Source organism: Agrobacterium sp. 22-226-1 (assembly GCF_053522345.1).
In genome coordinates this window covers 1-109,302 of sequence record NZ_JBNWCP010000016.1, presented here as the reverse complement: position 1 = coordinate 109,302, position 109,302 = coordinate 1, and the positions used below count along the sequence as shown (strand labels likewise).

Below are 109,302 nucleotides of genomic sequence, written 5' to 3'. Positions count from 1 at the left end.
GCATCGCAACTCGATTTGACAGGCGCGCAACACACTTCCTAAGCTTCATACAAATCGCCGCAGCCATCATATGGATGCGGTGAATGTCGATTCAGCCTAAAGCATTTCCAGGAAAAGTGGAGCCCGGTTTTCCGTCCGGAAATGCGACGTAACAAAGAGTTAGAGTGTTTTCGCGATTCGAAGAAAAGCGAGAACGCTCTAACAGCAGCGTTTCCCGTCACGCCACGGTCTTGTCTTGTTTGCGCAATAGGCAGAGTCTTTGCCGTGGAAAGAATTTGGGTATTCGCATGGAGCAGGGTGCAAACGAGAGCATAACGATCGTCCGCGCCGGGGAAGAGGTTCTCGAAGGTGACGGCGCGGGCGGCCATGAGCCGACTTTCGGACTGGCGCTCGGCGGCGGCGGCGCACGCGGCATCTGCCACATCAACGTCATCGAGGCGCTGGACGAACTCGGCATCCGGCCCGTTGCGATTTCCGGTTCGTCCATCGGCTCCATCATCGGCGCGGGCATGGCGGCCGGCATGACCGGCCGGGAAATCCGTGAATACACGCTTGAGCTGATGGGACGAAAAGGCTCGGTTGCCAACCGGCTCTGGAGCCTCGGCCCGGCATCGATGCGCCATGCGGTGGACGGTTTTCGCCTCGGGCAGTTCAACCTCGAACTCATCCTGCACGCCCTGATGCCGCAGGCTCTGCCGAAGGATTTTTCCGAGCTTGCCATTCCGCTCAAAGTGATAGCCACGGATTATTACGCCCAGACCGAAGTGGTGGTGGAACGCGGCGAGATCATCCAGGCGTTGGCCGCATCTGCCGCCATTCCCGCATTGTTCATGCCGGTGCGTATCGATGGCCGCATCATGATCGACGGCGGCATTTTTAATCCGGTGCCCTATGAGCATCTGCTGGACCGCGCCGATATCGTCATCGGCGTCGATGTCGTCGGTGGCCCGGAAGGTGACGGAACCACCATGCCGAACCGGCTGGACAGCCTGTTCGGCGCCAGCCAGCTGATGATGCAGGCGGCGATTGCCCTGAAACTGAGGTTACGTCCGCCACATATTTTCCTGCGCCCGCCGGTGCACCGTTTCGGTGTGCTGGATTTCCTGAAGTCCGAAGAGGTGCTGAACGCATCGGCCGGCATCAAGGACGATCTGAAACGGCAGATCGAGATGCAGGTGGAACTGTTTCACCGCGGGCAGGCTGTGGAGGCTTGACGAATGAGGCGAGTTTTTTTCTCCCCGGCGGGGAGAAGAAACAAGTGGCGCTCTTCCAGTCACTAAGTTGAACTCAATTCATAGCGAAACTTCCGTCTCGCTGTCCTCCGTATCCTCTTCTTCTTCCCACTTTTCCGCCTTGGTCTTCGGCTTCATCAGCGGTTCGGGCTTCACCTCGCGCACCGGTTTGTTGTGCAACATCTGCCGGCCGGCGGCGAGGCCTTCCACGGCCTGCAGCTGAAGCCGCTCTTCGTCACGTTCTCGAATGTCGTCGGCAATCGCCAGCGCCCTTTCGCCATCCATATCCAGCCCTTCCAGAATGCGCCTGCCGAACAGCAGGCCCGATTCCAGCGTCTCGCGGATTTCATATTCCACGCCCTTTTTCCTGAGATCGAGGGAATGCACGCGGTCATAGGAGCGGGCATAGATGCGCACGCTCGGAAATTCGGACTGGATCATGTCGATGATACGGTCGGTCACCTCCTTCTTGTGGGTGCAGACCGCAACGAGATCGGCCCGTTCGATGCCGGCGGCGATCAGCACGTCCTTGCGGGTGCCATCGCCGAAAAAGATACGGAAGCCGAAACGGGCGGCCTGGCGCACACGGTCGGCCGAGCTGTCGATGACGGTCACGTCGCGCCCGCCGGCGAGAAGGATCTGCGAGGCGATCTGGCCGAAGCGGGAAAAACCGATCATCAGCACATCCGCGCCCGCCCCGTCGAAATCCTCCTCCAGTTTGTCCTCTTCCGCATCCTCCGCCGTCAGCCGGCGTGAAATCACCGCCAGAAGCGGCGTCAGCGCCATGGAAAGCGTGACGACGGCAACGAGGATCGAGGCCGTCGCCTGCGGAAACAGCCCGGAGGCGGCAGCGGTGGTGAAGAGCACGAAGCCGAATTCGCCGCCCTGGGCCAGAAGCAGCGCGATGCGGCTCGATGCATAACGCGACGAGCCGGCGATGCGGCAAAGGCCATAGATCAGCGCCGCCTTCACCGCCATCATCGCCGGCACGGCGATCAGGATGAGCAGAATATGCTCATAGACGATATGGATATGCAGCGACATGCCGACCGCCATGAAGAACAGCGCCAGAAACAGGCCGCGAAACGGCTCGATATCGGCTTCCAGCTCATGTCGGTAGGAGGATTCCGACAGCATCAGCCCCGCCAGCAGCGCGCCCATGCCCATCGACAAGCCCACCGCCTCCATGATGGCGGCGGCGCCGATGACGACGAAGAGGGCGGCGGCGATCATCACCTCCCTCGCACCGGTGCGGGCGATGATCTGGAACATTGGCGTCAGCAGATACCGCCCGGCCAGCACCATGCCGGCCACGGCAACGACGGAGGCGATGAGATCGGACACCATGGAATCCGTCGGCACATCCGGCCGGTTGGAAAGAATGGTGACGAGGGCGAGAAGCGGCACGATGGCGAGGTCCTGAAACAGCAGGATCGAGAACGACCGGTTGCCGTGCCGCGTATTCATGTCGCCGTCATCGGCAAGGATTTGCAGCGCAAAGGCGGTGGAGGAAAGCGCAAGGCCGAAACCGGCGACGAGGCTGCCGCGCCAGTCGATCAGCCCTGCCCACCAGGCAATCGCCGCCAGCACGCTGCCCGTCACCAGCACCTGCGCCATCCCGAGCCCTAAAATATCGCGCCGCATCTGCCAGATGCGCGACGGTTTCAGTTCGAGCCCGATGATGAAGAGCAGGAAAACGACGCCGAGTTCCGAGACGTTGAAGATGTCCTTCGCATCCGTGACCAGATGCAGGAACGGCCCGATGATGATGCCCGCCACCAGATAACCGAGCACGGTGCCGAGCCCCAGCTTGCGGAAAACCGAGGCCGCGATGACCGCGCCGGCCAGAAGCAGCAGGGGTTCGGAAAAGAGAGCGTCGTGCTCGGTCATGCGGGCGGACTTTCGAATAGGGTGGCGACAATACCGTCCGAATGGAGAAAGCGGCGTTTCGCCCTTGATGCGGGGTTCCTGGCACAATAAATGGAACAGGAATGAAAGGCCAACTCATGTCCTCAGAAATAGATTCTTCCAAACTTCTCGATCGCGCCAGCCAGCTTGTCGATCTTGCCCGCGCCGCCGGTGCGGATGAGGCGGATGCCGTTGTCGTCCGCTCCCGCTCGCAATCGGTCGGCGTGCGGCTCGGCAAGGTGGAAAGCACCGAATCCTCCGAAAGCGACGATTTTTCCCTGCGCGTCTTCGTTGGCCGCCGGGTGGCGAGCGTTTCGGCCAATCCGGGCTTCGACCTGAAGACCTTGGCGGAACGGGCCGTGGCCATGGCGAAGGTTTCGCCGGAAGACCCCTTTGCCTGCCTTGCGGACAAGGAACGGCTGGCCACTTCCTATGACGATCTTCAGCTTTTCGATGCGACGGAAGTGTCGGCCGATCAGCTGCGTCAGGCAGCCCTTGCTTCGGAAGAGGCAGCACTTGCCGTCAAGGGCGTCAGCAATTCCTCCGGCGCCGGCGCATCGAGCGGCATGGGCGGCCTCGTGCTTGCCACATCCCACGGTTTTTCCGGCAGCTATATGGGCAGCCGCTTCAGCCGTTCCGTCAGCGTCATCGCCGGCGAAGGCACGAAGATGGAACGGGACTACGATTTCGACAGCCGTCTTTATTATGCCGATCTCGATGCCGCCGAAGAAATCGGCCGCCGCGCCGGTGAAAAAGTCGTGCGCCGTGTCGGCCCGCGTCAGGTTGATACCGGCAGCAACATCACCGTGGTTTTCGATCCGCGCATCGCCCGCGGCTTTGTCGGTGCGATTGCCGGCGCCATCAACGGCGCGTCGGTTGCCCGCAAGACCAGCTTCCTGCGCGATAAAATGGGCCAGCAGGTTCTGAAAAAGGGCCTTTATCTCACCGACGATCCGCAGATCGTGCGCGGCCCGTCCTCGCGTCCCTTCGATGGCGAGGGCGTGCGCGGCGAGAAGATGACGATGATTGAGGACGGTGTTCTCAAGCACTGGTTCCTGTCCACCTCGGCGGCGCGGGAGCTTGGCCTTGAAACCAACGGTCGCGGCGTGCGCGGCGGCACGGCGGTTTCGCCGGCCTCCACCAATCTGGCGCTGGAGCCGGGCGACATCTCGCCGGAGGATCTGCTGCGACAGGTCGGAACCGGCTTTTACGTCACCGAGCTGATCGGCCACGGCGCCAATATGATTACGGGTGAATATAGCTGCGGGGCGAGCGGTTTCTGGATCGAGAACGGTGAAAAGACCTTCGCGGTTTCCGAGGTCACCATCGCGTCGAACCTGAAGGACATGTTCATGCGGGTCACGCCGGCTAACGATATCGACCGCAAATACGGCGTCGCGGCCCCGACGCTCGCCATTGAAGGCATGACGATCGCGGGCAAGTGAGACGGCCTGCGGGTTGTTTTCGCCGGCACTTTGTGTGCAAGTGCGAAAAGAAAAACGGGCGCGCCGTGTGAGGCGCGCGGAAAAGACGGCAAAATGAACGATATGGCTGAGGCCCGCTGGGCCTCCGATCTGAGGCTGGTCCTCGAAGCCGCCCGCAAGGCGGGCGAGACGGCCCTCGGTTTCTTCCGCAAGGATCCCGAGGTCTGGTGGAAGAATGGCGGGCTTTCGCCGGTCAGCGCGGCCGACTACGCCGCCAATGAAATTCTCGAAACCATCCTGCGCTCCGCCCGGCCGGATTATGGTTGGCTCTCTGAAGAGACGGATGACGATACGGACAGGCTTTCCCGCTCCACCGTCTTCGTTGTCGACCCCATCGATGGCACCCGCGCCTTCATCGGCGGCCGGGATACCTGGTGCGTCAGCGTCGCGGTGGTGCACGAGGGGCGGCCGGTGGTCGCGGCCCTTGTCGCCCCGGCGCTTGCCGAGGAATTCACCGCATTTGAAGGCGGCGAAGCGCTGAAAAACGGGGCGCCCGTTTTTGCCGCGCGCGAAAACGCCGGCATCTTCCATCTGGCGGCGCCCGAAGACGTGATCGCGCATCTGCCGGAAGAGGTGCGGGGCACCGTCAAGCGCATTCCGCACGTGCCCTCGCTCGCCTACCGGCTGGCCATGGTGGCGGATGGCCGCATCGACGGAACGCTGGTCAAGGCCAACTCGCACGAGTGGGATCTCGCCGCCGCCGACCTCATTCTGGAGAAGGCCGGCGGCCGGCTGGTCGGGCTCGATGGAAAACCTCTGATGTATAATCGCCAGCAGGTGAACCACCCCGCATTGTGCGCCGCAGCAGATTATGCGCTGCCTGCACTTTTGAAAGCGTTTTCACATCTGTCTGACAGTTGACGTTTGCCGGGAAATCCCGCAGATGAATGCCTCTCTCAGAGTTTAAGAAAGAGACAAAGACATGACGGAATCTGGCAAACAGAAACAGCTGCTGCACCTCGTATTCGGCGGCGAACTGGAAAACCTTCAGGATGTTCAGTTCCGGGATTTGAAGGCGCTCGATATCGTCGGTATCTATCCGGACTATGCTTCCGCGCTCACCGCATGGAAGTCCAAGGCGCAAATGACTGTCGATAACGCCCATATGCGTTATTTTATCGTGCATATGCACCGTCTTCTCAATCCGGACGACAAAATTTGAGTCCTTTTGCCCTTGCGTTGTAATACTATTGGGTGAAAGCGAGTTTTCCCGTGATTCCTGCGCGAGCGGCGCAGGCCGGGAATACCGGGGCGAGAAAATGTGATCGCGCTTTCGTTTCCGATGACAAAAAATGACGCAATTTGAGAAGAAGTAGGCGGCGATAACAACCAAAAACAGGGGAAGGGCATTGCGCGGAATGATCAAGGGCAGAATGTCATGAGCAGCCGTATCGCACGTTTCGCTCTTTCCGGTTACCGCATTGCCGGTATCGCCGCTTACCCGTTCGCGAAGCCCTATCTTTCCTACCGGGCGGCGAAGGGCAAGGAAGACAAGCGCCGCCGGCTCGAACGCTTCGGTTATGCGAGCGCCGAGCGCCCGCGTGGGCCGCTGGTCTGGTTCCATGCCGCAAGCGTGGGCGAAACTCTGGCGCTTATTCCGCTGATCCGCGAAATCCGCAAGCGCGATATCTTCGTGCTTTTGACCACCGGCACCGTCACGTCGGCCGAACTGACCCGCACGCGGCTCGGCGACGATGTGATCCACCAATATGTGCCGCTCGATATCAAGATCGCGGTCAACCGTTTCCTGACCTACTGGGCGCCGGATGCCGCCATCACCGCTGAATCGGAAATCTGGCCGGTGACGATGATGGAGCTGGAGCGCCGGCACATTCCGCAAATCCGGGTCAATGCGCGCCTCTCCGACCGTTCCTTCGACCGCTGGAAAGCCCGGCATGACATTGCTGAATCGCTGTTTTCCAAGCTGGCGCTGGTGGTTGCGCAGTCCGATCTCGATGCCGAACGTTTCCGCGATCTCGGCTCCTGGCCGGTGGTGATTTCAGGCAACCTCAAGGGCGACACCGACCCGCCGCCCTGCGACGAGGCGCTTCTGGAGAGCTATCGCAAGCAGGTCGGCAATCGCAAGACATGGGCCGCCATCTCCACTTTCGACGGCGAGGAGAAGGCTGCCGCCACCGTGCATGCGGCGATCAAGTCGCGCAATGGGCAACTGACCATCATCGTGCCGCGCCACCCCGAGCGTGGCGACGATGTCGAGGCGATGCTGAAGGGCATGAATCTTTCGGTCGCCCGCCGCAGCCGCAATGACGTGATCACCCCGGAAACCGATATTTTCCTCGGCGATTCCATCGGTGAAATGGGGCTTTACCTGCGGCTGACCGAGCTTGCCTTCGTCGGCCGCTCTTTGACTGCCGAGGGCGGGCAGAACCCGCTGGAGCCGGCGATGCTCGGCTGCGCCGTCCTTTCTGGCGCACATGTGCAGAATTTCCGCGAGGCCTATCAGAAACTGATCCGCGCCGGCGGCGGTCGTATCATCCGCGATGTGGAAATGCTGGCCAAGGCGGTGCATTATCTGCTGGTCAACGACAATGAGCGTTACAAGATGATCGATGCGGGCAACCGGGTCATTCAGGATATGCGCGGTGCGCTGTCCTCCACCGTCAAGGCGCTGGAACCCTATATCAATCCGCTCACCGTTTCCGCCAAGCTGCAACCGCGGAGCGCCATCGGTTCATGGTAGCGGATATCGAACTCAAAGCGGCGCAATCGATCGCCGCAGTCCTTTTCGACAAGGACGGCACGCTTCTGGGCTATGACGCCAGCTGGGGTCCGGTGAACCGCGAGCTTGCGGCGATTGCCGCCAAGGGCGATCCCGTTCTTGCCGACCGGCTTCTTTCCGCCTGCGGCATGGACCCCGTTACCGGTCATGTGGTGCCGGACAGCCTTCTGGCCGCCGGCAATACGGCGGAAATCGCCGCCGGTCTGGTTGCCGCCGGCTCGCCCTGCGATGTCGGGGAACTGACGGCGCGCCTCGACCGGTTGTTCACCGAGGCGGCGGATAAATCCGTACCAGTCACCGATCTCAAGGCGTTTTTCGCAAGGTTGAAGGCGCGCGGCTACAAGCTCGGCATCGCCTCCAGCGACAATGAAAACTCCATCCGCCAGACGGCCATCCGCTTCGGTTTCGAAAAGGACGTCGATTTTGTCGCGGGATATGACAGCGGTTACGGCACCAAGCCGCAGCCCGGCATGGTTCTCGGTTTCTGCGAGGCGATAGGCTTCCCGCCGGAGCGTGTGGCGGTGGTCGGCGACAATAATCACGATCTGCACATGGCGAAGAATGCCGGTGCCGGTCTGCGTATCGCCGTTTTGACCGGAACAGGCTCACGCGAAAGCCTTGGCGCCGATGCCGATTTTTGTTTCGACGACATCACGGCGCTTGAAGCGCTTTTGCCGGAACGGGCTCTCTGAACCCGGTGGAATTTCCGCCGGGCCGGGTGCGGCTCCATCAAACCCGTTTATTCCATTTTTGCAATTTACGGTTTTTTCTGGCAAACAACCTCCTGACATGTGACGGGCGAACGGAATGCCGTGGGCGACGCGGCCGGGAGCGGGAATAGATGGTTTCTGAAGCGCCGCCGTTCTGGTGGCAGAAAGCGGGATGGCAGGCGTGGCTCTTGTCTCCTTTCTCGCTTCTTTACGGCAAGATCGCCGGCCGGCGGATGCGAACCGCGAAGAGGGCAAGCGTTGCCGTTCCGGTCATCTGCATCGGCAACTTCACCGTGGGTGGCGCCGGCAAGACACCGACGGCGATGGCAATTGCGAGAGCCGCCGTCGCAAAGGGCCTGAAACCCGGATTTCTCAGCCGCGGTTACGGCGGCACGCTCGATGTCACCACCCTTGTCGATCCCGGACAGCACCGCTCGGCCGATGTCGGCGATGAGCCGCTGCTCCTGGCGCGAGAGGCGGTCACGGTCATTTCCCGCAAGCGCGTGGAAGGCGCACACCGGCTGGTGAAGGAAGGCGTCGATCTCATCATCATGGATGACGGTTTCCAGAGCGCACGCCTGACGCTGGATTATGCGCTTGTCGTCATCGATACGATGCGTGGCATCGGCAACGGCCATCTCGTGCCGGGCGGTCCGGTGAGGGCGCCGCTTGCCGAACAGATGCGGCATATGACCGGGCTCCTGAAGGTGGGCAAAGGCCATGCGGCCGATGCCCTGGTCCGGCAGGCGGCAAAGGCTGCCAAACCCGTCTTCGTTGCGGCGATCACGCCACAGGAGCCGCAGGATTTCAGGGGAAGGCGCGTGCTGGCCTATGCGGGCATCGCCGACCCGGCCAAGTTTTATCGAACCGTCGAGGCGCTCGGCGGCGACATCGTACTGCAGCGCTCTTTCCCGGATCATCATCATTTCAGCGATGACGAGATTGCCGATCTTCTACAGGACGCCGGCAAAGAGAACCTGCAACTGGTGACGACGGCCAAGGACGCCGTGCGGCTTAACGGACACCACGGCCGGGCGGAAGAATTGCTGTGGAACAGCCTGGTGATCGAAATCGACATGGTGTTCGACGACCCCAACGCGGCCGCGACGATCATCGATACGGCGGTGAGGAACTGCCGTGCGCGCCTGCTACGGGACAATGCGCGGACGTCGGTTTAGAGTACCGAAGAAGATAAACCGCCGTATACCCACTTCTCCTCATTCCTGTGCTTGTCACAGGAATCCAGTCGACGCGCGTCTGCGTGGCGGAAAGAGTCCTATCAGCCCAAGGACTTGGGCTGGCTGGATCCCTGTGACAAGCACAGGGATGAGGGAAGGCAAACGCGCCATACGCAACGCGCCGCTTCCCAACTCACGCCGGCAAATTTCCAGCCTTCTTTTCGGCTTCCAGCGAAGCCGCCGCATCCACATAGGCCTCCTGCCGCGCCACGCTCCAGTAGCGCAGCTCATCGAGAGGAATGCTTTTGCCGGTGATGGCGCAGATGACGTGCGAGCCGGTCTGGACGATGCGGAAGTCACCGTCGAGATATTCGATGACGGCGAGGCGGTTGCCGCCTCCTTCAAATCTGTTCATCCGTTTTCGTCTCCTGCTCTGTCCCGTCAGGGCACCCAGTCCGAAACGGCGCAGCGTTTTCCTGAACAATTGGGTGCTCCAGTATCTCAAATTTATATAGCCCGGCGCGGCGCAAGGCCAGCCCCACCGTTCGTGCGTATATGAAAGCGTCAGCTACGGCCGAAGAGCCGTTCTATATCGGAAAGTTTCAGTTCGATATAGGTCGGACGGCCGTGATTGCACTGGCCGGAACCCGGCGTGTTTTCCATCTGCCGTAGAAGCGCGTTCATCTCCTCCGGCCGCATGCGCCGGCCGGAACGCACGGAGCCATGGCAGGCCATGGTGGCTGCGACATATTCCAGCTTGTTGGCAAGCGTGGAGGCGGCGTCCCATTCGGCGATCTCGTCGGCAAGCTGGCGCACCAGCCCCTGCACATTGACTTCGCCCAGCATGGCGGGCGTTTCGCGGACGGCGACGGCGCCCGGCCCGAAACGCTCGATGACGAGCCCCAGCGCATCGAAACCGGCTGCGTGGTCCATCAGCCGGTCGCAATCTTCCTCGGGCAGATCGATGATCTCGGGGATGAGCAGCACCTGCGAAGGCGGCCGCCTGGAATGCAGCGCATTGCGCATCTGTTCGAACACCAGCCGCTCATGCGCGGCATGCTGGTCGACGATGACGAGGCCGTTTTCCGTCTGCGCGATGATGTAGTTTTCGTGCAGCTGCGCCCGCGCGGCTCCGAGAGGATAAAGGACAGGCTCCGGCGAGGGGCTTGCGGCGGTCTCATAAGTGTCCCGAGGCTCGGCCCGCGCCGTCGGCATGGTGATATCGGAAAAGCGTGACTGCACGGCCTCCGCAAATTGCATGTCCCCTGAAACCGCAAGCGGCCGGGAGGGCGAGGTGGCGGCGGACCACGGCGCGGGGGCTGCCATGGAAGGCGAGGGCCGGAGGCCGGACGGGCTGTAGCCGGGGCGGAAGGCGTTCATCATCTGGCTCGCACCCGTCGTTGCGGCCCTGTCGCCGTCGCGCGTCAGCGCCTGCCGGATCGCGCCGACGATCAGCCCGCGAATGAGGCCGGGATCGCGAAAACGCACATCGGATTTCGCCGGGTGCACGTTCACGTCCACAAAGGCAGGATCGAGTGTGATGGACAGCACCGCGACCGGATATCGCCCATGCGGCACGGTTTCGGCATAGGCGCCGCGAATGGCGGATAAAAGCAGCTTGTCCTGCACCGGGCGGCCATTGACGAAGACATATTGATGCGCCGAGTTGCCGCGATTGAAGGTCGGCACACCGGCAAAACCGGAGAGCGTCACATCCTCGCGCCCGGCATCGATTTCGATGGCGTTGTCCTTGAACTCGGCACCGAGGATTTGCGCCATGCGGGCAAGATGGTCGTCGCCGGTCGAAGGGATTTCGAGCGTCGAGCGGTCGGTGCCGGAGAGCACGAAACGGATATGCGGAAAGGCGATCGCCATCCGTTTGACGACTTCGGTGATGGCGGCGGCCTCGGCGCGTTCCGTTTTCAGGAATTTCAGCCGCGCCGGCGTGGCGAAGAACAGGTCGCGCACTTCGACGATGGTGCCGGCATTCGAGGCGGCGGGCCGTACATCGGACACCTTACCGCCGGTAACGGAAATCACCGAACCCTGTTCCGCACCCTGTTGCCGGCTGGTAATCGTCAGCTTGGCGACGGAGCCAATGGAGGGCAGCGCCTCGCCGCGAAACCCGAGCGTGCGGATATCGTCCAGCGTATCGGAAATCTTCGAGGTGCAGTGACGCCTGACCGCAAGCTCCAGATCGGCAGGCGACATGCCGGAGCCGTTGTCGGTAATCCGCACCAGCCCCTTGCCGCCGCCCGCCGTGGCGATCTCGATCCGGGTCGCGCCCGCATCGATGGCGTTTTCCACCAGTTCCTTCGTGGCGCTGGAGGGTCTTTCGATGACCTCGCCGGCGGCGATCTGGTTGATGAGGGTTTCTGGAAGCTGCTTGATGGCCATGATCGTCATTTTCGCGGATTCGCCGTGGCTTCGAAAGCAAAAAACTCGAACTGCGGAAATTTGCACATGTTTTGCGGCCTGTCTGGCATTCGATCATTTCCGTCAACATGGCGTTAAGCGTTAATCCGCCTTTAATCGGCCTTGATTATGGTGGGGCGGCTTGAAATGACCGCAGGAACGGGGCCGCCTTCGCCGGGCGGTGTGTGACGTCGAATATGGGTGAGCGTCATCTTCCCCTCAAGACTGCTTCAAGTTGCAAACCCTGATGTCTCTTTTTCGGAATTTTTCGTTTCATCCCGGCATCTGCCCTGGACGATTCCACTAGAAACATAAGCCTGACCCCTGAAAAACAGGCGGGAGTTTGCAGTTGAGTGATTTGGCGTCCTCTGGCGCGGGCGTTCATACGGTGATGCTTGATGCCCTTTGCGACGCGCTTGGCGCGGCGATCGTCGTTTACGACCGGAACGATCACATTATTTTCGCAAGCCGGAAACTCTTGAGCTTTTTTCCGCTGGAAGAGGCCGTCATCGGCCCGGGCGCGCGGCTGCGCGACTATCTGAGCGCGCTTTACGATTGTTATCTGCTCGAGGCGGAAAGTCTCTCCGCCAATGCCCGCCCGCTCGGCCGGGAGGAATGGATCGGCGAGCGGCTGGCGCTGCACTGGAAGGAAAGATCGGAAAAAACCGAGCGGCTGAAGGGAGAACGCTTCCTGCGCTTCGTCATGAACCGCCTGCCATCCGGCCTCGGCATCAGCGTGGTTGCCGATATTTCCGAACAGAAGAAACGCGAAGAGCAATGGCGCATCGACCTCGAGCGCGTGCAGCTCATCGAGGATATTCTCGACAATCTGCCGTTTCCCGTCTTCGTCAAGGACCGGAACATGGCCTATGCCGCCGTCAACAAATCCGCCTGCGCTTTGGTCGAAACCAGCCCCGAGAGCATTCTCGGCCGCACCGTTTTCGATCTCCACTCGCGCAAGGTCGCCGGACGGATCGATATTGCCGATCGTATGGTGCTGGATAGCGGCACGCCGAGCGTCATCCCCGAAAGGGTGCGGCGGCTGAACGGCGAAGAGGTGCTGACCATCACCCGCAAGCAGCGTGTGGGCAGGCCCGGCCGATATTTCCTGGTAACGACGATGGAGGACGTAACCGCTCTCGCCACCATCGATGCCAACGGCACGCCCGTCATCCCCTCGCTCGAACATGTCCCTTTCGTCGCCTCCACCTATGGCAAGGACGAAGAAACGGACAATCGCGGTGGGGTTTTAAAGAGCAAGGCGGTGCTGATCGTCTCTGAAAACGGACGCTTTGCGCAAGCCGCCAGTCGCCGGCTGACGGCGGGCGGCATGGACCATGCGGCGGTGACGAGCGAGGACGAGCAGCGCGCCTTCATCGATGTCGCGACCTCCGCCGGCGTGAGCATCGATGTGGTCGTTGTCGACGCCCAGATGAGCGTCGCCTGCCTCGATATTGCCGCCGCGCATGATCTGCCCGTCGTCACCATCGAGGAAGAGGAGATAGACGCTTCGCTGCTGCATTATCTTGCGGCCGGGCTGCAATCGTCCCCGAAGGAGAAAGCCGCCGACGAGGACTGGGAGATCATGACGGAGGACCTGCCTGAAATCCTCAAGACCGGCGGCGTCTGCGAGATACTTCTCGTCGAGGATAACAGGGTCAACCAGATCGTCTTTTCGCAGATACTCGAGGGCCTCGGGCTTTCCTGGCGGCTCGCCACCTCGGGCGAGGAAGCGCTGCGTCTCTTTGCCGAACAGCCGCCTTCCGCCGTCCTGCTCGACACGACGCTGGGCGATATCGACGGCTTCGAAGTCGCGCGCCGCATGCGCGGCCTTTGCGGCGAAAAGCACATTCCCATCGTCGGCGTCATCACCCACGCTTTTGAGGGCGATCTCGATAAATGCCGCGCGTCGGGCATGGACGACATGCTGCTGAAACCCGTCAGCCCGGATATGGTCGAGGCGGTTTTCCTGCGGCTTTTCGGTAAGGATGTCCTGCGGCTGCAGGCCTGACATTGCCTTTGTCGGGAGGCTATGGCTTTTTTAATACTTGCCCTGCATTGTGAGCGCGGTCGACACAGGATTCACGAGATGCAGGAATGAAACGGGCAGAGCCGCAAACGTTGCAGGTCAGCCAGAACGAGCTGCAGGCGATGGCCTACAGCGACCCGCTGACGGGGCTCGGCAACCGCTACCGTCTGCGGGACAAGATTCGCATGCTTGCCAGCGAGCGCTCCAGCGATCCGGCGCCCTTTACGGTCGGCATCGCCAATATAGACGGCTTCAAACCCATCAATGATCTGTTCGGTGTGCAGGCGGGCGATGAAATCCTCTGCCAGGTCGCGCACCGGCTGAAGGCCTGCATTCCCGATGGCGCGGTCGTGACGCGCCATGACGGCGACGAATTCGCCTTCGTGCTGCCGCTGGTGTTCGAGCGCACCGGTGCCGAGCGCATCGGCAACATGATCAAGGACGTGCTTTCGGCCCCTTACGATCTCGGCGACCGTAACGTTCGCCTGTCTTCTTCCTTCGGTTTCGCCATCTATCCCTTCGCCGGCGATGAATTCGAGGATTTGCTGAAAAGCGCCGAGACGGCGCTCTATCGCTCCAAGAGACGTGGCCGCGGCCAGATCACCGTCTATTCGCGCGAAATCGCGCAGGAAATGAAGCGCGCCACGCAACTGGAACAGGCGCTCAGAAATGCCATCATCACCGATGCCATCGATGTGCATTTCCAGCCCATCGTCAGGCTGGAAGAGGCGAAGGTCATCGGTTTCGAGGCGTTGGCCCGCTGGAACGATCCGGACCTCGGTTTCGTATCGCCCGCTGTTTTCGTGCCGCTTGCGGAAGAGCGCGGTTTCATCGATGCGCTGTCGGAAGCTTTGCTCCGAAAGGCGGCAGAGGCGGCCCTGTTCTGGCCGCGTGAACTCTTCCTGTCCTTCAACCTCTCTTCCGCGCAATTGATGGACCCCAGCACGGCGGACAATATTCTCTCCATCCTCTCGCGTGTCGGTCTCGACCCGCACCGGCTGGAGCTTGAAATCACCGAAACGGCTGTCATGACTTCCGCCGATACCGCCCAGCGCATTATCAGCGAATTGCAGAGCGCCGGCGTTCGCATTTCGCTGGATGATTTCGGCACCGGCCAGTCGAGCCTCGGCCGCCTGCGCGATTTCACCTTCGACAAGGTGAAGATCGATCGCGCCTTCGTTTCTCGTATCAGCAGCGACCGCCCCTCGGAACATATCATCAAGGCCATCGTCGCCATGTGCGAAGGGCTCGATCTCGAGGTCGTGGCCGAAGGGATCGAAGAACGGGCGGAAGAGGAAAAGCTGCGCGCACTCGGCTGCGCCATGGGGCAGGGCTATTTCTACGGCCGCCCCGCCGATGCCGCCGCGACCCAGCGGTATCTGCACGAGAATTACCGCGAGATATTGTCGGATATTTCCTGAAAACCGGGTGACTATAGGGCGGGGTCGAGCTCACCAGCCCTCATTCCTGTGCTTGTCACAGGAATCCAGCCGACGCGCGTCTGCGCGGCGAAACGACTCCTTCCAGCCCAAGGACTTGGGCTGACTGGATTCCTGTGACACGCACAGGAATGAGGGATTCTGGAACGCCATTACATTGAGCGTTCCAGGCGCTGTTTTTCCGAACCCGCGCCTTAGAGCCTATAAAGCGGCTCGAACCGGCCCTTCACCTCAATCCCCAGCTCGAACGTCAACCCATGCTGCGGATTGGCGGCAATGGCGTCGTCATCGAGATGTTCGCGCGCCGAGGTGACGAGAAGGCGCGATGCGTCGGGGCCGATGAAGGCCGGGCAGGTCGTCTGTGCGCCGGGCACCTCATATCGGGCGATGTGATTGCCGTCCGTATCGTAACGATCCACAGCACCCACGCCCCAGCGGGCGTTCCAGATATGCCCTTCGGCATCGCAGACCGATCCGTCGATGCCGCCTTTGATACCGGTGGAATCGATGAAGACTTCAGCCTTGCCTGCGGGAAGGCCGGTCTCGGCATCGAGCGGCACCCGCATCAGCTTGTTCACCTTGGTATCGACGTAATATCCCGTCGCGCCATCGGGCGAGAAGCAGATTGAATTCGGAATGCTGATCTCGGCAAACAGCTTCGTCACGGTGCCCTTCGCGACATGATAGATGCTGCCCGCGCCGGTCTCCGCCTTACGGCCCATGGTGCCGATCCACAACGCGCCGGAGGGGTGCATGCGACCGTCATTGGAGCGGTTGCCGGGCAAATCCTTTTCCAGTTCCGCATGCAGCGTCAGCACGCCGGTTGCCGTGTCGCGCAGGAAAAGCCCGTCATCGGAGGCGATCAGCTGCTTGCTGTCGCTGACCTTGGCGAGCGCACTACCCATGAAGGGCAAAGCGTGCACGGTCTTGCGGCCGGAGGCGAGATGCAGCTCATGCAGTTCCCGCTCGAGAATATTGAACCACCAGGCGGTGCCGGTCGCAGGATCGAAGGTCGAGCCTTCGCCGAGCAGCATCGGCGTCTCGTCCAGAACACGTCCGGCAAAGGGAAAAACAGTCGCCAAGCTCTTATCCTCCGATGGCTGCATCATAGGCTGAAAGTGTGACAGTGGCGCGTTCGCGCACCTCCGCCGCCGTCATGCCCGGCTTATAAAGGCTTGTGCCAAGCCCGAAAGCCACGATACCGGCCGAGGTATATTCAGCAAAATTCTTGTCCGAGACGCCGCCGACGGCGGCGATGACCAAATCCTTCGGCAGGATCGTCCGGATCGCATTGATGCCGGCGGGGCCGATGATGCTGGCGGGAAAGAACTTCAGCCCGGTCGCGCCGGCCTTCGCGGCCACCAGCGCCTCGGTGGGGGTGAGAACGCCCGGCATCGTCACCATGCCCTTGACGCGCGCGGCAACGATCACATCGGCATCGGCATTGGGGCTCACCATCAGCTTGCCGCCGGCCGCATCCAGCGAGGCCACGTCTTCCACGCTGAGCACGGTGCCAGCGCCGATCAGGCAATCGGCGGGCGCCATCTTTGCGGCGATCTCGATGGAACGGAACGGATCGGGCGAATTGAGCGGAATTTCAATGGCCCGGAAGCCGGTTTCGATCAGCGCGCCGACGACGCCTTCGGTCTCCTCGGGTTTCAGACCGCGCAGGATGGCGATCAGCGGATATTTGATGGAAGGGAAGGGAATACGCATGGTCGATCTTTCTTCTTATGGCCAGATGGCATTTGCAGCGGCCAGCAATCCGCGCCGCACGGCCTCGTCTGCATCGATGACCGTATAGTGGATATCAAGGGCGGTGAAGGCGCCTTCGTAAAGCGCACCGAGCGCACCGGAACCGATCAGCACCACCGGCGTCTCGCGTCGTGCGGTGGAATGCGCGCCGGCGATTTCCAGCCCGATCATGATGCCGGAGAGCTTGGCCTTGGCATCGGTGGCGGTGAGGCCATGCAGCAACTGGCCGGAGCGAAGGGTGAAAAAGCGATTGGTCGCAAGCTGCGGATTGGCATAGATGTCTCGCACCGCCGCCGTGAAAGCCTCATGCTCGCCGGTAAAGGCTTCGGCCTCGGCCACCGCATGGGAAAGGATCGTCTGTTTCGAGACGACTTCGAAGAGTTCGCCGGTCATGAACGTGGCGAAACCCGTCACGCCGCCATCCTTGACGGTCACCCATTTGGAATGGGTGCCGGGCATGCAGACGAGCTTTTCACCGGCGTCCGAGGAGGCGAGAGCGCCAAGCAATTGGGTTTCCTCGCCGCGCATGACGTCGGGCGCGTTTTCATCCCGTTGCGCTAGCCCCGGCAAAATGCGCACATCCCGCGCCTGGCCCGGCACGCGAACCGCACCGTCGAGAACCGCCGAAAGCGATGTCGGCACGTCGATATAACCCGCCTCGACCCAGCCCTGCCGCGCGCCTGCCATGCCGCAGACGAGAACCGGCAAACCTTCCGGCGCGCCGATGGCGTCGAGATGCGATTGCAGCACATCGGCAAAACCGGTCCGCATGGCAGTAGTCATGCCTTCCGTGCTTCTGCGCTCCGCCAGCACCGCGCCCGATCGGCTCATGAGCCAGAGCCGGAAACTGGTCGTACCCCAGTCGACGGCGATGAAAGCGGGTTCGGACATTATAGGAGGCCTCCGTCTACGATTATGGATTGCGCCGTGATGGCGCCCGATGCCGATGATGCGAGAAACAGGCACGGGCCCGCCAGATCGGCAGCGACGAGCGTGCGTTTCAGACATTGCCGCGCGGTGGTGGCGGCAATGCCCTCATCCGTCAGCCATAGTTCCTTCTGCCGCTCCGTCACGATCATGCCGGGCAGCAGCGTGTTGACGCGGATATTTTCCGGCCCCAGCCGGCCGGCGAGGCTTTTCGTCAGCCCGATGATGCCGGCCTTGGCCGCCGCATAGGAGGGCAGCTCGCCCATGTTGAGCAGAAACGAGATGGACGAGAAATTGACGATGGAGGCGTCCTTCGCCTGCCGCAGATAGGGCAGGGCTGCCTGAACCGTGAAAAACATCTGCTTGAGATTGACCGCCTGATTGGCGTCCCAATAGGCTTCCGTCACCGTGTCTATGTCGTGGCGGTCGTCCCAGGCGGCGTTGTTGACCAGCACCTTGATGCCACCGGTGGCGGAGGCCGCGGCCTCCACCGTCTTGCCGATCGCCGCAATATCGCGAAGGTCGGTCTTGAAGAAGTGGACCGGATGCGGCGCCGTCGTTGCAAGCCGCTTGACGAGCGCCAGGCTCGGCTCTTCGGCGATATCGATGAACGAAACCTTCGCGCCCTGCATCGCAAAGGCTTCCACCAGCGATGCCCCGATGCCGGAACCGCCGCCGGTGACGAGCACGCCCGCATCCTTGAGGTCCGGAAATTGGGCTTGCGTCATCGGCGTCATCTCGTCCATGAAAGGCTTGATTGTTCCATTATTTGGAACTAGATTTTACTAAATGGAATTATTCTCTTGGCGTCACGCTTATGTCAAGGCAGATGATGGTGGATGTTGCCATGCCCGATAATAAAAAGCCCAATAGGCAAAAGCCTGATGCGGTTCCGGTGACGCAACGGAAAACCGGAGTTGAGACGGGCACGCTCGGCAAGGCCGTTTCGCTGCTGGAGCTGATCGCCTTTGCTGAAAAACCGATGCGCTTTACCGATGTGGTCGAAGCCTGCGGCCAGCCGCGCGGCACGGTTCACCGCCAGCTCGCCCATCTTGTCGCCGAAGGCCTTGTCGATCACGCTGCCGATCAGACCTATGCCGTGGGGCTGAGGTTGCTGCAACTGGCCGCGAAAGCCTGGAGCGGCAACGACCTGCGCAGCGTCGCGGCCCCCCATCTGGCGGCGTTGCAGGAAGTGACACAGGAATCGGTGCATCTCGCCGTGCTGAACGGCAGACAGGTCACCTATCTCGACAAGATGGAGGGGCAGCATACATTGCGCATGCATTCGCAGGTCGGCAAAACCTCGCCAGCCTATTGCACCGGCGTGGGCAAGGCGGCGCTGTCGCTGCTGTCAGCCGAAGAACTGGCGCAGCTGGCCGCGGAGCTGGATTTTCATCGCTTCACGGAAAGCACGGTCACGACGCCGGAAGCGCTGATGGCGGAGGTGGCGACCATTCGCGACAATGGCTACGGTTTCGACCTTCAGGAGCACGAGATCGGAATTCACTGCGTCGCAGCACCCGTCCGGGCGCCCGGCCGCAATTTTCGCGCGGCGATTTCCGTCACCGGTCCGGCCTATCGCGTGGATGTGGAACAGCTTCGCAAATGGGCCCCTCTGGTACGCGAGACCGCCGACAGGATTTCCGACGATCTTGCCTGCAGATTATCCCCGGTTGCGGATGGTTGAAGAAAACAGGGCGCGCACCCTGGATTTTCCCGTGCCGAACCGCCGGCCATGCACCCATTCAGATGCGTTCGATATTATTTTCGACTATTCTGAATTAAGTTTTCAACTTTTGTTTGCATGAATCGTTTTGGTGAGTAACATCCGCAACAATTTCCGGGCAAGGGCGGGCCTTTGCGGCGGCATTTTCTCATTCTCGAAGAACAGCTTTGATGCAGAAAACAGAGACGGCCGCCGTTCAGTCGATTGGTGTTGATTGCGTTCGCGAGATCGCCGATCTCAACACCCAATTCGATATATTCCGGTTTTTGAAACGGCTGACGGAGGCCTGGGAATTCAAGGCTTTCATGGTGCTCGACCTGTCTTCGGAAGTGGCGAGCGAACTGTCGCAATATACGATCATCACCAGCTGGCCGGCCGAGCTTCTGCAGCGTTACGATGAAGAGGGCATGCTCCAGACCAGCCGGGTGATGGCGCAGTTGAAAAAATCGACCGTGCCCTTTTCCGTCTCCATGGATTTTCTGGTCAGAGGCGAGGGAGAAATCGCCAAGAAAACCGTGATCAACCTTTTCGAACGGTTCGAGATGATCAATTCGGTCTGGTTCCCCGTCCACGACATCACCATGCGACGGGGCGCGGTATCCTTTTCCGGCAACAAGACGGCTGTGCCCGCAAGCCGGCTTGCGGAGCTTTTTTACATTTCCAGCCATGTCTTTGCCCGGCTGTCTGAAATCCGTCGCCTCGATCTCAGGGTTCCCGAAACCTTGAGCGAGCGGGAGATCGACTGCCTGAACTGGACCGCCGCCGGCAAGACCAGCGCCGAAATCGCTGAAATCATGATGCTGTCGGAACATACCATCAATCATTACCTGAACCGCGCGACGAAAAAACTCGACACGGTCAACCGCACCCAGGCCGTCGCAAAAGCGCTGCGGGTCGGCCTGATAAAATAGCGAAATCTTAATTTTATCATTGTGATAAACCGCTTCCTGGGCGATCCTCCTTTCGAATCACCGGAAAGGAGAAATCGTTTGCCGGAACGGCATAAGGTAAAAGCAGGATTTTCTCCGACTATCGATTGCGCCGTGCTGATAGCCGCTGCCGAAAAAGGCTTTGCTGCCGATGAAGGCATAGAACTCGAACTTTTCCGAAAACAGTCCGCCCGCGCCGTGCTTGCGGCGCTTGGTGAGGATGGCGTTCACGTCGCGCATCTGCCCGCTCCGATTCCGGTCGGCTCCGCTGTCGGCCTCGACGATCTGCCGGCCGATATTGTCGGCGTTTTCACGCTTTCCCTCGGTGGATCTGCAACGACCGTTTCCCACGGATTTTATGACGAACTCTACCGCGAAGGGCTGAAGCTGCCGGACCCGGCGGCTTTCGGACGCGCCATGGCCCGTGTCTGCGCCGCGCGCCGGGCGGCGGCGAAAAATCCGCCGGTCTTTGCGGTCGAGGATATCGTCTCGACGCCCTTTTATGCCCTGCGTTATCTGCTCGGAAGCTGCGGCGTGCTGCTCGGCCGGGATATGGAAATCGTCGAGGCCCTGCCGAAGGCGATGCCGGCGCTCCTGGAAAGCGGCAAGGTCGATGCGCTCTGTACCGCCGAACCGGCGGGCAGCGCCGTGGTGCTTGGCGGCGCTGGCCGGATCGTTACCACCGGGGCGTTGATCTGGCATAATGCGCCGGAAAAGATACTGGCTACGAAGAAGCGCTGGGCGGAGGACAATCCCGCCCTTCTTGAAGGGCTGTTGCGTGCCCTTTACCGTGCCGGCGAATGGTGCGCCAATGCCGCCAATATCGAGGAACTGGCCGGCATACTCGCCGCCCCTCAATATATGGATGAGAACGGCGAATTCCTGCTGCCGGCGCTGACGGGCTATATTTCAACCTCGCAGCGGGACATGCAGCGTTTTCAGGAGTTTTTTGTGACCAGCGCCAAGGCCGCCAATTTTCCATGGCAGAGCCAGGCCCTGTGGTTCTTCAGCCAGATGTTGCGCTGGGGGGAGGTTTCCGCCGATTACCGGTTCGATCCCGCCGTGGTGGAGGCGGCCCGCAACGCCTACCGGCCGGATATTTTCCGCAAGGCGATGAAGCCGCTTTTCGTGCCGGTGCCGGGTGCCAATCTGAAGCTCGAGGGCACGCTGCGCGAGCCTGTTCATGTCGGCGCATCCCGCACGGGTCTGGTGCTCGGCCCCGACTGTTTTTTCGACGGCCATGTTTTCGATCCGGAAACGCTGGCGATGGACGACGAAATCTGAAACCGCAGCGTTAAATCGTCGCGAATGCCGGACTGTCGCGCTTTGGCATTGGCGAAGCGCTCCGGCTTGTCTATGGATGGCACGCAATACCGGTCGGATGATGAAGCGGAGCAGAAATATGGCAGAGGTCAGCAGAAGCCAGGTGGAAAAGGCGCTGGAAGCGGTAATTTATCCCGGCAGCGGCAAGAGCATCGTCGCACTCGGCATGGTCTCGGAAATCTTCATCGCCGATGCGAAGGCCTATTTCTCGATCACTGTCCCGGCCGACAAGGCTGCGGAGATGGAGCCGTTGCGGCTTGCCGCCGAACAGGCGGCCAAAAGCGTGGAAGGTATCGTCGGCGCGGTCGTGGCGCTGACGGCAGACCGCAAGCCCGGCCAGCAGCAACCCGCACCCGCCGCGCGCCCCGCCGCCGCAACCGGCCGGCCGGCCCAACAGCCCGGCTCGTCGAAGGTCGGCGTCCCGGGTGTGCGGGCCATCATCGCCGTCGCCTCGGGCAAGGGCGGGGTGGGCAAGTCGACCACCGCGGTCAATCTGGCGCTCGGCCTCCAGTCGCTCGGCCTCAAGGTCGGCATGCTCGATGCCGATATTTATGGCCCCTCGTTGCCGCGACTGCTGAAAATTTCCGGCCGCCCGCAGCAGCAGGAAGACCGCATCATCCTTCCCATGGAAAATTACGGGCTGAAGGTCATGTCCATGGGCTTTCTGGTGGATGAGGAAGCCGCGATGATCTGGCGCGGGCCGATGGTGCAGTCCGCCCTCATGCAGATGCTGCGCGAAGTGGCCTGGGGCGAACTGGATGTGCTGGTGCTGGACATGCCGCCCGGCACCGGCGATGCCCAGTTGACCATCGCCCAGCAGGTGCCGCTCGCCGGCGCCGTCATCGTTTCCACGCCGCAGGATCTGGCGCTGATCGACGCACGCAAGGGCATCACCATGTTCCGTAAGGTGGAGGTACCGCTGCTCGGCGTCATCGAGAACATGAGCTATTTCATCGCGCCCGATACCGGCGCGCGCTACGATATTTTCGGCCATGGCGGCGCGAAGGCGGAGGCTGAAAGGATCGGCGTGCCCTTCCTCGGCGAAGTGCCGCTCACCATCTCCATCCGCGAAATGTCGGACGCCGGAACGCCGGTCGTCGCCGCCGAGCCCGATGGCCCGCAGGCCGCGATCTATCGCGATATTGCCGAAAAAGTCTGGGCGCGCATCGGTGCAGGCGAGAGAAAAGCGGCGCCGAAGATCGTTTTCGAATAGCGCGGCAATCATGGACGGAAAATCGGGCAGGTGTCTGCCCGCTTTGAATAATCCTTTGAAAACAGAAGATTAATCGTCAGTATCGGGCAGGCTTTCCGGATTTGAACTGCAGAAATGCTTCGCCTGCAATGCTGTCGAGAAAAAATATTGCTTGATTGCATCTCGCTTTGGGCGCATACGCCTGCGCCGTTTGGCTCTTGGTCCATCGGGCTGGCGAGATTGTGAAAATCCCGCTCGTTCCGGCGTTCCCTGAAGTTTCGTCCAAGGGTTTGCCGAGCGCAAACAGGATATGTTAAGCAGCATTGCGGCTGAAGCCTGCAATGTGGAGCGGAGAAACGGATTGATAAAAGCCTATCGCGCCAATTGCGAGGCGATCAGCCTGTCGTCAGACGACGGCTCCGGACAGATTCCCGACGACATCGTCTGGATCGATCTCGTCAATCCCGACAGGGCGGAAGAGCAGCATGTGGAAAAGCTGCTGGGCGTGGAACTGCCGACGCGCGAAGACCTGAAGGATATCGAGCCTTCCAGTCGTCTCTATATGGAAGACGCCAATGTCTTCATGACCGCGTCTCTTGTGTGGAAGGCGGATTCGGATGATCCGCGCCTCACCGATGTCGCCTTCGTTCTGGTTGGCAAGCGTCTGGTGACAATCCGTTATGCCGAGCCGAAATCGTTCCACCTTTTCATTGCAGCCATTACCCGCGCGCCGCACGAAATGCGCAGCGGCACGGCGCTGCTTTTGAAGCTGCTCGAAACAATCGTCGACCGCACGGCGGAAATTCTCGAAAACTCGGTTACGGGGATCGACAATCTCGCCGCCGACATTCTCGGCAGCCAGGCTCGTTCCAAACGCAAGGCGCCTCGCTATCTCGAAGACCGCCTCGGCAACATCGCCGCCTATCATCGGCTGATATCGAAGGTCCGCGTGAGCCTTGCATCTCTGGCGCGCCTGCAGACCTTTCTGTCCACCAGCGATCAGGTGCGCGAAGACAACGGCGCGCGGGAGCAGGGCAAGTCGATCGGCCGCGATATTCAGTCGCTGAACGAACATGCCTCCTTCGTTTCCGGCAATCTTACCTTCCTGCTGGACGCCTCGCTTGGTATCATCAACATCGAGCAGAACAGCATCATCAAGATTTTTTCCATCGCTTCGGTGGTGTTCCTGCCGCCGACGCTGGTGGCCTCTGTCTATGGAATGAACTTTCAGCTCATGCCGGAGTTGAACTGGACATTCGGTTACCCACTCGCGCTCATCGTCATGCTGATGTCCGCCATCATCCCGTTTCTCTTTTTTCGTTGGAAGGGCTGGCTCTGAGGAGCCAGGATCATCATGTCCCAGATCGCTGACAAGGATGTTGCCGAGAAACCGGATGCGGATGACGAGCACAAGAACAAGGGGCTTTACGCCGCGATCCTTGGTTCCATCGGCGTCGTCTATGGCGATATCGGCACCAGCCCGCTCTACGCCTTCCGCGAGGCCCTGCGGCCCATCGCCTATGACGGCGTGACGCAGGAAGAAGTTATCGGCCTCACATCGCTGATGATCTGGTCTTTGACCATCATCGTGACGTTCAAATACATCACGCTGCTGCTGCGCGCCGACAATGACGGCGAGGGCGGCACGCTGTCGCTGCTGGCGCTGCTGATGAAAACGGCAGGCACCCATCGCGGCGTTCTCATCGTGCTAGGCCTCATCGGCGCGGCGCTGTTTCTGGGCGATGCCATGATCACCCCGGCGCTTTCGGTGCTTTCGGCGGTGGAGGGTCTGAAGCTCGTCACGCCGGAAATGGACGCCTTCATCATCCCGATCTCCGTCGGCATTCTCATCGGCCTTTTCGCCATCCAGTCCCACGGCACGGGCACGGTGGCGAAATTCTTCGGGCCGATCACCGCCGTCTGGTTCATCGTCATGGGCCTGGCCGGTCTCCTCCACATCGCCGATGATTTCAGCATCCTCTTCGCCTTCAACCCGTGGCACGCGGTGGAGTTTCTGGCCAATGAAGGCTTCTACGGCATCGTTGTGCTTGGCGCGGTTTTCCTGACGATCACCGGGGCGGAAGCGCTTTACGCCGATCTCGGCCATTTCGGCCGCCGTCCCATCCAGTGGGCGTGGTTCTGTCTGGTTTTCCCGGCATTGACGCTAAATTATCTCGGGCAGGGCGCGCTGGTGCTGAAAGACCCGGCGGCGATGTCCAATCCCTTCTACCTGATGTTCCCGCAATGGGCGATCCTGCCGGCCGTCATTCTGGCGACCGCCGCCACCATCATCGCCAGCCAGGCGGTCATAACAGGCGCGTTTTCGCTCGTGCGTCAGGCGATTCATCTCGGCTACCTGCCGCGCATGGAAATCCTCTTCACCTCGGAAACCAATACGGGGCAGATCTACCTGCCGGCCGTCAACACCATCCTGCTGTTCGGCGTCGTGGCGCTGGTACTCACCTTCAAGAGTTCGGATGCGCTGGCCACCGCCTACGGCATTTCCGTCACCGGCGCGATGGTCGTCACCAGCCTGATGTTCTTCGAATTCGTGCGCAAGCGCTGGCAATGGTCGGTCTGGCTGGCCATTGCCGTGCTGGCCCCGCTTCTGGCGCTGGAGCTGATCTTCCTCGGCGCGAACCTCCTGAAGATTCACGATGGCGGTTATGTGCCGGTGCTGCTGGCAATCGCCTTCACCGTCATCATGACCACCTGGCAGCGCGGTTCGAGAATCCTCTTCGCCAAGACCCGTCGCATCGATGTGCCGCTGAAGGCTTTCATCGCCTCGGTGGAAAAGGAAAGCGCGCATGCGCCGGTGCGCGTGCCCGGCACGGCCATCTTCCTCACCGGCGATCCGGAAGCGGCGCCGGCCGCACTGTTGCACAATCTCAAGCATAACCACGTCCTTCACGACAAGAACGTCATTCTGACGATCCGCACCGAAGATCAGCCCCGCGTTCATCCTGCAGATCGTTATACGCTGACGAAGATGAGCGAACGTTTTGTCGTGGTCGAACTGCATTTCGGCTTCATGGAAACCCAGAACGTCACCCAGGCGCTGGGCTATCTCCGGCGCACCGGCTACAAGTTCGACATCATGTCGACCTCGTTTTATCTCGGGCGGCGCAAGCTGGTGCCGGATCCGAAATCGGGCATGCCGGGCTGGCAGAACCGCCTGTTCATCGCGCTGGCCGAAACCGCCGCTGATCCCTCGGATTACTTCCGCTTGCCGGCAAACCGCGTGGTGGAACTGGGCTCGCACGTCGTGGTCTGAGCATTAGAAGATGGTTACACATTAACGTGAAGCCGCGTCCGTGCGCGGCGTTAACCAAGCATCAAGGTTAATAAGAGATTCTCGAACACCTGTAGCAAATATGGTTGTCGGTGTTCGGAGTGCTGGTTTTGCGTTCGAAAAGAGTAATGCGTCGTCGGTCCCCCGTGTCCTTTCAGGGTTGGGCGTCAAAATGGACCTCGCCCGTCGTCTTCGGCCTTGCCGCCTGGCTCGTTTTTCCCTCCCTCGCCGCGCGCGCGGATCTCGCTTCGCTGCTGGCCGGTCTGGATAATGGCGGTGAGCAATGGCGCATGGTGCTGACGGCCTCTCCGGCCGGCTCCGTTCACAATGCCTCGCTGACTTTTAATGACGCCGCAGGGGAGGCCGCATTGCATGGCGGCGGCATGATCCTGCCCAATGGCAACAAGGTGGCCTTCGTCACCAACAAGAAGGGTGAGGCAACGACGCCTGACAGCGAGCGCGTCAACCGCGCCGCCAAGAAGGGCCGCATCGTCGCCACCGAAATCATGCAGCCGCCCAAGGCCTTCACCGCCGGTTCCGTCCTGCAACGCACCAGCATGCTGGATATCGAGCCGCTGAAGCGCAAGGATCGCACCGCTTTCGTCAAGTCGAAACGCAGCAAGGATGTCGAGCTCGCCTCCTTCTATTTCCGCCGCGACGAAAAGAAGATCGACAAGAGCGTCTCGCCGATGCTGGCGGAGCTCGTCACCAACCGTACACCTGACATTCTTGCGACGGCTTACGCACCCGCCGCCCCGGATTTCGCCCGCGAGTCGCCGTTTGACGCCATTCTCAAAAAGCCGGACGCGGGCCGTTTCGTGCCGAAGATCAGCGCCGATGACCACGCATGGGCCGCAACCCCGCTGCCGGCCGAGGTGTTTTCCGCGGCCGAGCAGCAATGCCTGGCATCCGGGATTTACTTCGAAGCGCGCGGAGAATCGGTGAAGGGACAGGCGGCGGTCGCACAGGTCATCCTTAACCGCGTGCGCAACCCCTCCTATCCGAAAACCATCTGCGGCGTGGTTTACCAGAACAAGGACTGGCGTAACCGCTGCCAATTTTCCTTCGCCTGCGACAATATCAAGGACCGCGTGAATTCCGAGCGCCACTGGAAGATGGCGCGCGAGGTGGCGATGGCCACCACCGCCGGCAAAATCTGGTTGAACGAAGTGGGTTCGGCCACCCATTATCACGCCGTTTACGTGCGTCCCGCCTGGGGCAAGTCCATGAAGAAGGTCGGCAGAATCGGATTGCACGTGTTTTACCGTACCTATGGTGGCGGCTGGAGCTGATACCACCGCCAATTTGTCGCATTTTGCGTGTCAAAAATGCCGATTCCCTGGGGAAACATCGCCGCCAAACCGCGATTTGATATCAAGCTATTGTTTTTGCATGATTAATTTGTGTAAAAACAACCGCTCGCGGTGCCTTGACTAGAGAAGCCCCTAAAACTATGTTGCGCGCGACTTCAGAGCGGGCTGGAACAGGCTTAATCCGTCACCGTTTACAACTCCAAAGGGTTCTGGCATGGCTGGAACGGAGAAAATGGGTGGGATTTTAAGATGACTGGCAACCGTGACGATAGTCTGGACGAGCGCCGCAAGCGCCTTGCTGACGAGTTGGCGAAGGTGAAGGCGGAGGATGAGGCGGAAGTGAGGGCGGAGACCAACGCTGCGGAAAGCCGGAAGGGCTTTGCGATGGCGGTTAAGCTCTCATCGGAGTTCATTTCGGCCATCGTGGTCGGCGCTATGCTGGGTTATCTTCTGGACTATTTTGCCGGCACGACACCGTGGGGGATGATCGTTCTTCTTCTTCTCGGTTTCTGCGCAGGCGTATTGAATGTGTTGCGCTCGACCGGCGCGGTGGCCAAGCCGCCGCTGCTGGAAAAGGCGGACAGGCGAGACGAGGGTGGAAAAGGCGGCGTTTAAGCTGTTTTTTCTTGCAGTTGAGATGCCGCGACAGGCGGCGACAGGTAAAGAGGGCAGCCGGTGGCAAACGATCCGACCCATCAGTTCTTGGTGCAGCCGATCATTCCGATCGAAATTGGCGGCGTCGATTTTTCCTTCACCAATGCGTCGCTCTTCATGGTCGCGACCGTGGCTGCGGCTTCCGGTTTCCTTTATTTCGCAACGTCGAACCGCGGTCTGATCCCGACCCGCATGCAGTCCGTCGCTGAAATGTCCTATGAATTCATCGCCTCCATGCTGCGCGAAGGCGCTGGCAAGAAGGGCATGGTGTTCTTCCCATTCGTCTTCTCGCTGTTCATGTTCGTGCTGACGGCCAACCTTCTCGGCATGTTCCCGTATTTCTTCACGGTCACCAGCCAGATCATCGTCACCTTCGCGCTCGCCTGCCTCGTCATCGGCACGGTCCTGGTTTACGGTTTCTGGAAGCATGGCCTGCATTTCTTCGGCATCTTCGCCCCCTCGGGCGTGCCCAAGGCGCTTTTGCCGCTTGTGGCGTCGATTGAAATGATCTCGTTCCTGTCGCGCCCGATCAGCCTTTCGGTTCGTCTTTTTGCGAACATGCTGGCCGGCCACATCACGCTCAAGGTTTTCGCAGGCTTCGTCGCCTCCATGAGCGCGCTCGGCGCGCTAGGTGTCGGCGGTGCTGTCCTGCCTCTCATCATGACGGTCGCCATGACCGCTCTCGAATTTCTCGTTGCCTTCCTGCAGGCTTATGTCTTCGCGGTACTGACTTGCATGTACCTGAACGACGCCGTGCATGGTGGTCACTGAGAAGTAAAGTCGCTGGCCCCGGCAACGGGCGTCAAAAACAGCCGCAACAACCAATATCTCAAGGAGTCTCACATGGAAGCGGAAGCAGCAAAGTACATCGGCGCAGGTCTCGCATGCCTCGGCATGGCTGGTACGTCCCTCGCACTCGGCCGTATCTTCGGTGATTACCTGGCCGGCGCACTGCGCAACCCCTCTGCTGCCGACAGCCAGTTCGGCCGTCTGGTATTCGGCTTCGCCGTTACGGAAGCTCTGGGCATCTTCTCGCTGCTCGTTGCTCTCCTTCTCCTGTTCGCTGTTTAATATCGGCATCAGGTCTGGATCACGGCCCGCAAATGGCGTGCCGTGATCCTTCGCATTTGCAGTACCCCTGGAGGTGAGCATGTTCGTGACCGAGGCTTATGCCCAGTCAGCACCGACCGTAGGTGAAACGCATACGGAAACTCCGGCTGTCGGCCAGCCGCAACCGGAAGCCACGCACACGGAAACCGGTGTGGCGCACGGCGCCGAACACGGCGCTTCCGGCGTATTCCCGCCGTTCGACCAGTCTACTTATGCATCGCAGGTCCTGTGGCTGGCGATCACGTTCGGCCTTTTCTATCTGCTGATGCAGAAGGTCATCGTTCCGCGCGTCGGCGGCATTCTCGAAAACCGTCATGGACGTATCGCACAGGATCTCGATGAAGCGGCACGGCTGAAAAGCGAAGCCGACGCTGCCGTCGAAACCTATGAAAAAGAACTCGCGGCAGCTCGCGCCAAGGCAGGCTCCATCGGCGCTGCGGCCCGTGACGCCGCAAAGGCGAAGGCCGATGCCGACCGCGCCGCTATCGAAGCCGGTCTTGCCGAAAAGCTCGCCGCCGCTGAAAAGCGCATTGCGGGCATCAAGGAACAGGCATTCGCCGATGTCGGCGCCATCGCCGAAGAAACCGCGACCGCGATTGTCGACCAGCTGGTTGGCGCCAAGGTCAAGGACACGGACGTCAAGGCAGCGATTGCCGCCGCTTCGAACGTGAAGGGAGCCTGATATGGCATTTGATGCATCATTTTTCGCTCTCGTCGGTCTCGTCCTCTTCTTCGTTCTGGTTGCCTATCTCAAGGTTCCTGGCATGCTCGCCAAGTCTCTGGACGAGCGCGCCCGGAACATTCAGGACGAGCTGGCCGAAGCCAAGCGTCTGCGCGAAGAGGCCCAGCATCTGCTGGCCGAATATCAGCGCAAGCGTAAGGAAGCCGAAGCAGAAGCCGCAGGTATCGTTGCCGCCGCCGAGCGCGAGGCCGCAGCCCTGACGGAAGAAGCCAAGCAGAAGACGGAAGAATTTGTCGCCCGCCGCACGGCCCTTTCGGAACAGAAGATCAAGCAGGCCGAAGACGACGCCATCGGCGCCGTCCGCGCCGCCGCCGTGGATATCGCCATTGCCGCTTCCGAGAAGCTCATTGCCGAAAAGACCACCGCCGCCGCAAAGGCCAAGCTTTTCACCGCCACGATCGGCGAAGTGAAGTCGAAGCTGAACTGAGATTTATCTCGGTATTGTTCAAAACCCCTCCGGCGAGAGCCGTGAGGGGTTTTTTGTTGTCAAATGGGTTGGAGTTATAGCGCCAAAGGTGGATGATCGGCCCGCTTTGGCCAAAGATGGGGGATATCGGATTGCTCTTCCGCTCTGCACCAACAGCGGACATGCTGTGCATTTTCTGACGCAGCCAACCTCGTCGGGAAGGCTTATTCCATAGCGCGGCACAGAAGGGCCATTTGCCGGTGTGGTCCGATGGGACGCCCGATCACCTGCTTGACATATTCCAATTCCGGTGCGAATTTTTACCTATGGGGTAGCGATCGCCCCATGAGGCCACGGCCGAAGAATCGCGTCCTTTGAACCCGAAAAACCGGAGGGACGCGCGATGCCGTCATTTCTTGAAATCACGCCCGAAAAGCTCAATCGCATTATCGGCACGCCCAACGCGCCGACGATTATCGACGTCCGCACTGACGAGGACTTCGCTGCTGATCCCCGCCTCATACCGGGAGCGGTTCGGCGCGACTACCGCCAGGTGACGGACTGGGCCGAAGGGCTTACCGGGCCTTTGGTCGTCCTCTGTCAGAAAGGCCAGAAGCTCGGTCACGGCGTGGCCGCTCACCTTCGTGCGGTTGGCGGTGCCGCCGAGGTTCTCGAGGGCGGCTTCGAAGCCTGGCGTGCGTCGAAAGCGGCCCTGGTCCCCGACGACAGGCTGCCGCCCCGCGACAGCCGTGGCCGGACGGTCTGGGTAACCCGCTCGCGTCCGAAAATCGACCGCATCGCCTGCCCGTGGCTGATCCGGCGCTTCGTCGATCCTTCGGCGGTCTTCCTGTTTGTAGCGGCGGCGGAAGTATCAGCGGTCGCCGATCGCTTCAACGCCACGCCCTTCGACATTGAAGAGGTCTACTGGAGCCACCGTGGCGAGCTTTGCACCTTCGACGTCATGGTCGAGGAATTCGGCCTTGCGACGGAACCCATGCTCCGCCTCGCGACAATCGTCCGGGGAGCAGATACGTCCAGACCTGAACTCGCCCCCGAAGTGCCGGGACTGCTTGCCGCCTCGCTCGGCCTATCCCGGATGTTCAACGACGACCTCGAACAACTCGCGGCCGGCATGACGCTCTACGATGCGTTTTACAGATGGTGCCGTGATGCAACCGAGGAGACCCACAACTGGCCCAACCCGAGGAAGGCATGAGACCATGACCGACCTTGCAAAGACCAGTGTCCGCCTGGATGCGGGCGAAGACGACATCGTTCCGCTTTCCGAAGCCGTGAAGGTATGGGCGCGCGTGGCAGCGCTCAGCTTCGGCGGCCCAGCAGGCCAGATAGCAGTAATGCACCGCATCGTCGTCGACGAGAAGCGCTGGGTGGGTGAACACCGCTTCCTGCATGCCCTCAACTACTGCATGCTGCTGCCTGGGCCGGAGGCTCATCAGCTTGCCATCTATATCGGCTGGCTGCTGAATAAGACCAGGGGCGGCATTATCGCCGGCCTGCTGTTCGTCCTGCCGGGGTTTCTATCCATCCTGGCGCTCAGTTACGTCTACGTTATCTTCGGCGACGTCACCGCGATTGAGGGCATGTTCTTCGGGCTGAAATGCGCGGTCCTCGCTGTTGTCGTTCAGGCGGTCTTTCGGATCGGCAGCAGGGCGCTGAAAAACAATGTGATGGTCGCCATGGCGGCCGCCGCCTTCGTCGCGATCTTCTTCCTCCACGTGCCCTTTCCGCTGATCATCCTTGCGGCCGCAATCATCGGCTGCTTCGGGGGGCGGGCAGGGCTTCCCGCCTTCAAGGCAAACGGCGGACACAAGTCGGGATCGGGCAAGATACTCGAAGATAGGGATTCCATCCTCGGCGAAGACATTCCCCTTCACGCCAGACCCAACCTTGCCTGGTCGCTCAAAACCTCTGGCACTCTTGCGGCGCTCTGGCTTATTCCCGTCGCGACGCTGATCCTGGTGCTCGGTTGGGACAATGTGTTCTCGAAGATGGGTCTGTTCTTTAGCCAGATGGCTGTCGTCACCTTCGGTGGCGCCTATGCAGTGCTCGCCTATGTCGCTCAGGCTGCGGTGGAAAACTATGGATGGCTTCGTCCGGGAGAAATGCTTGATGGTCTCGGTATGGCCGAGACGACGCCCGGTCCTCTCATTATGGTAACGCAGTTCGTCGGCTTTCTCGCAGGTTACCGCGATCCGGGGGCGTTGTCGCCGCTGGCGGCGGCCACTCTCGGAGCGATCCTGACGACCTGGGTAACCTTCGTGCCGAGTTTCCTTTGGATATTCGCTGGCGCGCCCTTCATCGAGAAGATGCGCGGTAACGCGGCGCTTGGCGGGGCGATGTCGGCCATCACTGCGGCCATCGTCGGTGTGATCCTCAACCTGGCGGTCTGGTTTGGACTTCACGTGCTGTTCGAGGAAGTCCGACCCATGGCCCTCGGCCCGCTGACATTGGATGTTCCAGTCTTCTCATCACTCCTGTTGCCGTCGCTCGTCCTGACATTGCTCGCGGCATTCGCCATTTTCCGGCTCAAGCTGTCCGTGATAGTCACGCTGGCCCTTTCTGCAGCGCTTGGAATTGCCTGGCGATCGATATTTTGAAACCCGGGGTCCGCTTTGGCCTATCGCGGAAGTGATTGCCGGACCTTCATTCACGATCAATCCCGCTTCAGCGGCCGAAAGCTCATCCGGTGCAGCGGGCAAGGCCCGTGGCTTTCGATGGCGCGCAGGTGGGCCGGCGTGCCGTAACCGGCATGGCCTTCAAAGCCATAGGATGTGTGCACCACACCCGCGCGTTCCATCATCCGGTCGCGGGTCACCTTGGCGATGATCGAGGCGGCGGCGATGGAGAGGGAGCGGGAATCGCCCTTGATGACGGCTTTGGCCTCGCAGGCGATGCCGGGCGGGCGGTCGCGGCCGTCGGCCAGCACAAGGGCAGGGGAGATTTCGAGACCGAGCACGGCGCGGCGCATGGCGTCGAGGCTGGCGCGCAGGATATTCATGCTGTCGATGAGGCCGGGGCCGGAGGAGGCGACGGATACGATCGAGGTTTCCATGATCTGTACGAACAGGCTTTCCCGCTTCTGCTTCGTCAGCTTCTTGGAATCGTCCATCCCCTTGGGAATATTGTCCGGATCGAGAATGACGGCTGCCGCAACCACCGGTCCGGCCAGAGGTCCCCGGCCTGCCTCATCCGTGCCGGCCACGGGCCAGAGGCCCTTCTTTTTCGCTTCCAGTTCGAAGGAAAAATCCGGACCGGTATCGGCAAGATCAAAAAGAGCAGGAGAATCGGGTGTGGCCGTGCGTTTCATGCGGCGAAACTGGCACACACACCCGATCTCCTGCAAGCCCCCGGAAGCGGGCGATGACAGGCGCGGTGAGCCGGGGTCAAGGGGCGTGGCTCACCGTGCCCCGAAGGTCATCATGACCTTTGATCCTCCAACGGGGCGGCGGAGGAAAAACGATCGCACGCGAGGCGGCGGTTCCGGGGGCGATGTCCGGCGGGCCAGGGAAAACCTACCGGGCATTTCGTGGGAGCGTGGCCGGTCTAAAAAAGAGGCCGCAGCTCCCTGTCATATTCTGCCTGATATCGCCGCACGTTCCGTATGGTGCTTCGATCAGGCGGAGTTGTTTTCAGCATCGGTCTTTCAAAGCAGCGACAATTGCACGCCTGCACCGCCCGGCGGCACGAAGAGATCGTCGCGCAGGTGGATGCCGCGGCGGATGAGGCCGAGCCTTTTTGTCGCCATCTCGAAACGCCTGCCGATCTGCCAGGCATAGGGGCCGGCGCCCTTCATGCGTTTTCCAAATTCCGCGTCGTAATCCTTGCCGTCGCGCATGGAGCGTACCAGCGACATGACATGACGGTAGCGGTCCGGATAGTTGCGCAGCAGCCAGTCGCGGAACAGCGGGCTCACCTCCAGCGGCAGGCGCAAAAGCACATAAGACGCTTCGGTGGCGCCGGCGGCCTTGCCGGCCTCGAGAATACGCTCGATCTCATGATCGTTGAGCGCCGGAATGACAGGCGCCATCATCACGGCCACGGGAATGCCGGCCTCGGTCAGCGCCTTGACGGCTTCCAGCCGCTTCTCCGGCGTGGCGGCGCGCGGTTCCATGTTGCGCGCTAGCTTCCGGTCCAGCGTGGTGACGGAAATACCGACCTTGGCGAGCCCCTTTTTGGCCATGGGCGCCAGAATATCGATATCCCGCTTGATCAGCGCCGATTTGGTGACGATGGCGACGGGATGATCGGCCTTGGCCAGCACTTCCAGTATCTGCCGCATGATGCGCCATTCGCGCTCGATTGGCTGATAGGGGTCGGTATTGGTGCCGATGGCGATCACCCGGGGCTTGTAGCCCGGCTTCGCCAGTTCCCGTTCCAGCAGCTTCGCCGCATCCGGCTTGGCGAAGAGCTTGGCTTCGAAATCCAGCCCGGCCGAAAGCCCCATATAGCTGTGCGTGGGACGGGCGAAACAATAGATGCAGCCATGTTCGCAGCCGCGATAGGGATTGATGGAGCGGTCGAAGGGGATGTCGGGCGATTCATTGCGGGTGATGATGCTGCGCGGCTTTTCCACCTGCACCTCGGTGCGGAACTCCGGCATGTCCTCGAGTGTCTGCCAGCCATCGTCGAAAACCTCGTGCTGCAGGGTCTCGAAGCGCCCATCCGGGTTCAGCCCGGCGCCACGGCCGCGACGACGGTCGATCTCGATGCGCAGGCCGGATGCATCGGCCAGCGCATTGGCAATATCCGGCATATGGCTCGGCTGGAAGGCAGCTTGCCCCGAAAGCGTATGGTTTCTCATCTGGATGCTCCCAGGACGCCGCACGCCTCTCAAGGCACGCTCAACGCCCTAAACCGTTTCCGTCCGGACAGGCTTTCTACCGCCTTCCGAATGATTAAATTCCTACATCAGGAATGAGAACAATACAAGAACAAAATTGCAAATTCGGCTCGTTCTCCAGAGATGGATGCGTGGCCGCGACAGGCACGGCCACGTCCGCAGACTTTGCGGTCGGTGGCAAGGACAGCCTTGGATTTTACAGCGATGAGCATAGTGGCAATTTATTGTGCGATGCGTTAGAGCTATGCAGATGTTGACAGTCATAATGGAATGCCGGGATCACGAGCCGGAACTGGCGCACACATTGTCTGCGCTTGTAACCGGGGCCGTGGAAGGGCTTGTAAGCGATGTTGTGATTCTCGATCACGGTTCGCGCGATGGATCGTCGCGCGTCGCCGATGCCGCCGGCTGCCGTTTTTATGGGCAGTGGGATATCGAAGACGTCGTGAAGTCCGCACGCGGCGGCTGGCTGCTTCTGATCGAGCCGGGCGCGCGCCCGCAGGCGGGCTGGATCGACGAGATTCTCGAATATGTGGCGATCTGCGCGCAGCCGGCCCGCTTTTCGCCCTCGCGCTATCACCGGCGCAATGTCCTCAGCCGTATACTGCGGCGTATTCCGCCATTGGAACACGGGTATCTTCTGCCAAAGAAGCATGCCGTGTCGATTGCGAAATCGGGCATGAGCCTGACGCAATTTGTCGGCGCGCAGAAACCGCGCCGGCTGAATGCGGAAATGGTGCCCGCCTGGGCGCTGCGGGCCTCGGCCTAACCTCGGGGGCCGCTTTACCCGGCCAGAACCTTGCCGGGGTTCATGATGCCGGCGGGGTCGAAAGCGTGCTTGATACGCCGCATCAGTTCCATTTCGATGCCGGGGCGGATGGCGGCCAGTTCATCGCGCTTCAATTGCCCGATGCCGTGTTCGGCCGAAATGGAACCGCCGAGCGACAGCACGATGCCGTGCACGATCTCGTTCATGTCCCGCCAGCGGCCAATGAATTCGGCCTTGTCGGCACCCACCGGCTGGGAAATATTGTAGTGAATATTGCCGTCGCCCAGATGTCCGAAGGCGCAGACGCGGGCGCCGGGTATGGCGGCAAGAACCGCCTTTTCCGCCGTCGCCATGAATTCCGGTATTTTCGACACCGGAACGGAAACATCGTGCTTGATCGAGCCGCCTTCGGGTTTCTGCGCCTCCGACATGCTTTCGCGCATATGCCAGAGCGCCTGCCGCTGCGCTTCGGACGCGGCGATCACCGCATCCTGAACCAGCCCGGCCTCAAAACCGCGCTCCAGCAGCGATTGCATCATGCTGTCCGCCGTTTCGGCCGAGTCGGAGGTGGAAATATCGATGAGCGCATACCAGTCATGCGGCTGTTCCAGGGGATCGCGCACGCCGGGAATATGCCGGGCGGTGAATTCGACGCCGATTCGCGGCATGAGTTCGAAACCGGTCAGCGCCGTGCCGCAGAGATTGGAGGCCATCTCGAACAGCTTCAGCGCGTCCTCGGTGGAGCCGAGACCCGCAAAGGCCACCTGATGGCCGAGCGGTTTCGGGAAGAGCTTCAGCACCGCACCCGTGATGATGCCAAGCGTGCCTTCGGAGCCGATGAAGAGATCGCGCAGATCGTAACCCGTATTGTCCTTTTTCAACCGGCGCAGCCCGTTCCAGATTTCGCCGGTCGGCAGCACCACTTCCAGCCCAAGGCAAAGCTGGCGCATATTGCCATAGGCGAGTACCGCCGTGCCGCCGGCATTGGTGGCGAGATTGCCGCCGATGCGGCAGGAACCCTGCGAGCCGAGCGACAGCGGGAACATCCGCTCCACGGAATCAGCAGCCTTGTGGATGTCGTCGAGAATGCAGCCGGCATCGGCGACGATGATGTTGGCAACGGGATCGATATCGCGAACGCGGTTCATGCGCTCCAGCGACAGGATGATGTCCGTTCCTTCGGCGCGTGGCGTCTGGCCGCCGACGAGGCCGGTATTGCCGGTCTGCGGCACGATGGCGGTGCCGGTCTCGCTGGCGAGCTTCAGGATGGCGGCAACTTCTTCAACCGAACCGGGCTTGATGAGTAGTGGCGAGGCGCCGCGATAAAGCCCACGATTTTCCACGAGGCGCGGCGCCATTTCCGCCGGGTCGCGGACCGCGTTCTTTTCGCCGACAATGGCGGTGAAGCGGTCGAGGATGTCGGAGGAGGGGATGGCGGTGGTCGTCATGGGCGGCGTCTCGCTGTCTTTTGAAACATGGGCGAAAGGATTGGGTGCCGTCAGCCTCGCGGCGCGGCGGCGCGGGAAAGGCGGTCGTTGATCGCCTCTCCGAGACCATGGGTGGGAATGGCGGTGATGGCGATCATGTCTGCGCCGCTCGCATCGGCGGCTTTCAGATAATCGAACAGATTGGCGGCGGCCTCGGAAAGATCGCCGGAGGGGCTGAGATCGAGCACGGTGCGCGCCGTCTCTTCGCCGGCGATGGCGATGCCGCCGAAGCGGATCAGCGCTTCGCCCGGCAGAACCGATGTGGCGTGAAGGCGCACGGCCGCACCCGGCGCGTAATGCGAGGCCAGCATTCCCGGCGCCTCAATGGCGGCGGCTGCTTTTTTCGGCCGTTCGAGCCGTTTGCCGGCAATGCGCTCTATGTCCGCGGTGACGATGCCGCCGGGACGAAGCAGCCGCACCCGGCCATCCTCTTCCACCTTGACGATGGTGGATTCGACACCGACGGCGGCCGCACCGCCATCGAGAATGAGATTGATCTTTCTGCCGAGATCCGCCTCCACATGGGAGGCACTTGTCGGGCTGATCTTGCCGGAACTATTGGCGCTGGGGGCGGCGAGCGGCCTGTCGAAGCGGCGGATCAGATCGCCGGCAAAACCCTGCGGCACACGAATGCCGACCGTATCGAGACCGGCTGTCGCCAGCGAATGAATGTCGCTTGCCGGTTTCAGCGGCAGCACCAGCGTCAGCGGGCCGGGCCAGAAGGCTTCTGCCAGCTTCAGCGATATGGGGTCGAAGACGGCGTAACGTTCGGCCATGGCGATATCGGCCATGTGGCAGATCAGGGGGTTGAATTGCGGCCGGCCTTTTGTCTCGTAAATGCGGGTAATCGCCGCCGGATTGGTGGCGTCGGCGGCAAGGCCATAGACCGTTTCTGTCGGCAGGGCGATGGGCTGGCCGGCGGCAAGCTCCGCCACAGATGCCTGCAGGGCCGTTTCCCGCTCTTTGTCTATATCGATATGACGCGCCATGATGCTGCCTTTCAGGGCGGTCAATAGCGTATTTCAGAGGCTTATGGAAAGTTTTATATCGCCTTGATGATCCTGCGCATCTCCTCGGACCGCGCGCCGAGCATGAGCACGTTTTTCAGCGCCACCCGCGGATCGTGGGTCTGGAACAGCAGGCCGCCGCGATGCACGGAGGTATCGACGGCGAGTTCCTGATGGGGAAGCGCGTTGATGGCGACTGCGAAATACATCCGCGAATAGCGCGCATCGATATTTTCGAAGAAGTTTTCGGCCCCGCTCAGCTCGGCGAAGAAATTCGCGAAATAGAAGGACCAGAGCACATGGCGCTCGGCATCGAAGCTGGTTTTCGCCGCCGTGACGTGACAATAGCCGAGATGCGGCCGGTCATTGAGCAGATGGTGAAAAACCATCTTCGGAAAACGGATGGACTGGTGAAAGCCGTTCAGACGGCTGTGGGTGGCATCGGCGGCAGCTTCCAGCTTTCGCCCGGTCAGCGCAGCCACTTCGTCATGGCTGTAATAGACACGTTCTTTCGGCAGCCATCGCTCTTCATAACGGCTGATGCGCCCTGTCCGCAGGAAATCGGAATGCGCGGTCTTCGAGCGTATCGGTGTGAGCGAATGCCTGCTCGCATCGAAATAGCGTATGCGTGTCGCCTTCTCCACTGGGAACACCCTCGTTGCTGTCGATCCGGCAAGATAATTTAGGGCGCGTTAATACTCCGTTGCGCCGCATCCCCCGTTTTTTAATGGGTGGGGAGCAGGACGCGCGCCATCATGCGTCATATTGCGACGTCATTTCCGTCATTGAATAGCTGTCGGATTTCCCAGCGGAATGGGCTGAGAGGGCGAATTGAGCATGTCGCAATTTGTCGCCAATGCGGAAGGTAATGTCGCTGTTTGTGCTGCCGCAAATGAGCGCCGGTGTTTAGATGAGTACATGCTTCCGCAACCCCGCAAATGGTGTCGGGCAGGGCGGTTTGATCGAGGATTTGGCCATGGAATTGCGTGATACCGTATTGCGCCAGCTGAAAAACCGCCGCGAAGGCTTCAGCCTGGAACAGCCCTTCTACACGGACCCGGATTATTTCAAGCTGGATATGGAAACGATCTGGTATCGCGACTGGCTGTTTGTCGGCCATGATTGCGAAGTGCAGAAGTCCGGCAGCTATTTCACCGTGCAGGTCGGCGCCTATTCCGTGGTCATCGTTCGCGGCCGTGACGGGCAGATCCGCGCCTTCCACAATTCCTGCCGCCATCGCGGCTCGCGCGTCTGCACCACGCAGAAGGGCCAGTCGGCCCGCCTCGTCTGTCCCTATCACCAGTGGACCTACGATCTCGACGGCAAGCTGCTTTTTGCGCGCCATATGGGCGAAGAGTTCGACAAGGGCGATTTCGGCCTGAAGCCGGTCGCCTGCGAAACCGTCGCCGGTTACGTCTTCATCTGCCTTGCCGATCAGCCGGCCGATTTCGAGCCCATGCGCAGGGAAGTCGAAAGTTACATGGCGCCGCACCGCATCTGGGAAGCGAAGGTCGCGCATGAGAGCACGATCATCGAAAAGGGCAACTGGAAGCTCGTCTGGGAAAATAACCGCGAGTGCTACCATTGCGCCGCCAACCATCCGGAACTCTGCCGCACCTATCCCGAAAACCCGAGCGTGACGGGAACGGACGGCGGTGCGAGCGATCCCGAGATCGGCGGCCACTGGGCGCGCTGCGAGGCCGCCGGCCTGCCGAGCCGTTTCAAGATCGACCCCAAGGGCCAGTTCCGCGTCGCCCGCATGCCGCTGATCGGCGAGGCGGAGAGCTACACCATGTCCGGCAAGCGCGCCGTGCGCCGACCGCTGTCTGACGATGTCAGCATCAGCCATATCGGCGCGCTGCTCCTGTTCCACTACCCGACGACCTGGAACCACTTCCTCGGCGACCACACCATTTCCTTCCGGGTGCTGCCGCTCAGCGCCACGGAAACCATGGTCACCACCAAATGGCTGGTGCACAAGGATGCCGTCGAAGGCGTGGATTACGATCTCGACGACCTCACTCACGTCTGGAACGAGACCAACGACCAGGACCGCCGCATCGTCGAGGAAAATGCCTTCGGCATTCGTTCCCCGGCCTACGAGCCCGGCCCCTATTCCATGGAAGACGAGGGCGGCGTGATGCAGTTCGTCAACTGGTACTCCGATTTCATGGTCGACCGGCTCTCGGGCGATAAGGCCCGGCTTTCGGCTGTAGCGTGATGCGAAGATGAATATGGTTGTGACCTATAAGCATATTGACGAGATGAAGCCATGGAGCGACAAGCTCCAGCTTCTGGAGTGCATCTCGGTGACGCCCGAGACGCCCGATGTGATGACGTTCCTGTTCCGCTCGGAGGATCAGAACTGGTTCCGTTATCTGCCGGGGCAGTTCGTCACCTTGGAATTGCCGGTGGGCAAGGAGCCGCTTTACCGCACCTACACATTGTCCTCCAGCCCCTCGCGGCCCTATGCGCTGTCGGTCACGGTCAAGGCGCAGGCCAACAGCATCGGCACGCGCTGGATGTTCGACAATCTGAAACCCGGTATGAAAATCCGGGCGCTCGGGCCGCTCGGCGACTTTTCCTACGTCAAGCATCCCGGCGACAAATATCTGTTCATCTCGGCAGGCTCCGGCGTTACGCCGATGATGTCGATGGTGCGCGACATGAGCGACCGCGCGCCGCAGAGCGATATTGCCTTCATCAATTGTTCGCGTACCCCCGGCGATATCGTTTTCCGCCACGAGCTGGAATATCTCGCCCGCTTCATGCCGAACCTGTCTCTCGGCTTCATTGTCGAGAAATGCGGCCGCACCGATCTGTGGTCCGGGCTGAAGGGCATGGTCGACAAGGCCAAGATCGCGCTGCTCGCGCATGATTTCATGGAGCGCACCGTCTTCTGCTGCGGGCCGGAGCCGTTCATGGCCGCCGTCCGCTCGATGCTCGATGCCTCCGGCTTCGACATGAGCCGCTATCATCAGGAAAGCTTCGCGCCGGCCGCGCCGGTCACCGTTGGTGAAACTGTCCTCACCGGGGCGGATGGCGAGGCGCTGTCGATGGTGGGTTTCACCCTTTCCGGCAAAGAAATGCCCTGCCAGCCCGGCCAGACGGTTCTGATGACGGCGCGCGCCGCCGGGGTCCGTATCGGGGCGGCCTGCGAATCGGGGATTTGCGGCACCTGCCGGGTGCTGAAGCTTTCCGGCGAGGTGGAGATGAACCACAATGGCGGCATTCTCGATGAGGAAATCGAGGAAGGCTATATTCTCGCCTGCTGCTCACGCCCGTTGACCGATGTAAAGGTGGAAGCCTGACACGAGCAGGCGTTTCATTTCATACGTCTTTCACCGGATGGTTGTCTTGGAACCAAATTTCTCTAAACTCGTTTGCACGTCATCGAATTCTTTTCGGGCATGAAACGGGGCTGTCCCATATCTCCGACAAGAGCGAGTGGGTAAAAAGGCGCGGGTCCAACGCGCTGAAGCAAACGGAGGAAGATCATGATGAATTTCCGGACAACGAGTGTCGCCACGGCGATGATCGTGTTCCTCACCAGCTTTACGCCGTCGCAGGCGTTCCAGGTCCCTGTTCCGATGCCCAAGCCGGCGGTTTCGACCGATAATGTCTTGCCGGTGCAGTACCGTGAATGGGACCGCCGATACGACCGCCGGCATGGCGACCGCATGTATCGCCCGCGCCCGCCGCGCGACGGCTATTATAACGGTCACCGCGGCTATCGCGATCGTCGTCCGGGTTACCGTTATCACAATGGTTACTGGTTCCCGCTCGCTGCCTTCGCGGCCGGCGCGATCATCGGCGGTGCCATGCAACAGCCGCGTCCGACCTATGGCGGCAGCCATGTTTCCTGGTGTCAGAACCGCTGGCGGTCCTACCGGGCTTACGACAACACCTATCAGCCGAACAGCGGTCCGCGCCGCATATGCGTATCGCCTTACAGCCGCTGACAGGACTTTCGAAAGCCCGGATTTGATCCGGGCTTTTGTTTTGCCGCTGCCGGATCGGGTAAACGAAGCGTGATGGGATCGTTAATCCTGGGTTCAGGCGAAAACGCCTAGCCTGCAACCTGCAATGTTCCAGCCAGACCGAAAAACTGGCCGAATGAGAATAAAAAAGTGTTATTATTCACGGAGAACGGCCTGTTGACCGTCGTGAATGGAGGAAGTCAGATGAGAAGCTATATGAAGAATATCCTGGCTGTCGGTCTTTCTGCGATTGTGGTTGCGGGAGCGATTGTTCCGGCGGAAGCAGCAATGCCTTTGCCGATCACGCCGAAGAGCGTTGAGACCGCAGGCAACGATGCCAGCAAGAATATCGTGAACGTGCAATATTGGCGTGATCGCGACGGCTGGGGCGATCGTCGCGGCTGGTATCGCGGCCACCGTGGTTATCGCGATTACCGCCCGGGCTATCGTCACCATGACGGTTACTGGTTCCCGCTCGCAGCCTTTGCGACGGGCGCGATCATCGGCGGCGCACTCTCGCAGCCGCGTGAAGTCTACCGCCCGGTACCGGAATATCGTCCGCGCCCGGTCTATCGCGAATATCGCCCGGTCTATCGTGGCGGCATGAGCCGCGCGCATGTGAACTGGTGCTATGGCCGCTATCGTTCCTACGATGCCTATAGCAACACGTTCCAGCCGTATCACGGCCCGCGCCAGCCCTGCTATTCGCCCTACGGCTGATAGAGCCGCTTCAATCGAAAGAGCCGTCCGGTCGCCACCGGGCGGCTTTTTGCTGTCACAAGATCCGCGCGCGCTTCAGCACGAACCAGGCGAGCGCAACCGAAATCATGATGAAGATGCTGGCCGACAGCGTGCCGCCCGTGCCGACGGTAAACGGCAGCTCATCCGTATTCATACCGAAGAAACCGGTGACCAGCGAGGGCGGCAGCAGGAATGCCGTCATCAGCGACAGGATATAAAGATGTCGGTTCGTTTCCGACGAGAGTTTGGAATCGATTTCTTCATGCAGCAGCCTTGCCCGCTCCTGCAGGGCATAGACATCATGGTCGACAGCCTCCAGACGGCCCATCAGGCGTGAGGCGACATCCTCGAAACCATCTGGCATCTCGTCATCATCGGCGGCCGAAGCCCGCCGCATCAGGGTCAGCACGGTGCGTAGATGCCGGTGCAGGCGAACCACGGTGCGGCGCAGCGGGGCGAGACGCCGCCGCTCATTACGGTTCTCGCTGTCATAGACCATATCCTCGATGGCGTTCAGCTCTTCCGTGGTCTCCATCACCAGATTGATGAGCGAGCGCTGGAATTCCGCCACCAGCCCCTCGAACACATGCGAGGGCGTGAGGTAGCGGTTGGAATTCTTGTCGACCGCCGCTTTCAGCCGGTCCACCGAATGCAGCGGCTGCAGGCGGGTGGTGATGATGAAACGGTCGCTCACCGCAAAATGCAGCCAGCCGAAATCGCGCGTTTCCTTGTCGAATTCCCGCTGGAAATCGACCAACGTGCCATAGAGCGATTTTTCATCGACCACGATGGACGGATGTGTCTCATGGGTCGTAAGGCTTGCCCGCGCCGCCGGATCGAGACCTTCTATGGTCTCGAGAAAACCCGCTACACGCTGATCGGCGAGGTTGAGATGCAGCCAGAAGAACCCTTCGCACTCTGCCATTTCGTGAAAGCCGGCATCGGGCGCGAGCCGCCGGCAGGGGGCCGTACCGGGATGAAATTGATAGGCCCAGACAAGGCCGGGAATAACGGGCGTTACGAGATCCATCGTGGCAGTCCTGACCGGCTGGATGGGAGGGGGGAGGCGTCCGTCGTTCCGGGGTGGGAGCGGCGTGCGGCGAGGCGCCTTTCAGCGCATGCTGAGCAAATTCATATGACAGTTTTATAACAATCCCGCCGAAATGACGGGAATTTTCAAATTGACGTTTACGTAAAAATCATTTAGCCCGAAGGCAGTAGCAAGATGCCAGAGCTTCGGGAGGAGGCAGCATGTATAGCGCGCCGGTGGACGATATCGCCTTTACACTCAAACATGTAGCGGGTCTTGAAGACGCGCTGTCGACGGGTGCGCTGGGAGACCTTGGGGAAGAACTGGTCGATGCCATTCTGCACGAAGCCGGCCGGTTCGCCACCGCCGAGGTCGCGCCGCTCGCCGACATCGGCGACCGCCAGGGCGCAAAGCTTGCCGACGGCAAGGTGACGACACCGGATGGCTGGGCCGATCTTTACCGCCGCTGGGCGGAAGCGGGCTGGAACAGCCTGACGGCGCCGGAAGAATTCGGCGGCCAGAACCTGCCGCATATGCTGAATGTCGCCGCACTCGAAATGTGGAATTCCGGTTCCATGGCCTTTGCGCTGGCCCCGACGCTGACCATGGGCGCGGTGGAAGCCCTTGTCGCCCACGGCAGCGATGACCTTAAGCGCACCTATCTGCCGAAACTCGTCTCCGGCGAATGGACCGGCACGATGAACCTCACCGAGCCGCATGCGGGTTCGGACCTCGGCGTCCTGAAGACCCGGGCGGAGCGCAATGGCGACGGCACCTACCGCATCTTCGGGCAGAAGATTTTCATCACCTGGGGCGAACACGACGCGGCGGACAATATCATCCACCTCGTTCTCGCCCGCCTGCCGGATGCGCCGGCCGGCACGCGTGGCATCTCGCTGTTCCTCGTGCCGAAATTCCTGCCCGATGACAACGGCGCGCCGGGCAGCCGCAACGATCTGTTCTGCCATTCGCTGGAACACAAGCTCGGCATTCACGGCTCGCCCACCTGCACGATGATCTTCGGCGACGGCAAATTCGGCGAAGGGAAGGGCGCTCTCGGCTGGTTGATCGGCGAGGAGAACAAGGGTCTCGCCTGCATGTTCACCATGATGAACAACGCCCGCCTTGCCGTTGGCATGCAGGGCGTGGCGATTTGCGAGGCGGCGACCCAGAAGGCCATCGAATATGCCAGGGAGCGCACGCAGGGCAAGGCGCCCGGCTGGCAGGGCTCCGGCATGAGCCCGATTATCGAACACCCGGATATCGCCAGAACGCTTCTGACGATGAAGGCGCTCACGCAAGGGTCGCGGGCGATTTCCTTCAGCTGCGCGCACGCCATCGACATGGCGCATGCGACTGAAGACGCCCGGCAGCGCGCTCACTGGCAGGAGCGCGCTGCCCTTTTGACACCCATCGCCAAATCCTTCTCCACCGATGCCGGCGTCGATGTCGCCTCCATGGGCATTCAGGTGCATGGCGGCATGGGCTTTATCGAGGAAACCGGCGCGGCGCGTTATCTGCGCGATGCCCGCATTGCGCCGATCTATGAAGGCACCAACGGCATTCAGGCCATCGATCTGGTGCTGCGCAAGCTGCCGCTCTCCGAAGGCGCGCAGGTGCGCGGTTTCATCGCCGAACTGCGCGAGATCGCCGCCCGCACAGCCGCGTCGAACCGCGACGATCTCGGCGAGACCGGCCGTTATCTCGAAGCCAGCCTCGCCGATCTGGAGACGGCGACCGACTGGCTGCTGGACCGCATCAAGGCAGGCGAAACCGAAACGGCGCTCGCCGGTGCGACGCCCTATCAGCGCCTCTTCGGCCTGGCGCTCACCGGCGCCTATCTCGCCAAGGGTGCACTGGCCGCCGTCGATGATGGCAGGAGCGGGCATCGCGCAGCCCTTTGCCGTTTCGCAGCGGAAAATCTGCTGGCGGAAACGGCGGCGCTGAAGGATCGCGTTATCGCCGGCGCGGCAAGCCTTGCCGCCGCCCGCACCGTATTGGCTTGAGGAGGCTCAGATGTCGGACGAACACATTCTCGTCGAGCGCGTCGGCCATGCGCCGGAAGTCTTGACCATCCGCTTCAACCGGCCGGACAAGAAAAACGCCATCACCGATGCCATGTATCTGCGCATGGCAGACGCCCTGCAGGCCGCCAATGCGGACCGGGAAATTCGCGTCGTCGCCTTTCTCGGCACGGAAGGCTGCTTCTCCGCCGGTAACGACATGGCCGATTTTCTGGCCTTCGCCATGTCGGGAGGAAAGGGCAAACTCGCCGCATTGGAACTTCTGAAAGCGCTCGTCGCTTTCGAAAAGCCCATGGTATCCGGCGTAGACGGGCTCGCCATCGGCATCGGCACGACGCTGAACCTGCATTGCGACCTGACGGTCGCCTCCAGCCGCAGCCTGTTCAAGACCCCATTCGTGGATCTAGCGCTGGTGCCGGAAGCGGCTTCCAGCCTGCTCGTGCCGAAACTCATGGGACACCAGCGCGCCTTTGCGCTGCTTGCCATGGGCGAAGGTTTTTCCGCCGAGCAGGCATTGCAGGCCGGAATGATCTGGAAAGTCGTCGCCCCGGAACATGTGGAGAGCGAAACGCTGGCGCTTGCCACCCGGCTTGCAGCCAAACCGCAGCAGGCGCTGAAGATCGCCCGCGATCTGGTTCGCGGCAATCCGGACGATCTTCTCGCCCGCATCGAAGAGGAAGGCCGTCATTTCATCGCGCAACTGCAAAGCGCCGAAGCGCGCGCCGCCTTCGAGGCATTCATGCGCCGTTAAGCGTTCCGGCAGGAATTCCTTGCTGTTAAGCAACCGGGCAATATGGGTTGGGTTAAATAATGCAACGTCATCGCCCGAAAGCCACCCGCATGCGTCACGTCGTTTTCGCCCTGTCCGTCTTCCTCTGCGCCGCCACCGTCACCGAAGCGGCGGCGATAACGCGCCCTCCGGCGGCTTCCGCCGGCAATGTCATTCTGGCGCAATCCGTCATTACCGAAGACGATGGCTCGGATTATTATTCCGGCCGCAACCGCGACCGCCAGCGCCGCGCCCGTTTCGTCTGCGTCATTACCCCGCCGGAGAGCGCCAATCGCCGCCGGCCCTATGTCTGCCCCATCGAGCGGGGCCGTGTGGGCGGCGCCTGCCGCTGCTCGGGCGTGGTCGGTAACGGCACGGTCGATACGGCCTGGTGATTATTTCTCCAGCGTCGCCACCGCTTCCACATGCGGCGACCAGAGGAACTGGTCGACCGGCGTGACGCGGGTGATGCGATAGCCGCCTTCCATGAGGATGGTAAGATCGCGCGCAAGCGTCAGCGGATTGCAGCTCACCGCAACGATCTTCTTCACCGTGCTGCGGGCCAGTTCCTTGCACTGGAATTCCGCACCAGCGCGCGGCGGATCGAAGACGACAGCGTCGTAATTTTTCAGTTCGCTCGTCATCAGCGGCCGGCGGAAGAGATCGCGTTTCTCGACGCTCACCGGCTTCAGGCCCTGTGTGTTGCGGGCGGCGAAGTCCAGGGCCTTCAGCGGCTTGTCTTCGGCTTCCACCGCATGCACCTTGCCGATGCGTGCGAGCCTCAGCGCGAAGGTGCCGGAACCGCAGAAGAGATCGGCAATGCGCTTCGATTTGCCGATATGGCCAAGCACCAGCTCGGCCATGGCATCTTCCGCCTGTTTCGTCGCCTGCGTGAAACTGCCGGCCGGCGGGGAAACCGCAACGCCGCCGAATTCGATGATCGGCTTTTGCGGTTCGATCAGGATTTCACCTGAGAGCGAAACACGGGCAATGCCGCGCATGGCAAGCACCGTTTCCGTGAGTGTGCGCCGCTGCTTGTCGCTGACCGACTTGATGCCTTCGACCGAAATATCGAGACCCGAGAGCGTTTCGAGAACGGTGATGCGGAACGGTTCGGCATTCGCCACCATGGAAAGGCCGATGGCGCGGATGGCGTCCAGCCGCGAAACGATGCCGGGCGAGGTGACGGGACATTCTTCGATAGCGACGATGTGGTGGCTGTTCGCCTGGCTGAAACCGAGCAGCAGACCCTTTTCCGTCTTGCGGGCGGCAAACACCGCGCGGCGGCGCTCGCCGGGGCGACAGATGACGAGATCGTCCACCGGCGGCGTCAGGCCTTTCGATTTCAGCGCCGAAACCACCAGCTCTCGCTTGTAGGCATGGTAAGGCTGATCGGAAAGATGTTGCAGCGAACAGCCGCCGCAGGTGCCGTTCTTGCCATCGGGGCCGAAATGGCGGCAGGCCGGTTCACGGCGCTCCGCCGAGGCTTCCGTTATCGACATGACGGTGCCGTGGTCTTTCACCTTCGCAATCGCGACCGTTTCTCCAGGCAGCGCGAAGGGCACATAGACCGGGCCGTCGGGACAGTGCGCGATGCCGTCGCCCTGCGCGCCGAGGCTTTTGATGGTGACGGTCTGTGTGCTCATGGCTTTTCGCCTCCGAGAAGAAATTCGATATTGCCGTCGCCGCCGGAAATCGGCGAGGGAATGAGGCCGAGGCTTTTCCAGCCCATGTCCTCGGTCAGCCAGCCCTCCAGCTCGGCGGCCACGGCAGGCGCCGTTTCCGGTTCTTTCAACAGCCCGGCCTTGCTGATGGCGTCGCGCCCCGCCTCGAATTGCGGCTTCACCAGCAGAACCGCGAGAGCGCCCGGCTCCGCAAGCTCGAGTGCCGGCGCAAGCGCGAGCTTCAGCGAAATGAAGGACACGTCGGAGACGATGAAGCCGATGGGCCGGTCATCGATATCTTCCGCCGTCAGGAAACGCGCATTCAGCCCTTCCAGATTGGTCACGCGCGGATCGTTCTCTATCCTTGCATGCATCTGCCCGTGGCCGACATCGACGGCGGTGACGTGTTTGGCGCCACGCTCCAGCAGCACCTCGGTGAAACCGCCGGTCGAAGCGCCGACATCGAGACAGTCATGGCCCGACGGGTCGAGCCGGAAATGATCGAGCGCGGCCACGAGCTTCAGCGCTGCGCGCGAGACATAGGCCTGCGCCGGATCGCTGATGGCGATTTCGGCATCGCCAGCGACGGTCTGGCTCGGTTTGGTGACGATTTTACCGTTGACGCTCACGGTGCCGCGCGCAACCGCGTCGCGCGCACGCGAGCGGCTGGCGAAGTGGCCGAGCGACACGAGAAGCTGGTCAAGCCGTTCATTTTCAGATGTTTTGGACATGGTCCCGTGTCAATGACCGCCAAACCCCGCCGATGCAAGCGATTTATCGCTGAAAGGGGCCGGCGATGCCCGCTGTCGCCCATTGATGTTGCACCGCAAAGTCAGAATGTTCGATTAATCCAATATAAAGGCTTGTATTGCACTTTGTGCACAAGGCCCGTGCGGCCACCGGAACCTGCCATGACGGCATCTCCTCCCATCCACAAAATTGCGGCCGTTGCAGCGCAGACGCTTGCTTCGAGGCATCGGGTCGCCGAGAGAGTTTGCGATGTCGCTTAAAAACCTCCCCATCAATCTGAAGCTCATAGCCACCTTCTGTGCCTTGATGAGCGTGTGCCTGCTCGCTTCCGCGGTCGTATTCTGGCAGACGCTGGGGAGCGAGCGTGTCACGATCGAAAACAACCGCACGAAGGATATCATCCAGGCCGTGGATGGCGCGACGGCAGCCATGCTGGAACAGGCCGTCAACCAGCGTGGCTTCCTGCTGTTTCGCAGCGACAGCACCTATAACGATGTATTCGCCCAGCGCGACCTGATGCTGAAGAAGCTGGACGAGGCCCGCGCGCTGGCTGTCGGCCGGCCGGACATCCTGACATCCATCGACGACATGCAGAAATCCGCCACCGTGTTCTTCAAGGAACTGGCGGAACCGCAGATCGCCGCACGCAAGACGACCGAAGCGCCGATTTCCGAAATCATCGAGATCGGCCGCAATCAGGCCAAGGGCCAGCTCGATGGCTTCCGCGCCTCCGCCGCCAAGATCAAGGAGCAGCTGAACGGCCTGTCCACCGCTTACGCGGCAGAACAGCAGGCAGCCGCACTGAACCTGAAATATGCGCTTCTGGGTGGCGGCGCTGTCGCCGGTCTTCTGGCCGTTGCCCTCATCTGGGCGCTGTCGCGCTCCATCGTCACGCCCATCGTTGGCATGACGGCGGCGATGAGCCGGCTTGCCGATGGCGATCTGACGACGGAAGTTCCGGCCACGGATCGTGGCGACGAAGTCGGCAAGATGGCGAAGGCCGTTCTGGTCTTCAAGGAAGCCGGTCTGGAAAAATCCCGCCTTGCCGGCGAGACCGACCGCATGCGCTCCGCGACGGAGGCTGAACGCCGCCGCAACGAGGAAGAAAAGGCCAAGGACGAGGCCGCCAGCGCTTTTGCCAGCGCCGAGCTTGGCAAGGGCCTTGCCGCTCTCGCGGATGGCGATCTCTCCTATCGCATCGAGACGCCTTTTGCGCCCGCCATCGATCCTGTTCGTGTGAATTTCAACAGCGCCGTCGAAAAACTCCAGCAGGCGCTGCGCACCGTCGGTGAGAACGCAGCCGCGATCAATGCCGGTGCTTCGGAAATGCTCTCCGCCGCCGACGACCTGTCGCGCCGCACCGAGCAGCAGGCGGCCTCCATCGAGGAAACCGCCGCAGCGCTGGAAGAAGTTACCACCACGGTGCGCGATAGCGCCCGCGGAGCGGAAGATGCCGGCAATCTGGTCCAGCGCGCCCGCGCCGGTGCGGAAAAGTCCGGCGTCGTGGTCCGCAAGGCGGTCGCCGCCATGCGTGAAATCGAGAAATCCTCGGGCGAAATTGGCAACATCATCGGTGTCATCGACGATATTGCCTTCCAGACCAACCTGCTGGCGCTGAACGCCGGCGTCGAAGCCGCCCGCGCCGGTGATGCCGGCAAGGGCTTTGCGGTGGTTGCGCAGGAAGTCCGCGAACTTGCCCAGCGTTCCGCCAATGCCGCCAAGGAAATCAAGACGCTGATCGGCGCTTCCAGCCAGCAGGTGGAAAACGGCGTCAATCTGGTCGACGAGACCGGCAAGGCTCTGGAACTCATCGTTGCGGAAGTCGAAGAGATCAACGCCCATGTCAGCGCCATCGTCGTCGCTGCCCGCGAACAGGCGACCGGCCTGCAGGAAATCAATACGGCCGTGAACACCATGGATCAGGGCACGCAGCAGAATGCCGCCATGGTGGAACAGCAGACCGCCGCCAGCCATTCGCTGGCCCGCGAAGCGGGAGCACTGAACAGCCTGCTCGGCCAGTTCAGAATGGATGGCGCACGCGCTGCCGTTGCCAGTGCCGGCGGATATTCCGCGCCGCGCCAGTCTTCCGCCAGACCCGCCTTCCAGCCCGCGCCGGCCGCACCGGCCCGCAAGGCGCCGGTAAATTCGGCCTCCGCAACCGCAAGGCCTGTCGCCTCGCCGGCCCGTGCGCTTGGCCAGAGCCTTGCCCGCGCCTTCGGCGGTGCTGCCGAAGCACCGGCTGCCAAGGATCAGGACTGGACGGAGTTCTGAGCAGGCCGGTCACGGTTGCGTAGCAAGAATTGGGGGGCCGGTAAGGCCCCCTTTTTATTGGTAGGTTTTCGCGTCAAATAAGGGCTGGCACTCAACTGCACGTATCGGCAGCTGGTAAGCCAAGCCTTCGTATTTTGAGAAAGGTAATTTTCAGATGGCAGCGCGCGTCAAGTTACTGGTTTTGGAAGGCGAGTATGGGGTGGCACGTCTTCAAGCGTCTGAAGCCATCCCCGCATGGGCCGATGGTGGCGGGTTCGTCAGCATCAGCCGGACCGATGACGAACTTTCCATCGTCTGCCGGAAAGACCGCATCCCGCTGGATGTCCAGTTTGAGGCGGGCTGGTCGTGTTTTAAGTTTCAGGGGCCATTTGCCTTTGATGAAACGGGCATCGTCCTGTCCGTCATCGAGCCCTTATCCACCAATGATATAGGAATATTTGTGGTTTCGACTTTCGATGGCGATCACCTGCTGTTGAAAGCGGGCGACCTGGAAAAAGCCTTCGGTCTGCTGGCAAATGCGGGGCATTCGCTCATCAAAGAATCAATTTAGCCACGACGGCATTTCCGCAGAGGTGTATTTTGAATAGTGAAATAGAGCTTCCGGTACAAAAGCCGCTTGAGGCCTACAATGCCCGTGACATCGATGCCTTCATGCTCTGGTGGGCGGATGATTGTCAGTATTACGCTTTCCCGGCGACGCTTCTGGCAGGAAGCGCGGCAGAGATTCGAGAGCGTCACATCGAGCGCTTCAAGGAACCGGATCTCTATGGGAAACTGCTGACGCGCATTGTCGTTGGCAATGTCGTCATCGACCATGAAACGGTCACCCGGAACTTTCCGGAAGGAAAGGGAGAGGTCGACGTTGCCTGCATCTATGAAGTTGAGAACGGCAGGATCGCCAAGGCCTGGTTCAAAATCGGCGAACCGCGGATATTGTCGCGAAAATCCTAGCGCGTGCAAAAGGATGCACGCGTGGGATTCCTTATGATCCACGTCGCTATGCGGCGTGATCCGCCCGCATGGGGTGCCAGACGGAAATATCGCGCGGGGCGTCGAGAAGATCGGGCAGGGCATCGTGCCATGCCTGCCGATAGGGCCGGTGAATCTGAACGTCGATGACGTCCTGATGGTCGCTCCAGGTCTCATGCAACAGGAAGCGGTTCTCGTTTTCACCATCCCGGTGCAGGGTTGCGTTCACGAAGGTCTTTTCATGCCGCATGGCGTCGAGCAGCGCATTCAGCAATTCGAGAAAGCGCTCGCGCTGGCCGGGGCGGACCTGAAAGCCGATGAGATAGGTGGTGTGCACGGGGTGTTACTCCTTGGTGCCTTGCATCAGTGCTTCGCGGGTTACCGCGTCAGCGGGGTAGAAACATTCCAGCACCAGTTCGGACAGCGTGACGTCTGTGGCCGTTCCGAAAACCGTGGTGGTTGAAATGAAGCTCAATATGCCGCCCGAAGATGGATCGCGAAGCTGGAGCGGTATGGCCAGAGGATCGGCCCCGGCGGCGTGGGGCGAGGCCTTTGGCGCGGGATAGGCCGCAAGCTCCGCATGCAGCCGGGAAAGCACCTCGTCTCCCGTCTCTTCGCCCTGACGGCGCAGGCGTTCCAGCAGGTGATGACGCCATTCGGCGAGGTTGACGATGCGGGAACTCAAGCCCTCCGGATGCAGGCTCAGCCTCAAGGCGTTGAGCGGCGGGCGAAGCAGCTCTTCGGAAACGCCGGCCAGAAGCGACGTGATCGCCCTATTGGCGAGAACGACGTTCCAGTGCCGGTCAACGGCAAGGGCGGGGAAGGGCATATGCCCATGCACCACAGTTTCGACCGCCTGCCGGGCCGCCGCCATATCGGGCGCATCCATCGGCCGTTCGGAATGAACAGGTGCATAACCCGCCGCCAGCATCAGCCGGTTGGCGGCGCGGGCGGGCATGGAAAGCTGCTCCGCCAGTTTCGCGAGCATCTCGCGGCTGGGGGATGATCGCCCGCTTTCCACGAAACTCAGATGGCGCGCGGATATGTCCGCCTCCATCGCCAGATCGAGCTGGCTCAACCTGCGGCGCGCACGCCATTCCTTCAGCACCTGGCCGACATGTTCTCGATGATGTGTCATGCCCGCAACCTAGCAGAAGAGAGCGGCAATGCGATTACCTCTGAGGTAATTGTTCCGCTTCCCGACCCCCGGCATGTTTGGGCTGTCAACCAGAAGGAGCGCAATCATGACGCAGCATCTCGCAATCGCCGAAACCTATCTCGCAGCCTGGAACGAGGAGGACAATGAACGCCGCAGGCATCTCGTCGGTCAGGCATGGGCAGAAAATACGCGCTACGTCGATCCGCTGATGCGGGGCGAAGGCCAGCAGGGGATTGCCGCGATGATCGAGGCGGCGCGGCAGAAGTTTCCGGGATATCGTTTCGTGCTCACAGGCACCCCGGACGGCCACGGCAATTTCACCCGTTTCTCGTGGCGTCTCATTTCGCCTGACGGAGACGATGTCGCTGGCGGAACCGATGTCGTCAGCCTGAATGCCGAGGGGCGGATCGAAAACGTTGTCGGTTTTCTCGACGGCGCTGCATCCTGAGAAAGAGGCGGGATCGTCCCGCCTCCTGTTCCGGCAATCGTGTCAGCCGGCGAAACCGACGCCGGCCTGACGCTGGCCGAGCGCATTAAATACGGTGGAAACGATGCCGGCCCGGTCGAGGCCGGCATTGGCATACATGGTCTCGGGTTTGGCCTGCTCCACCCACTGGTCGGGCAGGGTCAGGGTCCGGACCTTCGGGCCATGGTCGAGCAGACCAGCGCTCGCCATGAAATGCAGCACATGCGCGCCGAAACCACCGACGGAGCCTTCTTCGATGGTCACCAGAACCTCGTGATGGCTGGCCAACTGGCGGATAAGGTCGAGATCAAGCGGCTTGGCGAAGCGCGCATCGGCAACCGTGGTGGAAAGGCCGGCTGCTTCAAGGTCTTCGGCCGCCGCCAGGCATTCCGCAAGGCGCGTGCCGAAGGAGAGCAGCGCGACCTTGGTGCCTTCCTTGATGATGCGGCCCTTGCCGATCTCAAGAATCTCACCGCGCGCGGGCATCTCGACGCCCACACCTTCGCCGCGCGGGTAACGGAAGGAAATCGGGCCTTCGTCATAGGCCGCCGCCGTGCGCACCATATGTTTCAGCTCGGCCTCGTCGGACGCCGCCATCACCACCATGCCGGGCAGGGTGGCGAGGAAAGTCGTGTCGAACGAACCGGCATGGGTCGGCCCATCCGCGCCGACAAAACCGGCGCGGTCGATGGGGAAACGTACCGGCAGGCTCTGGATGGCCACATCATGCACCAGCTGGTCGTAACCGCGTTGCAGGAAGGTGGAATAAAGCGCGCAGAACGGCTTGTAACCGTCAGCCGCAAGCCCGGCCGCAAAGGTGACGGCATGCTGCTCGGCAATGCCGACATCGAAGGTGCGGGACGGGAAAAGCTCGGCCATCTTGTCGAGGCCTGTGCCGTTCGGCATGGCGGCGGTGACGCCGATGATCTTGTCGTCGAGGGTGGCTTCCTGGATCAGCGCTTCGGCGAAGACGCTGGTATAGCTCGGCGCATTCGGCTTGGCTTTCGCCTGCGCGCCGGTGATGACGTCGAATTTGTTGACACCGTGATATTTGTCGGCTGCGGCTTCCGCCGGCGCGTAACCCTTGCCCTTCTGCGTCACCACATGAATGAGGACAGGGCCTTTCTGGTTGTCGCGCACATTGCGCAGCACCGGCAAGAGGTGATCGAAGGAATGACCGTCGATTGGGCCGATGTGATAGAAGCCAAGCTCCTCGAACAGCGTGCCACCGGTCACATAACCGCGCGCATGGGTCACGGCGCGGGTAATGGCGCGGTCGATGGTCTTGCCGAGATAGGCGGTGAGTTTCTTGCCGAAATCGCGGAAACCCATATAGGTGCGGCCGGAGGCAAGTCGCGCCAGATAGGCGCTCATCGCGCCCGTCGGCGGCGCAATCGACATGTCGTTATCGTTGAGAATGACGATCAGCCGCGCATCGAGCGCGCCGGCATTGTTCAGCGCCTCGAACGCCATGCCTGCCGACATCGAGCCGTCACCGATGACGGCGATCACCTTACGGTCGCTCTGATCCAGCCCCGCCGCCACGGCCATGCCGAGACCGGCGGAAATGGAGGTGGAGGAATGGCCCGCGCCGAAATCGTCATAGTCACTTTCCGCACGACGCGTGAAACCGGAAAGCCCGCCTTCCTGCCGCAGCGTGCGAATGCGGTCGCGCCGGCCGGTCAGGATTTTATGCGGATAACATTGGTGGCCGACATCGAAGATCAGCCGGTCTTCGGGCGTGTTGAAGACCTTGTGAATGGCAATCGTCAATTCCACCACGCCAAGGCCGGCACCCAGATGGCCACCGGTCTTCGACACGGCGTCGATCATCTCGTCGCGCAGTTCCCGCGCCAGTTCCGGCAGGTCGCGATCGTCGATCTCCTTGAGATCGGAGGGGAAATTCACCCGGTCGAGCAGTGGGGTCTGGGGCATTCCGGTCAATCGTTCGGCCTTTTCTCGTGGTCAGCAGGGGGCACCGGAGCGGCTTTCATGGTGAAAGCCGACGGTCCATTCCTGCATGTCGTACACTTCTATAGAATTTCAACCTTCCGGCAAAGGGACAAACTCTTCTTCGTCGCCGGGAACGATATCGAAGCGTCCGGTTCTCCACTCCTGTTTGGCCTGCTCTATGCGTTCTTTTGATGACGAAACGAAGTTCCACCAGATGTAGCGACGCTGATTGAGCGCCGCCCCGCCGAAGATCATGATGTGACAGCCATTGCTGCCGGCCTGAAGCGTGATGTCGTCACCCGGCCGGAAGACGAGCAACTGGTCGGCGGCGAAGATATCGCCCGCCACATCGAGCGAACCGGACAGAATATAGATCGCCCGCTCCTCGTGATCGGCGGAGAAGGGAAATTTTATCCCCGGCTCCAGCGTCAGGTCGACATAAAGCGTATCGGTAAAGGCCGAAACTGGGGAGGTGAGGCCTTCGAATTCGCCGATCACCACCCGGCCGGAAGCGCCCTTGATATCGATCAGCGGCATATCTTCCCTGGCCGTATGGGCAAAGGCGGGGTCGATTTCTTCCATATGGTCCGGCAGGGCAAGCCATGTCTGCAGGCCGGACATGGAAAGCGGATGGCCGCGCAGGTTTTCCGGCGTGCGTTCCGAATGCACGATGCCGCGCCCGGCCGTCATCAGGTTGATGTCGCCGGGGCGGATGACAAGCTCGGTGCCGAGACTGTCGCGATGCTTGATTTCGCCGTCGAACAGATAGGTGACGGTGGACAGCCCGATATGGGGATGCGGTTTGACGTCGAGCGCCTCACCGGCCTTCAGGATCGCCGGGCCCATGCGATCGAAAAAAATGAAGGGGCCGACGAGACGCCGCTGCCGGGTCGGCAGCGCGCGGCGCACGGCAAAGCCGCCAATGTCGCTGGTGCGGGGAATAATGAGGTTCTCGATGGCGTCGCAGGCAAAAGCATCACCCGCGACGGGATCGTTACCGGGAAAAAAGGACATCGCAAGCTCCTCGTATCGTCTGGGGGCAGTTTATCATAACGGACGGAGAGGGGGAGTATCGGGATGTCGAACGCTGTGTTTGTGCATTGTCACCGGTTGCGCGGGAGAGAGTTGAACGTGGCTTGACCTACAGCCTCCCTCATTCCTGTGCTTGTCACAGGAATCCAGCCGACGCGCGTCTGCGCGGCGATAAGAGTCTTTTCAGCCCAAGGACTTGGTCTGACTAGATTCCTGTGACAAGCACAGGAATGAGGAAGGGGAAAATCACTCCCCGTCCAGCGGCTCCACACCCTGCGGCTTGCCCGCACGGTCGAGGCGAATTTTCTCGATTCGCTTCTCGGCAGCGTTCAACAGCGTTTCGCAATGCTTCTTCAGGGCTTCGCCGCGCTCATAGATGGCGATGGATTCGTCCAGCGCCACGTCTCCGCGTTCCAGGCGAGCGACAATGCTTTCCAGCTCGGCGACGGCTTTTTCGAAGGAATAACCGCTGACATCGGCTGTGTTGGCATTTTCCGTCATGTTCAACCCTTCATCATTCTCAAAATATGCATGGCTGCCGATTCCGCCAGCCCTTCCAGATCATAACCGCCTTCCAGCAGGCTGACGACCCGGTTCGATGTGTATTTATCGGCCATTTCCAGAAGCCGGCCCGTTGCCCAGTCGAAATCCTCACCCACCAGATTGATCTGCGCCAGCGGATCGCGGTGATGCGCGTCGAAACCGGCGGAGATAAGGATGAGATCGGGCGAAAAATCGGCAATCGCCGGTAGCACGCGGGATTTGAAGGCCTCGCGGAAATACTCGCTGCCGGTGTTGGGTGAAAGCGGGGCGTTGACGATGTTGTTCTTCACGCCGGTTTCGTTTTTGTCGCCGCTCCACGGGTAAAGCGGCATCTGGTGGGTGGAACAGAACAGCACGGAGGTGTCGTTCCAGAAGATATCCTGCGTGCCGTTGCCGTGATGCACGTCCCAGTCGATGATGGCGATGCGCTCCGCGCCGTGCGCCTTTTGCGCATGGCGGGCGGCAATCGCCACATTGTTGAAAAGACAGAAGCCCATGGCCTTTGCGGTTTCCGCATGGTGGCCGGGCGGGCGGGCGGCGACGAAGACATTGTCGGCAGCACCCGTGAACACGTCGTCCACCGCCGCCATGGCAGCACCGATGCCGGTCAGCGCCGCCTGCAGGCTTTTTTGCGAAACGTAAGTGTCGGCCTCGACGCGGTTGATCTCGCCATCCTCTTCGGGGATCTGCCGCATGATGGCAAGCAGATGCTCCTCCGGATGCGCCAGCAGCACGGCATCCTCATTCGCCTGCGGCGCTTCTTTGCGTTCCAGCCGCTCGAAATTCGGATGTTCGAGCGCGATGTTCAGCGACCGCAGGCGGTCCGGCCGCTCGGGGTGGCCGGATGGCGTGATGTGCTCCAGGAAGATCGGGTGTTCGTATAAACGCGTCGCCATTCTTTTCCTCCCGAAGAAAGTCCGTTCAGGCGCGCTGCGGCAGAAGCGGATAACCCGCCATCACGGCGCGGCCTGCCAGTGCGGCAAGCACGGCCTTCAGCGCATCGCCCGGAATGAAGGCGAGCGAACCCATGAAGGCCTTCTCGAAACCAAGCCCGACGACCAGCGCCAGATAGGTGATGCCGAAAGCATAAAGCACGACCACGCCGCCGATCAGGCTGGCGACGAAGAAACCGATGCCCTGTGTGAGAGCGGACTGGCCGCGATTGACGAGTTTTTCCGAGAGCGTGCCGGTGACGAAAACCGCCGCGATCCAGCCGATCAGGAAGCCGGTGGTCGGCGTCGTGAAGATGGACAGGCCGCCGCGTCCGCCCGAGAGGACCGGCAGGCCGATGGCGGCAATCAGGATTGTCAGCAGCACCGCGAGCGTGCCGCGTTTCGCGCCCAGCACGACACCGGCCAGCATGACGCCGAGCGACTGCGCGGTGATCGGCACGGGAATGAAACCGAGCGTGATCGGCGGCAGAAGCCCGAGTGCGATGATGATGGCGGAAAACAGCGAAATCAGCACAAGGTCGCGGGTCGTCATGGCTCGGAAACTCCGGATGGTTATCTGGCCGTCAGCTTTGGCCTCTGAAACCGCGCGCGTCAATGGCGTCGGCAATGGCATCGGCATCCTTCAACGTCATAATGACGAGCGGCACGATGATGGTGGCCATCCGCACGGGCAGGCCGCGCGCCCGGTGCGCATCGCGCACCGCATGGTAACGGTTGACGATTTCAGGCACGAAACGCACGACGAGCCCGACCGAAAGCCCGATATCGGCGGCCTTCACCAGCCCCAGCCTTTCAAGCGGGGCGGCGGCAAGCGCAATTTCGTCCATGAATTGCGAGATGCTGACGGTGATGGTGACGGCGGTTGCAAGCAGCGCCAGCGCCGTCAGCCGCAAAAGATTGACGCTGGCATCATGGGCCGGAAGCAGGAGATAGCTGAAGGCGGCGACGAGGAAGATGGTCAGCATCACCGGCCGCAGCCGCAGGCATATGTCCTTGAAGGGCAGCCGCGTCTCGCGCAAAATGGCGGTAGCCAAAATCACCGCGCATCCCAGCAAAATCAGGTCGCGGGTGAGAAACAGCGCAATGCTGAAGATCATCAGCGTTAGGAGCTTGAGGCGCGGTGAGACGCGGTAGAGCCAGCCAGTGCCTTCCACATGCAGCGATTTCATCGCGATGCCACCTCCAGATAGCGCGCTACCGCTTCTTCGGGTGCGGCGTCGGCCACCAGGGCGCCTTCATGGAAAACCAGCACCCGGTCGAAACCCGCAACCAGCGGCAGATCGTGGGTGATGACAACAAGCGCCTGCGAAATCGCCGCCATGGTCTTTTCCACGATCGCGCGGTTTTTGAGATCGAGCTGGTTGGTCGGTTCATCGAGAATGAGGATGTGCGGTTCGGTGACCAGAAGCGCGGCCAGCGCGGCAAGCTGCAGCTCCCCGCCGGAAAGCTCATGCGCGCGTCTCTCTTCAAGATGGGAAATGCCAAGCCGGGCAAGAACGGCTTTCACCCGGGCTTCGGTTTCCGTCTTGCCGAGACCGAGCCGTTTCAGCCCGAAGGCGACATCGTCGCGCACGATCGGCAGGATGATCTGGTTCTGCGGATTCTGGAAGATGAAGCCGACCGCCTGCAAGACCGCCTTGGCCTCGTTTACGGTGTCGAGGCCGTTTACCGAAACCTTGCCTTCGCTCGGTTTGTTCAGCCCGTTGATCAGCCGGGCAAAGGTGGTCTTGCCGGAACCATTGAGGCCGATCACGCCGATACGCCGTTCCGTCAATGTCACAGACAGCGGCTGCAGGGCCTGCCGGCCCTCGAAAGCAACACCGGCGGCGTTAAAACGGATTTCCAAGCTCACATCCTCGCGCTCGTTTTCCGGTTCTATACCCCGTCATCAACAGAAGTGAAACAAGGAACAAAAAAAGAACATTGCAATCGCGAAAAAGCCGTTCTACCTTCTGCGCATGGCGATCAAGGTTTCGAACGAAGCGGCAAGGCGGATTTTTCTGGCGCGGCAGGGGCTTTCCTCTCCGCCCGGCAAGGCGCTTTCCAAGGGCGACCTGCTGCAGCTCATCACCGATATCGGTTTCGTGCAGGTGGACAGCATCGGCACGGTGGAGCGCGCCCACCACCAGATTATTTTCTCCCGCAACCAGACCTATAGGCGCGGCCATCTGACCACGCTTTTGGAAAAGGACCGGGCGCTTTTCGAGCACTGGACGCATGATGCCTCCATCCTGCCGACGGAATTTTATCCCTATTGGAAACACCGTTTCCGCCGTCGCGAGCCGATTATTCAGGAGCGGTGGCGCAAATGGCACGGCGAGGGTTTCGATGCGGCTTTCGGCGAAACGCTGGAGCGGATTGCCGCCACCGGTCCGGTTCTGGCGCGGGAGCTGAAGGAGGAGGGGCACCAGTCCGGCGGCTGGTGGAACTGGCATCCCTCCAAGACCGCACTTGAATATCTCTGGCACACCGGCAAGCTCGCGATTGCCGGCCGCGTCAATTTCCAGAAGGTCTATGACCTGGCCGAACGGGTCATTCCCGGCGAGCATCACGAAACCGAGGTAGAACACACCGAATTTGTCGACTGGGCCTGCCGCGAAGCGCTGAAGCGGCTGGGTTTCGCCACCCACGGCGAAATCGCCGCCTTTTTCGATCTCGTCACCCCGCAGGAGGCGAGGGACTGGGTTAAAAGCCATCGCGATGAACTCTGCGAGGTCTCGCTTCTCTCCAGCGACGGGGACAATGCCCGTCCGTCTTTCGCCTTTGCCGATTTCACCGCCGACCTGACCGACGTGCCGGAACCTTCCGCCCGCGTCCGTGTCCTCAGCCCCTTCGACCCGCTGCTGCGCGACCGAAACCGCACGGAGCGGCTATTCGGCTTCTATTACCGCATCGAGGTCTTCGTGCCCGAGCCGAAACGGCAATATGGCTATTATGTCTTCCCGCTTCTGGAGGGTGACAGGCTGATCGGCCGCATCGACATGAAGGCGGATCGCAAGCGCGGCACGCTGGATGTGCGCCGCCTGTGGCTGGAGCCGGGCGTGCGTGCTTCGGCCGGTCGGCTGGAGAAGCTCGACGCGGAACTGGTGAGGCTGGCGAAGTTTACCGGGGTGGAGAGTGTGAACTATCTGGATGGGTGGCGGGAGGTATAATTGCTTCCTCGGCCACGGTCTTTCGTCATGCTCGGGCCTGTCCCGAGCATCTGCAACGGACAACGTGTTGAATGCGTTCGCAGATCCTCGGCACAAGGCCGAGGATGACGTAGAGCGGGCGGAGAGCGCACCAAACCGAAGCGCTCTCGCGACGCCCCAAAATCACCCGATATCCGTCGCCGAAATCTTGATGCCGAACCCCTCGAGACCGACGTAATGCCGCTCGCGTGTCGTCATCAGCTTGATGGAGCTGATACCGAGATCCTTGAGAATCTGCGCGCCGAGGCCGATTTCCAGCCATTCGTTTTCGCGCGAACGGGCCTGCGCATGCGCCTCGTCGGGATCGCGCGCCTTGCGACGTCCGGCCACCTGGCCGACGCCGACCGAGCCTTCGCGCAGATAGACGATGACGCCGCGGCCTTCTTCGGCGATCTTCTGCATGTAATGCCGCACCGGCTGGCGGTCGCCGAACACGTCGTCGGCGACATTTTCCGGGTGCAGGCGCACGGGAATATCGATGCCGTCGCGGATATCGCCGAAAATCACTGCCATATGCTGCATTGGATCCCAGGGCAGGGAATAGGTCTGCGCCTTGGCGGGTCCGAAGGGCGTTTCGATGGTGAAGGAGGATTCCATCTCCACCAGCGTTTCCTTGCGCTGGCGATAGGCGATGAGATCGGCGACCGAAACGTGCTTCATGCCGTGTTTTTCGGCGAAATCCAGCACCTGCGGTCCGCGCATCACCGTGCCATCGTCATTCACCAGCTCGCTGATGACGCCGATGGGCGGCAGGCCGGCGAGCCGGCAGAGATCGACCGCCGCTTCGGTATGGCCGGAGCGCATCAGCACGCCGCCCTCGCGGGAAATCAGCGGGAAGATATGGCCCGGCCGGGTGAAATCGGAAGCGCCGACATTCGGATTGGCGAGATTGCGCACCGTCAGGGTGCGGTCATCGGCGGAAATGCCGGTCGTGGTGCCGTGCTTGAAGTCGACGCTGACGGTGAAGGCCGTGGTATGCGCGCTGTCATTTTCCGCCACCATGGCGTTGAGGTTCAGCCGCTTGGCTTCCTCGCGCGGCATGGGCGCACAGACGATGCCGGAGGTGTGGCGCACGATCAGCGCCATTTTCTCCGGCGTGCAGTGAACCGCCGAAATGATCAGATCGCCTTCGTTCTCACGGTCGTCATCATCGGTCACGACAACGATTTCGCCGGCTTCGAAAGCGCGGATGGCGTCCACGACGCGTTTCTGGTCATAGGCCATGGCGATATCCCCTCACTTCAAACGGCCGGTCTGGCCGCGGTCTCTCAGGTAATGGTCGGCAACGGTGCAGGCGATCATCGCCTCGCCGATCGGAACGGCGCGGATGCCGACGCAGGGGTCGTGGCGGCCCTTGGTACGCACATCAACATTATTGCCATCGGTATCGATGGACAGGCGCTCCGTCAGGATGGAGGAGGTGGGCTTGATGGCGAAGCGGGCAATCACCGGTTCGCCGGTCGCAATGCCGCCCAGAATGCCGCCCGCGTGGTTGGACAGGAAAATCGGCTTGCCGTCATTGCCCATGCGCATCTCATCGGCATTTTCTTCGCCGGAAAGCTCGGCCGAGGCAAAACCTTCGCCGATCTCCACGCCCTTGACGGCGTTGATCGACATCAGGCTGGAGGCGATGTCCTGATCGAGCTTAGCATAAATGGGGGCGCCGATGCCGGCGGGAACGCCTTCCGCTACAACTTCGACCACGGCGCCGATGGAGGAGCCGGCCTTGCGGATGCCGTCCAGATAGTCTTCCCAGACCGGCACCATTTCGGGGTCCGGGCAGAAGAACGGGTTCTGGTCGACCTGATCCCAATCCCAATTGTCGCGGTTGATCTTGTGCTTGCCGATCTGCACCAGCGCGCCGCGCACATTGAGGCTTGGTACCACTTTGCGGGCGATCGCACCGGCGGCGACACGCGCCGCCGTCTCACGCGCGGAAGAACGTCCGCCGCCGCGATAGTCGCGAATGCCGTATTTCAGATCATAGGTGAAATCCGCATGGCCGGGGCGGAAGCGCTTGGCGATCTCGCCGTAATCCTTGGAGCGCTGGTCGGTATTTTCGATCAGCATGGAAATCGGCGTGCCGGTGGTTATCATCGTCTCGCCGTCCTCATCCAGCATCACGCCGGAGAGTACCTTGACGATGTCATCTTCGCGGCGCTGGGTCACGAAACGGCTTTGGCCCGGTTTGCGTTTGTCCATCCAGTGCTGCACCTCGGCAAGGGTGAAGCGAATGCCGGGCGGGCAGCCATCCACCACGCAGCCGAGTGCAGGCCCGTGGCTTTCTCCCCAGGTGGTAACGCGGAAAAGATGACCGAAACTGTTATGCGACATATTTTCAAAACCGGAAAACAGGGCGCCTGCGGATAGCGCCGTTTAAAACAAGCGGATTTGTCTTAGTGTAAATCCCGACAAGGCAAAAGCCTTTCTTTCGCTGCGGCAGGATAAGTGCCGAACACGACATCGACACGCGTCTTCCCCATCCCGGCAACAGGCGCCGGGATGGGAGTGGGCGGCGATTCGGGCCGGCGAGCGCGGCTTTTTTTCGAGATGACGGAAATGTAAATGCGCCGCCGTTTTCCACGTTTATCCGGAGTTTTCCAATATTGCCGCGAAATGCGGTGTAAAAATCACTAACGGCTTGAACACGATCTGAAATCCGTTCATCAATTGGGCCGAAAATGTCATGGTTGCGGGCAATTTCCGCCACATTCGAAAGGCAATTCTTCATGCATGTAAGGTTTTCACGCAAATCCACGAAAGCTAGATCGATGCGTATGATGATTGCCGCCCTTCTGGCTACCGCCAACCTCCTGATGCCCATCAACGGCTACGCCCAGAGCGTCGACGTGGAAGGCACGATCAGCAAGATCGATGCGAATGGGCTGAGCATTACGCTCAATGACGGCAAGACCTATCGCGTGCCGGAAGAGTTCAACTTTGAAGGTTTGAAGGCGGGCGTGAAGGTCGTGGTTTTCTACACGGAAGTGGATGGGAAACGCGTGGTGGACGATCTTCAGGTCGTGCAGTAACGCTGCGATCGCGGCTTTACCCGTTGACGGGGCGAACCCCTGTAATCTCGTTCGGGAAGCACCAACATTTCCGTCATGCCGGATTTGATCCGGCATCCAGACGACGCGTGTCTTGCGCGGCGGGACGAGTTTTTTCAGCCCAAGGACTTGGGCTGGCTGGATCCCGGCTCAAGGCCGGAAAGACGGGAGAGGAGGGGAGCCCTGCGCCTCAACAAATCCACTCCGCACTGTTCCTGTCGATCTCGACCTTCAAAATCCGGTCCTGCGGAATTTGCGTCCTTGATGCCTCGTCCTTGTCCATGCCGGAGACCAGCCGGAAGATCGAGCGGATGACGCCGCCGTGGCAGACGCATATCGTCGGAACCTCGACGGAGGAAAGCCATGCGCCGATGCGCCAGGAGAGGATTTCATAGCTTTCGGCATCCTGGCCGGGGGGAATGAAATCCCACTTGTTGGCCTTGCGCGCCTTCACCCGGTCCGGGAACTCTTTTTTCAGCTCCGGCAGGGTTTGCCCTTCCCAGTCGCCGAAGGAAACTTCGATCAGGCGATCGTCGGTACGATAGGCCTTGGGATCGAGGCCCATCGCGCCGCGCATCAGTTCCATGGTCTCGCGCGTGCGCCCGAGCGGGCTTGCCACATAGTCGAAATCCGTGGCCTGTTCTCCCAGCAGATGCGCCAGGAGTTTGCCGTTACCGACCGCCTGCTGGCGGCCGAAATCGTTGAGCGGAATGTCTTTCTGGCCCTGAAGCCGGCGTATCGCATTCCAGTCCGTTTGTCCGTGCCGGATCACATAGACGAGCAAGGCGATACCCCGTTCTTACACTTTTCAGGCTTAGTCCTTCACCACCGAAATGTCAGGCGCATCCACCGCCTTCATGCCGATGGTGTGGTAACCGGAATCGACATGGTGGATTTCGCCGGTCACGCCGGTCGAAAGGTCGGACAGCAGGTAAAGCGCCGACTTGCCGACTTCCTCGATGGAAACGGTGCGCTTCAGCGGCGCATTGTATTCGTTCCATTTCAGAATATAGCGGAAGTCGCCGATGCCGGAGGCTGCAAGCGTCTTGATCGGGCCGGCGGAAACGGCGTTGACGCGGATGCCGCGATTGCCGAGGTCGACGGCGAGATAACGCACGCTGGCCTCGAGAGCAGCCTTGGCCACGCCCATGACGTTGTAGTTCGGCATGACCTTTTCGGCGCCGTAATAGGTCAGCGTGATGATCGAGCCGCCGTCATTCATGACCGGCTCGGCGCGCTTGGCAACGGCGGCCAGCGAGAAGACGGAAATGTCCATGGTGCGGTTGAAATTATCGCGGCTGGTATCGAGGTAACGGCCGGTCAGCTCATCCTTGTCGGAAAAGGCGATGGCGTGCACGACGAAGTCGATCTTGCCCCAGTGCTTTTCCAGCCCGGCAAAAACCGCATCGATCGTCTCGAGATCGGTCACATCGCAGTGACCGGCCATGAAGGCGCCCAGTTCCTGCGCCAGCGGCTCGACACGCTTCTTCAGCGCGTCGCCCTGCCAGGTCAGCGCAACTTCCGCGCCCGCGTCGGCACAGGCCTTGGCGATGCCCCAAGCGATGGAACGATTATTGGCGACACCCATGATGAGGCCGCGTTTGCCAGCCATGAGGCCGGATGCCTGAGCCATTTTATGCTCCCTAGTACTTTTGATCGGTCCTGCCTATGGCATAGGCTGCAATCCTGTTCAAGATTGCCAAAGATCATCAACTGTTAGGGAGCGTAACAAAGGGTGCGTTGTCCCGGCTATTCGCAAAACTTTCACAAATAAAGGCCTTCGCGCATGTGCCGCATCAGGTCGGTCACCTTTTCATCCGGCTTTTCCAAGAGAACGATGCGCAATTCGATGACGAGATCGCCCTGTCCGCCCTTGCCGTCGGCGAGGCCCTTGCCGGCAAGCCTCAGCACACGGTCCGAGCCGGACCAGGCCGGAATGGTGATGTTTTCCTCACCGAGCGGTGTCCTGACTTTCGTTTCACACCCCAGAACCGCGTCGCTGAGCGAGATCGGCAGCGTCGTGTGAATATCGAAGCCACGAAGGGAAAACGCGTCCTCACGGGCGGTCAGCAAAGTCACGGCAAGGTCGCCGCGCGCCATGTTGGGAAGCTTCAGCCCCTGTCCCTTCAGCCGCACCACGTGTCCGTCGGTCATGCCGGCTTCGAGCTGGAAACGAACCTCGCGTTCGTCGGCAAGCGACACGGTCACCCACTTGTGTTCCAGCAGATCGGCGACCGTGACGGTGGCCTCCGCAGTGATGTCCGGCGCTTTTTCGGGAGCCGGCTGCTGCGTGCGGAACCGGCGCACGAGAGCGCTGAAGAGATTGGCGGCGAGCGATGCGGGTGCTGTCCTGTCATCGCCGGCGCCGGGCTGCGCGGTCTCGCCGGCACCCGGCATATCGCTTTTCGCGGCGCCCGCGGCAGCCTTTGCCGCTTCGGCCGCCTGCTGCACCTTGGGATCGTTCTGTGCTTCCGCGCCAAAAATCCGTTCGACGATATCTTCGGCGGTTTCCGCCTTGGCGTCGGTTTTCTGGCCGGTCTGCGCCCGGTTGCGGGCGTCCGCACGGGCCAGTTCCTCCATCAGCTTTTCAGCCGCCTTGGCGCGCTCGGCAGCCTCGCGCGCCGCTTCCCGCTGCTGCATGATGGTTTCGCCGCGCTGCTTCTTTTCGGCCGCCCTGCGGGCCTGATCGTAGAGATCGCGCTTTTTCGGGTCTTTGAGAAGATCATAGGCCTGCCCGATCTCCGCGAATCGCGCCGAGGCGTCGGGATCGTCGCGATTGGCGTCCGGATGGACGGTTTTCGCCTTCGTGCGCCAGGCGGCCTTGATTTCCTCGTGGCGGGCGTCACGTTTTACGCCGAGGATAGAATATGGATCGCGCATGCGAAACACCAGTTACGTTGGCTCAGGCGCTGCCGCCCTTCATGGCGCAATCCTGAAACTAACCCCTCCGAAAAGGGATGCCCGCGATCATTCGCCTGCACGCCCTCGGTTTAATCAACGTCGACTGTTGCAATAAGTTGCTAATCACTCCTTTACGGAGGAAGCGCGCCGCACCCGGGCCGGCTCTATTCCATATTTAAGGGTAAACAGATTATTTCTGCTCGAAGCGGGTCAGCAGCCATTCGCCGGTTTCCGACAGGCAGGCCTGTCCCGCATAGCTCGCAACGCCCTCGAAAGAGTGGCGCGTCGTCCTGAAATCGCGGCAGACGAAGCCGCTGGATTTGTCTTCGTGAATGGCGGTGACGACGCCGGCGCTGCCGGTGGCGGCATTGGCCCAGGGCAGCGGCTGGTCGGCGAGCTTGGCGAGATCGGCCGACGTCACCGCATTGCGGATCGTTGCATCGTCCGTCTGCGACGCATTGTTCGGCTGGTTGGGAATGGAGGCCGTGGAAAGCGAGCGGTCGACCTTGTCGCCGCCGAACAGGTCGAGGCTGACGCAGCCGCTCAGCACCACAAGCATTGACACGACGGCGGAAACTTCCGCTATCGACGAAAGGAGGCTCTTTGTTCGACTGTTCGACTTTGCTATGACGGTCACCATCTTTCGCCAGAGATCATCTCTGGGGTCCAAATCAGCTCGGGAGCATTTTAGTCAATATGTCGGAAACGGGGTTAACATCCAGTGACTTCACGGAAGAAAATGAACCGTTCACGCTTTTTGCCGAATGGCTGAAAGATGCAACGGCTTCCGAAATCAACGATCCGAACGCGGTAGCGCTTGCTACCGTGGACGAAAATGGCCTGCCGAATGTGCGCATGGTGCTGCTGAAAGGCGTCGACGACCGCGGCTTTGTTTTCTACACGAATTTCGAAAGCCAGAAGGGTCAGGAGATTCTCGGCCAGAAAAAAGCGGCCATGTGTTTCCACTGGAAAAGCCTGCGGCGACAGGTGCGCCTGCGCGGCGAGGTGGAGATCGTCAGCGACGAGGAGGCGGATATCTATTACGCCTCGCGCCCGCGCGGCAGCCGCATCGGCGCCTGGGCTTCCAAGCAGTCTCGGCCGCTGGAAGGCCGTTTCGCGCTGGAAAAGGCGGTGGCGGAATATACCGCCAGATATGCCATCGGCGATATTCCGCGCCCGTCCTACTGGTCCGGTTTCCGCATCCGCCCCGTCAGCATCGAATTCTGGCACGACCGCAAGTTCCGCCTGCATGACCGCATAGAATTCCGCCGCGAGACGCCTGACGGTGCATGGTCCAAGGTCCGCATGTATCCGTAAGGGCGGTCAGGGCAGGCCATTTACGGCCTGTCTATTTCAGCAGCGAATCGAACAGCGGTAGGCCGATGACGGCGGAGATGGCGATCAGCCCATAGCAGATGCGCCGGAACGCCGCCTCGTCGGCAAGCCCGTGCAGTCGCGCGCCGGCATAAAGCCCGGCCCCGTAAAAGGGCAGGGCGAGCAGGAAAAAGACGAAGACATCGGCGGTGAACAGGCCGCTGACAAAATAGCTGCCGGTGGAGATCACGGTCGAAATCGCGAAATATAAAATGACGTTGGCGCGCACGAAGGCGCCTTTGAGGGCGCCGCCGAGCCAATAGGCGACGACCGGCGGACCGCCCAGTTGCGCAGCCCCCGAAAACAGCCCGGCCAGAAACCCGGTGAAGAGGGTCAGCGGCGTCTTCGGCCGGCCGCTGTAACGCCAGCCGGAAAGTAGAAACAACAGCAGCATCACGACCACGGCGGAGATGATCCAGCGCAGCGTCAGCGGATCGCCGTTGGAAAGCAGCATGGTTCCAAGCGGCACGCCGACAAAGGCGCCGGCCGCCATGATGAAGACTTCGCGCCGGTCCGCCATGCGCCATGCGGGCGGTATCATGCCGAGCGTCAGCACGGCGTCCACCACCAGCAGCACTGCCGAGGCGACACGCGGCCCGACGATGGCGCTTGCGAGCGGGATGAAGATGAGCGCCGCACCGAAACCGGAAAAGCCGCGGGCAAGGCCGGCGAGAAAGGCGGCGCCCGCAAACATGGCGAGCAGTGTCGGACTATGCGCGGTGATGAGGGACGAGAAAAAATCGAGGTGGGACATGGGCGATGGCACGGTTGTTCGAATATCTTTTCTCTATCCCGCCTGCATGTACATGTCGCGGAAATTTCAGTTCATGGCTGCGTGACGCCCTGACGGGTCGACGCCGTCAGAGAATCATGATTAGAGTTGTAGCGCATGAACAAAGGATGAACAAATGTTTGCTGACATGATGCCTCGGTTTGAAGAGGCCTCGCAAAAATATGCCGCTGAAAACGGAATATTCCGCGACCCCGACTGGTACATGCTGAAGCTTCAGGAAGAGGTTGGCGAGGTCACACAGGCCTGGAATCGGCTGACAGGACGGGGGCGCATCAAGGGCAGGAGCAAAGAGGAGATGAAGCGGGATCTGGCCGACGAAACCGCCGATCTGCTCGGCCATGTGCTGTTGCTGGCCCATTATAACGGTCTCGATATTGAAGGAGCGATCGAGCGTAAGTGGCGTTTCAGGCCGGGGGCGTGACGATACGCCGAACGGCGGCTTGATCCTTGCGGTATCGCGCCTCTGGCGATGCGGCTAGGAGAAGGCGACGATAAAGAACAGGATCGCAAGAGCGGCAGCCACAGGCGTCATCACCAGCCGCTCCGGGCGGCTTTTCGACATTGCGTTCAATCCAGCGCTCACCCCCAGATAGCAGGCGATGATCCAGATGCCGGGTTCGATCCAGCCGGATGGCCAGATGTGAGCATAACCCGCCTTTTGCAGCGGAAAGGACGCGAAAAAGGCATAAATGAGCGGAACCGCCGCGCTGGCAATTCTTTGCCGGACCGGCAACACCCGGTGCGCGCCGCCCCAGGCAAGGCGTCCGAAGGGTGCACCGGCTGCAAGGGCAATCTGGAATAGGGACAGAACCAGTAGTATCAGCGTTACGAGCGACACGGCAAAAGGCGGCATGATCACCCCGCTTATGGATGCGCCGACAAAGGCGCTCGGCCAATCCCGGTGCTGCAGCCGAGATGAGCCTCATCATGAAGCCAAATGGCTAAGGACATGTGACGCCTCTCCGCACTTTCAGCCCGATTTTCATCTCACTCAGGCCTGCGCCTTTTGCAGAAGGCCGGCCACCGCATGCAGGTCGCTTGCAACGGCAATGCACTTCTCCCGCATTTCCTCGGTCGGCGGCGCTACATCCGGCACCATGATCGTCATCATGCCCGCCGATGTCGCGGAGCGTACGCCTGAATAGGAATCCTCCAGCGCAAGGCAGCGGCCCGGATCGAGGGAAAGCCGTCGGGCTGCGGTGAGATAGGGCATGGGTGCGGGTTTCGGTTCGGTATAGTCGCCGCGTGCGACGATGGTGTCGAAACGTCTGAGAAGATCGTGGGGGCCGAGATGGCGCGTCACCGAATCGTGCCGCGACGAGGTGGCGATGGCGCGGCGGATATCGAGGCGGTCAAGCAGATCGAGAATGTCGATGACGCCCGGCTTCAGCGCCACGCCCTCCGCCATCATCACGCCAAGATGCCGGAGCCAGGCGTCGCGGAAGCTGTCGATGGGAAAATCCGCGCCATAATCGGCAAAGATGGTACCGGTGATGACGTCCCACGGGCTGCCACAGACCTTCTGATAGGTCTCGACCTTCATGCCATGGCCGCCTTCATCCGAGGCAGCCAGAAATGAATCGCGATAGAGCCTCTCGCTCTCGATCAGCAATCCGTCCATGTCGAAAACCACGGCCTGCGGAAGAAAAGGCAGCATGACTTAACCGAACCGGAAGGGGCGTTCGCCCAGACTCTCGAACGGGCGGATCAGATAACCGTCCGGATCGGCAACGATGAATTGCCGGTTGCCCACTTCGACCGTGCCGCGCCTGTACCATTTTTCCTCCAGCGGCATGACGAGGTCGATGGAGGATCGCTCCAGCCGGGAAAGAATGGGTTGCAGGGAGGGAACGGCGAGCTGCAGGTTCATGCCGCGGCCGAGCGGAAATTCGAGCGCGGCATTGTCCGTCACGAATGTCCGGGTCGCGCCGATCTGGTCGATCATCAGCTGGGCATCCCCCAGCGCCAGATAGGTAAAACCCTCCTCGGGACGCTCATAGACCACATGAAAACCGATCAGGTCGCAATAAAAGGCGCGGCTTTTCTGCCAGTCGCTGACGGCAAGTTCAGGAACGAGGGCATTTCGTATGATGGTCATGGTCTCCTTTGCCGCGCAGGCCCGTGGTGGGAGGAGGGGCCTGCCATGAGGGATGATCTTACCGTCTTCCCGGCCGCATGCCAGAGGAAACCTCATCATGGCAGCCATGTGCGGGGTTCTGGGCTGACCGTGCGGCGACGCGGCGGGTGAGGACTGTCACGGCAGGTTCGACGTCTCCCGCGACCGCGCAATGCCGTGGAACTAAGCCTTCGTACCGCCGACGGTGATCTGGTCCATGCGCAGATGCGGCTGGCCGACGCCGACTGGCACCCATTGTCCAGCCTTGCCGCAATTGCCGATGCCGGTATCGAGCTTGGAATCGTTGCCGATCATCGAGACGCGCTTCATCGCATCCGGCCCGTTGCCGATCAGCATCGCGCCCTTTACCGGCGCGCCGATCCTGCCGTTCTCGATGAGATAGGCCTCGGTGCAGCCGAACACGAATTTGCCGGAGGTGATATCCACCTGGCCGCCACCGAAGGAAACGGCATAGATACCCTTCTTCACGGAAGCGATGATCTCTTCCGGCGTCCTGTCGCCTGATAGCATGTAGGTATTGGTCATGCGCGGCATCGGCACATAGGCGTAGCCCTGCCGGCGGCCGTTGCCGGTGGGCCTGGCGCCCATCAGCCGGGCGTTCTGCCGGTCCTGCATGTAACCGACCAGCCTGCCGTTCTCGATCAGCACATTATAGCCGGAAGGCGTACCTTCATCGTCGATCGTCAGCGAGCCGCGGCGGCTGTCGATGGTGCCGTCATCCACCACGGTCACGCCGGGGGCGGCGACCATTTCGCCCATCAGGCCGGCGAAGGCCGAGGTTTTCTTGCGGTTGAAATCGCCTTCCAGACCGTGGCCCACCGCCTCGTGCAGCATGACGCCCGGCCAGCCGGAACCGAGCACCACATCCATGGTGCCGGCCGGCGCGTCGATGGCGGTGAGGTTGACGAGCGCCTGGCGCAGCGCTTCATCCGCACCGCGCTGCCAGTTTTCCGTGGTGATGAAATCGCTGAAGCCGACGCGGCCGCCAATGCCGTAGGAGCCGCTTTCCTGCCGGTCGCCTTCGCCCGCCACGACGGAAACATTGATGCGGGTCATCGGCCGGATATCGCTGACGCGATGGCCGTCCGCCCGCAGGATGTCCACCACCTGCCAGCTTGCGGAAATCGTCGCCGTCACCTGCCGGACCTTGTCGTCCTTGTCACGCAGATAGGCGTCGATATCGGTGAGAAGCTTCACCTTCTCCTCGAAGCTCGGGCTGCCGATCGGGTTTTCGTCGCCATAGAACTTCTTGTTGGTGCGCTGGGGTGCGGCGGCATAGGAGCCGGAATAACCGCGGGTGACGGCGCCCACCGCATCCGAAGCGCGCTTCAGCGCGCCTTCGGAAAGCTCGCCGGCATGGGCGTAACCCACCGTCTCGCCGGCAACGGCGCGCAGGCCAAAACCCTGATCCGTGTTGAAAGATCCGCCCTTGAGCCGGCCATTATCGAAAGTCAGCGATTCGGCCTGGGCATGTTCGATGAAAAGCTCGCCATCGTCAGCGCCGGCGAGCGCCTCGCCGACGAGCTTGCGCAATTGCGTTTCGTCGCAATCGAAGAGTTTTACAAGATCGTCGGTCATGGGAGGCTCCAGTCATTATCGTTCAATGACCGATTTAGGCACTGGAGCGGACGGACGCAAGGCTGTCCGGCAATGGCAGGCTTTAAGGAAGCGCGTCGTAGCCCTCGGCAAAGCCGGAAAGCTCGATCGGAATACCCACGCGATCCTGATCCACGGCTTCGCGCAGCGCGAAAACGGCATTCTTGCCGGCGCGCAGAACCTTTAGCAGCTCGTCGTCGATATCCACCTCCACATAGCAGCCTTCGGAGAAGCAGCGGGTGAAATAGGCGCGGCCGATATTATTATTGTCGATATAAAGCTCCATGCCATCCTTCAAAAGCACGCCGAGCGGTGCAAGGATGCGCAGGATGCGCGACTTGCGGTCGGCCGTCTTCAGCACCACCACCGAAAGCCCCACTTCCGGGCGGTCATCGGCGATCACGTTCTGCATCAGCGCGCATTGTTCTTCGGACGCACCCGCTGGCTTGTCGCAGATGACAGACCATGCTCCATGCGTCGACTTCGGCGTGCCGGGCGGCTGCTGTTGCGCCAGCGCCGCAGCGGCGGGAGCGATGATGGCAAGACCGGCGGCGGCAAGAAAAGTGCGCGCGAGCGGGGAAAGACGCATGGATACCTCTGGGATTCGAATCAGTGCGGCTATTTTGACGCCATAATCCGGAAAAAAAAGCCTCAGGCCTTCAATTCCAGCGGAGTTGGGCGGAAATAGGACCTGTCTTCCGGTATGGGCGTCTGATTTGCCCGGCGCAACATTCATTATCCGGCGATGAAACTGGCGGCAAAACCGGCTGTGGGAAGGGGCTTTGTCGCATTTGGGCTGTTTAAAACCGCGTTCGGCCGGTCCGGTGAGGCGTGGGGTGAGAGAAAGTCGCCGTGGATTGACCAATGGCAAAATTGGGGCGCATCCGTGTCCCGACGCATATTGCGGCAGAGGACAAACTGTGGTTTGAAGTTAGTACCATAAGCATGGATTCTGCGTCTGTGATTGATCTAGATCAGACGCGTGAGGGAGAGGGTACCGTGACGAATAGGATTTACGCAGCACTGGCGGGGATGACCTGTCTGCTCACGGCTGTCGGCGCCCACGCCGATCAGCCGGTGCATTGGCAAATGGGCATGCAGGAGGCCGCCACGCCGATCATGCACGAAATACGCTGGTTTGAACAATATACGCTCTGGTTCATTGTTCCGGTTACGCTTTTCGTTCTTGCGCTGCTCATCGTCGTCGCCCTGAAATTCCGCGCCGCGAAAAATCCGGTGGCTTCCAAGACCAGCCATAACACGGCGATCGAGGTGGTCTGGACGCTGGCGCCGGTTCTCATTCTCCTGTTCCTTGCCTTCCCGTCGTTCAATCTCTTGAACGCGCAGCTCACGCAGCCGGAAAACCCCGATGTGACGCTGAAGGCGACCGCCACGCAATGGCTGTGGAGCTATGAGTATACGGCCGCCGAAGGTGCGGAGCCGGTTTCCTTCGACAGCTACATGCTGAAGGACCAGGATCGCGCCGCCGCGGGCAAGGAAGACAGGGCCCGCTATCCGCGTCTTCTGGCGGTAGACAATGAAATGGTCGTTCCGGTCGGCAAGACCGTTCGCCTGCTCGTCACCGCCGCGCCGACGGATGTGATCCATTCCTTCGCCATGCCGGCTTTCGGCGTCAAGATCGACGCCGTTCCCGGCCGCCTGAACGAAACCTGGTTCAAGGCGGAAAAAGAGGGCCTTTATTACGGTCAGTGTTCCGAGCTTTGCGGCAAGGACCATGCCTTCATGCCGATCGCCATTCGGGTGGTTTCCGAACAGCAGTACAACACCTGGCTCACCGCCGCCGCTTCTGACCTGAGCGGTGCGAACCGGGCGCTGATGGCCTCTGTCGATGGCGCTCCGCGCACCGTCGACGTTGCCGCCAACGAAACCAACTGACTCTGGAGTGAGGACAATGGCTGGACCTTCCGCACACGACGATCATCACTCGCATGGTCATTCCGCACATGACGATCACTCGCATGATGCGCATCATTCCCATACGCCGGGCTTCTTCGCCCGCTGGTTCCTGTCGACCAACCACAAGGACATCGGCACGCTCTACCTGATCTTCGCGATCATCGCCGGTATCGTCGGCGGCGGGCTTTCCGTCGTCATGCGCATGGAGCTGCAGGAGCCGGGCATCCAGATTTTCCACGGTCTGGCATCCATGGTTTACGGCTTTGAGGGTGACGCCGCCATCGATGGCGGCAAGCACATGTTCAACGTGTTCACCACCGCGCACGCGCTGATCATGATCTTCTTCATGGTCATGCCGGCGCTGATCGGCGGTTTCGCCAACTGGATGATCCCGATCATGATCGGCGCTCCGGACATGGCTTTCCCGCGCCTGAACAACATCTCCTTCTGGCTGATCGTTCCGGCTTTCATCCTTCTCATTCTCTCGCTCTTCGTCGAGGGCCCTGCGGGCGCCTACGGTGTCGGTGGCGGCTGGACCATGTATCCGCCTCTATCGACCAGCGGCATGCCGGGACCGGCGGTGGATCTGGCGATCTTCGCGCTGCACGTTTCGGGCGCGTCGTCGATCCTCGGTGCGATCAACTTCATCACCACCATCCTCAACATGCGCGCCCCGGGCATGACGCTGCACAAGATGCCGCTCTTCGCCTGGTCGGTCCTCGTCACCGCATTCCTGCTGCTGCTTTCGCTGCCGGTTCTGGCGGGCGGCATCACCATGCTTCTGACCGACCGCAACTTCGGCACGGCATTCTTCTCGCCGGAAGGCGGCGGTGACCCGATCCTTTACCAGCACCTGTTCTGGTTCTTCGGCCATCCGGAAGTCTACATCCTGATCCTGCCGGGCTTCGGCATCATCAGCCACATCGTCTCCACCTTCTCCAAGAAGCCGGTCTTCGGTTACCTCGGCATGGCCTACGCCATGGTCGCCATCGGCGCCGTCGGCTTCATCGTCTGGGCCCACCACATGTACACGGTCGGCCTGTCGCTCGAAGCGCAGCGTTATTTCGTCTTCGCCACCATGGTCATCGCGGTGCCGACGGGTATCAAGATATTCTCGTGGATCGCGACCATGTGGGGCGGTTCGCTGACCTTCTCGACCCCGATGGTCTGGGCGATCGGCTTCATCTTCCTGTTCACGGTCGGCGGCGTCACCGGCGTCCAGCTCGCCAATGCCGGTCTCGACCGTTCGCTGCACGATACCTATTACGTGGTGGCGCACTTCCACTACGTTCTGTCGCTCGGCGCGGTCTTCGCGATCTTTGCCGGCTGGTACTATTGGTTCCCGAAGATCACCGGCTACATGTACAGCGAATTCCTCGGCAAGCTGCATTTCTGGGTCATGTTCGTGGGCGTGAACCTCGTGTTCTTCCCGCAGCACTTCCTCGGTCTTGCCGGCATGCCGCGCCGCTATATCGATTATCCCGATGCCTATGCCGGCTGGAACATGGTATCCTCCTACGGTTCCTACATCTCGGCCGTCGGCGTGCTGATCTTCCTCTTCTGCGTCTGGGAAGCCTTCGCAAAGAAGCGGATCGCCGGCAACAACCCCTGGGGTGAAGGTGCGACGACGCTCGAATGGCAGCTGTCTTCGCCGCCGCCCTACCACCAGTGGGAACAGCTGCCGCGCATTCGCTGATGCGCGGGCCGGAAGGCGCGGGCAGGGCCTGCGAATTCCCGGCGCTGAAAATGAGGGACGGCGCGGTTCGGTCCGTGCCGTTTCCCGAACGGGCAGTCTCTCCTGCCGCGTGACATTTTGTCCAAGCGATGCCTGCCGTCCGACGTGATACATGCCCCGGACGTGATAAATGCCAAATCTGGTCTTTATGAAATGCAAGCGCAGACGAATGGCGGCATGGTGCGGCGAAAAGCCGGAAAATGGCATCGGTTTTGCCCGGCGCCTCTCATGCCAGGACGTTCGGGACCCATGAATTGACGCATCGCGCATGCCGGAAATCACATTCGTTTTCGGGCCGGTGCAGGGGACGTCGCTTCACGCGGCGTTCGAAGGAAACAGGACAGGAAATGAGCATTATCGACAATCGCGACATGCTGGGCGTGAAGGGCTCCGAACTTTCGGAAGCCGGCGCGCGCGATTATTTCGAATTGCTGAAGCCGCGCGTCATGTCGCTCGTCGTCTTCACGGCCTTTGCGGGCCTCGTGCTGGCGCCGGGTGAAATCAACCCGGTGCTCGGTATCATCGCCATTCTCTGCATCGCCGTCGGTGCCGGCGCATCCGGTGCGCTCAACATGTGGTACGACGCCGATATCGACGCCGTGATGAGCCGCACCGCCCGGCGGCCGATCCCGTCCGGCCGCATCGCGCCGCGCGAGGCGCTGGCCTTCGGGCTGACGCTTTCGGCCTTTTCGGTGGTCATTCTCGGCCTTGCGGTCAACTGGTTCTCGGCCGGCCTGCTCGCCTTCACCATCTTCTTCTATGCCGTCATCTATACGATGTGGCTGAAACGCTCGACGCCGCAGAACATCGTCATCGGCGGCGCCGCCGGCGCTTTCCCGCCCATGCTCGGCTGGGCCTGCGTCACCGGCGGCGTTTCGCTGGACAGCATCATCCTGTTCCTCATCATCTTCCTGTGGACACCGGCGCATTTCTGGGCGCTGGCGCTGTTCAAGATGCGCGATTACGGCGCCGTCGGCATTCCGATGATGCCGAACGTGGTCGGCGAACGCTCCACCAAGAACCAGATGATCGTTTATGCGGTGCTGACCGCGGCCGCGGCCGTCGCGCCTTATTTCACCGGCCTTGCGAGCGCCGGCTACGGCATTTTCGCCGCCGTGCTGAGCGCGATCTTCGTTTACTGTTCGCTCGATGTCCGGCGCATGCCTGAGGGCGACGAGAAGATGCTGCCGGCCAAGAAGATGTTCGCCTATTCGGTGCTTTACCTTTTTGCGATTTTCTCCGGCCTTCTGGCCGATCATTTCGCGCCGGCCCTGAAGGCCGTCATGTCGGGAGTCCTGTGATGGAAACGGTGGAACTGAGCGCGGCGCAGAAAAAATCGAGACGTGGGCGAAACATCGCGCTCGGCGTCCTGCTCGCCGGCCTGGTGGTGCTGTTCTACATCATCACCATCATCAAGATCGGCTCGCACTGACGCGCTGATTGAGGGGAGAGGAGGAGGAGATGGCGAGTATGGAAGCGCAGACGGCAGGGACCGGCAGGCAGCGGGTGAGCAATCGCTCCATCCTCGTGCTTTGTCTCGTGTTTTTCTGCGCCATGATCGGCATGGCCTATGCCGCCGTACCGCTTTATACGCTGTTCTGCCGTGTCACGGGCTATAACGGCACCACCCAGCGCGTCGAGCAATATTCCGACGTCATCCTCGACAAGACCATCAACGTCACCTTCGACGCCAATACGTCGAACGGCCTTAACTGGGATTTCCAGCCGGTCGACAAAAAGGTCACGCCGAAAATCGGCGAAACGGTGCAGGTGACGTTCAAGGCGACGAACCGTTCACCCGTGGCGACCACGGGCACGGCGGTCTTCAACGTCACACCGATGGAAGCCGGCGCCTATTTCAACAAGGTGGAGTGCTTCTGCTTCACCGAAACGACGCTGCAGCCGGGTGAAACGCTGGAGATGCCGGTGGTGTTCTTCGTCGATCCTGACATCGCCACGGCGCGCGAGACCAAGAGCATTCATACTTTAACGCTGTCCTATACGTTTTATCCGGCCAAAACCGAAAAACCGGTTGCGTCCTTGCCGGTAAAGACTTCATCTGGCGAAAGCAAATTGTGAGAGGAGATCTGGCCTTTTATCGAAGGCCGGATCAGGGAAGAGACATTCGGGGATTGTCGCAATGGCAGATACGCATCAAAAGAACCACGACTACCACATTATCGATCCAAGCCCCTGGCCGCTTCTGGCCTCGATCGGCGCCTTCATCCTGACCTTCGGTGGCGTCTGTTACATGCGTTACCTGTCGGGCGGCTCCTTCAAGCTGTTCGGCGCGGAACTGGCCAATCCCTGGCTGTTCTATATCGGCCTCGTCATCGTGCTTTACACCATGTACGCATGGTGGTCCGACACGATCAAGGAAGCCCATGAGGGCAACCACACCCGCGTCGTCTCGCTTCACCTGCGTTACGGCATGATCATGTTCATCGCTTCGGAGGTGATGTTCTTCGTGGCGTGGTTCTGGGCCTATTTCGATGCCAGCCTCTTCCCGCACGAGGCCATTCAGGCGTCGCGCCTCGAATATACCGGCGGGCAATGGCCGCCCAAGGGCATCGAGGTGATCGATCCCTGGCACCTGCCGCTCTACAACACCGTCATTCTGCTGCTGTCCGGCACCTGCGTCACCTGGGCGCACCATGCCCTGCTGCATAATGACCGCAAGGGCCTGATCACCGGTCTGTTGCTCACCGTCGCGCTCGGCGTTCTGTTCTCCACCGTGCAGGTTTACGAATACATGCACGCGCCGTTCGACTTCAAGAATTCGATCTATGGCGCGACCTTCTTCATGGCCACCGGTTTCCACGGTTTCCACGTCTTCGTCGGCACGGTCTTCCTGCTGGTCTGCCTGTTCCGCGCCGTTGGCGGCGGTTTCACGCCCAAGCAGCATTTCGGTTTCGAGGCGGCTGCCTGGTACTGGCACTTCGTTGACGTCGTCTGGCTGTTCCTGTTCTTCGCCATCTATATCTGGGGTGGCTGGGGCGCGCCGCTGCACGGCTGATTGCGTCGGATAGAGGACTGGGTCCGCAGCAAGGCATCCTGTGGAGCGAGCGGGTGCCACGTGTTTCTTCTCCCCGCCGGGGAGAAGGTCGCGGCAGCGGGATGAGGGGGCAAGGTCGGAGATAGATCGAGAGCTGGCCCCCTCATCCGACCCTTCGGGCCACCTTCTCCCCGGCGGGGAGAAGAAACAAGCAGCAAAGCCGAGCGACAGATGACTGCCATGGTTTAGAAGCACGCTTCCAACAGGCTCGCTGTCGTCCTCGGGCTTTGGGCAACTTCGCGGGAGGTCGTCATGTCTGAACCATCAAACGGCAATTTCGCGCCGGTCGATCCCATCAAGGTCGGGCTCAAAGGCTGCTGCCCGCGTTGCGGCAACGGAAGGCTGTTCGACGGCTTTCTGACCATAAAACCCGCCTGCAGCGCCTGCGGGCTGGATTACGGTTTTGCCGATGCGGGCGATGGCCCGGCGGTTTTCGTCATGCTGATCGTCGGTTTTCTGGTCGTCGGGCTGGCGCTCTGGTTCGATCAGCGTTTTGCGCCGCCGGTCTGGGTGCATGTGATGCTGTGGTTGCCGTTTACGGTGATTGTCTCCCTCGTGCTGCTGCGCAAGCTGAAAGGGATCATGATTGCGCTGCAATACCGCAACAATGCAAGCGAAGGCAGGCTTGATCGTGAATGACGTTTCCCACATGAAGGCGGCGGAAAGGCGGGTCTGGTTCGCCGCGCCGCTGGTGCTGCTGGCGCTTGCCATTCTTCTCGGGCTCGGCACCTGGCAGGTGAAGCGTCTATACTGGAAAGAGGCGCTGATTGCCGATATCGAGGAGCGGCGGAGCGCGAGCCCGGCGCCCCTCTCCGACATAGAGGCGATCGCGAAAAGCGGCGGCGATATCGAATATCGCACGGTCAGCCTTTCCGGCACCTTCGATCATGCCCGCGAGCGGCATTTCTTCGCCACCCATCAGGGGCAAACCGGCTATTACATCTATACGCCGCTGACGCTTGCCGATGGCCGCATTCTTTTCGTCAATCGCGGTTTCGTACCCTTCGAGATGAAGGAACCGGCCAAACGGCCCGACGGGCAGGTTGCCGGCGAGGTGACGATCACCGGCCTTTCGCGCGCGCCGCTGGTCGCGAAACCGTCCTCGCTACTGCCTGATAACGATATCGCCAAGAACATCTTCTACTGGAAGGATCTGGCGGCCATGGCCTCCAGCGCCGATATCCCGCCCGACCGGCTGGTCCACCTCTTCGTGGATGCTGACAACGCGCCTAACCCGGGCGGCTGGCCGCAGGGTGGCGTGACGCTGATAGATTTGCCCAACAATCACCTGCAATATGCGATAACGTGGTATGGGTTGGCGGCGGCCCTTGTCATCGTCGCCGGTTTTGCCTATTTCCGGAACGGTAAGGCGCAGGGTGAATAAAGCGCAGCCCGTCCGGTAAGGCAGCTTGTCGGGCAAGGCCATGAAGCACGGCCCAAGGAGCAGGCCAAGGAGCTGGAATGAACATCGCCGTTTCCAAACCCCCTTTGACGATAAGGCTGTGCGGACCGCGCGGCTTTTGCGCGGGCGTGGACCGGGCGATCCAGATCGTCGTGCTGGCGCTGAAGGCCTATGGCGCACCCGTCTATGTCCGCCACGAAATCGTGCATAACCGTTATGTGGTGGAAGGGCTGGAAGCCAAGGGCGCCGTTTTCGTCGAGGAACTGCATGAAATTCCGGCCGAGCACCGCGAGCAGCCGGTGGTTTTCTCGGCCCACGGCGTGCCGAAATCCGTGCCGGAGGATGCGCAGGCGCGTAATCTGTTCTATCTCGATGCCACTTGCCCGCTGGTCTCCAAGGTCCACAAGCAGGCCATGCGCCACCAGCGCCTCGGCCGCCATGTGGTGCTGATTGGCCATGCAGGCCACCCCGAGGTCATCGGCACCATGGGCCAGCTTCCGGAAGGAACGGTCTCGCTGATCGAAACGGTGGAAGACGCCGGCCGTTATGAACCGGCGGACCGCGAAAATCTCGGCTTCGTCACCCAGACGACACTTTCGGTCGATGACACGGCCGGCGTCATCGCCAGGCTGCAGGAACGTTTCCCGGCCATTCAGGCGCCCGCCGCCGACAGCATCTGTTACGCAACCACCAACCGTCAGGATGCGGTGAAGCAGGCGGCCCCCGGCTGCGACCTCTTCATCGTCGTCGGCGCGCCCAATTCCTCCAATTCCAAGCGGCTTGTGGAAGTGGCCCTGCGGGCCGGTGCACAGCGCTCCGTGCTGGTGCAGCGGGCCTCGGAAATCGACTGGAATGAAATCGGCAATATCCGCACCGTCGGCCTTTCGGCCGGTGCATCCGCACCGGAGGTCATCGTCGATGAGATCATCGAGGCCTTCAAGGCGCGTTTCGATACGACGCTCGATCTCGCCGTGACGGTGGAGGAAACGGAACATTTCCTCGTCAATCGCGAGCTGCGCAGCATCGAGCTGACGACGGACGACATGGCTTTCGTGAACGGCAATGCCAATGATGCGCTGCCGCCGAAAACCGCCGCCGGTATCTGAAGCGGGATGGCGCTGAATGCGGGCGGTTTCCGTCCCACCTGCGTCATCTCCACCCGAGATTTCCACTCCATCCTTCATCAAGAGATTTGAAATTGGCAGTTTATACGGACATCACCGAAGATGATCTGAGGAATTTCCTCACGCAATATGACGTCGGCAGCCTCACCTCCTACAAGGGCATTGCCGAAGGCGTCGAAAACTCCAATTTCCTGCTGCATACGACCAAAGACCCGCTGATTCTCACGCTTTATGAAAAGCGCGTGGAGAAATCCGATCTGCCCTTCTTCCTTGGCCTCATGCAGCATCTGGCCGCCAAGGGCCTGTCCTGCCCCTTGCCGCTGCCGCGCAAGGATGGCGAGTTGCTGGGAGAGCTGTCGGGCCGGCCGGCGGCGCTCATCTCCTTTCTCGAGGGCATGTGGCTGAGAAAGCCGGAAGCGAAACATTGCCGCGAAGTCGGCAAGGCGCTCGCCGCCACGCATCTGGCTGGCGAGGGGTTCGAGATCAAGCGGCCGAACGCGCTTTCCGTCGAAGGCTGGAAGGTGCTTTGGGACAAGTCCGAAGCGCGCGCCGACGAGGTGGAGAAGGGCCTGAAAGACGAGATTCGCCCGGAAATCGATTATCTCGCCGCCCATTGGCCGAAGGATCTGCCCGCCGGCGTCATCCATGCCGATCTGTTCCAGGACAATGTGTTCTTCCTCGGCGATGAACTATCCGGCCTGATCGACTTTTATTTCGCCTGCAACGACCTGCTCGCTTATGACGTGTCGATCTGCCTCAATGCCTGGTGCTTCGAAAAGGATGGCGCTTACAACGTCACCAAGGGCAAGGCGCTGCTGGAAGGTTACCAGTCGGTGCGCCCATTGAGCGCAGCGGAGCTTGAGGCCCTGCCGCTTCTGGCGCGCGGTTCGGCGTTGCGTTTCTTCCTCACCCGCCTCTATGACTGGCTGACGACGCCGGAAGGCGCGCTGGTGGTCAAGAAGGACCCGCTGGAATATCTGCGCAAGCTGCGGTTCCACCGTTCCATCGCCACTGTCGCCGAATATGGGCTGGCGGGCGAATGAAACATGTCGATATTTTCACCGATGGCGCCTGCTCCGGCAATCCCGGTCCCGGCGGCTGGGGCGCCGTGCTGCGTTACGGCGAAGTGGAGAAGGAACTCTCCGGCGGCGAGGCCGAGACCACCAATAACCGCATGGAACTGCTGGCGGCGATCTCAGCACTCAATGCGCTGAAAAGCCCCTGCGAGGTCGATCTTTATACCGACAGCTCCTATGTGAAGGACGGCATCACCAAGTGGATTTTCGGCTGGAAAAAGAAGGGCTGGAAAACCGCCGATAACAAGCCGGTCAAGAACGTTGAACTATGGCAGGCGCTGGAAGCGGCGCAGCAACGCCATAAGGTCACCCTGCACTGGGTCAAGGGCCATGCCGGCCACCCGGAAAACGAGCGCGCCGACGAGTTGGCGCGAAAGGGCATGGAGCCCTTCAAACGGCGGTAATGGAAGCCTGCTCTATTTCGGACCGGGCAAATCCGCGCTGGCGGCCCCGTTATCGGGGGTTGTGAAAACCGAAACCCGACCTATCTTGTCGTCAAGGGGCGCTCCGGTAGCGCTCAACGGAGGAGAGAAATCCGGATGATCCTGCATTGTGTATTTCTACGCTTCAAGGCTGCAACGGCCTCTTCTGAAAAACACGCAATATTTGAGGCGATTGCCGCCCTGAAGGATGTGATACCCGGCATCATCGATGTGAAATACGGCCAGAATGTCTCACCCGAAGGGCTGAATGGCGGTTTTGTCGACGGTTTCATCGTGACGCTGGAAAGCCCCGAGGCCCGCGACGACTATCTCGCCCATCCCAAGCACATGGAAGTGGGGGAACGTCTCGTGTCGCTCACCGATGGCGGTCTCGCCGGGCTTCTGGTGTTCGATATGAATGTTTGAGAGAGCGGCTTCTCGTCGCTCTCTTCCGTCATGCTCGGGCCTGTCCCGAGCATCTGCAACGTCTCGATTGAATTGGACGTGATTAGATCCTCGGCACAGGGCCGAGGATGACGTCTCATCTAGGGCCAAGAGGCCTTCTTCTTAACGTCAAAGCTGCTCGATCATCGCCGCAGCGGCCGAAACCGTTGCCTGGCCGGGGTTTTCTTCCACGTTGAGCGACTTCACCACACCATCTTCCACCAGCATCGAATAACGCTTGGAGCGCACGCCGAGGCCGCCGGCGGAAAGATCGGCGTCGAGGCCGAGCGCCTTGGTGAAAGCGGCGTCCCAGTCGGCGAGGAAGTGGATTTTGCCCTGACCGCCGGAGGATTGCGCCCATGCGCCCATCACGTGCCAGTCGTTGACGGCGACGACGGCGATATCGTCAACGCCCTTGGAAAGAATGGTGTCGCGGTTTTCGAGATAGCCCGGCAGATGGTTCAGTGAGCAGGTGGGGGTGAAAGCGCCGGGAACGGCGAAGAGAACCACCTTCTTGCCGCCGAAAAGCGCGTCCGTGGTGGTTTCCACCGGGCCATCGGCCGTCTTTTCCTTGAAAGTTGCGGAAGGCAGTTTTTCGCCGATCTTGATGGTCATGTCCGTGCTCCTGTAGCCGTTCGGTTCGCGCGACTATAGAGCAACCAAATGAAACGTGTCATGCGGTTTTCGCAGGAAATTCCATTGCAGACGCGGCCGCTCAAACGTGACCGCCGAACCGATCAGGGCTTTGGAAAATTCAGCATCGTTTCCATGGCCCGGTCGCCGGATTTGACCAGGATAGGCCAGCTATTGCCCTGCACCTGATAGGTTTTCGGCAGGCCCTTGATGTTCATGTAGAAGGAGAGCTTGCGCTTGTCGCGCACCAGGTTCTGCGGCTCGTAATAGGCAAAGCCAGAGGGGCCGGCAATGAAGATTTCGGTCTCCTTCGGCGCGTTTTCCGGAAGCTGCAATTGCACGCCGAGCATGGTCTTGTCGGGCGTGATGTGGAAATCGATCACCTTGAAATCGTCGGATGCCGCCTCGGGCAGCGTTTCGCGTGCCTCCTCCAGCAATCGCCGTTCCTCGCGGTCGTCATCGCCCGCATTGCCGCGCTCGATTGAAAACTTCGCCTCGAAGGGAATGCAGATGTTCTGGCACACGCCGATGAAGGCGGTGAGATCGATTTTCCCGCCTGCCGCCGGGTCGGCGGCTTTCAGCTGAAACGGAAGGCTGACGGCGTGGTCATAGCCGATATCGGTGATGTCGCCGTTTTCGATCAGCTTCGGAACCGGATAGGCCATGGTGGTGAGCGTTGCGCCGCTTGCCGGATCGGGCGTGATCTGCGGCGGTATGCCCGCTTCGCCCGGTTCGCGCCAATAGGTGATCCAGCCGTCCTTCGGCTCGATCTGCAGCACGCCGCGCACCACGCCGTCGGCATCCATGGCAAGGCTCGCCACGCGCATCTGGCCGCCTTCGCTTCTCGCCCAGTCGGTAATCTCGGCCTGGGCGGCTTCAGCACCGCCAAGTAGGGCGGCAAATGCCGCTGCAAAACGGAAATGTGAAAATCGAAAGAATATTCTGGCGCTCATGCTTTCCGTCTAACCCAACATCGCCCGGCGGACCAGTTACGAATTCGTGCGGTTCATCATTTTCGGTTGATTGATCGGGCGCTATGCCGCATCCTGTCCTTTGTCGAAGTGCGAACGCCGTTTTCCGTTAAACGACGGAATGCGGTCTGCTGGAGGCGCCGGTGAGCTTTTCAACCCTGATGGACAAACGCGAACGTGGCTTTCTCGATGGTCAGTTCCTCATCGCGATGCCGGGGCTGGACGACGGCAATTTTGCCCGTTCGGTGATCTATATCTGCGCCCATTCGGATGCCGGCGCCATGGGCTTCATCATCAACCGGCCGCAGCAGATCACGTTTACGGATATTCTGCTGCACCTGAAGCTGGTAGACAGCAACGACGCCATCATGCTGCCCAACCGCACCCGCGAATTCCCGATCCAGTGCGGCGGCCCGGTGGAATCCGGCCGGGGTTTCGTGCTGCATTCGGATGATTATTTAAGCGAATCCAGCATTCCAGTCAGCGATGACATTTCGCTGACGGCAACGCTCGATATCGTTCGCGCCATCTCCAACGGCCGCGGTCCGCAAAGGGCCACCATGATGCTCGGTTATGCCGGCTGGGGTCCGGGCCAGCTCGAAAACGAGATCGCCAATAATGGCTGGCTGAATTGCCCCGCTGCGGAAGAGCTGATCTTCGACCGGGGGCTGGACAATAAATACGAGCGGGCGCTGGCGCTCATGGGCGTCGATGCGCGCATGCTTTCGACGGATGCCGGGCACGCCTGAGCCCCTGCATATTCCCGCCCGTTTTGGCTGGAACCAAATCCCGACCCCTGACGTTACTCACCCGGAAAGCCGGACAGAAAGTACGGCTCAACAAGGGAGTAGTATTATGGGTAGCACATCTGACAAGATCGCCGGTAAAGCCAATGAAGTTGCTGGCAAAGTGAAGAAGAACGTCGGCGAAGCGACGGGCAATAATGAATTGCGCGCCAAGGGTGCTGCCCAGGAAGCCAAGGGCAAGGTACAGACCAGCGTTGGCAAGGCGAAAGACGCCGTCAAGGGCGCCGTCGACCGCATGTAATGCCGTCTGACGGTGTCGCGCCTCTTTCGATGCGGCGCTTCGGAGCGCATGTGTAACAGCACATGCGCTCTTGTCGTCTGGGATGTTCCGAAGGCGGTCGCCCGTTACGCCCTTCATAGTGGCCACCGTAGGCGACCGTTGCCAATCATTGATGCTCCTGCGCTCCGGGCTTACCCCCCTCTGTCCTGCCGGACATCTCCCCCTCAAGGGGGGAGATCGACCTGAGGCGAGGTCTCGCCCATCTCGATGCTTGAGAATGGAGTGGTGGAAGAGCGTCTTGCCGATCTCCCCCCTTGAGGGGGAGATGTCCGGCAGGACAGAGGGGGGTAAGCCCGGAGCGCAGGAGCGTCAATGATTTTCAGCTGTCGTCTACGGTGCATGTTGGCATCGTATGTTTCCTCCATCCACCCGATCCATCGCAAGGGTTTCATCGATGAAGCTTTTTTCCTGCGCATCCTGCGGCCAGCCGGTCCATTTCGACAATCGTTTCTGCGTTTCCTGCGGTCATCGTCTGGCCTTCGTGCCGGAGCGGCTTTCCATGGAGGCGCTGGCGCCTGCGGGTGAGCCGAACTGGCAGATCGTCGCGGACCCGCAAAAACAGGTGCGGTTTTGTGCCAATGAAGTGAACGATATCTGCAACTGGTCAGTGCCGGCGCAAAGCGACAGCGCTTTCTGCCCGGCCTGCAGCCACAACCGCCTGGTGCCGGATATCGCGACGGATGAGGGCATCGCCCAATGGCGTCGCATCAGCCAGGCGCAGCGGCATCTGTTTTATTCGATCCTGCGGCTCGGCCTGCCGCATCCCAATCGCGATGCCGATCCCGCCGGTGGGCTGGTCTTCGATTTTCTGGTGGACGAGGTGGCGCCTGACGGTTCCGTCATTCCCGCCATGACCGGTCACGATGAGGGCCTTATCGCCATCCGCGCCGCGGAAGCCGACGATGCCACCCGCGAACAGGTCCGCGCCAACATGAACGAGCCTTACCGCACCATGCTCGGCCATTTCCGCCACGAGGTGGGGCACTTCATCTGGAACAAGCTGGTACGGGATGAAAACCGCCTGCAGGCCTGCCGCGCCGTCTTCGGCGACGACAGCGAGGATTATGGCGCCGCGCTGCAACGCAACTACGAAGAGGGACCGCGTCCCGACTGGCAGGAAAGCTTCATAAGCTCTTACGCCTCAGTCCACCCCTGGGAAGATTTCGCCGAGTGTTTCGCCCATTATCTGCATATCGTCGATACGCTGGAGACGGCGCGCGCCTTCGGCGTGGCCATCGATCCCGATGGGCATGAAGAAATGGCGGCGGAGGTGACTTTCGATCCCTACAATGCCCGCAGCGCCGCACAACTCGTCAAAGCCTGGATTCCGCTCAGCGTCGCGATCAATTCTATCCAGCGCAGCATGGGGGAGGCGGACCTCTATCCCTTCGTGCTGACACCGCCGGTGGTGGTGAAGATGGAATTCATTCACGACCTCCTGCATGGGAGGGTGGTGGCGGATGCACAGCCGGCGATGGTGGTTCAGTAAATATTCGACGTGAGGTTTGAAAAATCCGAGACGTTCCGGGGAGCATTAGCCCTCTCCGTCGTCATCCTCGGGCTTGTGTGGAGGATTTGTGGTTTACTGGATGCATCAGCCGGGTTTGCGATGCCCGGCTGATGCATCCAGTAAACCACAAATCCTCCACACAAGCCCGAGGATGACGTGGAATTTGAGGAGGAGACTGCGCCCCCTCGCTTTCATGTACCGCAATACTCCGCTTACGAAGCCCGCTTCGTCGGCTGGAACCGTTCCCGCAGAAGCTTCAGTGCCGCATCGCCCGAAACCGGGGTGCCGAACAGGAAGCTCTGGCCGAAATGGCAGTTCATGCGCGCCAGTTCGGCAGCATCCTCGGGCGTCTCGATGCCTTCCGCCACGACCTGCATGTCGAGCGCCCGCGCCATGGCGATGACGGAGCGCAGGAGCACGTTGCGTTTGTCGCTGGTATTGGCCACCAGCGCCTTGTCGAGCTTGATCGTGTCGAAGGGGAAGCGGGTGAGATAGGCGAGCGACGAATAGCCGGTGCCGAAATCGTCCATGGCGAGGCTTAAGCCCGTTTCCTTGAGCTTTGAAAGCACCAGCCGCGCCTGCTCCGGGTTTTCCATGACCACGGATTCCGTCAGTTCCAGCTTCAACTGCTGCGGATTGCAACGGGTGCGGGTCAGCATGCCGCGCACGTCGTTGTACAATTCATTGTTCAGCAGCTGCGCGCTGGAAATATTGACGGAAATGAAGATCGGCATCTTCTCTGTGGCGTGCTGCCAGTCCATCAGATCGGTCGCCGCCCGTTCCAGCGCGAACATGCCAAGCGGCTCGATCAGGCCGGAGGCCTCCGCAATCGGAATGAACTCGCTCGGCGGAATATTGCCGCGCTTGGGGTGCTCCCACCGCATCAGCGCTTCGAAACCGGCCAGCTCCCCATCGTCGAGCTTGACGATCGGCTGGTAGGCCAGCGACAGCTCCTTGCGCTCGATGGCGCGGCGAAGGTCGCTTTCCATCTGCAGCCGGTCGGTGCCTGATGTGCGGAAGGCGGGGCGGAAGGGCTCGACGCGGTTGCCGCCAGCGCGCTTGGCGCGATACATGGCGAGTTCCGCATCGCTCAAGAGTCCGGCCGCACTTTCCTGCTGGTCGATCCACGAAACGAGGCCGATGGAGGCGGTGAGGATGATTTCGCGATTGGCGAAATTGATCGGCACCATGATCGCCTTGTTCACCGCATCGGCGAAATCGGCCACACGCTGCGGATCGCGCTCCGAGGTCAGGATCAGGCCGAACTCATCGCCGCCAAGACGCGCCAGCGTATCCTGCGGTTTCAAAAGACGGCGCAGACGACGGGTCAGCGCAATGAGGATATTGTCGCCGGCAGCGATGCCCAGCGTATCGTTGACCAGCTTGTAACGGTCGATATCGATCGCCATTACCGTCGGGCGCACGCCCTCGCTATCGGGCGAGAGGTTGAGGATCGATTGCAGGCGATCGAGGAAGACCTGCCGGTTCGGAAGCCCGGTCAGATTGTCGTTCATCGCATCCTGAAGCAGCCGCTCGACGGAATTCTTCTGCTCGGTAATATCGGTGATGGTGCCGACGCAGCGGATGATTTCGCCGTTGGAGCCGAGAACCGGGCGGGCGCGGATTTGCAGCCAGTGGAAATGACCGTCTTCGGCGCGAATACGGAATTCGTGGTTGAGGCGGCCCTTGCGATGGTCAAGCAGCACGTCGAGCGTCGCCTTGAACCGGTCGCGGTCATCAGGGTGCAGGCGCGGCAGCCAGTTGCGTGCCGCACCGTGCATGGCGCCGGGTTCCAGCCCCAGCCGGTTGGAAATGTCGGGCGTGGTGACGATACGGTCACGCGTCACATCCCAGTCCCAGACGGTATCGCCGCTGCCCGTAAGGGCCAGCGACTGGCGTTCGAGGTCGGAGAACAGACCCTGCTGATAGGCGCTGCCGGCAAAGGCGTGCTGGATGACGGTAAAGCCGATCAGCAGCACGATCAGCACCAGCCCGCCGCCGAGGGCCGGCTGCACGATGTCGTTGTCCAGTTGCCCCGTCACCGTCAGCCAGCTGCCGAACAGCCAGACGAGGATCAACGCCCAGGAGGGCACGAGCAAAATCGCCCGGTCATATTTGTTGAAACCGAGATAGACGATAAGTGCGATGCCCGCCGTTGCGGTGAGCGCGAAGGACACGCGGGCAATGCCGGAGGCGACCGAGGGATCGTAGATCGCCACACCGAACAGCAGCGCCAGACCCACCACCCAGGCAAAGGTCGCATAACCCAGATGCGCATGCCATCGGTTGAGATTGAGATAGGTGAACAGGAAGACCACGAAGCTGGAGGCGAGCGCCACTTCCGCGCCCGCCCTCCATATTCGCTGATCGCTTGAGGTGACGGTGATGAGCTTTTCGAGGAAGCCGAAATCGACGCATATATAGGCGAGCACCGCCCATGCGAGCGCGGCCGAGGCCGGCAGAACGGAGGTTCCCTTGACCACGAACAGGATGGTGAGCAGCACGGCGAGCAGGCCGGCAATGCCAAGCACGATGCCGCGATAGAGCGTAAACGCGTTGATCGTGTCCTTGTAGGCCTCCGGCTCCCACAGATAAAGCTGCGGCAGCTGCGGCGTGGAAAGCTCGGCGACGAAGGTGATGACGGAGCCGGGGTTGAGCGTGATGCGGAACACGTCGGCATCCGGGCTCGGCTGCCGGTCAAGCGCAAAGCCCTCACTCGGCGTAATCGCCATGATGCGCTGCGAGCCGAGATCGGGCCAGAACAGCTTGGAATTGACGAGGCGGAAATGCGGCGCGACGATCACGCGCTCCAGCTGCTCTTCGGAGACGTTGGCGAGTGCGAAAACCGCCCAGTCGCCCTGATGGTCGGTGGAGCTGGCGCGCACCTCGATACGGCGGCGAATGCCGTCGGGGCCGGGCGCGGTCGAGACCTGAAAGGCTTCGCCCTGATTGGCATAGATATCGGTGGTGGCCGTCAGGTCGAGCGCCGTGTCGTCACGGGAAATCTTCACCGGCTCGAAGGCGTAGGAATAGGAAGAGAAAAGCAGGAAAAGCAGGAAAAACGGCGCAGCCAGCGCGATTGCCGCCAGACGTTTCGCAAGGCAAGGCGCAGTGTGATTGTAGGTCATGTATCGTACTTCGTTCCGCCGGAGCTTTGCTTGTCGGCAAGAAGGGAAAACATCATATGATCCCGCCATTGGCCATTGATTTTCAGATATTCCCGCAGGAGGCCTTCCCGCTGGAACCCGGCATTTTCGAGAAGCCGGATGCTTTTGAAGTTTTCCGGAATACAGGCTGCCTCGATACGGTGCAACTGAAGTCCGTTAAAGATGTATGGTATTACCAATTTTAATGCGGCAGACATATGGCCTTGGGCGGCGTGCCGCTCGCCGATCCAGTATCCGATCATGCAGCTTTGCGCCGCACCCCGGCGGATGTAACCGATGGTGATGCCGCCGACCAGCAGCGTCTCTTTCTCGAATAGCAGGAAGGAAACGGCGGTGCCGGAGGAAAATTCCTGGCCGTTGCGCACCACGCGCATGCGGAAGGCGCCTTCCGTCAGCTCGTCCGGCCGCCAGGTCGGCTCCCAGGGCTGAAGAAACTGCCGGCTTTCGGAGCGCAGCACGTGCCATTGCTTGAAATCGCCGTAGCGCGGCAGTCTGAGAAGGTGATTGGCGCTGCGCAGTTCAGGCGTGTCGCTATGTCGGGAAAGAAAACGCAGCATTCACGATCCCTGTGCGGCAGACATCGCCATCCGCGAGCGGGATGGCGAAAAAGATGAGCGGTCTTCGCCTTTAAATCCCGCTCTCATATCGGTTTATCCGTTCGCCTTTATCCTTGGGGGCTGCTGCGCGGAAAGCGCCGCAGTGATGTCGGAAAGAGGCGGCAGATGTTCGAGCGGGCCAATTGCGGACAATGTCGGAACTGTATCGAAAAACAGCCGTCCCGCAAGATCGGTCAGGCGCGCGCGGGTGATGTCGCCAAGCCTCTCCATCATCTCTTCATTGGGGATGGGTCGACCGTAAAGCATCATCTGCCGGGCCATCTGGCCGGCGCGGGCGGCCGGGCTTTCCTGACCCATCAGCAATTGCGCGCGAATCTGCGCCCGGGCGCGGTCGATTTCTTCCTGATGGATGGTCTGCGAGGACTTGCGAAGTTCCTCCAGAATGACGGGCACCAGTTCCGGCAGGTCGTTGCCGCCGGTGGCCGCATGCACGCCGAAGATGCCGGTATCGGAAAAGCCCCAGTGGAATGCATAGACCGAATAGCACAGGCCGCGATATTCGCGCACTTCCTGGAACAGGCGGGAGGACATGCCGCCGCCCAGTATATTGGCGAGAATCTGCGAACAATAGAAATCGCGGGCATGATAGGCCTTGCCCTCGAAGCCGAGGAGCACCTGCGCATCCATCAGGTCGCGGGTCTCGCGGATTTCCCCGCCGGTATAGATAGCCTTTTCGAGCACCGGCGTGGCGACGGGCAATTGCGGCAGCGAGGCGAAACGTTCTTCCACCTGCTTCACGAAGCTCTCGTGATCGACAGCGCCTGCCGCCACGACGAAGATGCGGTCCGTCGTGTAGTTGCGGGCGAGATAATGCCTGATCTGGCCGGTGGTGAAGGATTGAACGGTGTCCGGCGTGCCGAGGATCGGGCGGCCGATGGTCTGGTCGCGATAGGCGACACCGGAGAAATTGTCGAAGATCACGTCGTCGGGCGTATCGGTCGCAGCGCCGATTTCCTGCAGGATGACGTTTTTCTCCCGCTCTAGCTCGTCTTCGTCGAACAGCGATTCCGTCAGGATGTCGGCAAGGATATCGACGGCGAGGGGGACGTGGTCTTTCAGGACGCGGGCGTAATAGGAGGTCGTTTCCGTCGATGTCGCGGCGTTGACTTCGCCGCCGACATTTTCGATTTCTTCGGCGATCTGCCGGGCGGTGCGGCGCGCCGTGCCCTTGAAAGCCATATGTTCGAGAAGATGGGCGATGCCGTGTTCGGCAGTCGTCTCGTTGCGGGAACCGGATTTGATCCACACCCCAAGAGCGACGCTTTCGAGATGCGGCATTTTTTCCGTCACAACGGTCAACCCGGACGAAAGCCGGGTCACATTTACTCTCATACTCAACGTCTTTCCGCGTCTCTATTTGCCGGCGCGTGCGTGCTTGCCGATGAAGGTTTCCACGGCTTTGAGCTCCGCATCCAGAATGTCGAAACGCTCCTCCCGGTTCATAATGTCAGCTAACCATACTGGAAGCGCAGGCTCGATTGCGCAAGCGGATTTTACAGCGGCCGGGAATTTAGCCGGGTGAGCGGTCGACAGAACCACCATCGGGCTTGACGCCTTTTCATGCTTTTCCGCCACGAAAACGCCGGTCGCCGTATGCGGGTCGATCAGGTAGCCGGTTTTCTCAAGCGTGTCGCGGATCGTTGCCGCCACCTGCTTTTCGGTGGCGCGGCCGGCGCGGAAATCCTTCTTGATGAATTTCAGCGCGTGCGGCGGAATTTCAAAGGATCCCGACTGCTTGAGGCCGTCCATCGATGCCTTTACCGCAGCGGAATCACGGCCATAGGCTTCGAACAGCAGCCGCTCGAAGTTGGACGAGATCTGGATGTCCATCGAAGGCGAGGTGGTCGGCTTGACGCCGCGCATCTCGTAGCGGCCGGTCTTCAGCGTGCGCGCCAGAATGTCGTTGTCATTGGTGGCGATGACGAGCTTGTCGATCGGCAGGCCCATCTTCTTGGCGACGTAACCGGCGAAGATATCGCCGAAATTGCCGGTCGGAACGGTGAAGGAAATCTTCCGGTCGGGGCCGCCGAGCGAGAGAGACGCGGTGAAATAATAGACCACCTGCGCCATGATGCGCGCCCAGTTGATGGAGTTGACGCCGGAAAGCTTCACGCCGTCGCGGAACTTCACGTCGTTGAACATCTCCTTCACCAGCGTCTGGCAATCGTCGAAATTGCCGTTGATCGCCAGCGCATGCACGTTGGAAGCGGTCGAGGTCGTCATCTGGCGCTGCTGCACCGGCGAGACCTTGCCGTTCGGGAAAAGGATGAAGATATCGGTGCGCTCGCGGCCGGCAAAGGCGTCGATGGCCGCACCACCGGTATCGCCCGAGGTGGCGCCGACAATGGTGGCGCGCTCGCCGCGTTCGGAAAGCGTATAGTCCATCAGGCGGGCGAGAAGCTGCATCGCCACGTCCTTGAAGGCGAGCGTGGTGCCGTGGAAAAGCTCGAGAACGAAGGTGTTAGGTCCGGTCTGCGTCAGCGGCACGACGGCAGGATGGCGGAAGGTCGCATAGGCGTCGTCGATCATCGCCTTGAACTTGTCTGCCGGAATCTCGCCGCCGGTGAAACGGTAGAGAACCTCGAAGGCGACGTCCTGATAGGACTTGCCGCGCAGGTTGCGGATTTCCTTCTTCGACATGGAAGGCCATTTGCGCGGAACGTAAAGCCCGCCGTCACGGCCAAGGCCCGCCAGAAGCGCGTCGCAAAAACCAAGCGAAGGGGCCGCACCCCTGGTCGATACATATTCCACGAGATAGTCCCTTATCCGTTACCGATGCGATCGGCGTCTTTGTCCGCAGCGTCTCACCGGAATGAGGCGATTGGCGAGCTAATGAAGGGCTTTTCTGAAAATTCAAGCAAAACCGAACATGCCAATCGATTTTTTCCGGCGTCGCTGCTATAGACCATCGCCAACCTGGGTGAAAGGTCAATAAACAGCGTCTCCGGTTCTGTTCCGGGACAAGGGAGAGGATTTAGAAGAGTGTCAGGGAATTTCTTGCGTTTGTCCGCCGCGATGTCGCTTCTCGTCGTTGTTGCAGGATGCAATTCCTCCAACCCGTCGGACTCGCTTGCCGTCAACCCGCCGGCGGCGCAGGCCGCACCGACGGCTGCCGTGGTTCAGGCCAATTGCCCGGCCGTGACGGTTCTCGATGCCAACGCCGTTCATCGCGTCTATGCCGGCGGCGCCAAGGACGATCCGCAGAAACTCGCCTATCAGGTCTCGCTGTCCGATACGACGCGTTCGTGCACCGCCAATGAATCGACGCTGACAGTAAACGTGCTGGCCCAGGGCCGCCTCGTTCCCGGCCCGATGGCCAAGCCCGGCCGCGTGACCGTGCCGATCCGCGTGACGGTGAAGGACGGCGACGGCGAGATTTACGGTGAAACCACCGCCTTCGCCATCGATGTTCCGGCAGGCGGGGCCGGCACGCAGTTCATCTTCAACAACGACCACGTCGCCATCCCCAACGGACCGGGCGGCGCACCGAAGTCTGTCAGCGTCTTCATCGGCTTCGCCGAGCAGGGCGCAAAGGCCAAGACCAAGCGCCGGTGATTTGACGGGCTAGATGTAAAAACCGGGGGCTGCTTTTGCGGGCTCCGGTCAGATCGCGGACAAACCATTCCTCACGCGCGACGTCATCCTCGGGCTTGTCCCGAGGATCCAAACACGTATCGTAAAACCAAACCGTTGCAGATGCTCGGGACAGGCCCGAGCATGACGAAGCGGCGTTTGTGACAAAGCCACAGATTAAAAAGCGCCTTCCCACTCCGCCATTGCCGCAATCACGGCCGGCAGGTCCTGCATGCGCGAGATCACGGTTTCCGCGCCCGCATCCGTCAGCCGGTCGGCGTGGCTCGGATAGGTGTGGGATGCGCCGGTGAAGCCGATGACGCGCATGCCGGCGGCTCTTGCGCCATGGATGCCGTGCATGGAATCCTCGACCACGACCACGCGGTCGGGGGAAACGCCGAATTGCGCCGCGCCGTGCAGGAAGATGTCGGGCTTCGGCTTCACGCGGTCGGCTCCAAGGTCCTTGGCGGAATAGATATGCGGCGCGAAATAGGGCTTCAGGCCCACCTTCGTCAGCATCATGTCGAGGCGGTGGCTCGATGAGTTCGAGCAGATGCAACGCGGCGTGGTCAGGCGCGACAGGGCGAATTTCACGCCCTCGATGATCTTCACGTCGCGTTCCAGCCGCATGTCGAGCAGCTTTTCCGACTTGTCGAGCAGCGAGGCGGAGAGCGGAATGCTGGCTTCGCTTTCCACCTGCAGAAGAATGTTCTTCCAGGTCATGCCGGCGAAACGTTCGCCCATTTCCTCGACGGAGATCGGATATCCGGCTTCGGTCAAGAGGCGGGATTCCACCTGCGCCGCGATGATTTCGGAATCGACCAGAACGCCGTCACAGTCGAAAATAATGAGGTCGAAGCCGCTCATGGGCGCTCCCTGTATCGGATTTGGCTGGAAGAAAATGATGCCGGGCTTTTAGACCATGTCCGCGCCAAGCTCAACCGGCTCGCCCGCAAAGGTCGGTCCCATCAGGCTCATAGCTCGGTCGGCCCGTGTAAGCGACTGTGCCGCCTCGAATATTTGGTTTGGCGTCCCTCTTTCGCGCAAAAACCGCTACACACGGCCGCGCCATATGCGTTATGGGATGTTATGCCCAAGACAGTGAAAAATACGCCCGAAGACACCATTGCCGCGCGCATCAGCCGCACGCTCGCCGACCGCATCGTTCGCGGTGAGCTGTCGCCGGGCGAAAGGTTGCGGCAGGATCACATCGCCGCCGAATTCGGCGCGTCGCATGTGCCGGTGCGCGAGGCATTCCGCCGGCTGGAAGCGCAGGGGCTTGCCGCCAGCATTCCGCGCCGGGGTGTCCGGGTGGCGGATTTCGGCCTTGACGATGTGCGCGAGGTGGCGGAAATGCGCGCCGCCCTTGAGGTCCTGGCGCTGCGCCACGCCATTCCCAACATGACGCCCACCATTCTCGACCAGGCGGAGGCGGCGACGCTCGAAGGCGACAGCGCCGTCGACGTGCAGCATTGGGAGGAGGCCAACCGCCGCTTCCATCGTCTCATCACCGCGCCCTGCAACATGCCGCGCCTGATGGAGGCGATCGACGGGTTGCATGCGGCGAGCGCCCGCTTCCTCTTTTCCGCCTGGCGTGCCGGCTGGGAGCGCCGTACCGATACCGATCACCGCGCGATCATCGATGCGCTGCGCGGCGGCCGCGCCGAAGAGGCGGTGCGTATCCTCGACGGACATGTGCAATGGATCGGCCGCAAGGCGATCCGCACCTCGTCCGGCTCGGTGCGCGACGCCTTCGCTATCGTTGGATAGGGCGGGCCCGTGACCGTTCGCCTCCGGCCCCACCATCTTCTCTGTATGCTTACTTACGTGGGCAAGGGATATACGTCCGGTTTCGTCGAAAATTACGACCGTGTCGCCGCCCGCCTGAATGCCGGCGAGGAGGATATCGAGCTGGTGGATGGTCCGGACGATATTTGCGAAGGCCTGTTGTGTGAAAGCCATGCCCACTGTTTCAACGAAGGCGTGGTGCAGCGGGACGAGACGGCCCGCCTTTCGGTGTCAGCGCTTTTGGGCGAGACACTGACCGCCGGCAAGAAGCTGCAGGCGACGCCCGACTTTCTCGCGAAGATGCGTCTGGCTTTCGCCGCAGGCGAGATCAGGCCGGCCTGTCGAGGCTGTCAGTGGATAAGGCTGTGCGACCGTATCGCGGCGTCAGGCTTCGCAGGCGTGAAAATCGGAGAACGTCCGGAGCCTCCGGCCGGGCGGCGGCCGAGGCCTACTGCGGCACATCCGTCTCGGTTCTCTCGGCGGCCTTGACCGTCGCCTTGATCTCCTTCGGCTCGCGGCCGGATTTCTTGTCGTAGCTCACCTTCACCGAATATTCGCCGGGATGCAGGGTTTCCTGATGCTGCGTGCCGTAACGGCCGGAAATCTCCTTCTGCGTGCCCTGAAGATCCTTTGTGGTTTCAACGATATCGATCCGTTCCGCACCGGGCGCCTTGATGGCGAGAACGCCCGCATCGAGATCGAGGGTGATTTCGGTTCGTTTTCCGGCAGTTACGGTGAATGGTTGTTCCACCGTCACCTTGCCCAGACGCGCGCGCATGACGAAGTCACCAGCGGGCATTTCCATGATCTTGCCGGTGCCGTAAATGCCGTTGATGGTCTCACGCGTGCCATCCAGCGTTTCCCTGGCCGACATCGCTTCGAAGCGGATATCGTCCGTTTCCACCGCCCTGCCGCCTTCCGCATAAACGGCCTTGGCGATCACCACGCCGCTTGGAATGACCAGCTCGTGGCTGATCTTCTCGCCCGCCTTGATGGCAAGCTTCTCCTCAGCCCGCGCCGGGCCGATTCTGCCGGTGAGGACGACGTCTCCCGCCGGCACGAAGACGGTATTCTGGCCATAGACGCTGTCCTTGAAGTCGCCCTTGGTGATTTCCGTCTTCGCCTGCGTTTCCACATCGCCGCCGGCGCTGCGTTTCGGCACGACGGTCAATTCCGCAGCATCAAAATTCACCTTCGGCCTCGCGACGCTTCCGTCCTTCACCTCGAATGACACTTCGCGGGTCACATTGCCCAGCGCCGCCACCCCGACATATTTGCCCGCCGGCAGTTTCGCCTCGAAGGTGGCGTCATAGGAACCGCCGGCATTGTCGTCGGTCCGCCCGCCGGAGCGGTCTGCCTTGTAGAAATCCCACCGCACCCTGTCGCTGTTGCCGAGCGACGGGCCGCCATCGAACAGGACCGCATCGGTGACGACGTTATATTGCGGGGCCGGTTGCTGCGCCTGCGATGGCGCCGGCAGCGCCGTTGCGAAAAGTGCGGCGCAGACGACATTCATGGAAAGAGAAGCCATTTTCATCACGGACCCCATTGCGGATTACCCCCTGCCATCATGGCTCTTCCTGCCGCGCCGATATGCGGGGACAGGAGAACCCGTTGTGCACAACGTTTTTGCCCGACTTCGGGTTCCCCCGCCGGCCGCCGCAAATCGCGCCTGCGGGCCGCGACAGCCATTTATTTCGCATTTTCCGTGACTTGTTCAGGCTTTGATAACCATCTTCGGTAACCATAAGCATCAGTAGAGAGTAAGCGTATGGAGCGAGTACCAATGGCAGCAGTTTTTCCGCTGGCCGATTTTCGGCGTGCCGGTTTTGATCGTGCGGGCGAGAGCGACGCCTGGAAAGACAGCATCATCAAAGGTGATTGTGTCGCTGCCTTGGATGCCCTCCCGAGCCAGTCGGTCGATGCGATTTTCGCCGATCCACCCTATAACCTTCAGCTTGGCGGCACGCTTTACCGGCCCGATCAGTCGCTGGTCGATGCCGTCGATGACGAGTGGGACCAGTTCGCCTCCTTCGAGGCCTATGACGCCTTCACCCGCGCCTGGCTGCTCGCCTGCCGCCGTGTGCTGAAGCCGAACGGCACCATCTGGGTCATCGGCTCCTACCACAATATCTTCCGCGTCGGCTCCATGCTCCAGAACCTCGATTTCTGGATCCTGAACGACATCGTCTGGCGCAAGACCAACCCCATGCCGAACTTCAAGGGCCGCCGGTTCCAGAACGCGCATGAGACGATGATCTGGGCCAGCCGCGATCCGAAAGCCAAGAACTACACCTTCAACTACGATGCGCTGAAGGCCTCCAACGACGATGTGCAGATGCGCTCCGACTGGCTGTTCCCGATCTGCAGTGGCAACGAGCGGCTGAAGGGTGACGACGGCAAGAAGGTGCATCCGACCCAGAAGCCGGAAGCGCTGCTGGCGCGCATCATCATGGCCTCCACCAAGCCGGGCGATATCGTGCTCGACCCGTTCTTCGGCTCCGGCACCACGGGTGCCGTTGCAAAACGTCTCGGCCGCCACTTCGTCGGCATCGAGCGCGAACAGGATTACATCGATGCGGCATCCGCCCGCATCGCCGCCGTCGAGCCGCTCGGCAAGGCGGAACTGACCGTGATGACCGGCAAGAAGGCCGAACCGCGCGTTGCCTTCAACACATTGGTGGAAAGTGGCCTCGTCCGTCCGGGCCAGGTGCTGACGGATGCACGACGCCGTTATAGCGCCATTATTCGTGCCGATGGTACGATTGCATCCGGCGGGACCGCCGGCTCCATTCACCGCCTCGGCGCGAAGGTGCAGGGTCTCGACGCATGCAACGGATGGACGTTCTGGCATTTCGAAGACGGCGACGCGCTGAAGCCGATCGACGATCTGAGAGCGATCATCCGCAGTGAACTGGCAAAGGCCGAATAGTCAAAGCCCAAAAGGCTTGGACGCAACGATCCACCGCCCGCCCTTGTCAGCCTATGTCTCCGTCCGGTTTAGTACCTTCAGTCCCGGATGGAGAACGACCAACGCCCGGCACTTCGGTGTCGGGCGTTGGTGTTTTCGAGTATACTATTTTAGCAAGACAAGTTTCGCGCAAGAGATCGGCAATACTGTCTCAAATCAGAGCAGTGGTTGTGAAAATCCGGTTCGGAAAAATCACAAAAACATTGCGTCCGATGCCGCTTGCGGCAGGACTGGCGCAGGCCGGAGACCGCCATTTCCGCCTGCGCCAATTTCTTTTCCTGATGTGGGAATTTATCGGACTTCCACCCCGAAGTCGCGCAGATCCTGCTTTAGCTTCTCAGCACCGGTAAAATGCACCGCCTGCCAGCCCGCCGCTTTCGCGCCTTCGACATTGGCGAGCGTATCGTCGATGAATAGGCTGGTGGCTGGATTGAGGTCGAATTCCTTCGCGTGCAGATCATAGATCGCCACGTCAGGCTTCAACAGCTTCACATCGCCGGAAACGGTGACGCCGCGCGGCAAAGTGAGGAAGGGGAACATTTTCTGGGCCTCGCGGAAGGTGTCGGAGGCGAAGTTGGTCAGCATGGTCACGTCGTAGCCGCTGTCGATCAGGGCAACCATGATCGCGACGCTGTCGTCATAGGAATGCGAGACCATCTCGTGCCAGAACTTGCGGAAGGAACGGATGTGCTCTTCCCGCTCCGGAAACTGCTCCACCAGCAGCGCCTCGGCATCCTCCCAGCGGCGGCCGCGATCCTGTTCCAGGTTCCAGTCATGGGTGCAGACATTCTCGAAGAACCATTTGCGCTCGTCGGCATCGGGGATGAGGCGGCTATAGGGAATATGCGGATCGTAGTGGATCAGCACCTTGCCGATGTCGAATACGATATGCTCAATCTTGGTCATCGAAATTTCCTGCTTTCATCGAATGCGGATGGAATAGCTTGGGCGATGACTTTTTTCATCACCGTTGGCAGCGCCTGTGCGTCAAGATTTGTAACCGGCTCCCACCATCCGTCATCCGGACCGGCTTGAAGTCCGTCCGGCACCTGCGCGCGATAGACGGTGAGCCGCAGTTCGAAATGGGTGAAGACGTGCACGATAACGCCCGCCGCCTGCCAGCCGGCGGCAAAGGGCGCATGGCTCGCCTCCGTGCCGCCGTCCATACGGGCGGTCCATGCCGTTGTCGGCACCTCGGTCATGCCGCCGAGAAGCCCGCTTTCGATGCGCCGGCGGAGCAGGATTTCGCCGCTTTCATTCACCGCCACGAAGGCGGCCCCGAGCCGCACCGGCTTTGCCTTCTTCGCCGCCTTGACCGGAAAACGCTCCGGCTCGTCATGGGCAAGTGCAAGACAGTGGCCGTTGAACGGACAGAGCGCGCAGGCCGGCCGTTTCGGCGTGCAGATCGTCGCGCCGAGATCCATCATCGCCTGGGCGAAATCGCCGGGCCGGTCGGAAGGGGTAAGCGCGGCCACCTTCGCTTTCATGGCGGGCTTTGAGCCGGGCAGGGGAGCGTCTATGGAAAAGAGGCGGGAGATGACGCGCTCCACATTGCCGTCCATCACCGCCGCCTGCCGGTTGAATGCGATGGCCGCCACGGCGGCGGCGGTATAATCGCCGATGCCGGGCAGTTGCTTCAGACCCTCTTCGCTGCCCGGAAAGATGCCGTCATGGTCGCGCGCCACGGCTTCGGCGCATTTTTTAAGGTTGCGGGCACGGGCGTAATAACCGAGCCCTGCCCAGGCCGCCATGACATCTTCGACCGGCGCCGCGGCCAGATCGCTGACGCTTGGCCAGGCGGTGAGAAAATTAAGGAAATAGGGTTTAACCGCCTGCACCGTCGTCTGCTGCAACATGACCTCCGACAGCCAGACGTGATAGGGATCGGCGCGTTTTCCCCGTGCCGCCATGGCCGGAGACGTGCGCCATGGCAGTTCGCGATGGTGCCGGTCGTACCATGCGAGAAGTTGTTCCGCTGTCGGATGGGATATGTGTTGTCGCGCATCTGTGTTCATCGCCGCTGAACATAGAGACGGCGCGGCAATCTGCAACAGGATACCCGTTGCGACGGCGTGGAAAACCGTATCCCGCAATGAGCGCCCTGACATAGAATTCCTCCATTCGATTCAGGAGGAACGAACCCATGCCAAACACGCTGCTGGAAATGATACCCCCGCCACTCCAGTACACTATCGGAGTTTTGCTGGCCCTGTGCCTGATAGGGTGGTTGCTGAACCATATCGGCCGGCTGTGTTTCGGGCATGAGAACAGCGTGGCCTTTGTGGTGGCGCGCCTGATCCGCGAAATCCGCCAGCTGGAAAAGATGCGGGGAAAGCCCTCCCGCCGTTTTCGTATTCTCGAATCCGGTTTCTGGGCGATTTTCTGCCACGGCCTGTGGATATATCTGTCCGTCGTGCTGATCTGCATGTTGGTGATCGCCGCTATCTCGGATAAGCCGGGAATAGGACATCTGAAGATTTTGGCTGGCGGATATTTCCTCTTTGGATGTTTGGCGGTCAGAATGATACGCTTGGGCGCCTGCCGGGACTGGCGGCGATTCCGGGCGCTGTTGCGCGGCGAAGAAGATGACGATGGCGCGACCGCTTGAGGCCGCTTGGCCTCTGTCGAGGAGAGCATGAAGAAACCCGCAGATTCATTCCGCAAAGGCGTCGTGCAGATCGCCGAAGTCGCCAATGGCATCATGGACCCCGTGTTGTCCAAACGAGCCGGCATCAACACGGCGCTGCTCGGCTCCTGGGACGAGATCGCCGGCGAGGACTTCGCTGATTGCACCCGGCCGGAAAAGATCACCTGGCCGCGCCGCGATGAGGGGCCGGATCGCGGCGGTTATCAGCCGGGCGTGCTGACGATCGCCTGCGAAGGCGCGCGCGCCCTGTTTCTCACCCATGCGCAGGGCGAACTGATTGCCCGCATCAACGGCTTTTTCGGCTTTCCGGCGGTGCGCCAGATCAGGATCGTGCAGAAACCGGTGTCGCAGACCATCACCCGCCGGCGCAAACCGCAGCCCCTGCGCGGTGATGCGGCAAAACGTCTCGATGACATGATGGACGGCATCGAGAGCGAGGCGCTGCGCAAGGCGGTGGAAAGGCTTGGAACGGCGGTATTGCAGAAAAAGCCGCGCGGCAGGACGATTTGATGTGCACAGGCTGTCCTTGACTGGTCACAATTCTTTGACAAGAAGAGTTCAAAACCCCGCTTGTGATGAACAGGCCGTCGCTATATCGGAATCAACGGACAATAGAGTCTATTACCAACAGGTGCTTTCATGCATTTTCCCGAACTGACCATTTCCCGTCGCAGCCTCCTCGGCGGCGTTGCTCTTGCCGCCGTTGCCACGGCCCTGCCGTTCGCCTTCACGCCCGGTATCGCCGAGGCGCAGGAATTGCCTGAATCCACCGGCGATGTGGATATGGCTGCGGTGATGAAGCCCGGCCCGCTGCCGGAAGCGGCGCTCGGCGATGCCAACGCACCCGTCAAGATCGTCGAATACATGTCGATGACCTGCCCGCACTGCGCCAACTTCCACAACAAGACCTTCGAAGAGATCAAGAAGAAATACATCGATACCGGCAAGGTCTATTTCGTGCTGCGCGAATTCCCGTTCGATCCGCGCGCCGCTGCCGCCTTCATGCTGGCGCGCTGCGCACCGGAAGGTCAGTATTTCCCCTTCGTTTCCATGCTGTTCAAGCAGCAGCAGAGCTGGGCTACGGCGCAGGATGCGCGCGCCGCCCTGCTGCAAATGTCGAAAATGGCCGGTTTCTCACAGGAGTCTTTCGAGGCCTGCTTGACGAACCAGAAACTTCTGGATGATGTGAACGCAACGATGCAACGCGGTGCGACGGAATTCGGCATCAACTCCACGCCGACTTTCATCATCAACGGCAAGAAATACGCAGGAGACATGTCGGTTGAAACCATGTCGGCTGTCATCGACAAGCTGCTCTGATCGCCGGACCCTGAAAGAAACGGGCGGCGGATATTTCCGCACGCCCGTTTTTTATTGCCCATATTCTTGCCGGGGCGTGACGGCATGAAGTTCAACAAGCTCCGCCTCGTCGGTTTCAAGTCTTTCGTCGAGCCTTCCGAATTCATCATCGAGCCGGGGCTTACCGGTGTCGTCGGCCCCAATGGCTGCGGCAAGTCCAATCTGGTCGAAGCGCTGCGCTGGGTGATGGGCGAGAATTCCTACAAGAACATGCGCGCCTCCGGCATGGATGACGTCATCTTCTCCGGTTCCGGCAATCGCCCGGCCCGCAATACCGCCGAAGTCGGCCTTTACCTCGACAATTCCGACCGCACCGCGCCCGCCGCCTTCAACGATGCCGATGAAATTCAGGTGACGCGCCGCATCGAGCGCGAAAACGGCTCCGTCTACCGCATCAACGGCAAGGAAGCGCGCGCCAAGGATGTGCAGCTTCTCTTCGCGGATGCCTCCACCGGCGCGCGCTCTCCCTCCATGGTGGGGCAGGGGCGTATCGGCGAACTCATCAACGCCAAGCCGCAGGCCCGCCGCCAGCTACTGGAAGAGGCGGCCGGCATTTCCGGCCTGCATTCCCGCCGCCACGAGGCGGAGCTTCGCCTGCGCGCCGCCGAGACCAATCTGGAGCGGCTGGAAGACGTTACCGCCCAGCTGGAAAGCCAGATCGAAAGCCTGAAGCGTCAGGCCCGGCAGGCCAACCGTTTCAAGATGCTGTCAGCCGATATCCGCGCCCGCGAAGCTACCCTGCTGCACATCCGCTGGGTGGAGGCGAAGGAAGCCGAAGGCGAGGCGGAAAGCGCGCTCAATCAGGCGACCAACATCGTTGCCGAAAAGGCGCAGGCGCAGATGGAGGCGGCAAAGCAGCAGGGAATCGCCAGCCTGAAGCTGCCGGAACTGCGCGAGGACAAGGCGAAAGTCGCCGCTGCCCTGCAACGCCTGCAGATCGCCCGCACCCAACTGGATGACGAGGCGAACCGCCTGCTGCGCCGCCGCGACGAGCTGGCGCGCCGCCTGTCGCAGCTTGGCGAGGATATTATCCGCGAGGAACGGCTGGTCTCCGATAATGCCCAGATACTCGCACGGCTCGATGAGGAAGAGGCCGAACTTCTGGAAATCCTCTCCGATTCCGGCCGCCATGCGGAAGAGATGCGCGAAGCCTTCGAAGCCGCCGCTGTCAAACTGGCGGAAAGCGAAGCCATCTTCACCGCGATTACCGCCGAACGGGCCGAAGCCGCCGCCGCGCGCCAGCAACTGGAGCGGGCGATCCGTGATCTTTCGGATCGTAAGCTGAGGCTGGAACGGCAATCGCAGGAGGCATCCGCCGAGATCGATGCCATCGACGAAAAGCTCTCCGGTCTTCCCGATCCTTCCGAACGGCGAGAAGCGGTCGAGGCGGCGGAGATCGCGGTCGAGGATGCCCTGATCGTGGTGGAGGAAGCCGAAGCCGCCGTCGCGGAGGCCCGTTCCGCCGAAGCGCTGGCGCGCGCGCCGCTGGAAACGGCGCGGAACCGGCTGAACGCGCTGGACACGGAAGCGCGCACCATCACCAAAATCCTTGCCTCCAGCGCCGCTGCCAATGGCAGCTTTACGCCGGTGGCGGAAGAAATGACGGTGGAGCGCGGTTTCGAGGCGGCATTGGGTGCCGCCCTCGGCGACGATCTCGAAAGCCCGCTCGATCCCGCAGCACCCGCCTATTGGGCCGGCAATGGCGATGGCGCGGGTGATGCCGTCCTGCCTCAGGGCGCGAAACCGCTTCTGGATTATGCGCAGGCGCCGGAAGCCCTGCGCCGCGCTTTGGCGCAGATCGGCGTCGTCGCAAACACTGCGGAAGCCCTGCGCCTGCTGCCGCATCTGAAGGCCGGCCAGCGGCTGGTGACGCGCGAAGGCGCGCTGTTGCGTTGGGACGGTCACATCGCCAGCGCCGATGCGCCGGGTGCCGCAGCGCTTCGCCTGTCGCAGAAGAACCGCCTCGCTGAAATCGAGACAGAACTGGATGAGGCCCGCTCCATTCTGGACGAGGCCGAAGACCAGCTTGCCGCGAAAACCGAAGATATCCGCAGCAGCGAATTGCGGCTCTCGGACGTGCGCGACAGAAGCCGTCTTGCGACCCGCCATCTTGCCGAGGCGCGCGAGGCGCTCACCGCCGCCGAACGGGCCTCGGGCGATCTGCTGCGCCGTCGCGATATCGTGTCCGAAGCCCTGAACCAGATCGGTGCGCAGATCGACGAAATCGCCGTTCAGGAGGAAAACGCCCGCATCGAAATGGAAGACGCGCCCGATCTTTCCGTGCTTGATCTGCGGCTGCGCGAAAGCCAGCTTGAAGTCGCGACCGACCGCGGCCTTCTGGCGGAGGCCCGCGCCCGCCATGAGGGTGTGAGCCGCGAGGCGGAAAGTCGCCAGCGCAGAATTCAGGCGATAGGGCAGGAGCGCTCCACCTGGCAATCGCGTGCGGCAAGTGCGGCCGATCACATCGCCACGCTGCGCGAACGCGAGGAAGAGGCGCGCGAGGAAATCGCCGAGCTGGACATAGCGCCGGAGGAGTTCGATGAGAAACGCCACAACCTCCTCAACGAATTGCAGAAGACCGAAGACGCCCGCCGCGAGGCCGCCGACCGGCTGGCCGAGGCGGAAAACCTGCAGCGCGCCGCCGACCGTGTGGCGGCAACGGCGCTTTCGGAACTGGCCGAAGCGCGCGAAAAGCGCGGCCGCGCCGAAGAACGGCTGGTCTCCGCCCGCGAAAAACGACAGGAAACCGAACACCGCATCCGTGAAACGCTGAATACCGAGCCGCATATGGCGTTCCGCCTGACCGGCCTGGGCCCGGACCAGCCGAAGCCCGATATTCGCGATGTCGAGCGCGATCTCGACCGGCTGAAGATCGAGCGCGAAAGGCTGGGCGCGGTCAATCTGCGCGCCGAGGAAGAGCAGGCTGAGCTTTCCGCCAAGCTCGAAGCGCTGATCAAGGAACGCGACGACATCATCGACGCCGTGCGCAAGCTGCGCGCCGGCATCCAGAACCTCAACCGCGAAGGCCGCGAACGGCTGATCGCCGCTTTCGATGTGGTCAATTCGCAGTTCCAGCGGCTGTTCACCCATCTCTTCGGCGGCGGCACGGCGGAATTGCAGCTGATCGAATCCGACGATCCGCTGGAAGCGGGGCTGGAAATCCTCGCCCGCCCGCCGGGCAAGAAACCGCAGACCATGACGCTGCTTTCAGGCGGCGAACAGGCGCTGACGGCCATGGCGCTGATCTTCGCGGTCTTCCTCACCAATCCCGCGCCCATCTGCGTGCTGGACGAGGTGGATGCGCCGCTCGACGACCACAATGTCGAGCGTTATTGCAACCTGATGGACGAGATGGTGGCCTCCACCGAAACCCGCTTCGTCATCATCACCCACAATCCCATCACCATGGCGCGCATGAACCGCCTCTTCGGCGTCACCATGGCCGAACAGGGCGTGTCGCAGCTCGTCTCCGTGGATTTGCAGACCGCTGAGCAGTTGCGCGAAGCCGTCTGAGGCTTCTTTTCCCGTTCGCCTTCATTACGAATTTATCTGGCGGTATCACCCATTCGGGTGAGCGACAATGCGCGGTGTTTTGCTATGTTTTCCGCAGGGGCCAAAGGGCTCGTCACAGACCCCACCATCCGGTTTCCTGTACCGGATGGAATGCCTTGCGAGGCCGCTGCCGTGGCCTCGCAAGGCTTTCTTTTTCGGCTGAAGAATACGGGCGGGCTCCCTCATCAAGTCAGTCTTGTTTGGATGTTTTCATACTCTTTGAGCCTGGCGTTTGCGATCACGACGATGTGCCGCATTATCGCGCCGAGGGCTGTGAGC

109 protein-coding genes are annotated in these 109,302 nt (G+C 61.1%); 62 read left to right on the top strand and 47 right to left on the bottom strand.

What is annotated here, in order from left to right:
• Nucleotides 1-287: 287 nt before the first annotated feature.
• Nucleotides 288-1,214, top strand: a complete 927-nt coding sequence (locus ACQZ5K_RS22520) for a patatin-like phospholipase family protein (protein WP_448741449.1) — start codon at nucleotides 288-290, stop codon at nucleotides 1,212-1,214.
• Nucleotides 1,215-1,292: 78 nt separating this feature from the next.
• On the opposite strand, the gene ACQZ5K_RS22515 is transcribed toward ACQZ5K_RS22520, so the two are convergent.
• A complete protein-coding gene (locus tag ACQZ5K_RS22515) occupies nucleotides 1,293-3,122 on the bottom strand; it encodes a monovalent cation:proton antiporter-2 (CPA2) family protein (protein WP_448737369.1) in 1,830 nt (609 codons plus the stop codon).
• A 116-nt stretch (nucleotides 3,123-3,238) separates the two neighbouring features.
• On the opposite strand from ACQZ5K_RS22515, the gene ACQZ5K_RS22510 reads away from it, so the two are divergent.
• From ACQZ5K_RS22510 to lpxK, 6 genes are all read left to right on the top strand, one after another.
• On the top strand, nucleotides 3,239-4,585 hold the full coding sequence (locus ACQZ5K_RS22510; RefSeq protein ID WP_448741448.1) for a TldD/PmbA family protein: 1,347 nt from the start codon (nucleotides 3,239-3,241) through the stop codon (nucleotides 4,583-4,585).
• Nucleotides 4,586-4,678: 93 nt separating this feature from the next.
• Nucleotides 4,679-5,485, top strand: a complete 807-nt coding sequence (locus ACQZ5K_RS22505) for a 3'(2'),5'-bisphosphate nucleotidase CysQ (protein WP_448741447.1) — start codon at nucleotides 4,679-4,681, stop codon at nucleotides 5,483-5,485.
• Between the two features lie 61 nt (nucleotides 5,486-5,546).
• Nucleotides 5,547-5,786: a DUF4170 domain-containing protein gene (locus ACQZ5K_RS22500; RefSeq protein ID WP_003521023.1), complete on the top strand. Its 240-nt coding sequence runs from the start codon at nucleotides 5,547-5,549 to the stop codon at nucleotides 5,784-5,786.
• A 216-nt stretch (nucleotides 5,787-6,002) separates the two neighbouring features.
• Nucleotides 6,003-7,325 (top strand): lipid IV(A) 3-deoxy-D-manno-octulosonic acid transferase, encoded by a 1,323-nt coding sequence (waaA, locus tag ACQZ5K_RS22495; RefSeq protein WP_003521024.1) that lies wholly within the window; start codon nucleotides 6,003-6,005, stop codon nucleotides 7,323-7,325.
• Nucleotides 7,319-8,056: an HAD family hydrolase gene (locus ACQZ5K_RS22490; RefSeq protein ID WP_448741446.1), complete on the top strand. Its 738-nt coding sequence runs from the start codon at nucleotides 7,319-7,321 to the stop codon at nucleotides 8,054-8,056. Before waaA ends, ACQZ5K_RS22490 begins: the two co-directional genes overlap by 7 nt.
• Before the next feature lie 149 nt (nucleotides 8,057-8,205).
• Complete coding sequence (gene lpxK, locus ACQZ5K_RS22485; RefSeq protein WP_448741445.1) at nucleotides 8,206-9,252, top strand: tetraacyldisaccharide 4'-kinase; 1,047 nt, start codon at nucleotides 8,206-8,208, stop codon at nucleotides 9,250-9,252.
• 193 nt (nucleotides 9,253-9,445) lie between these two features.
• Here the strand turns inward: lpxK and ACQZ5K_RS22480 are convergent, their stop codons facing one another.
• Together ACQZ5K_RS22480 and mutL are read right to left on the bottom strand one after the other, a co-directional pair.
• The gene (locus tag ACQZ5K_RS22480; RefSeq protein WP_020809536.1) at nucleotides 9,446-9,667 is read right to left on the bottom strand and encodes a DUF2093 domain-containing protein; all 222 of its coding nucleotides are present in this window, start codon (nucleotides 9,665-9,667) and stop codon (nucleotides 9,446-9,448) included.
• 149 nt (nucleotides 9,668-9,816) lie between these two features.
• On the bottom strand, nucleotides 9,817-11,649 hold the full coding sequence (gene mutL, locus ACQZ5K_RS22475) for a DNA mismatch repair endonuclease MutL (protein ID WP_448741457.1): 1,833 nt from the start codon (nucleotides 11,647-11,649) through the stop codon (nucleotides 9,817-9,819).
• A gap of 409 nt (nucleotides 11,650-12,058) precedes the next feature.
• Here mutL and ACQZ5K_RS22470 point away from each other — a divergent pair, with 409 nt between their 5' ends.
• Both ACQZ5K_RS22470 and ACQZ5K_RS22465 read left to right on the top strand, forming a co-directional pair.
• Nucleotides 12,059-13,678: a response regulator gene (locus ACQZ5K_RS22470; protein ID WP_448741456.1), complete on the top strand. Its 1,620-nt coding sequence runs from the start codon at nucleotides 12,059-12,061 to the stop codon at nucleotides 13,676-13,678.
• An 86-nt stretch (nucleotides 13,679-13,764) separates the two neighbouring features.
• A complete protein-coding gene (locus tag ACQZ5K_RS22465) occupies nucleotides 13,765-15,117 on the top strand; it encodes a putative bifunctional diguanylate cyclase/phosphodiesterase (RefSeq protein WP_003521030.1) in 1,353 nt (450 codons plus the stop codon).
• A gap of 212 nt (nucleotides 15,118-15,329) precedes the next feature.
• Here ACQZ5K_RS22465 and ACQZ5K_RS22460 read toward each other — a convergent pair whose 3' ends face one another.
• The 4 genes from ACQZ5K_RS22460 to ACQZ5K_RS22445 are packed head-to-tail and all read right to left on the bottom strand — an operon-like array spanning nucleotide 15,330 to nucleotide 18,563.
• Nucleotides 15,330-16,217 carry an SMP-30/gluconolactonase/LRE family protein gene (locus ACQZ5K_RS22460; protein WP_448741444.1) on the bottom strand — a complete coding sequence of 296 codons (888 nt, stop codon included), beginning with the start codon at nucleotides 16,215-16,217 and terminating at the stop codon, nucleotides 15,330-15,332.
• Between the two features lie 4 nt (nucleotides 16,218-16,221).
• Nucleotides 16,222-16,851, bottom strand: a complete 630-nt coding sequence (locus ACQZ5K_RS22455) for a 2-dehydro-3-deoxy-6-phosphogalactonate aldolase (RefSeq protein WP_003521032.1) — start codon at nucleotides 16,849-16,851, stop codon at nucleotides 16,222-16,224.
• Between the two features lie 15 nt (nucleotides 16,852-16,866).
• Nucleotides 16,867-17,781, bottom strand: coding sequence for a 2-dehydro-3-deoxygalactonokinase (locus ACQZ5K_RS22450; RefSeq protein ID WP_433821950.1), 915 nt, complete (start codon nucleotides 17,779-17,781; stop codon nucleotides 16,867-16,869).
• A complete protein-coding gene (locus ACQZ5K_RS22445; protein WP_162935924.1) occupies nucleotides 17,781-18,563 on the bottom strand; it encodes an SDR family NAD(P)-dependent oxidoreductase in 783 nt (260 codons plus the stop codon). The genes ACQZ5K_RS22450 and ACQZ5K_RS22445 overlap by 1 nt, the downstream gene beginning before the upstream one ends.
• 71 nt (nucleotides 18,564-18,634) lie before the next feature.
• Between ACQZ5K_RS22445 and ACQZ5K_RS22440 the strand changes: the two genes are divergently transcribed.
• The 14 genes from ACQZ5K_RS22440 (at nucleotide 18,635) to chrA (ending at nucleotide 33,122) form a co-directional block, all read left to right on the top strand.
• Entirely contained in the window at nucleotides 18,635-19,504 is an 870-nt protein-coding gene (locus tag ACQZ5K_RS22440; RefSeq protein WP_448741443.1) for an IclR family transcriptional regulator, read from the top strand.
• Nucleotides 19,505-19,713: 209 nt separating this feature from the next.
• Nucleotides 19,714-20,454: a helix-turn-helix transcriptional regulator gene (locus ACQZ5K_RS22435; RefSeq protein ID WP_448741442.1), complete on the top strand. Its 741-nt coding sequence runs from the start codon at nucleotides 19,714-19,716 to the stop codon at nucleotides 20,452-20,454.
• 78 nt (nucleotides 20,455-20,532) lie between these two features.
• Nucleotides 20,533-21,756 (top strand): CmpA/NrtA family ABC transporter substrate-binding protein, encoded by a 1,224-nt coding sequence (locus tag ACQZ5K_RS22430; RefSeq protein WP_448741441.1) that lies wholly within the window; start codon nucleotides 20,533-20,535, stop codon nucleotides 21,754-21,756.
• 118 nt (nucleotides 21,757-21,874) lie between these two features.
• Nucleotides 21,875-23,008: an Mrp/NBP35 family ATP-binding protein gene (locus ACQZ5K_RS22425; protein WP_174056373.1), complete on the top strand. Its 1,134-nt coding sequence runs from the start codon at nucleotides 21,875-21,877 to the stop codon at nucleotides 23,006-23,008.
• A gap of 340 nt (nucleotides 23,009-23,348) precedes the next feature.
• Nucleotides 23,349-24,326, top strand: a complete 978-nt coding sequence (locus ACQZ5K_RS22420; RefSeq protein WP_448741440.1) for a magnesium transporter CorA family protein — start codon at nucleotides 23,349-23,351, stop codon at nucleotides 24,324-24,326.
• A 15-nt stretch (nucleotides 24,327-24,341) separates the two neighbouring features.
• A complete protein-coding gene (locus ACQZ5K_RS22415) occupies nucleotides 24,342-26,261 on the top strand; it encodes a potassium transporter Kup (RefSeq protein ID WP_003521042.1) in 1,920 nt (639 codons plus the stop codon).
• 146 nt (nucleotides 26,262-26,407) lie between these two features.
• Entirely contained in the window at nucleotides 26,408-27,571 is a 1,164-nt protein-coding gene (locus ACQZ5K_RS22410; RefSeq protein ID WP_448741439.1) for a cell wall hydrolase, read from the top strand.
• A gap of 270 nt (nucleotides 27,572-27,841) precedes the next feature.
• The gene (locus ACQZ5K_RS22405; RefSeq protein ID WP_035261818.1) at nucleotides 27,842-28,207 is read left to right on the top strand and encodes an AtpZ/AtpI family protein; all 366 of its coding nucleotides are present in this window, start codon (nucleotides 27,842-27,844) and stop codon (nucleotides 28,205-28,207) included.
• A 60-nt stretch (nucleotides 28,208-28,267) separates the two neighbouring features.
• Nucleotides 28,268-29,017, top strand: coding sequence for a F0F1 ATP synthase subunit A (locus ACQZ5K_RS22400; RefSeq protein WP_003521045.1), 750 nt, complete (start codon nucleotides 28,268-28,270; stop codon nucleotides 29,015-29,017).
• A gap of 72 nt (nucleotides 29,018-29,089) precedes the next feature.
• On the top strand, nucleotides 29,090-29,317 hold the full coding sequence (locus ACQZ5K_RS22395; protein WP_448741438.1) for a F0F1 ATP synthase subunit C: 228 nt from the start codon (nucleotides 29,090-29,092) through the stop codon (nucleotides 29,315-29,317).
• Nucleotides 29,318-29,396: 79 nt separating this feature from the next.
• Nucleotides 29,397-30,038, top strand: coding sequence for a F0F1 ATP synthase subunit B (locus ACQZ5K_RS22390; protein ID WP_059760786.1), 642 nt, complete (start codon nucleotides 29,397-29,399; stop codon nucleotides 30,036-30,038).
• Nucleotide 30,039: 1 nt separating this feature from the next.
• Nucleotides 30,040-30,525, top strand: a complete 486-nt coding sequence (locus ACQZ5K_RS22385; RefSeq protein WP_003521047.1) for a F0F1 ATP synthase subunit B — start codon at nucleotides 30,040-30,042, stop codon at nucleotides 30,523-30,525.
• A gap of 382 nt (nucleotides 30,526-30,907) precedes the next feature.
• Entirely contained in the window at nucleotides 30,908-31,720 is an 813-nt protein-coding gene (locus ACQZ5K_RS22380) for a chromate resistance protein ChrB domain-containing protein (RefSeq protein WP_448741437.1), read from the top strand.
• A 4-nt stretch (nucleotides 31,721-31,724) separates the two neighbouring features.
• Complete coding sequence (chrA, locus tag ACQZ5K_RS22375) at nucleotides 31,725-33,122, top strand: chromate efflux transporter (RefSeq protein ID WP_448741455.1); 1,398 nt, start codon at nucleotides 31,725-31,727, stop codon at nucleotides 33,120-33,122.
• Nucleotides 33,123-33,178: 56 nt separating this feature from the next.
• On the opposite strand, the gene ACQZ5K_RS22370 is transcribed toward chrA, so the two are convergent.
• Both ACQZ5K_RS22370 and ACQZ5K_RS22365 read right to left on the bottom strand, forming a co-directional pair.
• Nucleotides 33,179-33,832, bottom strand: coding sequence for a ribonuclease HII (locus ACQZ5K_RS22370; protein WP_031233992.1), 654 nt, complete (start codon nucleotides 33,830-33,832; stop codon nucleotides 33,179-33,181).
• A gap of 336 nt (nucleotides 33,833-34,168) precedes the next feature.
• Nucleotides 34,169-35,326 carry a PA0069 family radical SAM protein gene (locus ACQZ5K_RS22365; protein WP_020810756.1) on the bottom strand — a complete coding sequence of 386 codons (1,158 nt, stop codon included), beginning with the start codon at nucleotides 35,324-35,326 and terminating at the stop codon, nucleotides 34,169-34,171.
• 289 nt (nucleotides 35,327-35,615) lie between these two features.
• On the opposite strand from ACQZ5K_RS22365, the gene ACQZ5K_RS22360 reads away from it, so the two are divergent.
• Nucleotides 35,616-36,134 (top strand): glycosyl transferase, encoded by a 519-nt coding sequence (locus ACQZ5K_RS22360; protein WP_448741436.1) that lies wholly within the window; start codon nucleotides 35,616-35,618, stop codon nucleotides 36,132-36,134.
• Between the two features lie 14 nt (nucleotides 36,135-36,148).
• On the opposite strand, the gene ACQZ5K_RS22355 is transcribed toward ACQZ5K_RS22360, so the two are convergent.
• The 3 genes from ACQZ5K_RS22355 to ACQZ5K_RS22345 are packed head-to-tail and all read right to left on the bottom strand — an operon-like array spanning nucleotide 36,149 to nucleotide 39,272.
• Nucleotides 36,149-37,582, bottom strand: a complete 1,434-nt coding sequence (locus ACQZ5K_RS22355) for an FAD-binding oxidoreductase (protein ID WP_448741435.1) — start codon at nucleotides 37,580-37,582, stop codon at nucleotides 36,149-36,151.
• Nucleotides 37,583-37,632: 50 nt separating this feature from the next.
• Nucleotides 37,633-38,610, bottom strand: a complete 978-nt coding sequence (locus ACQZ5K_RS22350) for an L-threonylcarbamoyladenylate synthase (protein WP_448735309.1) — start codon at nucleotides 38,608-38,610, stop codon at nucleotides 37,633-37,635.
• A 53-nt stretch (nucleotides 38,611-38,663) separates the two neighbouring features.
• Nucleotides 38,664-39,272, bottom strand: coding sequence for a DUF6656 family protein (locus ACQZ5K_RS22345; protein ID WP_448741434.1), 609 nt, complete (start codon nucleotides 39,270-39,272; stop codon nucleotides 38,664-38,666).
• A 332-nt stretch (nucleotides 39,273-39,604) separates the two neighbouring features.
• Here ACQZ5K_RS22345 and ACQZ5K_RS22340 point away from each other — a divergent pair, with 332 nt between their 5' ends.
• From ACQZ5K_RS22340 to ACQZ5K_RS22325, 4 genes are all read left to right on the top strand, one after another.
• Entirely contained in the window at nucleotides 39,605-40,849 is a 1,245-nt protein-coding gene (locus ACQZ5K_RS22340) for an aromatic ring-hydroxylating oxygenase subunit alpha (RefSeq protein ID WP_448741454.1), read from the top strand.
• A 7-nt stretch (nucleotides 40,850-40,856) separates the two neighbouring features.
• A complete protein-coding gene (locus ACQZ5K_RS22335) occupies nucleotides 40,857-41,939 on the top strand; it encodes an FAD-binding oxidoreductase (RefSeq protein ID WP_035237666.1) in 1,083 nt (360 codons plus the stop codon).
• A 186-nt stretch (nucleotides 41,940-42,125) separates the two neighbouring features.
• Nucleotides 42,126-42,590 carry a BA14K family protein gene (locus ACQZ5K_RS22330; protein WP_448741433.1) on the top strand — a complete coding sequence of 155 codons (465 nt, stop codon included), beginning with the start codon at nucleotides 42,126-42,128 and terminating at the stop codon, nucleotides 42,588-42,590.
• Nucleotides 42,591-42,812: 222 nt separating this feature from the next.
• Nucleotides 42,813-43,328, top strand: coding sequence for a BA14K family protein (locus ACQZ5K_RS22325; RefSeq protein WP_003521062.1), 516 nt, complete (start codon nucleotides 42,813-42,815; stop codon nucleotides 43,326-43,328).
• Nucleotides 43,329-43,383: 55 nt separating this feature from the next.
• On the opposite strand, the gene ACQZ5K_RS22320 is transcribed toward ACQZ5K_RS22325, so the two are convergent.
• Nucleotides 43,384-44,379, bottom strand: coding sequence for a transporter (locus ACQZ5K_RS22320; RefSeq protein ID WP_448741432.1), 996 nt, complete (start codon nucleotides 44,377-44,379; stop codon nucleotides 43,384-43,386).
• Nucleotides 44,380-44,600: 221 nt separating this feature from the next.
• Between ACQZ5K_RS22320 and ACQZ5K_RS22315 the strand changes: the two genes are divergently transcribed.
• The 3 genes from ACQZ5K_RS22315 to ACQZ5K_RS22305 all read left to right on the top strand — a co-directional run bounded on the left by ACQZ5K_RS22315 (nucleotide 44,601) and on the right by ACQZ5K_RS22305 (nucleotide 47,567).
• Nucleotides 44,601-46,385 (top strand): acyl-CoA dehydrogenase, encoded by a 1,785-nt coding sequence (locus ACQZ5K_RS22315; protein ID WP_448741431.1) that lies wholly within the window; start codon nucleotides 44,601-44,603, stop codon nucleotides 46,383-46,385.
• Nucleotides 46,386-46,395: 10 nt separating this feature from the next.
• Nucleotides 46,396-47,154, top strand: a complete 759-nt coding sequence (locus ACQZ5K_RS22310) for a crotonase/enoyl-CoA hydratase family protein (RefSeq protein ID WP_174056389.1) — start codon at nucleotides 46,396-46,398, stop codon at nucleotides 47,152-47,154.
• Nucleotides 47,155-47,243: 89 nt separating this feature from the next.
• A complete protein-coding gene (locus tag ACQZ5K_RS22305; RefSeq protein WP_003521066.1) occupies nucleotides 47,244-47,567 on the top strand; it encodes a hypothetical protein in 324 nt (107 codons plus the stop codon).
• Here ACQZ5K_RS22305 and ACQZ5K_RS22300 read toward each other — a convergent pair whose 3' ends face one another.
• Together ACQZ5K_RS22300 and ACQZ5K_RS22295 are read right to left on the bottom strand one after the other, a co-directional pair.
• Entirely contained in the window at nucleotides 47,568-48,818 is a 1,251-nt protein-coding gene (locus tag ACQZ5K_RS22300) for a class I SAM-dependent RNA methyltransferase (RefSeq protein WP_448741430.1), read from the bottom strand.
• Nucleotides 48,815-49,567, bottom strand: coding sequence for a TlyA family RNA methyltransferase (locus ACQZ5K_RS22295; RefSeq protein ID WP_448741429.1), 753 nt, complete (start codon nucleotides 49,565-49,567; stop codon nucleotides 48,815-48,817). The genes ACQZ5K_RS22300 and ACQZ5K_RS22295 overlap by 4 nt, the downstream gene beginning before the upstream one ends.
• Nucleotides 49,568-49,835: 268 nt before the next feature.
• Here ACQZ5K_RS22295 and ACQZ5K_RS22290 point away from each other — a divergent pair, with 268 nt between their 5' ends.
• The 3 genes from ACQZ5K_RS22290 (at nucleotide 49,836) to ACQZ5K_RS22280 (ending at nucleotide 52,808) form a co-directional block, all read left to right on the top strand.
• Complete coding sequence (locus ACQZ5K_RS22290; RefSeq protein ID WP_448741428.1) at nucleotides 49,836-51,857, top strand: methyl-accepting chemotaxis protein; 2,022 nt, start codon at nucleotides 49,836-49,838, stop codon at nucleotides 51,855-51,857.
• A 154-nt stretch (nucleotides 51,858-52,011) separates the two neighbouring features.
• Complete coding sequence (locus ACQZ5K_RS22285) at nucleotides 52,012-52,407, top strand: ACT domain-containing protein (RefSeq protein WP_448741427.1); 396 nt, start codon at nucleotides 52,012-52,014, stop codon at nucleotides 52,405-52,407.
• A gap of 29 nt (nucleotides 52,408-52,436) precedes the next feature.
• Nucleotides 52,437-52,808 (top strand): nuclear transport factor 2 family protein, encoded by a 372-nt coding sequence (locus ACQZ5K_RS22280; RefSeq protein WP_448741426.1) that lies wholly within the window; start codon nucleotides 52,437-52,439, stop codon nucleotides 52,806-52,808.
• Nucleotides 52,809-52,854: 46 nt separating this feature from the next.
• Here the strand turns inward: ACQZ5K_RS22280 and ACQZ5K_RS22275 are convergent, their stop codons facing one another.
• On the bottom strand, nucleotides 52,855-53,163 hold the full coding sequence (locus ACQZ5K_RS22275) for a putative quinol monooxygenase (protein ID WP_448741425.1): 309 nt from the start codon (nucleotides 53,161-53,163) through the stop codon (nucleotides 52,855-52,857).
• 6 nt (nucleotides 53,164-53,169) lie between these two features.
• Nucleotides 53,170-53,964 (bottom strand): helix-turn-helix domain-containing protein, encoded by a 795-nt coding sequence (locus ACQZ5K_RS22270; protein WP_269830364.1) that lies wholly within the window; start codon nucleotides 53,962-53,964, stop codon nucleotides 53,170-53,172.
• 106 nt (nucleotides 53,965-54,070) lie between these two features.
• Between ACQZ5K_RS22270 and ACQZ5K_RS22265 the strand changes: the two genes are divergently transcribed.
• Nucleotides 54,071-54,433, top strand: coding sequence for a nuclear transport factor 2 family protein (locus tag ACQZ5K_RS22265; RefSeq protein WP_448741424.1), 363 nt, complete (start codon nucleotides 54,071-54,073; stop codon nucleotides 54,431-54,433).
• A gap of 42 nt (nucleotides 54,434-54,475) precedes the next feature.
• On the opposite strand, the gene dxs is transcribed toward ACQZ5K_RS22265, so the two are convergent.
• From dxs to ACQZ5K_RS22230, 7 genes are all read right to left on the bottom strand, one after another.
• Nucleotides 54,476-56,395, bottom strand: coding sequence for a 1-deoxy-D-xylulose-5-phosphate synthase (gene dxs, locus ACQZ5K_RS22260; RefSeq protein ID WP_174056403.1), 1,920 nt, complete (start codon nucleotides 56,393-56,395; stop codon nucleotides 54,476-54,478).
• Nucleotides 56,396-56,494: 99 nt separating this feature from the next.
• On the bottom strand, nucleotides 56,495-57,418 hold the full coding sequence (locus ACQZ5K_RS22255; RefSeq protein ID WP_448741423.1) for a pirin family protein: 924 nt from the start codon (nucleotides 57,416-57,418) through the stop codon (nucleotides 56,495-56,497).
• Between the two features lie 264 nt (nucleotides 57,419-57,682).
• A complete protein-coding gene (locus ACQZ5K_RS22250) occupies nucleotides 57,683-57,937 on the bottom strand; it encodes an exodeoxyribonuclease VII small subunit (RefSeq protein WP_003503059.1) in 255 nt (84 codons plus the stop codon).
• A 2-nt stretch (nucleotides 57,938-57,939) separates the two neighbouring features.
• Nucleotides 57,940-58,875, bottom strand: a complete 936-nt coding sequence (locus ACQZ5K_RS22245; protein ID WP_448741422.1) for a histone deacetylase family protein — start codon at nucleotides 58,873-58,875, stop codon at nucleotides 57,940-57,942.
• A gap of 25 nt (nucleotides 58,876-58,900) precedes the next feature.
• Nucleotides 58,901-59,464, bottom strand: a complete 564-nt coding sequence (locus ACQZ5K_RS22240) for a biotin transporter BioY (protein WP_020010590.1) — start codon at nucleotides 59,462-59,464, stop codon at nucleotides 58,901-58,903.
• 31 nt (nucleotides 59,465-59,495) lie between these two features.
• Nucleotides 59,496-60,101 carry a CbiQ family ECF transporter T component gene (locus ACQZ5K_RS22235; RefSeq protein WP_448741421.1) on the bottom strand — a complete coding sequence of 202 codons (606 nt, stop codon included), beginning with the start codon at nucleotides 60,099-60,101 and terminating at the stop codon, nucleotides 59,496-59,498.
• Complete coding sequence (locus tag ACQZ5K_RS22230) at nucleotides 60,098-60,778, bottom strand: energy-coupling factor ABC transporter ATP-binding protein (protein ID WP_448741420.1); 681 nt, start codon at nucleotides 60,776-60,778, stop codon at nucleotides 60,098-60,100. Before ACQZ5K_RS22230 ends, ACQZ5K_RS22235 begins: the two co-directional genes overlap by 4 nt.
• Nucleotides 60,779-60,890: 112 nt before the next feature.
• On the opposite strand from ACQZ5K_RS22230, the gene ACQZ5K_RS22225 reads away from it, so the two are divergent.
• On the top strand, nucleotides 60,891-62,084 hold the full coding sequence (locus ACQZ5K_RS22225) for a winged helix-turn-helix domain-containing protein (protein WP_448741419.1): 1,194 nt from the start codon (nucleotides 60,891-60,893) through the stop codon (nucleotides 62,082-62,084).
• A gap of 162 nt (nucleotides 62,085-62,246) precedes the next feature.
• Here ACQZ5K_RS22225 and ribB read toward each other — a convergent pair whose 3' ends face one another.
• From ribB to ACQZ5K_RS22210, 3 genes are read right to left on the bottom strand one after another with little or no spacing between them, the layout of a single operon-like run.
• Nucleotides 62,247-63,347 carry a 3,4-dihydroxy-2-butanone-4-phosphate synthase gene (gene ribB, locus ACQZ5K_RS22220; protein WP_003521085.1) on the bottom strand — a complete coding sequence of 367 codons (1,101 nt, stop codon included), beginning with the start codon at nucleotides 63,345-63,347 and terminating at the stop codon, nucleotides 62,247-62,249.
• Between the two features lie 12 nt (nucleotides 63,348-63,359).
• The gene (aroC, locus tag ACQZ5K_RS22215; protein ID WP_003521087.1) at nucleotides 63,360-64,457 is read right to left on the bottom strand and encodes a chorismate synthase; all 1,098 of its coding nucleotides are present in this window, start codon (nucleotides 64,455-64,457) and stop codon (nucleotides 63,360-63,362) included.
• Nucleotides 64,458-64,461: 4 nt separating this feature from the next.
• Nucleotides 64,462-64,854, bottom strand: a complete 393-nt coding sequence (locus ACQZ5K_RS22210) for a hypothetical protein (protein ID WP_448741418.1) — start codon at nucleotides 64,852-64,854, stop codon at nucleotides 64,462-64,464.
• 40 nt (nucleotides 64,855-64,894) lie between these two features.
• Between ACQZ5K_RS22210 and ACQZ5K_RS22205 the strand changes: the two genes are divergently transcribed.
• Nucleotides 64,895-65,155: a DUF1344 domain-containing protein gene (locus ACQZ5K_RS22205; protein ID WP_003521088.1), complete on the top strand. Its 261-nt coding sequence runs from the start codon at nucleotides 64,895-64,897 to the stop codon at nucleotides 65,153-65,155.
• Between the two features lie 208 nt (nucleotides 65,156-65,363).
• Here ACQZ5K_RS22205 and ACQZ5K_RS22200 read toward each other — a convergent pair whose 3' ends face one another.
• The 4 genes from ACQZ5K_RS22200 to ACQZ5K_RS22185 form a co-directional block, all read right to left on the bottom strand.
• Nucleotides 65,364-65,957 (bottom strand): histidine phosphatase family protein, encoded by a 594-nt coding sequence (locus ACQZ5K_RS22200; protein WP_003521089.1) that lies wholly within the window; start codon nucleotides 65,955-65,957, stop codon nucleotides 65,364-65,366.
• 30 nt (nucleotides 65,958-65,987) lie between these two features.
• Nucleotides 65,988-66,806, bottom strand: a complete 819-nt coding sequence (gene fabI, locus ACQZ5K_RS22195; RefSeq protein WP_003521090.1) for an enoyl-ACP reductase FabI — start codon at nucleotides 66,804-66,806, stop codon at nucleotides 65,988-65,990.
• 131 nt (nucleotides 66,807-66,937) lie between these two features.
• Nucleotides 66,938-68,053, bottom strand: a complete 1,116-nt coding sequence (locus tag ACQZ5K_RS22190) for a DnaJ C-terminal domain-containing protein (RefSeq protein WP_196379528.1) — start codon at nucleotides 68,051-68,053, stop codon at nucleotides 66,938-66,940.
• A gap of 211 nt (nucleotides 68,054-68,264) precedes the next feature.
• Nucleotides 68,265-68,714 carry an RT0821/Lpp0805 family surface protein gene (locus tag ACQZ5K_RS22185; RefSeq protein ID WP_448741453.1) on the bottom strand — a complete coding sequence of 150 codons (450 nt, stop codon included), beginning with the start codon at nucleotides 68,712-68,714 and terminating at the stop codon, nucleotides 68,265-68,267.
• Between the two features lie 56 nt (nucleotides 68,715-68,770).
• On the opposite strand from ACQZ5K_RS22185, the gene pdxH reads away from it, so the two are divergent.
• A complete protein-coding gene (pdxH, locus tag ACQZ5K_RS22180) occupies nucleotides 68,771-69,391 on the top strand; it encodes a pyridoxamine 5'-phosphate oxidase (protein ID WP_304982265.1) in 621 nt (206 codons plus the stop codon).
• A gap of 31 nt (nucleotides 69,392-69,422) precedes the next feature.
• Here the strand turns inward: pdxH and ACQZ5K_RS22175 are convergent, their stop codons facing one another.
• Nucleotides 69,423-70,202, bottom strand: coding sequence for a sulfite exporter TauE/SafE family protein (locus ACQZ5K_RS22175; protein ID WP_035263541.1), 780 nt, complete (start codon nucleotides 70,200-70,202; stop codon nucleotides 69,423-69,425).
• A 154-nt stretch (nucleotides 70,203-70,356) separates the two neighbouring features.
• On the opposite strand from ACQZ5K_RS22175, the gene ACQZ5K_RS22170 reads away from it, so the two are divergent.
• On the top strand, nucleotides 70,357-70,662 hold the full coding sequence (locus ACQZ5K_RS22170) for a pyrophosphohydrolase domain-containing protein (protein WP_060722994.1): 306 nt from the start codon (nucleotides 70,357-70,359) through the stop codon (nucleotides 70,660-70,662).
• Nucleotides 70,663-70,716: 54 nt separating this feature from the next.
• Here ACQZ5K_RS22170 and ACQZ5K_RS22165 read toward each other — a convergent pair whose 3' ends face one another.
• From ACQZ5K_RS22165 to ACQZ5K_RS22145, 5 genes are all read right to left on the bottom strand, one after another.
• Nucleotides 70,717-71,094 (bottom strand): hypothetical protein, encoded by a 378-nt coding sequence (locus ACQZ5K_RS22165; RefSeq protein ID WP_448741417.1) that lies wholly within the window; start codon nucleotides 71,092-71,094, stop codon nucleotides 70,717-70,719.
• Between the two features lie 138 nt (nucleotides 71,095-71,232).
• Nucleotides 71,233-71,898, bottom strand: coding sequence for an HAD family hydrolase (locus tag ACQZ5K_RS22160; protein WP_196379531.1), 666 nt, complete (start codon nucleotides 71,896-71,898; stop codon nucleotides 71,233-71,235).
• A gap of 3 nt (nucleotides 71,899-71,901) precedes the next feature.
• Nucleotides 71,902-72,339 (bottom strand): bleomycin resistance protein, encoded by a 438-nt coding sequence (locus tag ACQZ5K_RS22155; RefSeq protein WP_003521098.1) that lies wholly within the window; start codon nucleotides 72,337-72,339, stop codon nucleotides 71,902-71,904.
• Between the two features lie 201 nt (nucleotides 72,340-72,540).
• A complete protein-coding gene (gene tldD / locus ACQZ5K_RS22150) occupies nucleotides 72,541-73,956 on the bottom strand; it encodes a metalloprotease TldD (protein WP_448741416.1) in 1,416 nt (471 codons plus the stop codon).
• Between the two features lie 82 nt (nucleotides 73,957-74,038).
• Complete coding sequence (locus tag ACQZ5K_RS22145; protein ID WP_003521101.1) at nucleotides 74,039-74,563, bottom strand: invasion associated locus B family protein; 525 nt, start codon at nucleotides 74,561-74,563, stop codon at nucleotides 74,039-74,041.
• A gap of 443 nt (nucleotides 74,564-75,006) precedes the next feature.
• Here ACQZ5K_RS22145 and coxB point away from each other — a divergent pair, with 443 nt between their 5' ends.
• The 12 genes from coxB (at nucleotide 75,007) to ACQZ5K_RS22085 (ending at nucleotide 85,131) form a co-directional block, all read left to right on the top strand.
• Nucleotides 75,007-75,870 carry a cytochrome c oxidase subunit II gene (coxB, locus tag ACQZ5K_RS22140; RefSeq protein ID WP_003521102.1) on the top strand — a complete coding sequence of 288 codons (864 nt, stop codon included), beginning with the start codon at nucleotides 75,007-75,009 and terminating at the stop codon, nucleotides 75,868-75,870.
• A gap of 16 nt (nucleotides 75,871-75,886) precedes the next feature.
• The gene (gene ctaD / locus ACQZ5K_RS22135) at nucleotides 75,887-77,587 is read left to right on the top strand and encodes a cytochrome c oxidase subunit I (RefSeq protein ID WP_003521103.1); all 1,701 of its coding nucleotides are present in this window, start codon (nucleotides 75,887-75,889) and stop codon (nucleotides 77,585-77,587) included.
• A gap of 386 nt (nucleotides 77,588-77,973) precedes the next feature.
• Nucleotides 77,974-78,927, top strand: coding sequence for a heme o synthase (gene cyoE / locus ACQZ5K_RS22130; protein ID WP_003521104.1), 954 nt, complete (start codon nucleotides 77,974-77,976; stop codon nucleotides 78,925-78,927).
• Complete coding sequence (locus ACQZ5K_RS22125; RefSeq protein WP_003521105.1) at nucleotides 78,927-79,058, top strand: hypothetical protein; 132 nt, start codon at nucleotides 78,927-78,929, stop codon at nucleotides 79,056-79,058. Before cyoE ends, ACQZ5K_RS22125 begins: the two co-directional genes overlap by 1 nt.
• A 29-nt stretch (nucleotides 79,059-79,087) precedes the next feature.
• Nucleotides 79,088-79,705 (top strand): cytochrome c oxidase assembly protein, encoded by a 618-nt coding sequence (locus ACQZ5K_RS22120; protein ID WP_448741415.1) that lies wholly within the window; start codon nucleotides 79,088-79,090, stop codon nucleotides 79,703-79,705.
• A gap of 61 nt (nucleotides 79,706-79,766) precedes the next feature.
• Nucleotides 79,767-80,642, top strand: a complete 876-nt coding sequence (locus tag ACQZ5K_RS22115; RefSeq protein ID WP_003521107.1) for a cytochrome c oxidase subunit 3 — start codon at nucleotides 79,767-79,769, stop codon at nucleotides 80,640-80,642.
• Nucleotides 80,643-80,933: 291 nt separating this feature from the next.
• Nucleotides 80,934-81,320 carry a DUF983 domain-containing protein gene (locus ACQZ5K_RS22110; RefSeq protein ID WP_003521108.1) on the top strand — a complete coding sequence of 129 codons (387 nt, stop codon included), beginning with the start codon at nucleotides 80,934-80,936 and terminating at the stop codon, nucleotides 81,318-81,320.
• Nucleotides 81,321-81,330: 10 nt separating this feature from the next.
• Nucleotides 81,331-82,065 (top strand): SURF1 family protein, encoded by a 735-nt coding sequence (locus tag ACQZ5K_RS22105; RefSeq protein ID WP_448737603.1) that lies wholly within the window; start codon nucleotides 81,331-81,333, stop codon nucleotides 82,063-82,065.
• A gap of 77 nt (nucleotides 82,066-82,142) precedes the next feature.
• Nucleotides 82,143-83,189: a 4-hydroxy-3-methylbut-2-enyl diphosphate reductase gene (ispH, locus tag ACQZ5K_RS22100; RefSeq protein WP_448741414.1), complete on the top strand. Its 1,047-nt coding sequence runs from the start codon at nucleotides 82,143-82,145 to the stop codon at nucleotides 83,187-83,189.
• Nucleotides 83,190-83,281: 92 nt separating this feature from the next.
• Nucleotides 83,282-84,250, top strand: a complete 969-nt coding sequence (locus ACQZ5K_RS22095) for a homoserine kinase (RefSeq protein WP_448741413.1) — start codon at nucleotides 83,282-83,284, stop codon at nucleotides 84,248-84,250.
• Entirely contained in the window at nucleotides 84,247-84,687 is a 441-nt protein-coding gene (rnhA, locus tag ACQZ5K_RS22090) for a ribonuclease HI (RefSeq protein WP_196379533.1), read from the top strand. The genes ACQZ5K_RS22095 and rnhA overlap by 4 nt, the downstream gene beginning before the upstream one ends.
• A 135-nt stretch (nucleotides 84,688-84,822) precedes the next feature.
• Entirely contained in the window at nucleotides 84,823-85,131 is a 309-nt protein-coding gene (locus ACQZ5K_RS22085; protein WP_003521114.1) for a Dabb family protein, read from the top strand.
• A 147-nt stretch (nucleotides 85,132-85,278) separates the two neighbouring features.
• Here ACQZ5K_RS22085 and ACQZ5K_RS22080 read toward each other — a convergent pair whose 3' ends face one another.
• Entirely contained in the window at nucleotides 85,279-85,764 is a 486-nt protein-coding gene (locus ACQZ5K_RS22080) for a peroxiredoxin (protein ID WP_003521115.1), read from the bottom strand.
• 122 nt (nucleotides 85,765-85,886) lie between these two features.
• A complete protein-coding gene (locus ACQZ5K_RS22075; RefSeq protein ID WP_448741412.1) occupies nucleotides 85,887-86,735 on the bottom strand; it encodes a protein-disulfide reductase DsbD domain-containing protein in 849 nt (282 codons plus the stop codon).
• A 161-nt stretch (nucleotides 86,736-86,896) separates the two neighbouring features.
• Between ACQZ5K_RS22075 and ACQZ5K_RS22070 the strand changes: the two genes are divergently transcribed.
• From ACQZ5K_RS22070 to ACQZ5K_RS22060, 3 genes are all read left to right on the top strand, one after another.
• The gene (locus ACQZ5K_RS22070) at nucleotides 86,897-87,502 is read left to right on the top strand and encodes a YqgE/AlgH family protein (protein ID WP_003521117.1); all 606 of its coding nucleotides are present in this window, start codon (nucleotides 86,897-86,899) and stop codon (nucleotides 87,500-87,502) included.
• A 106-nt stretch (nucleotides 87,503-87,608) separates the two neighbouring features.
• A complete protein-coding gene (locus ACQZ5K_RS22065) occupies nucleotides 87,609-87,800 on the top strand; it encodes a CsbD family protein (RefSeq protein WP_003521119.1) in 192 nt (63 codons plus the stop codon).
• 433 nt (nucleotides 87,801-88,233) lie between these two features.
• Complete coding sequence (locus ACQZ5K_RS22060) at nucleotides 88,234-89,328, top strand: zinc-binding metallopeptidase family protein (protein WP_448741411.1); 1,095 nt, start codon at nucleotides 88,234-88,236, stop codon at nucleotides 89,326-89,328.
• Between the two features lie 233 nt (nucleotides 89,329-89,561).
• Here ACQZ5K_RS22060 and ACQZ5K_RS22055 read toward each other — a convergent pair whose 3' ends face one another.
• From ACQZ5K_RS22055 to thrC, 4 genes are all read right to left on the bottom strand, one after another.
• A complete protein-coding gene (locus ACQZ5K_RS22055) occupies nucleotides 89,562-92,477 on the bottom strand; it encodes an EAL domain-containing protein (protein WP_448741410.1) in 2,916 nt (971 codons plus the stop codon).
• Nucleotides 92,474-93,073, bottom strand: a complete 600-nt coding sequence (locus ACQZ5K_RS22050) for a GNAT family N-acetyltransferase (protein WP_003509108.1) — start codon at nucleotides 93,071-93,073, stop codon at nucleotides 92,474-92,476. The genes ACQZ5K_RS22055 and ACQZ5K_RS22050 overlap by 4 nt, the downstream gene beginning before the upstream one ends.
• A gap of 93 nt (nucleotides 93,074-93,166) precedes the next feature.
• Entirely contained in the window at nucleotides 93,167-94,465 is a 1,299-nt protein-coding gene (locus ACQZ5K_RS22045; protein ID WP_448741452.1) for a M16 family metallopeptidase, read from the bottom strand.
• A gap of 21 nt (nucleotides 94,466-94,486) precedes the next feature.
• Nucleotides 94,487-95,884 carry a threonine synthase gene (gene thrC, locus ACQZ5K_RS22040; protein ID WP_003520498.1) on the bottom strand — a complete coding sequence of 466 codons (1,398 nt, stop codon included), beginning with the start codon at nucleotides 95,882-95,884 and terminating at the stop codon, nucleotides 94,487-94,489.
• Between the two features lie 264 nt (nucleotides 95,885-96,148).
• Between thrC and ACQZ5K_RS22035 the strand changes: the two genes are divergently transcribed.
• On the top strand, nucleotides 96,149-96,688 hold the full coding sequence (locus ACQZ5K_RS22035; RefSeq protein ID WP_162936788.1) for a PilZ domain-containing protein: 540 nt from the start codon (nucleotides 96,149-96,151) through the stop codon (nucleotides 96,686-96,688).
• A gap of 195 nt (nucleotides 96,689-96,883) precedes the next feature.
• Here ACQZ5K_RS22035 and ACQZ5K_RS22030 read toward each other — a convergent pair whose 3' ends face one another.
• A complete protein-coding gene (locus ACQZ5K_RS22030) occupies nucleotides 96,884-97,573 on the bottom strand; it encodes an HAD family hydrolase (RefSeq protein WP_448741409.1) in 690 nt (229 codons plus the stop codon).
• 222 nt (nucleotides 97,574-97,795) lie between these two features.
• Between ACQZ5K_RS22030 and ACQZ5K_RS22025 the strand changes: the two genes are divergently transcribed.
• Both ACQZ5K_RS22025 and ACQZ5K_RS22020 read left to right on the top strand, forming a co-directional pair.
• Nucleotides 97,796-98,476: a GntR family transcriptional regulator gene (locus ACQZ5K_RS22025; protein ID WP_448741408.1), complete on the top strand. Its 681-nt coding sequence runs from the start codon at nucleotides 97,796-97,798 to the stop codon at nucleotides 98,474-98,476.
• Between the two features lie 45 nt (nucleotides 98,477-98,521).
• Nucleotides 98,522-98,983, top strand: a complete 462-nt coding sequence (locus ACQZ5K_RS22020) for a DUF1284 domain-containing protein (RefSeq protein ID WP_448741451.1) — start codon at nucleotides 98,522-98,524, stop codon at nucleotides 98,981-98,983.
• On the opposite strand, the gene ACQZ5K_RS22015 is transcribed toward ACQZ5K_RS22020, so the two are convergent.
• Nucleotides 98,943-100,043, bottom strand: coding sequence for a hypothetical protein (locus ACQZ5K_RS22015; protein ID WP_448741407.1), 1,101 nt, complete (start codon nucleotides 100,041-100,043; stop codon nucleotides 98,943-98,945). The two genes, ACQZ5K_RS22020 and ACQZ5K_RS22015, sit on opposite strands and share 41 nt — an antisense overlap.
• Nucleotides 100,044-100,280: 237 nt before the next feature.
• Here ACQZ5K_RS22015 and ACQZ5K_RS22010 point away from each other — a divergent pair, with 237 nt between their 5' ends.
• Nucleotides 100,281-101,426, top strand: a complete 1,146-nt coding sequence (locus ACQZ5K_RS22010) for a DNA methyltransferase (protein ID WP_448741406.1) — start codon at nucleotides 100,281-100,283, stop codon at nucleotides 101,424-101,426.
• A 330-nt stretch (nucleotides 101,427-101,756) separates the two neighbouring features.
• Here the strand turns inward: ACQZ5K_RS22010 and ACQZ5K_RS22005 are convergent, their stop codons facing one another.
• Nucleotides 101,757-102,371, bottom strand: a complete 615-nt coding sequence (locus tag ACQZ5K_RS22005) for an HAD family hydrolase (protein ID WP_448741405.1) — start codon at nucleotides 102,369-102,371, stop codon at nucleotides 101,757-101,759.
• Nucleotides 102,368-103,480: an A/G-specific adenine glycosylase gene (gene mutY, locus ACQZ5K_RS22000; protein ID WP_448741450.1), complete on the bottom strand. Its 1,113-nt coding sequence runs from the start codon at nucleotides 103,478-103,480 to the stop codon at nucleotides 102,368-102,370. Before mutY ends, ACQZ5K_RS22005 begins: the two co-directional genes overlap by 4 nt.
• 128 nt (nucleotides 103,481-103,608) lie before the next feature.
• On the opposite strand from mutY, the gene ACQZ5K_RS21995 reads away from it, so the two are divergent.
• From ACQZ5K_RS21995 to ACQZ5K_RS21980, 4 genes are all read left to right on the top strand, one after another.
• Nucleotides 103,609-104,073, top strand: a complete 465-nt coding sequence (locus tag ACQZ5K_RS21995; protein WP_448741404.1) for a hypothetical protein — start codon at nucleotides 103,609-103,611, stop codon at nucleotides 104,071-104,073.
• Nucleotides 104,074-104,100: 27 nt separating this feature from the next.
• Nucleotides 104,101-104,622 (top strand): DUF721 domain-containing protein, encoded by a 522-nt coding sequence (locus ACQZ5K_RS21990; RefSeq protein WP_127756237.1) that lies wholly within the window; start codon nucleotides 104,101-104,103, stop codon nucleotides 104,620-104,622.
• Nucleotides 104,623-104,751: 129 nt separating this feature from the next.
• The gene (locus tag ACQZ5K_RS21985) at nucleotides 104,752-105,432 is read left to right on the top strand and encodes a DsbA family protein (RefSeq protein WP_448741403.1); all 681 of its coding nucleotides are present in this window, start codon (nucleotides 104,752-104,754) and stop codon (nucleotides 105,430-105,432) included.
• A gap of 84 nt (nucleotides 105,433-105,516) precedes the next feature.
• On the top strand, nucleotides 105,517-108,984 hold the full coding sequence (locus ACQZ5K_RS21980; RefSeq protein WP_448741402.1) for a chromosome segregation SMC family protein: 3,468 nt from the start codon (nucleotides 105,517-105,519) through the stop codon (nucleotides 108,982-108,984).
• The last annotated feature ends 318 nt before the right edge of the window (nucleotides 108,985-109,302 follow it).

What these genes read in the sequence shown, in the direction of transcription:
- ACQZ5K_RS22045 (WP_448741452.1), bottom strand. Translation starts at nt 94,465, where the DNA reads ATGAGAGTAAATGTGACCCGGCTTTCGTCCGGGTTGACCGTTGTGACG.
- ACQZ5K_RS22125 (WP_003521105.1), top strand. Translation starts at nt 78,927, where the DNA reads ATGGAAACGGTGGAACTGAGCGCGGCGCAGAAAAAATCGAGACGTGGG.
- ACQZ5K_RS22380 (WP_448741437.1), top strand. Translation starts at nt 30,908, where the DNA reads ATGCCGTCATTTCTTGAAATCACGCCCGAAAAGCTCAATCGCATTATC.
- ACQZ5K_RS22010 (WP_448741406.1), top strand. Translation starts at nt 100,281, where the DNA reads ATGGCAGCAGTTTTTCCGCTGGCCGATTTTCGGCGTGCCGGTTTTGAT.
- coxB (WP_003521102.1), top strand. Translation starts at nt 75,007, where the DNA reads ATGACCTGTCTGCTCACGGCTGTCGGCGCCCACGCCGATCAGCCGGTG.
- ACQZ5K_RS22285 (WP_448741427.1), top strand. Translation starts at nt 52,012, where the DNA reads ATGGCAGCGCGCGTCAAGTTACTGGTTTTGGAAGGCGAGTATGGGGTG.
- ACQZ5K_RS22120 (WP_448741415.1), top strand. Translation starts at nt 79,088, where the DNA reads ATGGCGAGTATGGAAGCGCAGACGGCAGGGACCGGCAGGCAGCGGGTG.
- ACQZ5K_RS22250 (WP_003503059.1), bottom strand. Translation starts at nt 57,937, where the DNA reads ATGACGGAAAATGCCAACACAGCCGATGTCAGCGGTTATTCCTTCGAA.
- ACQZ5K_RS22015 (WP_448741407.1), bottom strand. Translation starts at nt 100,043, where the DNA reads ATGGGGTCCGTGATGAAAATGGCTTCTCTTTCCATGAATGTCGTCTGC.
- ACQZ5K_RS22395 (WP_448741438.1), top strand. Translation starts at nt 29,090, where the DNA reads ATGGAAGCGGAAGCAGCAAAGTACATCGGCGCAGGTCTCGCATGCCTC.
- ACQZ5K_RS22410 (WP_448741439.1), top strand. Translation starts at nt 26,408, where the DNA reads ATGCGTCGTCGGTCCCCCGTGTCCTTTCAGGGTTGGGCGTCAAAATGG.
- ACQZ5K_RS22160 (WP_196379531.1), bottom strand. Translation starts at nt 71,898, where the DNA reads ATGCTGCCTTTTCTTCCGCAGGCCGTGGTTTTCGACATGGACGGATTG.
- ACQZ5K_RS22480 (WP_020809536.1), bottom strand. Translation starts at nt 9,667, where the DNA reads ATGAACAGATTTGAAGGAGGCGGCAACCGCCTCGCCGTCATCGAATAT.
- ACQZ5K_RS22155 (WP_003521098.1), bottom strand. Translation starts at nt 72,339, where the DNA reads ATGACCATCATACGAAATGCCCTCGTTCCTGAACTTGCCGTCAGCGAC.
- ACQZ5K_RS22350 (WP_448735309.1), bottom strand. Translation starts at nt 38,610, where the DNA reads ATGGCGCGTCATATCGATATAGACAAAGAGCGGGAAACGGCCCTGCAG.
- ACQZ5K_RS22290 (WP_448741428.1), top strand. Translation starts at nt 49,836, where the DNA reads ATGTCGCTTAAAAACCTCCCCATCAATCTGAAGCTCATAGCCACCTTC.
- ACQZ5K_RS22110 (WP_003521108.1), top strand. Translation starts at nt 80,934, where the DNA reads ATGTCTGAACCATCAAACGGCAATTTCGCGCCGGTCGATCCCATCAAG.
- fabI (WP_003521090.1), bottom strand. Translation starts at nt 66,806, where the DNA reads ATGGCTCAGGCATCCGGCCTCATGGCTGGCAAACGCGGCCTCATCATG.
- ACQZ5K_RS22315 (WP_448741431.1), top strand. Translation starts at nt 44,601, where the DNA reads ATGTATAGCGCGCCGGTGGACGATATCGCCTTTACACTCAAACATGTA.
- ACQZ5K_RS22390 (WP_059760786.1), top strand. Translation starts at nt 29,397, where the DNA reads ATGTTCGTGACCGAGGCTTATGCCCAGTCAGCACCGACCGTAGGTGAA.
- ACQZ5K_RS21995 (WP_448741404.1), top strand. Translation starts at nt 103,609, where the DNA reads ATGCCAAACACGCTGCTGGAAATGATACCCCCGCCACTCCAGTACACT.
- ACQZ5K_RS22385 (WP_003521047.1), top strand. Translation starts at nt 30,040, where the DNA reads ATGGCATTTGATGCATCATTTTTCGCTCTCGTCGGTCTCGTCCTCTTC.
- ACQZ5K_RS22265 (WP_448741424.1), top strand. Translation starts at nt 54,071, where the DNA reads ATGACGCAGCATCTCGCAATCGCCGAAACCTATCTCGCAGCCTGGAAC.
- ACQZ5K_RS22425 (WP_174056373.1), top strand. Translation starts at nt 21,875, where the DNA reads ATGGCAGAGGTCAGCAGAAGCCAGGTGGAAAAGGCGCTGGAAGCGGTA.
- ACQZ5K_RS22065 (WP_003521119.1), top strand. Translation starts at nt 87,609, where the DNA reads ATGGGTAGCACATCTGACAAGATCGCCGGTAAAGCCAATGAAGTTGCT.
- ACQZ5K_RS22455 (WP_003521032.1), bottom strand. Translation starts at nt 16,851, where the DNA reads ATGCGTATTCCCTTCCCTTCCATCAAATATCCGCTGATCGCCATCCTG.
- cyoE (WP_003521104.1), top strand. Translation starts at nt 77,974, where the DNA reads ATGAGCATTATCGACAATCGCGACATGCTGGGCGTGAAGGGCTCCGAA.
- ACQZ5K_RS22325 (WP_003521062.1), top strand. Translation starts at nt 42,813, where the DNA reads ATGAGAAGCTATATGAAGAATATCCTGGCTGTCGGTCTTTCTGCGATT.
- ACQZ5K_RS22245 (WP_448741422.1), bottom strand. Translation starts at nt 58,875, where the DNA reads ATGGCGACGCGTTTATACGAACACCCGATCTTCCTGGAGCACATCACG.
- ACQZ5K_RS22520 (WP_448741449.1), top strand. Translation starts at nt 288, where the DNA reads ATGGAGCAGGGTGCAAACGAGAGCATAACGATCGTCCGCGCCGGGGAA.
- ACQZ5K_RS22305 (WP_003521066.1), top strand. Translation starts at nt 47,244, where the DNA reads ATGCGTCACGTCGTTTTCGCCCTGTCCGTCTTCCTCTGCGCCGCCACC.
- rnhA (WP_196379533.1), top strand. Translation starts at nt 84,247, where the DNA reads ATGAAACATGTCGATATTTTCACCGATGGCGCCTGCTCCGGCAATCCC.
- pdxH (WP_304982265.1), top strand. Translation starts at nt 68,771, where the DNA reads ATGTCGGAAACGGGGTTAACATCCAGTGACTTCACGGAAGAAAATGAA.
- ACQZ5K_RS22405 (WP_035261818.1), top strand. Translation starts at nt 27,842, where the DNA reads ATGACTGGCAACCGTGACGATAGTCTGGACGAGCGCCGCAAGCGCCTT.
- ACQZ5K_RS22470 (WP_448741456.1), top strand. Translation starts at nt 12,059, where the DNA reads ATGCTTGATGCCCTTTGCGACGCGCTTGGCGCGGCGATCGTCGTTTAC.
- ACQZ5K_RS22300 (WP_448741430.1), bottom strand. Translation starts at nt 48,818, where the DNA reads ATGAGCACACAGACCGTCACCATCAAAAGCCTCGGCGCGCAGGGCGAC.
- ACQZ5K_RS22175 (WP_035263541.1), bottom strand. Translation starts at nt 70,202, where the DNA reads ATGTCCCACCTCGATTTTTTCTCGTCCCTCATCACCGCGCATAGTCCG.
- ACQZ5K_RS22465 (WP_003521030.1), top strand. Translation starts at nt 13,765, where the DNA reads ATGAAACGGGCAGAGCCGCAAACGTTGCAGGTCAGCCAGAACGAGCTG.
- ACQZ5K_RS22225 (WP_448741419.1), top strand. Translation starts at nt 60,891, where the DNA reads ATGGCGATCAAGGTTTCGAACGAAGCGGCAAGGCGGATTTTTCTGGCG.
- ACQZ5K_RS22365 (WP_020810756.1), bottom strand. Translation starts at nt 35,326, where the DNA reads ATGAGAAACCATACGCTTTCGGGGCAAGCTGCCTTCCAGCCGAGCCAT.
- ACQZ5K_RS22295 (WP_448741429.1), bottom strand. Translation starts at nt 49,567, where the DNA reads ATGTCCAAAACATCTGAAAATGAACGGCTTGACCAGCTTCTCGTGTCG.
- mutY (WP_448741450.1), bottom strand. Translation starts at nt 103,480, where the DNA reads ATGAACACAGATGCGCGACAACACATATCCCATCCGACAGCGGAACAA.
- ACQZ5K_RS22025 (WP_448741408.1), top strand. Translation starts at nt 97,796, where the DNA reads ATGCCCAAGACAGTGAAAAATACGCCCGAAGACACCATTGCCGCGCGC.
- ACQZ5K_RS22515 (WP_448737369.1), bottom strand. Translation starts at nt 3,122, where the DNA reads ATGACCGAGCACGACGCTCTCTTTTCCGAACCCCTGCTGCTTCTGGCC.
- ACQZ5K_RS22340 (WP_448741454.1), top strand. Translation starts at nt 39,605, where the DNA reads ATGGAATTGCGTGATACCGTATTGCGCCAGCTGAAAAACCGCCGCGAA.
- ACQZ5K_RS21990 (WP_127756237.1), top strand. Translation starts at nt 104,101, where the DNA reads ATGAAGAAACCCGCAGATTCATTCCGCAAAGGCGTCGTGCAGATCGCC.
- ACQZ5K_RS22060 (WP_448741411.1), top strand. Translation starts at nt 88,234, where the DNA reads ATGAAGCTTTTTTCCTGCGCATCCTGCGGCCAGCCGGTCCATTTCGAC.
- ACQZ5K_RS22030 (WP_448741409.1), bottom strand. Translation starts at nt 97,573, where the DNA reads ATGAGCGGCTTCGACCTCATTATTTTCGACTGTGACGGCGTTCTGGTC.
- tldD (WP_448741416.1), bottom strand. Translation starts at nt 73,956, where the DNA reads ATGACCGACGATCTTGTAAAACTCTTCGATTGCGACGAAACGCAATTG.
- ACQZ5K_RS22445 (WP_162935924.1), bottom strand. Translation starts at nt 18,563, where the DNA reads ATGGACGAGATGACGCCGATGACGCAAGCCCAATTTCCGGACCTCAAG.
- ACQZ5K_RS22415 (WP_003521042.1), top strand. Translation starts at nt 24,342, where the DNA reads ATGTCCCAGATCGCTGACAAGGATGTTGCCGAGAAACCGGATGCGGAT.
- ACQZ5K_RS22310 (WP_174056389.1), top strand. Translation starts at nt 46,396, where the DNA reads ATGTCGGACGAACACATTCTCGTCGAGCGCGTCGGCCATGCGCCGGAA.
- lpxK (WP_448741445.1), top strand. Translation starts at nt 8,206, where the DNA reads ATGGTTTCTGAAGCGCCGCCGTTCTGGTGGCAGAAAGCGGGATGGCAG.
- ACQZ5K_RS22490 (WP_448741446.1), top strand. Translation starts at nt 7,319, where the DNA reads ATGGTAGCGGATATCGAACTCAAAGCGGCGCAATCGATCGCCGCAGTC.
- ACQZ5K_RS22105 (WP_448737603.1), top strand. Translation starts at nt 81,331, where the DNA reads ATGAAGGCGGCGGAAAGGCGGGTCTGGTTCGCCGCGCCGCTGGTGCTG.
- chrA (WP_448741455.1), top strand. Translation starts at nt 31,725, where the DNA reads ATGACCGACCTTGCAAAGACCAGTGTCCGCCTGGATGCGGGCGAAGAC.
- ACQZ5K_RS22330 (WP_448741433.1), top strand. Translation starts at nt 42,126, where the DNA reads ATGATGAATTTCCGGACAACGAGTGTCGCCACGGCGATGATCGTGTTC.
- ACQZ5K_RS22005 (WP_448741405.1), bottom strand. Translation starts at nt 102,371, where the DNA reads ATGACCAAGATTGAGCATATCGTATTCGACATCGGCAAGGTGCTGATC.
- aroC (WP_003521087.1), bottom strand. Translation starts at nt 64,457, where the DNA reads ATGTCGCATAACAGTTTCGGTCATCTTTTCCGCGTTACCACCTGGGGA.
- ACQZ5K_RS22115 (WP_003521107.1), top strand. Translation starts at nt 79,767, where the DNA reads ATGGCAGATACGCATCAAAAGAACCACGACTACCACATTATCGATCCA.
- ACQZ5K_RS22020 (WP_448741451.1), top strand. Translation starts at nt 98,522, where the DNA reads ATGCTTACTTACGTGGGCAAGGGATATACGTCCGGTTTCGTCGAAAAT.
- ACQZ5K_RS22505 (WP_448741447.1), top strand. Translation starts at nt 4,679, where the DNA reads ATGAACGATATGGCTGAGGCCCGCTGGGCCTCCGATCTGAGGCTGGTC.
- ACQZ5K_RS22235 (WP_448741421.1), bottom strand. Translation starts at nt 60,101, where the DNA reads ATGAAATCGCTGCATGTGGAAGGCACTGGCTGGCTCTACCGCGTCTCA.
- ACQZ5K_RS22320 (WP_448741432.1), bottom strand. Translation starts at nt 44,379, where the DNA reads ATGGATCTCGTAACGCCCGTTATTCCCGGCCTTGTCTGGGCCTATCAA.
- ACQZ5K_RS22190 (WP_196379528.1), bottom strand. Translation starts at nt 68,053, where the DNA reads ATGCGCGATCCATATTCTATCCTCGGCGTAAAACGTGACGCCCGCCAC.
- ACQZ5K_RS22050 (WP_003509108.1), bottom strand. Translation starts at nt 93,073, where the DNA reads ATGCTGCGTTTTCTTTCCCGACATAGCGACACGCCTGAACTGCGCAGC.
- ACQZ5K_RS22085 (WP_003521114.1), top strand. Translation starts at nt 84,823, where the DNA reads ATGATCCTGCATTGTGTATTTCTACGCTTCAAGGCTGCAACGGCCTCT.
- waaA (WP_003521024.1), top strand. Translation starts at nt 6,003, where the DNA reads ATGAGCAGCCGTATCGCACGTTTCGCTCTTTCCGGTTACCGCATTGCC.
- ACQZ5K_RS22270 (WP_269830364.1), bottom strand. Translation starts at nt 53,964, where the DNA reads ATGACACATCATCGAGAACATGTCGGCCAGGTGCTGAAGGAATGGCGT.
- ACQZ5K_RS22510 (WP_448741448.1), top strand. Translation starts at nt 3,239, where the DNA reads ATGTCCTCAGAAATAGATTCTTCCAAACTTCTCGATCGCGCCAGCCAG.
- ACQZ5K_RS22500 (WP_003521023.1), top strand. Translation starts at nt 5,547, where the DNA reads ATGACGGAATCTGGCAAACAGAAACAGCTGCTGCACCTCGTATTCGGC.
- ACQZ5K_RS22355 (WP_448741435.1), bottom strand. Translation starts at nt 37,582, where the DNA reads ATGACGACCACCGCCATCCCCTCCTCCGACATCCTCGACCGCTTCACC.
- ACQZ5K_RS22075 (WP_448741412.1), bottom strand. Translation starts at nt 86,735, where the DNA reads ATGAGCGCCAGAATATTCTTTCGATTTTCACATTTCCGTTTTGCAGCG.
- mutL (WP_448741457.1), bottom strand. Translation starts at nt 11,649, where the DNA reads ATGGCCATCAAGCAGCTTCCAGAAACCCTCATCAACCAGATCGCCGCC.
- ACQZ5K_RS22335 (WP_035237666.1), top strand. Translation starts at nt 40,857, where the DNA reads ATGAATATGGTTGTGACCTATAAGCATATTGACGAGATGAAGCCATGG.
- ACQZ5K_RS22145 (WP_003521101.1), bottom strand. Translation starts at nt 74,563, where the DNA reads ATGCGTCTTTCCCCGCTCGCGCGCACTTTTCTTGCCGCCGCCGGTCTT.
- ribB (WP_003521085.1), bottom strand. Translation starts at nt 63,347, where the DNA reads ATGGCCTATGACCAGAAACGCGTCGTGGACGCCATCCGCGCTTTCGAA.
- ctaD (WP_003521103.1), top strand. Translation starts at nt 75,887, where the DNA reads ATGGCTGGACCTTCCGCACACGACGATCATCACTCGCATGGTCATTCC.
- ACQZ5K_RS22370 (WP_031233992.1), bottom strand. Translation starts at nt 33,832, where the DNA reads ATGAAACGCACGGCCACACCCGATTCTCCTGCTCTTTTTGATCTTGCC.
- ACQZ5K_RS22440 (WP_448741443.1), top strand. Translation starts at nt 18,635, where the DNA reads ATGTCAAGGCAGATGATGGTGGATGTTGCCATGCCCGATAATAAAAAG.
- ACQZ5K_RS22080 (WP_003521115.1), bottom strand. Translation starts at nt 85,764, where the DNA reads ATGACCATCAAGATCGGCGAAAAACTGCCTTCCGCAACTTTCAAGGAA.
- ACQZ5K_RS22450 (WP_433821950.1), bottom strand. Translation starts at nt 17,781, where the DNA reads ATGTCCGAACCCGCTTTCATCGCCGTCGACTGGGGTACGACCAGTTTC.
- ACQZ5K_RS22360 (WP_448741436.1), top strand. Translation starts at nt 35,616, where the DNA reads ATGTTGACAGTCATAATGGAATGCCGGGATCACGAGCCGGAACTGGCG.
- ACQZ5K_RS22435 (WP_448741442.1), top strand. Translation starts at nt 19,714, where the DNA reads ATGCAGAAAACAGAGACGGCCGCCGTTCAGTCGATTGGTGTTGATTGC.
- ispH (WP_448741414.1), top strand. Translation starts at nt 82,143, where the DNA reads ATGAACATCGCCGTTTCCAAACCCCCTTTGACGATAAGGCTGTGCGGA.
- ACQZ5K_RS22170 (WP_060722994.1), top strand. Translation starts at nt 70,357, where the DNA reads ATGTTTGCTGACATGATGCCTCGGTTTGAAGAGGCCTCGCAAAAATAT.
- ACQZ5K_RS22210 (WP_448741418.1), bottom strand. Translation starts at nt 64,854, where the DNA reads ATGAAGAATTGCCTTTCGAATGTGGCGGAAATTGCCCGCAACCATGAC.
- ACQZ5K_RS22255 (WP_448741423.1), bottom strand. Translation starts at nt 57,418, where the DNA reads ATGTCCTTTTTTCCCGGTAACGATCCCGTCGCGGGTGATGCTTTTGCC.
- ACQZ5K_RS22165 (WP_448741417.1), bottom strand. Translation starts at nt 71,094, where the DNA reads ATGCCGCCTTTTGCCGTGTCGCTCGTAACGCTGATACTACTGGTTCTG.
- ACQZ5K_RS21985 (WP_448741403.1), top strand. Translation starts at nt 104,752, where the DNA reads ATGCATTTTCCCGAACTGACCATTTCCCGTCGCAGCCTCCTCGGCGGC.
- ACQZ5K_RS21980 (WP_448741402.1), top strand. Translation starts at nt 105,517, where the DNA reads ATGAAGTTCAACAAGCTCCGCCTCGTCGGTTTCAAGTCTTTCGTCGAG.
- ACQZ5K_RS22205 (WP_003521088.1), top strand. Translation starts at nt 64,895, where the DNA reads ATGCGTATGATGATTGCCGCCCTTCTGGCTACCGCCAACCTCCTGATG.
- ACQZ5K_RS22185 (WP_448741453.1), bottom strand. Translation starts at nt 68,714, where the DNA reads ATGGTGACCGTCATAGCAAAGTCGAACAGTCGAACAAAGAGCCTCCTT.
- ACQZ5K_RS22055 (WP_448741410.1), bottom strand. Translation starts at nt 92,477, where the DNA reads ATGACCTACAATCACACTGCGCCTTGCCTTGCGAAACGTCTGGCGGCA.
- ACQZ5K_RS22240 (WP_020010590.1), bottom strand. Translation starts at nt 59,464, where the DNA reads ATGACGACCCGCGACCTTGTGCTGATTTCGCTGTTTTCCGCCATCATC.
- ACQZ5K_RS22035 (WP_162936788.1), top strand. Translation starts at nt 96,149, where the DNA reads ATGTCGCTTCTCGTCGTTGTTGCAGGATGCAATTCCTCCAACCCGTCG.